Raw genomic sequence first — 111,785 nt, forward strand, 5'->3', positions numbered from 1 at the left:
ACCCCACCCCACCCGATCGTTGATCTGCCGCAAGCCCCCACCGCACATCCACCCACCCAAGAATCCCAAATGCGATAGACTCTCATTTAGATTTGGAGTGCCCATGAGCCGCAGCCACCGCACCATCCCCGCCGCCACCCTGGCCGACCTGCCGGATGGCAGCGCCGCCACCGTGCAGCAGGTGCAGGCCGACGGTGCGGCGCTGGATGCCATGCAGTTGCACCGCCTGCGCGAACTGGGCTTCCTGCCCGGTGAGCCGGTGCAGGTGGTGCGCCGCGGCCCGGGCGGCCGCGAACCGCTGGCGGTGCAGGTGGGCGACACCTTGTTCGCCCTGCGACTGGCCGAGGCCCGCTGCGTGCTGGTGGCCTGAGGGGCCCTGCCCCTGCCGCCGCACCGCCACTGCCGTACCCGCCGAACCCGTTCCCGATGAGTGCCTCCACCGACCACCTTCCGCACAGCGTGGCCCTGGTCGGCAACCCGAACTGCGGCAAGACCGCGCTGTTCAACCTGCTGACCGGCGCACGCCAGAAGGTGGCCAACTACGCTGGCGTCACGGTCGAGCGCAAGGTCGGCCAGGCGCGCCTGGCCGACGGTCGCATGGTGCAGGTGATCGACCTGCCCGGCGCCTACAGCCTGACGCCCGCCACGCCCGACGAGCAGGTGACGCTGGAGGTCATCGAAGGCCGCCGCCCCGGCGAGCGCCAGCCCGACGCCGTGGTGGCCGTGGTCGATGCCACCAACCTGCGCATGAACCTGCGCCTGGTGCTCGAGCTCAAGCGTCTGGGCCGGCCGATGGTGGTGGCGCTGAACATGGCTGACGTGGCCCGCGCCCGCGGCCTGACGATCGACACCGCCGCACTGTCGGCCGCGCTGGGCTGCCCGGTGGTCGAGACCGTGGCCGTGCGCCGCAACGGCCATGCCGCGCTGCTGGCGCAACTGGGCCACTGGCAGCTGCCGGCGCCCGCAGCCGCGGCCGCGCCCGTGCAGGTGACGCCGGCCGATCCGGTGGAACTGCAGGCCGAGGTGCGCCGCATCATCGGCCTGGCGGTGCGGGGCGCGCCCGGCGCGCAGGCCGCTGACCGGCTGCAGCTCACGCTCGACCGCTGGGTGCTGCACCCGGTGTGGGGCCTGGTGATCCTGGCGGCGGTGCTGTTCACCGTGTTCCAGGCGGTCTTCGCCTGGGCCGCCGTCCCGATGGACCTGATCAAGGAAGGCATGGCCGGCCTGGGTGAATCGCTCAGCACCCACATGGCCGACGGCCCCTTGCGCAGCCTGCTGGTCGACGGCGCCATCGCGGGCGCCGGCGCGGTGCTGGTGTTCCTGCCGCAGATCCTGATCCTGTTCTTCTTCATCCTGGTGCTCGAAGACTCGGGATACCTGCCGCGCGCAGCCTTCCTGCTCGACACCGCGATGGGCAAGGTGGGCCTGTCGGGCCGCGCCTTCATCCCGCTGCTGTCGAGCTTTGCCTGCGCGGTGCCGGGCATCCTGGCCACGCGCACCATCGCACACTGGAAGGACCGGCTGGCCACCATCATGGTGGCGCCGCTGATGACCTGCTCGGCGCGGCTGCCGGTGTATGCGCTGCTGATCGGCGCCTTCATCCCCGACCAGTCGGTGGGCCCGTTCAACCTGCGCGGCCTGGTGCTGTTCGCGCTGTACGTGGCGGGCGTGGTGTCGGCCTGCATCGTGGCCTGGATCTTCAAGCGCGTGTGGCTGCGCAGCAGCTACCAGCCGCTGATGCTGGAGCTGCCGCCCTACCGCTGGCCCGGCGCGCGCAACCTGGCGCTGGGCCTGTGGGAGCGCGCGCGCATCTTCGTGCAGCGCGTGGGCACCATCATCTTCGCGCTGTCGGTGCTGCTGTGGTTCCTGTCCACACACCCGGCGCCTCCGGAGGGCGCCACGCTGTCGGCCATCCAGTACAGCTTTGCCGGCCAGCTGGGCCGCGCGCTCGAACACGTGTTCGCGCCCATCGGCTTCAACTGGCAGATCTGCATCGCGCTGGTGCCCGGCATGGCAGCGCGCGAGGTGGCGGTGGGCGCACTCGGCACGGTGTACGCGCTGTCGGCCAATGGCGACGGCGTGGCCGATGCGCTGGCGCCGATGATCGCCGCGCAATGGGGCCTGCCCACCGCGCTGGCCCTGCTGGCCTGGTACGTGTTTGCGCCGCAGTGCATCGCCACGCTGGCCACCGTGAAGCGCGAGACCAATGGCTGGCACTGGCCGCTGACGATGATGGCCTACCTGTTCGGCCTGGCCTACCTCGCGGCCTTCGTCACCTACCGCGCGGCGCTGGCGCTGGGCTTGTGAGGAAGAAGCGGTCATGGACCTGCAGTCGCTCGCCGTCACGCTGATCGTCACCGTCGCCCTGGTCTATGCCAGCTGGACGCTGATGCCCGCCGCCTGGCGCCGCGCCCTGCAGCAGCGCCTGACCGGCCGCGTGCAGCCCGAGGCCGCCGGCTGCGGCGGCTGCGGTGGTGGCTGCACGCCGCCGCCCCAGCGCTCGGCCTCGGCCGCGGCCGAGGCCAAGCCGATCACGCTGCACCGGCGCCCGATGCGCTGAGCTGGCTGCGGCCTGAGTGCCGCTCAGGCCAGCCCCAGCCGGTGCCGCAGCACCACGAAGGCCAGCCCGGCCTGCACCGCGTGGTCCAGCGGCGTGGCCGACTCGCGCTCGGGCAGGCCCAGCTCGCGCAGCAGCGTGGCCCAGCGCAGGTCAATGGTCACGGCGCCCTGCTGCTGGTAGGGCGGCAGCTGGCGGAACTTCCAGTCGTGGAACAGTGCAGAGACATCGATGCGCGGCTGCGGCAGGCCGGTGCCCAGCAGCGGCTGCGCGGCACGCTCGATCAGCGCCAGGTCGAAGTCGAGGTAGTAGCCGACGATGGGCCGCGGGCCGATGAACTGCAGCAGTTGCGCCATGGCCGTGCGGTCGGCGTCGGCCTGCCCGGCCGCGTCAGCACCCGTCGGGGCCAGGTTCAGTTCCAGCCGCTGGCTGGCCAGCACCCGGTCGGCCGCCACCCGCACGGCCGCCACCCGCACGGCCGCCACGGCCAGCAGGCGGTCGTGCGCGGCATCGCGGCCGCTGGCCAGCACATCCAGTGCCACCCATTCGCCGGCCGGCGGCGCCTCCCACAGAAAGGCCCATTGCGGGTCGGCCAGCTGGCGCTGCGACCACTCGCGCTTGATCGCGGCCCAGCCGCTGCCCAGGCTCACAGCGCGTCCAGGTGAAAGCGCAGCCGCAGCATCTGCTTGAAGCGCTTGACCACCGCCAGCGTGTCCTTCAGCAGGTCACGGTCCAGGCTGGTCAGGCGCGCCAAGTCGATGCCGCCGCCGGGCGGCTGGCCGGCGTCCAGCGCGGCCAGGCCCAGCTTGAGCTTCAGGCCCATGAAGAAGTGCAGGCTGTCGACCAGGTCGGTGGCCAGGCCGGCCTCCAGCGCGCCGGCGGCCACCAGGGCTTCGATGCGCGCCACCGTGCCGGTGGCCTGCACGCGCTGCGCCAGCGCCAGGCTGCGCACGCCATGCACCAGCGGAAAGGTGCCGGCCTTCTTCAGGTCCAGCAGGTCCTGGCCCTCCTCCAGCGCGAACAGACGCTGCCACCAGCCCCCGCCCCCACCCTCGAAGGCGTTGATGGCCGCGGCAAAGCGCGCCAGCAGCGCATCGTTGTCGGTGACCAGCTTGAACACCTCGCCACGCACCTCGGCCAGCAGTGCGGCGTCACCGGCCACGGCATGGGCATCGAGGAAGATCGCCAGCGACATCAGGCTGTCGGCCGAGGGCATCAGCAGCCAGCGCCGCACGCGCTCGCCGAAGTCGGCCGCGGCATGCCGCCACTCGGGATTGCTGACCATGATCCGCCCCGGGCACTCGGGGTAGCCGAAGTCGGCCAGCGCCTGCGAGAAGCGCTGGCAGATCGCGTCCAGATCGGCCGGCGCGTCGTAGCCGTCGCGCAGGATCAGGCCGTTGTCCTGGTCGGTCTTCAGCAACTGCTCGCCGCGGCCCTCGCTGCCCATCACGAACAGGCAGCTGTGGGCCACCAACTCGGCCGGCGCCACCAGCTGCCAGGCGCGCTCGAACAGCAGCGCATTGAGCTCCTGCACCAGGCGCGCGATCAGGCCCACCTTGGTGCCACCGCGCTGCAGCAGGCCGATCACCTGCGTGATCTGCCGCGCCGGGGCCTGCAGCGCCTCCAGGCTGCGCGCCTCCAGGATCTGCCGCGTCACCAGCGTGCTGTGGTTGGACAAAAAGCCCAGCAGGTCCACCTGCTCCAGCACGCCCAGGATCGGGCTGCCGGGCTCGGGGGCGCGCACCACCACGCGCTGCACGCGGTGGCGGATCATCGTGGCCAGCGCGTCGAACAGCGGCGCATCGGGCGCCACGCACACCAGCGGATGGCTGGCCAGCGCGCCCACCGGCAGGCGGTCCAGCGGGCGGCCGTCGAGGATGGCGCGCTGCAGGCCGGCGGTGGTGAAGATGCCCAGGCCCTCATCCTCGCCCACGCCACGCACCAGCACATGCGTGATGCGCTGGCCGGTGAACAGGCGCACCACCGAGACAATGTCCATCGCCGCGTCGACGTACTGCGGCGTGCGCAGCACGGCCTGGTCCACCCGCGCCAGCGTCAGGCTGTGCATCTCGTGCTGCTGGTGGTGGGCGCTCAGCGCCGCCAGCTTGTTCGACAGGTCGGCGAACAGCAGCGCCGCGAAGGTGGCGTTCTCGGTGATCAGCGCATTCACCGTCTCGCGTGGCAGCCGATAGGCCAGCACCTCGCCATGGGCCACGAAGCGGTGGCTGGCCACGCCGGTGACCAGCGCGCGGCCGTCGAAACAGTCGTCGGGGCCGTAGGTGGCCACCAGTTCGTCGCCCTCCCACTGCTGCACATGGCCCTGGATCAGCACCGCCAGGTGCTCGGGCGCCTGGCCGGGCGCCAGCATCACGCGGTCGGCCGGCACGAACTCGATGTCGACGCTGTCGCGCACGCGCCGGCGCTGCTCGGCCGTCAGGCAGTCGAAGGGGGAAACCTGGAAGTTGAAGGCGTGGGGCACGGCGGGCGCGGAACTGGCGGCATCAGGTGCCATCCCACCACAGCCAGCTGACACGCAGCCTGCGCGGCATCAAGCCGCGCGCCGCCGGCCGGGCCCTGCCCCCTACACCACGCAGGTGCGGTTCTTGCCGGTGCGCTTGGCCTCGTACAGGCCCTCGTCGGCGCGCTCCAGCGCACGCTGCAGCGGCTCGCCATCGCGCCAGGCGCTGACGCCGGCAGAGAAGGTGACGAACACCTCCTTGCCGTCGTGCATGAACAGGCTGGCGGTCAGCTGGCGCTGCAGCCGGGTCAGCGCCTGCTGGGCCTCGTCCACCGGCGTGTCGGGCAGCAGCACCACGAACTCCTCGCCACCGAAGCGCGCCACATGGTCGCCCGGCCGCAGCCAGCCGCGCACGCGCTCGGCCAGCGACTTCAGCGCCTCGTCGCCGGCGGCATGGCCCAGCGTGTCGTTGAGCTTCTTGAAGTTGTCGATGTCGATCAGGCCCACCGACAACGGCGCCCGCGCCTGGCCGGGCGCGGCCGGGGTGTCGCGGCGACGGCGCGCCTCGGCCTCGAAGGCGCGTTCCAGGCCGCGGCGGTTGGCCACCTGGGTGAGCGCGTCGGTGGACACCTCCTCGTCCAGCCGGCGCAGTTCCACCTCCAGCGACCGCACGCGCGCCTCGAGCTCGCCGGCCCGCGCATGCTCGGCAGCCAGGCGTTCGCGGGCGCCGGCCACCACGGTCTGCACCGCGCGGCTCTCGCCCACCATCTCCTGCACCAGGCCGGCCAGGTGCTCCAGTGAATCGGCCGCGGCGATGCGCTCGGCATAGGCCGCCATCTGGTCGCCGAAGCGGCCGGTGGCCTGGCCCAGTTCGCCCAGCTCGCTGACCACCTGCTGCACCACCTGGCGCAGCGCGTCTCGGGCCAGCGCGCGTTCGTCGGCCAGCTTGCGCTGCTGCGCGCGGGTGTGGTCCAGCAGGTCGCGCGCGGCGCGCACCGCCCGCGCGCTGGCGCCGGCCTCCAGCCGGGCGCGCAGGGCCCGGCCCTGGCCGCGCAGCCAGTCGCCGTCTTCCGCCACCTCGGCCAGGCCGTCGGTCAGCGAATGCGCCAGCGCCAGCAGCTCGTCCACCAGCTCCTGGCGCAGGCCGAACAGGCCACGCACGCGCAGGCACACGGCGGCCACCGCCTCGGCCAGCGCGGGCGTGACGCCCTCGGCGCCCAGGCGCCCGGCCAGTACCGCCAGTTCGTCCGCCAGCTCGGCCGCCCGCGGCTCGGCCGCCGGCAGACCGGCGCGCACCGTGCCGGCGAGCTCGCCCAGGGTCTGGCGGGTGGCGTCGTCCGCCGACGGGGCGGTCGTGGCGGCCGTGGCCGGCGCTTCGGGCATGACCGGCGTGGCGGCCGCAGCGGCCGCAGCGGTTGTCGCAGGCGTGGCGGCAGCGCCGGCATCGCCCGCCTCGGCCGCGGCGGTGTCGGGCTGGTCACCCTCCCAGGCGCCCACCAGTTGCGCCAGGCGCTGCTGCAGGCGCGCGGCGTCGCTGCGGCTGCTGGTGAGCACACGCGCCAGGCTGTCGCGCTTGCGCGCGCCGGTCCACTGTCGGCCGCCCTGCTCCAGCCCCTTGGCCAGGCGCTCGATCAGCTGGGCCCAGGCCTCGCCCTGGCTGCCCGCGGCGGCCGCGGCACGCTCCAGCGCCTTGCCGGCGTCGTCCCAGCGGCCGGCCATCAGTGCGCCGGCCAGTTCGCCGCGCACCGCGGGTTCGTCGCTCAGGCGCATGGCCAGACGCTCGACCACGGCGCGGGCGCGCGGCGGCGGGGCGCCATCGGGGCCGGGCGGCGGCTCGCCGGCCTCTTCGGCATAGGCGCGGGCATAGTTGGCCGGTGTCGGCTCCAGCTGGGCGGCGGCCAGGCGCCGGAGGGCGCCCTTGGCCCAGGCAGCGGCTTGGGATGCGGTCACGATGGGCCTCGGTTCGGCACGCTGCCGGGCCGGCCGCGAAGGCCGCCGGCGGCGCACGGATGGCGGGTCAGGGACGGACGCGGCTGGCCGAGCGCACGGCTTCCAGGCGCGTGGTGGTGCCGTGCATGATCCACGGCGCATTGCCTGGCATCACGGTCTGCTGCAGCCACACTTCCAGGTCGTCGGGTGCGATCGGCCGGCTGAACAGGAAGCCCTGCATCACGCCGCAGCCCAGGCGCAGCAGCTCTTCCATCTGGCGCAGGTTCTCCACGCCCTCGGCCACCACGCGCAGGCCCAGCGAGCGTGCCAGCGCGATGATGGCGTTGACCACCGCCGAGCTCTGCGGCGTGATGCCCAGGTTGCGCACGAAGCTGCGGTCGATCTTCAGCTCCGAGATCGGCAGCGTGGTCAGCGAGGCCAGGTTGGAATAGTCGGTGCCGAAGTCGTCGATCGCGATCTCCACGCCGATCTCGTTGAGCCGGTGCAGGAAGGGGATGACGTTCTCGGAGTCCTTCTTCAGGCTGTTCTCGGTGATCTCGACCTGGATCACGCGGTGCGGCATGCCATTGGCCATCACCGCCTGGTGCAGGTGCTCGACCAGGTCGCTGCGGCTGAACACACGGCTGGGCAGGTTGACGGCGATGGAGTCCTCGAAGCCGAAGTGCTCCGACCAGATCCGCGCCTGGCGCGCCGCCTCGCGCAGCGCCCACTCGGACATCGGCACGATGAGGCCGGTTTCCTCGGCCAGCGGGATGAAGTCATTCGGCGGCACCAGGGTGTTGCCGCGCTGCCAGCGCATCAGCGCCTCCACGCCCACCATGCGCGCCGAGCGCACGTCCATCTTGGGCTGGTAGTGCAGCACCAGTTCGTTGCGCTCGATGGCCTTGTGCAGTGCGCTTTCCAGCTCGATCTTCTCGCGGCCACGGCCTGCCAGCAGCGGGCTGTAGACCGCCGTGGCATCGCGGCCGGAGTTCTTCACCGAGTACATCGCCACGTCGGCGTTGCGCAGCAGGTCGGCCACGCCCTGGCCGTCGCGCGGGAAGATCGCGATGCCCACGCTGCAGGTGACGAAGCATTCCTGGCCGCCGACGAAGATCGGGTCGCGCATGGCCTCGAGGATGCGGTCGGCCACGCGACGGGCGTCGGCCTCGTCGCCCACCTCGGGCAGCAGCGCGATGAACTCGTCGCCGCCCAGGCGGCCCACGGCCTCCAGCGTGCGGTGCGAGCGGGCGCCGGCGCTCTCGATGCGGTCTTCCATCACCTGGTCGCTGTGGCGCACGCAGCCGCGCAGCCGGCGCGCCACCTCCACCAGCAACTCGTCGCCGGCGGCATGGCCCAGCGTGTCGTTGATGACCTTGAAGCGGTCGAGGTCGATCAGCAGCAGCGCGGCCGGGTGGCCGTAGCGGCGCGCCCAGTCGAGCGCGCGCTCGGTGCGCCAGATCAGCTGGCGGCGGTTGGGCAGACCGGTCAGCGCGTCGAAATTGGCCAGGTGGCGGATGCGGTCCTCGGCGACGCGGCGGTCGGTCACGTCCTGCACGATGCCGGTGTAGCCGATGGTGTGGCCATGCTCGTTGAACTCGGGCTCGGCCTCGATGTGCACGATGCGGCGCAGGATGGTGTCGCGGTGGAACACCGGCACGTCGATGGCCAGCACGGTGCTCTGGGCCAGCACGTCGCCCAGCACGCGCATCACGCCGCGCCGGTCGGGCTGCGGCACCATGCGGATCAGGCCGCGCAGCGAGATCGGTTCGTCGGGCGCCAGGCCGAACACCCGTGCGGCCTCGGGCGCCAGCGCCAGCCCACCGGCATGGTGGCCGGCCGGCAGCCGCCAGTCGAAGCTGCCCATGCGCGCCAGATCTTGTGCGCGGGCCAGCTTGGCCTTGCTGCGCTCGAGCTCGATGCGGATGCGGGCCGAGCGCAGCAGGTAGCGCAGGCGACCGGCCAGCAGGCTCCACTGCGTGCTCTTGACGAAGAAGTCGGTGGCGCCCACCTGATAGGCCCGGGTGATCGAGGCCTCGTCGTCCAGGCCGGTGAGCATCAGCACCGGCAGGTTCTCGCAGCCGGGCATGTGGCGCAGTTCGGCGCAGGTGTCGAAGCCGTCGCGGCCGGGCATCATGGCGTCGAGCACGATGATGTCGGGCGTCCAGTGCGCCAGCATGTCGAGCGCGCGCTCGCCGCTGGCGGCCTCGGTGATCTCGAAGCCACGCTCGCGCAGGGCCACGGCGGTGAGCAGCAGGGTGACCTCGTCGTCATCGACGAGCAGCACCTTGGGGCGCTCGGTCGAATCTTCGGCGTCGAAGGCGTGCGGCAGGGTCATCAGACCTGGATACTAACTGTGCTGAACCAGCAAGTGTTGCACGGCCGCGTCGACCCGCACGGCCTCGCTGGCCAGGCGGTCGAGCACCGGCGGCAGCGTGTGCGCCTGGCCTTCGCGCACCGCCAGCTCGGCCTGGGCGCACAGGGCCGCCAGCTGCAGCGCGCCGATGCTGGCCGACGAGGACTTGAGCGTGTGCACCGCCAGGCGGGTGGCCGGCAGATCGTCGGCAGCACGGGCCTGCGCCAGCTGGCCGCTCAGCCGCGCCAGCGAATCGCGGTAGGCGGTGAGCACCCGGGCCATCAGCCGGTTGGCGCCGGTGGGGTCCAGTTGGGCCAGCTGGCCGAGCGTGCGTTCATCGAGCGGCGGCGGTTCGGCCGCGGCCGGGCGGGCGGTGGTGGTGTCGGGCGAGGCGGTCATGAGCGGGCAAGGGACGCCGTTGGCGGATCGGGGTGCCGCCGCCAACTACACCGCAGCCACCCGGATGGATCATCGCATCAAGCATGGCCCTCGGCACCCGTCGCGTCAATCGCAGGCCGGCCCGTGGCGCGGCCAGGCGTGGCAAAGGCCGCGCGGCCAGCATCCGCGTGGCGCGGCCGCGCCCTGCGCGGTGGCGCGGACGCCACATGCGCCGTCCGTACAATCCGCCGCATGTCGCGCGACCGCCCTGCCGGCGATTCCACGCCCGGTGCGACGCCGCCGGCGTCGCCTGCGCTGCCCATGCTGCCCGTGCTGCCGCTGGCCCTGCTGCTCGGCGCGCTGGTGGCCGCCCTGCTGGGCAGCCAGCAGGTGCTGCCGGCCTGGCTGGGCGCGCTGGCCCTGCTGCTGGCCGTGGCCGGTGCCCTGGTGAGCGGCGCCTACTGGAGCCGCCAGCGCCAGCTGGAGCGCCTGCGCGAGGCGCGGCTGCACGCACAACTGCTGGGCCAGATGATCGACCTGTGGCAATGGCAGACCGACAGCGAGCATCGCCTGGTGCGCCTGCAGCCGCCGCAGGCCGCGCCCGCCTCGGCCTGGGTGCAGGGCAGCTACAGCGGCGAGCCGCTGTGGCAGCGTTTCGACGACGCCGCCCACAGCCTGCGCCACCGGCTGCAGGCCCAGGCCCCGATCCATGACCTGCGCGTGCTGCAGCCTGCCCCCGCAGGCGGTGGCACCACCCGGGCCTGGCGGCTGCGCGGTCAGCCACGCTTCGACGGCCGCGGCCGCTTCACGGGCTACCTGGGCGTGGCCGAACCGGCCGAGCCCCTCGAAGCCGCCGCCGACGCCCGGCGGGCGCTGGACGCCCTGCTGCAGGACGGCCCCGGTGCGCTGTGGCTGCTGGAGGCTGCGACGGACCCCGGTGCGGCGACGGGTTGGCGGCTCGAGCGCGCTAGCCCCGACGCCTGGGCGCTGCTGAACCTGCCCGCCCCGCCGGCCCAGGCGCTGGGCTGGAGCGAACTGCTGCGCCGCCTGCCCGACGCGCTGCGCGACAAGGCCCAAGGCCTGCAGCCCGGCGCCACGGCCACCGCCGAAGGCTGGCAGCTGCGCCTGATCGAACTGGCCGATGCGGCGGAGGGCCCGGCCGCCCGCCGCCTGCTGTGCGCCAGCCGCGCCAACGACGGCAGCGACCTGGCCCAGCAGGCCCTGGCCGCCGAGCATGCGGCCTTCAGCTACTCGATCTCGCACGACCTGCGTGCACCGATCCGCGTGGTCGAGGGCTTCGGCCGCATCCTGAAGGAAGACTACGGCCCGTCGCTGGACCGCATCGGCAACGACCACCTCGACCGCGTGATGTCCGCCGCCGCGCGCATGAACCACATGATCGACGCGCTGCTGGCGCTGTCGAAGCTGAGCACCCAGCCGCTGGCGCGCCAGCCGGTGAACCTGTCGCAGCTGGCCGGCTATGTGGTGGACGAACTGCGCCGCGCCCAGCCCGAGCGCCAGGTGAACATCGACGTGGCGCCCGACCTGCACTGCACCGGCGACCCGACGCTGCTGCGCATGGCGCTGGAGAACCTGCTGGGCAATGCCTGGAAATACAGCGCCCGCGCCGAGCGGGCCGAGATCAGCTTTGAGCGCGTGCAGCAGGGTGGCCGGCCGGTGTACATGGTGCGCGACAACGGCGCCGGCTTCGACATGCGCTTCGCCGACCGCCTGTTCGGCGTGTTCCAGCGTCTGCACAGCGCCAGCGACTTCGCCGGCAACGGCGTGGGGCTGGCGTCGGTGCGGCGCATCGTGCGCCGGCACGGCGGCGAGATCTGGGCCGAATCGGAAGTTGGCCAGGGCGCGCGCTTTTACTTCACGCTGAAGGACTGACCCACGGTCGACGGATGGTCGGCGAAAGGCCGGCGACCAGGCTGAGCTCAGCCCTGCCCGCGCGCCAGCAGTTCCACCGCCTCCACCAGCCGCTGCGCCTGCTCGACCAGCGAGCGCCGCTCCTCGCCGGCCAGGCGTTGCAGGCGCTCCAGGGCCTGACCGCGCTGCAGCGAGTAGCGGTGCATCAGCACGCCCACGGCCAGCGGCACCGGGTCCAGCGCCGCCGCCGGTGACCGGGCCGCCTCGCCCGCGGCCACGGCCGGCGTGGCCGCAGCCGGTGTGGCCACCGGCGCCGCGGCGGCCGCCCCACCGCGCCGGTGCGGCAGGTTGGCGAAGGCCGCCTCCACGGTGGGCAGGATCTGGCCGATGTCCAGCGGCTTGACCAGGTAGGCCACGGCGCCCAGGGCCTTGACCTGCTGCACCGTCTCGTCGTCGGCAAAGGCCGACAGGAACATGAAGGGCGTGTGCAGGTACTCGCGCAGGTAGGCGGCCACGTCGAAGCCGCTCTTGCCTTCCATGCGGATGTCCAGCAGCGCCAGCTCGGGCCGGTGCTGGCGCGCCAGCAGGATGGCGTCGTCGCCGTTGTCGGCGTCGATCACCTCGTAGCCGGCCTGGGCCAGCCCGTGGGTGACGGTGGCCAGCACCAGGCGGTCGTCGTCGACGACCAGGATGCGGCCCTTGGAGGGATTGCCGTTGCTGCCGGTATCGGCCATCTGCTGCACTTCCATCTGGCGCCTTGCCTGCGGCGCCTCGGCGCCCATTGTCGCAAACGGTCAGATCGGTTCCAGGAGCGTGATGCTCGGCGGCACCAGCACCACCTTGGCCTCCACCTCGACGCCGGCCTGGGCGAGCGTGAGCGTGGCGCTGCGGCGCGGCAGCAGCGCGCGCACCAGGCCCAGGCCCGACACGCCCGGCGGCACCTGGGCCAGGCTGAAGCCCTCGCGCAGCTGGCCGGGGCTGTAGATGGCGATGCTCAGGCGCGCCTCGTCGCAGGTCAGCACGCAGCGGATCTCGCCCGCCGCGGTGCCGTGCTTGACGGCGTTGGTGAGCAGCTCGTTGATGGTCAGCGCAATGGGGATCGACTCGGCCTCGGGCAGCGCGAAGCGGTGCGGCGGCGTGCCCTCCACCACCACCTGGATGGCGCGGCCGAAGGTGCGCTGCACGCTGGCCGTCACCGCCTCCAGCAGCGGCTTGATGCGCAGCGGCCCGGTGGCGCCCACCTGCAGGCCGTGCACCTGGGCGATGGCCTGCACCTGGCCCACGGCCTCGCCGATCAGCGCCGCCACCTCGGGCCGGCGCGCCGCCGTCTGCTGCAGCAGGCCGGCCACGCCCTGCAGGTTGTTCTTGATGCGGTGGTGCACTTCCTTGACCAGCATCTCGCGCTGCGCGATGGCGGCCTCGAAGCGCGCCTGCTCGGCCGCGCGCTGCTCGGTCACGTCGCTGGCCACCAGCAGCAGCTGCGACTCGGCCGATCCGCCGCCCACCGGCGCGCCCAGCGAAACGATGCGCATGTCCCAGACCCGCGTCTCGCCCTCGCCGTCGGCCCGCGACGGGCGCGGCCACTCGCGGCGCAGGCCCTCGGGGCGCTGCAGGGCCTGGGCCAGGTCGGCCTGCAGGGCCTGCACGTCGGCCTCGCCGAACCACACCACCGGCGGCTGGCCCAGCACGGCCTCGACCGGGCGGCCGAAGAACATGGCCGCCATCTGGTTCATGCGCAGCACGCGCTGGCTGCCGGCATCGAACAGCGCGATGGCCAGCGGCGCGGTCTCGATGATGCGCTGCAGGCTGGCCTGGGCCTGGGCGATCGACACCTCGGCCTGGCGCCGGCGCTCGATGTCCAGCAGCGCGAAGGTGATCTGGCTGCCCGGCCCCAGCGTGGCCGTGCGGCTGCCCTCGGGCCCGGTGACCACGGCATTGCCCACCACCCAGAACTCGCGGCCGTCGCGGCCGCGCAGCTTGCACTCGAAGGTCTCGGCCTGGCCGTCGGCCAGGGCCTGCAGGTAATGCGTGGCGCGCAGCGGGTGATCGGGTTCGGCGGTGGCCACGATGGCGATCGGCTCGCCGACGAAATCGGCCAGCTCGCCGCCGAACATGCGTCGCGCCGAGCGGTTCATCCACTCGATGCCGCCGCCGTCGCCCACGGTGACGATGCCCACCAGCACCGAGTCGAGGATGGCGCGGGTGCGTTCGGCCTGCAGCTGCACCGCCTCGCGCGCGCGCCGGCGCTCGTCGACGTCCACGTACGAGCAGATCAGCCCGGCCTCGGGGTCGGCGTCGTCGACGCGGCGCTTGCTGACCTGCACCCACAGCAGGCGGCCGTCGCGGCGGCGCAGGCGGCGCTCGCCCCGCCACAGGCCGTTGGCACCCAGCGCGGCACGCTGCGTCTCGCCGAGCCGGGCATGGGCCTCGGCATCCTCGAACAGCGCGGCCAGCGGCATCTGCTCGAGCTCGTGCACGGTGTAGCCGGTCAACTGGGCCAGGGCCTCGTTGGCGCGCTCGATGCGGTCGTGGCGCAGGTAAGCCAGACCCACGTCGGACAGGCTGAACATCAGCGCCCGCTCGCGCGCCAGCGCCTCCAGTTCGGCCTGCTGGGCCTTCAGGCGCGACACGTCGGTGAGCACCACCACCAGCTCGGGCTCGGCCGCGCCCGATTCGCCCAGCGCCCGGCTGACCGACAGCGCATACCAGGCCGCCGGCGCGCCCTCGGCGGCCTGCGGTGTGCGGATCTCGAGCTCGGGCACGCCCTCGCCGGCCAGCGCCTGGCGCAGCGCGGCCAGGGCCTCGGGCTGGGCGGCCAGCAGCTCGGCCACGCGCAGGCCGGCCGAGGCGCCAGCCGGCAGGCCCAGCATGGCCTCGAAGCGCTGGTTGCAGCGCACCAGCTGCTCGCCGCGCAGGTAGGCGATGCCGGCGCTGGTGCCTTCGAGGATGGTGGACAGCTCTCGCAGCAGCTGCTCGCTGCGGTGGTGCGCCTCCTCCTGCTCGGTGACGTCCAGCGTCACCACGCTCAGGGCGGTGCGCCCGCCGGTCAGCTCGCCGGGCTCCACCCGCGTGAGCAGCCAGCGCGTGCCCACGTCAGGCACCTGCACGGCATAGCGCACCTGCACGCGCTGGCCGTCGCGCAGCGCGCGCTGCAGGCGCTCGAAGGCCTCGCGCGAGCCGGGCGCCACCTGGTCGCGGCCGATGGACTGCAGCCCGGCCGGCAGGCCGGCGACCGGCGCCGCCGCCGGGCCGCCGGGCGGCGGCGTGGCCGCACCGGGCCGGCTGGCGCGGCTCTTGACCCAGCCGCGCGAGGCCTCGTAGGTGGCCACGCCGACGCCGGCGGTGTCCATCAGCGCGCCGATCTCCAGCTGCGCCAGGTCGTGCTCGTCTTCCAGGCTGCGGTCTTCCACCACCGCCATCACGCGCAGCTGGCCCTGCTCGTTGCGGAAGGCGCGCAGCCGTGCGCGCAGGCGCTGGCGTCGGCCCTCGGCCACCGCGCCTGTACCCCCTGCCGCCGCGCCGCCCGCCCGCGGCGGCAGCGTCACCGTGGCCAGCACCTCCAGCGGCGCGGCATCGGGGCGCAGTTCGGGGTGCGGGCGATCGCCCTCCCAGGCCAGCAGCTGGGCCAGATCGGCCGGCGCCTCGCCCAGCAGCACCGGGGCGTGGCCCACCAGCGCCTCGAAGGCGGCGTTGCTGCGCACCACCAGACCGTCGGCGTCGTAGACCAGCATGCCGATCGGGCTGAGGTCGAACCAGTGCTCCAGCTCATGGCCCGAGTGCTCGGCCTGCTGGCGAGCCAGGTGCTCGGGCGTGACGTCGTGCATCAGCGACAGCAGCAGCGGCCGGCCGTCGTCGGCACTGACCCACAGCGGCGCATGGCGGAACCAGCGCAGCCGGCCCAGCGCATCGATCAGCCGGCGCTCGAGCTGCAGCTGCGGCCGGCGCCCCTCGTGCAGGGCCTGCAGCAGCTCGGCGCGCCCCTGCTGCACGGCGTCGTGGTCGGCCGGCGGCATCAGCGCCTGCAGGTCGTGGCCCAGCACGCGATCGGGTGGCAGGCCCAGGGCCTCGAAGAAGGCGCGGTTGGCGGCCACGCAGACGAACTGCGCGTCCTGCACCAGCAGCGGCTGCGGCGTGTCCCACAGCAGGCGCACCAGCTCGGTGGTGGCCCCGGCGGCCAGCGGCGGCAGCGGGGGCGGCGGCGGCTCGGCCGGCGCACGCAGCATCCAGCCGCTGCCCTGGCTGCGGGCCAGCGTGAACGGCAGCGTCGGCCCGTCGACCAGGCCCAGCTGCAGCGTGGCTTCGGGCTGGCCGGCCAGCAGCGCGGCCAGCAGGCGGGCCTGGGCGTCGGCGCTCAGGCGCGGGCAGGCGTCGGCGGCGGGCTGGCCCGGCTCGCAGCCCAGGCGGCGCGCGGCCGCCTTGTTGCACCAGGACACGCGCTGGCGCGCATCCATCAGCACCAGCAGATCCCCGACGCCATCGAGCAGCGCCGTGAGCTGGGCATTCGACGGCAGCGTGACCGGTCGCGCAAGCAAAGCCATGCGGCCAGTTTAGCGGCCGGCCCGACGCCGGGCCGGGCTGCCCGCGGCGCCGGGTGCGCCGTCAGTCCAGCTGGCGTGCCGCGGCCAGTGCGCGCAGCACCGAGCGGTTGACCGTGCCCATGCCCATCATCAGCGTGTCGGCGGCTTGGCGGATGTCGTAGACCGAGGCCGATTCCACCGCGCGCACCAGTTCCAGGTAGGGATGGTGCGGGCCGTCGTCGGACACCAGCGCGGCACGCACGCTGTCGCTGGTGGGCACCGAGTTCAGCAGCACGTCGAAGGGCTGCTGCATCAGCCGGTCGAGCAGCGAGAACACGCCACAGATGAACAGGTCGCCGCGGGTCTCGTCGTCGCAGCCGGCCTCGCGGCCCAGCTCTTCCATCAGCAGGCCGCGGCGCACCGCGGCGTAGATCACCGGCTTGAGGTTGGCGTCGCGCCCGCCCGAGGCCAGCAGCAGCGCCAGCCAGCGCTTCAGGCGCTGGTAGCCCAGCATCATGATGGCGTGGCGGAAGGAGCTGATCTCCACGCTCAGCCCGAAGGCCGGCGAGTTGATGTAGCGCAGCAGCTTGTAGGCCATGGTGGGGTCGTTCTTCATCACCGCCTCGAGCCGCTCGATGGGCTCGGCGCGGTCGACCCGGTTGATCAGCTCGACGATGGCCTGCAGCTCGGGCCGCGCCTGCCCCGGCCGCACCGCACCGGCCACCGCCGGGTCGTCGATCGGCCAGCCCAGCACGGCGATGGCGCCGCGGCCGAAGGCATCGTTCATCTCGGCCAGTGTGCGCACGCCCGACTGCACATGCGGGATGTTGCGCGACACGCCGCCGGGTGGCGGCAGGCCGTCGCGGCGCTCGTCGGCCAGGTCGATGATCGAATAGGCGAAGCAGGGCAGCAACTCGCGCGGCAGCGGCGTGACCGGCCGCCCCTTGATCAGCAGCGTGTTGCCGGCCTTGTACAGCGCGGTCAGCGCCGCGGCATGCGCCGCGTCGGCGGCCAGGAAGGCCGGCACCTCCAGCATCAGGTGCGGGGGCAGCTCGCAGCCCAGCAGCTGACCCAGCAAGGCCTCGCCGGCCACGTTCAGCGACACGCGACCGGCATCGGCGGGCCAGGTGTCGGCCAGCAGGGCCAGCAGCTCGCCCGCGTCGGGGCGGGCCTCGGGCTGCAGCGGGAAGACGGTCAGCCGCAGCGCGGTGATCGCCCGGTGGCGGTCGATCATCGGCGAATAGCCCAGGGCCAGCTGGCCCAAAACGCGATGATCCACGGTGGTGTCTGTCATGCCGAGAGTGTCCGACAAACCGGCCCCCGGTTCGCCGCTGGATGAGGTGGCTTACTTCAGATAGTCGAGCAGCGACATGCGCTGCACGATGGCATAGCTCTGCAGCGCGGCCTGGTAGCCGCTTTCCTGCTGCTTGTAGTCGGAGATGGCCTGCACCATGTCGACGTCTTCCACGCTGGCCTGGGCGGTCTTGGCCCACAGCATGCGATCCTGGTTGCGGCTGTCGATGGCGTCGAGCCGGTTCATGTCGGTGCCGGCCTGGGCGCGTGCCGACATGAACTGGGCCATCACCGCGTCCATGTCGCGCAGGCCGCTGGAGACCGCCTGCGCCACCTGCGAGCCGGTGGCCTGCGGGTCGGACAGCGCGCTGATCGCGTTGTCCAGCGCCGTGAACGGGCTCAGTTCGGGCTGCGACGGCGCCAGCGTGAAGCTGTCGCCGTCGCCGGGCTGGCCGGTGATCGTGAAGCTCATGCCGTCGACCGTGATCGCGCTGCCCGAGACGAAGCCCACGCCGCTCTGGCCGGTGGGCGCGCCGTCCTGCAGCACGTCGTAGGTGGTGACGCCGTCGACCACGCTGAAGGTCAGCGCGTAGCTGCTGCCGGTGATGGCCGCGGGATCGGACACGCTGCCGGCGCTGATCCAGGCCTGGCCCGAATTGGCACCCGACTGGCCGGTGACGAACACGCCGTTGCCGCTGCGCGCCGACAGCCAGATGGCCTGGCCGTCCAGCGTGGTGGGCATGGCCTCGCGGGTGGAGGCCTGGGTCTGGCCGGCGGCGGCGGTGGGGGCCAGCGTCACGCCGCCGGGGGTGTCGAGGAAGGGCACGGTGCCCGAGGTCTGACCGCCGAAGACAAAGCCGCCCGCGCCGTCGTCCTGGTTGGCCAGGGCCAGCAGCTGGGTGCGGAAGTTCTTCAGCTGCTGCACCTGGGCATTGCGCTCGCTGGGGCTGTAGGTGGCGTTGCCGGCGGTGACGATGGTCTCGCGCGCGCTTTGCAGCAGCTCGACGGCCTGCCCCAGCGTGGACTCACCCAGCTTCATGGCATTGCGGCTGGCATCCACCGAGCGCTGGTCGGAGCCGATGCGCTGCTGTGCGATGTAGGCGCGCTCGGCCCGCGCCGCGCCGGTGGGGTCGTCGCTGGTCTTGTTGATGCGCTTGCCATTGGTCATCGAGGCCTGCACCTCGGACAGGTCGCGCTGGCGGCGCTGCAGGCTGTCGATCGAGCTGTCGTAGCGGTAGGCGGTGGAGACTCTCATGGCATGTCACCTCAGCTGCCAGCAATGCTGATCACGGTATCGAGCAGGGTCTGCGCGGTCTGCAGCACCTTGGCGGCGGCCTGGTAGCCCTGCTGGTACTGGATCAGCCGGGCCACCTCCTCGTCGACGTTGACGCCGGTCACCGAGGTCAGCTGCTCCTTGGCGGCCGTGAAGGCCTTGGACGAGCTGTCCGACGCGATGCTGGCGCCCTGTGCGCGCACGCCGATCTGAGAGAACAGGCTGGAGTAGGCGTCGCTGGCGCGCTGGCCGTCGACCAGCGTGCGGTTGGCCAGGCTGTCCATGCTCAGCGCATTGCCGTTGTTGGCCGAGGGCTGCTGGTTCGGCGCCAGGCGGATCTCGTCGCCGCTGCGCGGCAGGCCGGCCAGGGTCAGCGAGATGCCGTCCCACAGCACCGGCTGGCCGGGCGTGAACGTGCCCGAGCCAAGCACCGCGTTGCCGGCGTCACGCACCTCGTAGGCGCCGGCATCGTCGGTGAAGTGCACGCTGATGGCGCTGTAGCCGGCGGCCGGCTCGGCCACGATGTCGGTGGCGGTGACGGCCATGGTGCCCTGGTTGGCCGCAGGGATGGTGGCCACCACCGGGCTGGCCGCGGCCAGCCCGCGCGGGTTGCGCATGGCCACCGAGATCTCGGCCGCGGCGTAGGCCACCGGCCGCAGCAGGAAGCTCTCGCCCGCCGTGGGTGCGTTGGCCCCGGCGGTGATGCGCAGGCCGTCGAGCACATCGCCGCTGGCGATCGACACCGGCGTGGCGCCCGGGCCATCGGCCAGGCGGGTGACGAGGAAGCGGCTAGCGTCGGCCGGATCGACCTCGAGCTTGTAGTCGCTGGCCTTCAGCGCCGCGGCATCGGTGATCTCCAGCGTCACCGACGAGATGGCGGCGCCGCTGGCATCGCGCGCGTTGGTGGTGGCGGCCAGTGCCTTGGGCTCGGCCACGTTGAACAGCGCCGAGCCGGCCTGCCGGTCGAGGTCGATGCCCAGGCCCTGCTGCGCGTTCAGCGCACGCGAGACACCGGTCACGAACTGGCCCAGGCGGTTGCGCGCCTCGGCCAGATCGCCCGACTGGAACTGCAGCATCCCGCCCAGCTTGCCGGAGGTGATGAAGTCGTCGGCCAGCAGCGTGAGCTTGCCGTTGAGGGTGATGCCCACGCCGGTGCGCTTGGGATCGTAGGGATCGGTCTGCACCGTGAGCTTGTTGGCCGAGCCGCCCAGCACCAGGGTCTGGCCGGTGGCCACGAACACGCCCACGCTGCCATCGGCCGCGGTGACGGTCTGCACGTCCATCTGCTCGGAAATGCGCGAGACCAGCACGTCGCGCTGGTCAAGCAGGTCGTTGGGGTCGTGGCCCAGCGCGCTGGCCGACGAGATCTGCCGGTTCAGTGCCGCCAGCTGCTGCGCCAGCGTGTTGACCTCGTTGACGGCACCCGCGATGTCGCTCGTGACATTGCCCTGCAGACCCTCGACCTGCTCGGCCACGTCGTGCGCCAGCGCGGTGAAGTCCTGCAGCTTGCCGATCACGGCCTGGCGCGCCGACAGGTCGGACGGCGCGGCGGCCAGGTCGGCGAAGGCATTGAAGATCTGCGTGGCCGCATTGCCCAGGCCCGATTCACCGCCGGGGAACATCTTCTCCAGCTGGCCCATCAGGTCGGACAGCGCCGCATCCGAGGCGGCCGCCGACTTCAGCGAGGCCGCGCGGTCGGTGAGGAAGGAATCCGACGCGCGCTTGACCGTGGTGACCGACACGCCGCGGCCCAGCCAGCCGCCGCTGAACTCCTGCGCGGTGTTGGTGGACTGGATGTTGGTCTGGCGCGAATAGCCCTCGGTGTTCGCGTTCGAGATGTTGTGGCTGGTGGTCTGGATCTGCCGGTACGACGCGAACAGCGCCTGCGAACCCAGCGACAGCAAGGACGATGCACTCACGCGCTACCCCTTCAGCCCAGTGCGCGCTGGGCGCGCTGCGTGGTCTGGATGACCTTGGCCAGCTTGCTGGCGTAGGCCGGATCGGTGGCATAGCCGGCGTTCTGCAGGCCCTGGGCGAAGGCCGTGGCATCGCCACCGGCCGCACGCACGGCGGCGTAGCGCGGGTTGTCGCTCATCAGCCGGGCGTAGTCGGCGAACGACTCGGCATGGCTGGCGTAGGCACGGAACTTCTGCACCACCTTCTGTGCCTGGCCGTTGACGTACTCGGTGGTGGTCACGTCCACCGTCGGGCCCTTCCAGCTGGCACCGGCCTTGATGCCGAACAGGTTGTTCGACGGCGTGCCGTCGCGACCGACGATCTCCTTGGCGCCCCAGCCGGTCTCGTGCGCGGCCTGGGCGATCATGAAGCTGGCCGGGATGCCGCTCGCGGCCTCGACCTGGCGCGCCACCTCGCTGTGCTGCTGCACGAAGCCGGCCACCGCGGTGGAGGGCACGCGCGGGGCGCCGGCCACGGCGGTGCCGTTGGCCAGGGCGCCGGCATTGGCGCTTGCGGCCTGTGTGGCGCCGCCCAGGCCGCCACGCGCGGCCGACAGGCTGGCGTTGGCCGGCGTGGCGCTGGGCGTGACGCCCATCTGCCGCTCGAGCTGGCGCGCGATCAGGTCGGCCAGGCCACCCGGCCGCCCGGCGCTGCCGCTGGCCAGCTGGGCATCGAGCATGTCGGTGCCCATGCGGCTGGCCTCGTTGTCCATCATGCCGCTGGAATCGCTGGCCGCGCGCATGCTCTTGAGCACCTGCTGCATGAACAGGGCCTCGAACTGCACCGCCGCCTCGCGTGCAGCGGTCTTGGGGTCCTTGCCTGCGGCATTGCGCAGCGCATCGAGGTTGCGCGCATCGCTGGCCAGGCGGTTGCCGCGCACGCCCTGGCTGGCGGCGAAGCTGGCCGTGGAGGCGCTGGCGGCGGCGTGGCCCGAGGCGGCGGCGGCCATGGTCAGATCACCTCGATCTCGGCGTTCAGCGCGCCGGCGGTCTTCATGGCCTGCAGGATGGCCAGCAGGTCCTGCGGCGTGGCGCCCAGCGCGTTGAGCGCGCGCACCACGTCGGCCAGCTTGGCGCCGGGCGGCAACTGCATCAGCGCCCCGCCCTGCTGGGTGATGGCGATGTCGACCTTCTCGGTCTTGACGGTCTGCCCGCCCTGCGACAGCGGCGCCGGCTGGCTGACCTGCGGCGTGGCGTTGACGGTCACGGTCAGCGCGCCATGGGCCACGGCACAGGTGCCCAGCGTGACGGATTCGTTGAGCACCACCGAGCCGGTGCGCGCATTGAGCACCACGCGCGCCGCGGGCTTGGCCAGCTGCACGTCGAGGTTCTCGATGTCGGCCACGAAGCCCACCGGGTCGCTCAGCGTATCGGGCATGCGCACGCGCACCACGCGGCCGTCCATGGCCTGGGCGGTGCCGGCGCCCTTGACGGCATTGATGGCGTTGGCCACCGCGCGGGCGGTGGTGAAGTCGTTGGCCGACACGTCCAGCTGCATGTAGCCGCCGCGCGAGAGCTGGGTGGGCACCGAGCGCTCCACCGTGCCGCCCTCGGGCACGCGGCCGGCCGACAGGTGGTTGATCTGCACCTTGCTGCCGCCGGCCGAGGCGCCGGCGCCGCCGACGATCAGGTTGCCCTGGGCGATGGCGTAGATCTGCCCGTCCGCGCCGCGCAGCGCGGTGGCCAGCAGCGTGCCGCCGCGCAGGCTCTTGGCATTGCCGGCCGAGGCCACGGTGACATCGATGCGCTGGCCCGGCTGGGCGAAGGCCGGCAGATCGGCCGTGACGACGACGGCGGCCAGGTTCTTGGGCTGCATCTGCACGCCCGGCGGCAGCGTGATGCCGTTCTGCTGCAGGTAGGCCGCCAGGGCCTGGGGCGTGAACGGCGCCTGGGTGCTCTGGTCACCGGTGCCGTCCAGGCCGAACACCAGGCCGAAGCCGGTGAGCTGGTTGGGGCGCACGCCCTGCACCGTGGCCAGTTCCTTGATGCGGGCAGCCTGGGCCCCGCCTCCCGCGGCGACACCCGCCAGCACGGCAACCAGCAGCGCCGCGCGGCGCAGCCAACTTCCGGGCCTGAAGACAGAAGAAGTCATGTCGGCCATCCGGCTCAGATCGGCAGCACGCTGAGGAAGAAGCGGCCCAGCCAGCCCATGCTCTGCACCTCGGCCTGCTGGCCGCGGCCGCGCTGCTCGACGCGCACGTTGGCGATCTGCGTGCTCTGCACCGTGTTGCCCGGCGCGATGGCGCGCGGGTCCACCTGGCCCGAGAAGCGCAGCACGTCGACGTTGGCATTGACGCCGATCTGCTTCTCGGCGGCGACGATCAGGTGGCCGTTGGGCAGCACCTGCACCACGGTGGCGGTGATGGTGCCGGAGAAGTCGTTGGTGTTGACCGTGGTGCCCTTGCCTTCGTAGGTGTTGGTGTCCGAGCCGGTGGCGGTGGCGCGGGTCAGCGCACTGCTCTTGAGCAGCGGCAAGGCGGTGACGCTGGCCGACAGCGCGCTCTTGCGGTCGATGTTGCTGGTCGAGCTCTGCGTGGCGTTCACCTTCTCGGCGATCTGCACCAGCAGCGTGTCGCCGACGATGCGGGCACGGTGGTTCTCGAACAGTGGCCGGTAGCCGTCGGAGCGGAAGATGGCACCGGTGGGCACCGGCGCGGCCACCGGCACGGCCGGCAGCGGCACGGCCGCGGTGGGCTGGATCACCTCCACGTCGGGCAGGCGGGCCAGGTGCTCGCAGCCGCCCAGCAGCAGCAACAGCGGCAGGGCCAGCAGGGCGGTGCGCAGGCTCATGGTGGTGTGCCTCACAGCTGCCCCAGGCGCTGCAGCATCTGGTCCGAGGTCTGCACCGCCTTGGAGTTGACCTCGTAGGCGCGCTGCGTCTGGATCATCGTGACCAGTTCCTCGACCATGTTGACGTTGCTGCCCTCGACATAGCCCTGCTTCAGGCTGCCCAGGCCGTTGGCTTCCGGCGAGCCGGCCTGCGGTGCACCGGACGCGCCGGTCTCGGCATAGAGGTTCTCGCCCTTGGGCTCCAGACCGGCCGGGTTGATGAAGTTGGCGATCTGCAACTGACCGATCTGCTGCGGCGCGGTCTGGCTCGGCAGTGTGACGGTGATCACACCGTCCTTGGCGATGGTGACGCTCTGCGCCTGCGCCGGCACGGTGATCGCCGGCTGCACCAGGTAGCCGGCGTTGGTGACGATCTGGCCTTGCGAGTTCAGCTGGAACGCGCCGTCGCGGGTGTAGCCGGTGGTGCCGTCGGGCATCTGCACCTGGAAGAAGCCCTGGCCCATGATGGCCACGTCGTAGGTGTTGCTGGTCTGCTGGATGCTGCCCTGCGAGAAGTTGCGCGCCAGGCCCACGGCGCGCACGCCCAGGCCCATCTGCAGGCCGGTGGGCAGCGTGGTCTGCTCGGTGCTGTTGGCGCCGGCCTGGCGCAGGTTCTGGTACATCAGGTCCTCGAACACCGCATGGCCGCGCTTGTAGCCATTGGTGGCGCTGTTGGCCAGGTTGTGCGAGACCGCGTCCAGCTGGGTCTGCTGCGCTTCCATGCCGGTCTTGGCGATCCAGAGTGAGCGGATCATGTGCAGCGCTCCGTGTAAAGAAAGGGGTACATGGTGATGATCGCCCCGACTTGAGCCCGCGGAAAAAGCAAAAAGCGCCGCGATGGCGGCGCTTCTCGGCGGTGGGTGCGGGGCCCCGGGCTCAGGTGCTGTTGCCCAGCAGCCGCGTGGCCGATTGCTCGCGGTCCTGCGCGGTCTGCAGCATCTTCATCTGCTGCTCGAACTGGCGTGCGGCCGAGATCATGGCCACCATCGATTCGACCGGGCTGACATTGCTGCCTTCCAGCGCGCCGTCCTGCAGGCGGGCATTGGCATCGGCCGGCAGATCGTTGCCATCGGCAGCGCGAAACAGGCCGTCCTCGCCGCGGTTCAGCGCCGCCTCGGGCGTCACCAGCTTGAGCCGGCCGATGCCCTGCGGCGCGCCGTTGCCGGTGCGCGCGGTGATGGTGCCGTCCTCGCCGATCTGCACGCTGGCATTGGCCGGCACGGTGATCGGACCGCCATCGCCCAGCACCGTGAGCCCGGTGCGGGTGACCAGCGTGCCCTCGGGGCTGACGTCCAGCGCCCCGAAGCGGGTGTAGGCCTCGGTGCCGTCGCTGCCCTGCACCGCCAGCCAGGCGTTGCCCTTCATGGCCACGTCCAGGTTGCGGCCGGTGGCGGTGATCGGCCCGGCTTCGGGGTTGTAGCCAGGTGTGCTTTCCAGCGAATACACCCGCGTGCTGGCGCCGTCGCCCTGCACCGGCACGGCGCGGAACGCGGTCAGCTCGGCGCGAAAGCCGGTGGTCGAGGCGTTGGCCAGGTTGTTGGACACCACTTCCTGGCGCTGCATGGCGGCCTTGGCGCCTGTCATCGTCAGGTAGATCACGCGGTCCATGGGTCAGTTCCTCGGTGCGGCGGGGCTCAGTGCATCAGCGCAGGCTGACCAGGGTCTGCATCACCGAGTCCTGCGTCTTGATGGTCTGCGCGTTGGCCTGGTAGATGCGCTGGGCCACCATCATGTTCACCAGCTCCTGCGTCAGGTCCACATTGCTCTCCTCGACCGCCTTGGACTGCAGCAGGCCCAGGTTGCCGCCGCCCGGCGTGCCGATGACCGGGTCGCCCGAGTCATAGGTGCTGGCCCAGACGTTGCCGCCCAGCGGCTGCAGGCCCTGCGCATTGCGGAAGTTGGCCAGTTCGATGCGGGCGATGGCCGCCGACTGGCCGCTGGAGTAGCTGCCGATCACGGTGCCGTCGTTCTCGATCGAGATCGAGCTCAGCCGGCCGGGCGGGAAGCCGTCCTGCGACACGTCGGTGGGGCCGAAGGCCGAGCCGAACTGGGTCAGCTTGGTCATGTCCATGACCACGGACTCGAAAGCCACGGTCTCGGTGGAGGTGCCCACGCCGGTGGCCGGAATGGCCACCGAGATCGGCTCCGACGGCGAGGTCGGCGGGGTGCCATCGTCGGGGAACTCCACGCGCGTGATCGGCGCCGGTGCGTCTGCCGTGCCGCCGACGGTCTCGCCGTTGGCCGTGGCATAGACGTCCCAGGTGTTGTTGGCCACCTTCTGGAAGAAGTAGGTCATCGACACCTGCTGGCCCTTGGTGTCGTAGATGTTGATCGACGTGGAGTTGTTGTACGTGGTCGCGTCGGTGAAGTCGATGGCCACCGGCGCATTGGTGGCCGAGTCGATCTTGGCGCTCTGCCGGGCGTCGAGATTGATCTCCATGTTCATGGTGGAGGTCTGCTTCGGCGCGATGCCCGAGGTGGGCAGTTGCAGCGGCTGCGACTTGCCGGGGATCTGCCCGTCCTGGTAGGTCACCGGGATGGCCATCAGCTTCATGTCGTCGGAGTTGGTGACATAGCCTTCGCGGTCGACCTTGAACTGGCCATTGCGCGAATAGACCATCGCACCGGTCGGGTCCTGCAGCTGGAAGAAGCCCGCACCGTTGATCGCCACGTCCAGCGGGTTGTCGGTGGAACTGATGCTGCCCTGCGAGAACTGCTGCGCCACCGCCGTCACCGCCACGCCCAGGCCGGCACTGCCCGCGCCACCGCCGGAGGCGCGAGCATAGATATCCGCGAACTCCGCACGCGAAGCCTTGGCGCCCACGGTGCTGGCATTGGCCACGTTGTTGCCGATCACCTCGAGGTTGCGACCGGCGGAAGTCAAGCCTGTGACGCCTTGCTGGAAACTCATGGGAACACTCCTGGTGCGAACGATGTCGGCGGCCGGTCGACCACCTTCGGATACTGCGGATCACCGCGGCGCCTCGCGTGCGCCGCGCGGGAGAAGAGGGACGGGATCAGTGCACGGACTTGACCGCGTCGTAGGAGACCGAACCGCTGTTCTGCAGGTCGAGCGTCAGCGTGCCACTGCCGGCGCTGACGGCATTCACCTTGTCCAGCATCAGCGGTGTGGCGGTGACGGCCACACCGCCGGTGGTGGCGCTGATGCGGAAGCGGTAGTCGCCATCGGTCTCCAGGTCATTGGCCGTGAACGAGAAGTCCTGCTGGCCACTGCCCTGCGCCCCGAGGCTGACGGTCTTGACCACGGTGCCGGCGGCATTGAGCACCTCGACCTTCACCGTGTCGGCGGCGGCGCTCAATTCGAACAGGCCGCTGGCCTGGTTGCCGCTCATGGCCATCTGGTCGCCCTGCACCACCACGCTGTGGCCCACCAGCGAGGCCCCCTGCAGCGCCTGCATGCTGACGAACTGGCTGGTCAGCTTGCTGATCGACTGGTTCATCGACTCGATGCCGCTGACGGTGCTGATCTGCGCCATCTGCGTGGTCATCTGCGCGTTGTCCATCGGGTTCAGCGGATCCTGGTTGGTCAGCTGCGTGGTCAGCAGCTTCAGGAAGCGGTCCTGCTGCTCCTGCGCGGTGAGCGCCTTGGCGGTGCTGGTGCTGGCGACATTGAACGACGAGAAGTCGGTGGCCAGGCTGGCGGTGCTGCTGGAGGTGGTGGTCATCGCGGGTTCCGGGGTTCAGGACGATCGGCAGGCATCAGCCCTGCCCCATCTGCAGGGTCTTCATCAACAGGCTCTTGGCCGTGTTCATGACCTCGACGTTGTTCTGGTACGAACGCGAGGCGGAGATCATGTTCACCATCTCCTCCACCGGGCTCACGTTGCTGAAGGTCACGTAGCCCTGGGCGTCGGCGGCCGGGTGCTTGGGGTCGTGCACCTTGCGCCCCGGCGTGTCGGACTCGACGACATTGCTCACGCGCACGCCGGCCGAGGTCACCTCGCCCATCAGCGTGGTCTGGAACACCACCTGCCGCGCCTTGTAGGCCTGGCCGTCGGGGCCGGCCACGGTGTCGGCGTTGGCCAGGTTGCTGGCCACCACGTTCAGGCGCTGCGTCTGGGCGCTGACCGCGCTGCCCGAGACATCGAAGATCTTGAACATGCTCATCGCGGTGCTCCTGCGGTGGATCGCTCGGCTCGGGGGGGCACGCCGTCATCAGCCCTGGCTGGGGCTCTTCATGGCGTCGGTGAGCGTGCGCACGGAGCCGTTGATGAAGCGCAGCGCCGCCTCGTAGCGCACGGTGTTCTCGGCGAAGCTGGCGCGTTCGCGGTCGAGGTCGACCGTGTTGCGGTCCACCGAATCCTGGGAATAGCGGGCATACAGCAGATTGGGCGGCTCGCCATCGCTGGTGGGCGCGGTCCCGAAGTGGCCGGCATGCGTGGCGGCCATCGTGCCGGCGGCCTGGGCCTGGCCGGTGGCCTCGCGCAGGGCCTGCGCGAAGTCCATCTCGCGGGCCTGGTAGCCCGGCGTGTCCGCATTGGCGATGTTGCTGGCGATCAGGCGCTGACGCTCTGCGCGCAGCACCAGGGCGTTGGCCTGGAAATCGAGCGTCTGTGTCAGTCGTTGCATGGTCGTCTTTCGGTTGTCGGGGACATCCGGCTGCGGGTTCGCCATCGGGACAGCGCCGCCGGCCATGCGGGCAGGCTGCTCGATGCCAGGGCATTGTGGGCAGGCACGCCGCCGAACATGAGCCCGATAAGCCGGACGATCCGGCGACATTTCCAGGCAACGCGCCACCGCCCCCAGGGCACCATGCGCAGCGTGAACACCATCCTGCCCATGCCCCGTCCGGCTGTGCCGCAGCGTCCAGCGCACCGCGCCTGGCGCCGAGGTGCGGCCGGCGTGCCGCGCCTGGGCCTGGGCCTGGGCCTGGGTCAGAGTCTGGGCCTGGCCGTCGCGCTGGCGCTGCCCGCGCCGGCGCGCGCCGCCGACGAGGCCAGCGCCGTGCCGGCGGGTACCGAGATCGCCCAGTGGATGCGCCAGGCGGCACAAACCGCCCTGGCCTCCCCCGACGACACCGGTGCCGCCACCGCCCCCGCGGCCACGCCGCCGCGCATCGAGGTGGTGGTGGGCCGGCTCGATCCGCGCCTGAAGCTGGCCCCCTGCCAGACCGTGCAGCCCTACCTGCCCCCCGGCAGCCGGGCGATCGGCCAGACGCGCATCGGCCTGCGCTGCACCCAGGGCCCGAAGGCCTGGAACGTCTACCTGCCGGTGACGGTGAAGGTCTTCGCCCGCTCGCTGGTGGCCACCACCGCCGTGCCGGCGGGCACCGTGCTGCAGCGCCAGCACCTGACGCAGGCCGAGGTGGACGTGGCCGCCAGCACCGACCCCGCCATCGGCCAGCCCGACCTGGCCGTGGGCCGCACGCTGGCCCGCAACCTGGCCGCCGGCGATGCGCTGCGCCAGGCCGATCTGAAGCCCCGACTGTGGTTCGCCGCCGGTGACACCGTGCGCGTGGTGGCCATGGGCCCGGGCTTCCAGATCGCCGCCGACGGCCAGGCGCTGAGCCCCGGCATCGACGGCCAGACCGTGCGCGCGCGCATCGACGGCGGGCGCATCGTTTCGGGCGTGGCCACGGCCGACCGCCGCATCGAGGTGCCGATGTGAGCCCCCTGCCCCGGCCGTCCGGCCCGCCCGCCGGCCTCCTCGATCCCCCGAATTACGGGGTGTTTCCGGTTTTCGGCCCAAAAGGCCTAAAGTCCGTCGAGGGGCGGTCGATACCCCGAACATGTCTCAAGGGCGGGCAGTCCGTACGCCCCAGATGGAGTCCACCATGAAGATCGGTCAACTTGATAACAAGGGCGTCACCCCGGCCGTCAGCGAGCGACGTGCCTCGGGCACCGGCAACGCCGGTGGCAAGACGGAAGCCAGTGCCCAGGTCGAACTGTCGGCCACCGTCAGCCAGCTGACGGCCGGCAGCACGGAGAGTGTGTTCGACGCCGACAAGGTCAAGCGCATCTCCGACGCCATCCGCGACGGCAAGTTCGAAGTCAACGCCGACGCGATCGCCGACAAGCTGATCAGCAACGCCCGCGAGTTGCTGGGCAGCGTCGGCAAGTCCTGAGCGCCACCCCATTCCTCACGCGGTGGCCTGACGGCCATCGTCCACTGGCATGCTGCACTCGCCCGCCGAACTGGCCGCCCTGCAAGCCGAGACAGGGCAGCGCGCCGACCTCGACTCCCTGGTGAGTGCGGTCGAGCAGCGCCTGGGCGCGCTCAACGATGCGCTGCGCGACCGCAACGCACCCTCGATCGAGCTGCATGCCAACGAACTGCACCGCGACCTCGCCCGTGCCGTCGAGGCCTTCATGCACGCAGCGCGCCACGGCGGCGTGCCCGAGCCGATGCGCCTGCGCCTGGCCCGGGCCGGTGCCCAGGTGGCCCGCCAGCGCGAAGCCCTGGCCCGCGCCACCGCCGCGCTCGACCGCGCCATCGATGTGCTGATGCCCCCGCCGATCGCTCATGGCGGCGTCTATGGCGCCAACGGCCGCGCCGACAGCCTGCTGCGCGGCGGCAGCCTCAGCGCCTGACCCGCGCTACTGCACCTGCGACGACGACGGTGGCGACTCGCGCCCCGGCGTGAACAGCTCGCCCACGTCCACCGCGTCGAAGCGGTACTGCGCACCGCAGAAGTCGCAGCCCACCTCCACCTCGCCGCGCTCGGCGATGATGCCGTGCACCTCCTCGGCGCCCAGGCTGGTCAGCATGCCGGCCACGCGCTCGCGCGAGCAGCTGCACTTGAACTGCGGCGTCAGCGGCTCGAACACACGCAGCGTCTCCTCCCAGAACAGCCGGTGCAGCACCTGCTCGGGCGCCAGCGCCAGCAGCTCTTCCGAGGTCAGCGTGGCGGCCAGCATGGCGATGCGCTGGAAATCCTCGTTGGCGCCGATGTGCGCCTCGTCGGGGCTGTAGGCCACGCCGCCCGACGACTGCACGCCGCCTTCGATCGGCAGGCGCTGGATCAGCAGGCCGGCCGCCACCTCGTCGTTGGCAGCCAGCACCAGGCGGGTGTCGAGCTGCTCGCTCTGCAGCATGTAGTGCTCGAGCACCTGCGACAGCTGTTGCAGCGGCTCGCGCTGGTCGCCATGCAGCGGCACCACGCCCTGGTAGGGCTGCTGGCCGGGCAGGCGGTCCTGCGGGTCGAGCGTGATCGCACAGCGGCCCTGGCCGTGCACGTTCACCAGCGCGGCCAGACCGGCGCCGGCCGGCACCTCGCCAGTCACCTTGGCGGTGACGCGAAAGCCGAAGTCCGAGCGCGTCTCGGCCACCGCCAGCTTCACCGGCCCGTCGCCCTGCACCTGCAGCACCAGCGCGCCGTTGAACTTCAGATTGCCCTGCATCAGCACGCCGGCCGCGGCCATCTCGCCCAGCAGCGCGCGCACCTCGGGCGCGAAGGCATGGCCGCCATCGCTGGCGCTGGCGCGGCGCGACATGGCCTCGCGCCAGCTGCCCGACAGGCGCACCAACATGCCGCGCACCGGCAGGCCTTCGAACATGAACTTGATCAGCTGATCCATCGTGCGGGCCCGGCGCTCAGCGGTCGATGCGCAGCAGCTGGCCGCGGTGCAGCGCGGCCTGGGCCACGTAGTGCCGCGCGCTCATCTGCACGCGGGCGATCTGCTCGGGCGTGAGCTCGCGCACCACCTTGGCCGGGCTGCCGACGATCAGCACGCCGTCGGGGAACTCCTTGCCCTCGGTGACCAGCGAGCCGGCACCGACGATGCTGTTCTTGCCGATGCGCGCACCGTTGAGGATCACGCTCTGGATGCCCACCAGCGTGCAGTCGCCGATGCTGCAGCCGTGCAGCACCACCTGGTGGCCCACGGTCACGTCATCGCCGATGGTCAGCGGCTTGGCCGTGTCGATGTGCAGCACGCTGCCGTCCTGCACATTGCTGTTGCGGCCCACCGAGATGCGGTCGTTGTCGCCGCGCAGGATGGCGCCGTACCAGACGCTGGCGTTCTCGGCGAGGTGGATGTTGCCGATGACCTGGGCCGAATCGGCCACCCAGGCACTGGGATGGACCTCGGGCGTGCGCTCGCCGAGCTGGTAGATGGCCATGGGTGGCAAGAATCCTGTGAAGCGGGTGGGAGGAAACGACACCGTCCACAACCCCGGCTGCGACGGCAAAGCCTATGATTTTAAGGATGCCGACCGAGTCCACCGCCCTGCCCTGCGTGCGCCCCCACGCGCTGCACGCCCTGCAGCTGACCGATCCCGCCACCAAGGCCGCCGCCGCGCTGGAGTTGTGGCGCGCGCTGCGCGCCGGCGAGCAGCGCATCGACCCGCACGCCGCGCTGGCCGAGCCCCCGGGGCTGCCCGGACGTCCCCCACGCCCGGCCTTGGTGCCCCATGTGCAGCTGGCGCGGCGCTCGCCCTTCACCACCGCCGGCCGTGCGGCGCTGTTGCACGCCATCGCCCACATCGAGTTCAACGCCATCAACCTGGCGCTGGACGCCGTGTGGCGCTTTGCCGGCCTGCCCGAGGCCTTCTACCGCGACTGGCTGCAGGTAGCGGCCGAGGAGGCCATCCACTTCGGGCTGCTGGAGCGCCACCTGCACAGCCTGGGCCACGCCTATGGCGACTTCGACGCCCACGACGGTCTGTGGACCATGACCGAACGCACCAAGCACGACGTGCTGGCGCGCATGGCGCTGGTGCCGCGCACGCTGGAAGCCCGCGGCCTGGACGCCACACCCCCCATCCAGGCCAAGCTGCGCCGCGCTGGCGACCTGGCCGCCGTGGCCATCCTCGACCGCATCCTCACCGACGAAGTGGGCCATGTGGCCATCGGCAACCGCTGGTACCGCTGGCTGTGCGATCAAGCCGGCGTCGATCCCGAAGCCAGCTACGCGCCCCTGGCGCAGCAGCACGACGCGCCGAAGCCGCGCCCGCCGTTCAACCTGGAGGCGCGTCGGGCGGCGGGGTTCACCGAGGCGGAGCTGGCGGCGCTGGGCTGAATGAACCGCCTGCCGGTCAGCGCGCGACCGGCTCGTCCTGGGTGGCCGGGAAATGCCGCATCCAGGCCTTGCGCACCAGGTGCGGCACCAGCAGGTGCAGGGGCATGCGCAGCCAGTGCGAACGCACGTACAGCAACGCCCGCGCCAGCGCTTCGCCGCCCTGTTCCGCACTGGGGTGATGCGGACGCAAGGCCCGGGTCAGCAGCCAGGCCATCGCCACGCGTTGCGGCCATGCAGGCGCCAGGGCCACCACCGCCGCGCGGTGCCCGTCCGGCACGCGTCGACCGAACAGGCGCTCGATGTGGTGCAGCGCATGGTGCAGAGGGACCTGCAGCTTCAACTCGCCCGCGCGCGCCAGCAGTTGCGGCCAGAACCCGTCCTCGACCTTCTCGAAATGCTGCAGCAGCCAGTCCATGTCCAGCAGATCCCGAAGCCCGTGCTCGAACTCCCCTTCCTGGAACAGGTGAACAGCGCTGTGCAGGACCATGTCCACCGGCTGCAGCACACGCCACTGCGGATCGGCCGGATCGATGGGACGAGAGGCCTCGATCAGCCGCGCACCATCCACCGCGAAGCTCGAGGTCGGCGCGGTGATGGTGTGGTGCAGGTCGATGACGGTGCCGCGCTTCACATGAGTCAGCGGCGGAATTTCGTGCATCCACTTCCTGTAGTAGCGCTGGTTATAGAGGTCCCGCTCCTGCGGAATCCAGCCTGCGGCGAGCAAGGCTGACTCGGCCGAGCCGACTTGGACCTTCGGCACCAGCACGTCGATATCCGACACAGTTCGACCGCGCGAAGCAGGCAACTTCAACGCGATGTAAGCGCAGCCTTTCAATACGAGCACTGGCCCCGAGAGCCTTTTCAGCGCATGCTGAATCTGCGCCAGTTCCCACCGAACCGCATGCTGATGCCTGTCGGCCACCTCAGCGGAACGCACCAAGTAGGAGCGGGGACGCTCTGGAACTTCGCCCAGAAGCTCACGTTCCGATAGGCAATTCGCCACGCGAGCCATCAACAGTGCCGACCTCGCCTGTCCGAGCAAATTCGCCCAGTCACTCGCGTGCAACTGAGAGAGCACAGTATCGGAGCGCAGGAGTTTCACCAACGCCTCGGGATCCTCTGACGCAGCCTCCAACTTCATCACAGTTCCAGCCTCACGCTCCAAGCAGGCATCACGCGCGAGCCGAATTCACCAAGTTGTCGAACACCTCCACCGCTTCATCCAAGGTGGAGTAGCGGAAGTCGTAGCAGTCACACCCCTGGACCAAGTCCGCCAACAAATCAAACCCTTCGTCACCCAACTGTGCATAGTTGAAAGCATTGCGCGCAAGTTCAATCACGCTGGTCGCCCGCGACCGTTGCGCCAACTCAGGCGACACATCCGAAACCCAGCGAGGGAACACTATCCACCTGGCGATTGCTGGATGCTGCATGCGCGCCACATGAAGCGCGGGTGCGCGCATGTGTGTGACATCACCCTTGACAGTATTTCTGGTCAGCCGGTTGAACTCAGCATCGGGCGCCCATTCCCGAATCAGTTCAATGGACCGGTTCTTCAGACTCACGGCGCGGCAGAGGGGCCAGATGCGTCCCGACCCGTCACGATCTACGAGGGCCATCTCATCCGAGATCAGCCTCCATCCAGCATGAATGAGACCAGCACACAAGGTGCTTTTGCCCGACCCAGGAGGTGCCGGCAGTAGAACCGCCGCCCCGTTGCGTTCGATCACGGCCGCATGCAACAAGAGATACTGGTGAGCCTGACTGGCCACACACCAGTTCATTGACCACTCCAGCAAAGGGAACGCATGATCTAACGGCATCGGCTCAAAGATAGGCCTGCCATCAAATACGAACCGCGCTTGTGGCCACATCCAGCGACGCAGCCCGCTGCCTGGCATCAAACCGATTGAAAAATCTGTATATTCCTCGGGGTCAGGAAGCGGATAGTCACCATACAAAGTCGCCAACCCGCTGGCGACTGACTCAAGGCTGGAGGCGATTTGAGTGATGAAGGGGCCGGTGCGCAAGCGCAACCGCCCTTGCCGTAGAAACGCCATCAACTCGGCTCGGCCAAGTTCTGCCAGTATCACTCAACAATAGCCTCGATAAGTCCAGCGCGTCTAAGCTCGTTGAGTGCACTGGAGAGCAAGTCATCAACGCCAGACAAACTAGACGGCCCCATTAACTGACACAACCAGCTGGCCAACGATGCGGTACCCACTGGCTCACTGATTATCCTGTCGAGAACCAACGCCACCACCGAGCCCATGCAGTGAACTGCACCTGATCCAATCTCATGAACCAACCACTCCCCGTCAATTTCCCGCCATGAAAAATCAGACGCAGGTAGCGCTGCCCAACGCTCATCGACACTCATCGGCCACGCAGCCAGAGAATCACTCAGAAATCCTCGGATTACATATTGAGAAATTCGCGCGCGAATTCACCCCCACAACTTCTTAAGAAATGCTAAAAAATTAGCCGAGCCAGCGCCGTAATACTGATCGACAACCTGCTCCTTGGTGTACGGGAATGTCACCATGCCGTTACCACTGATGCGCGCATTGAAGTTAGCAGTAACCCAATACAACAAATCCGCCTGACCGACTGAACCGTTCAAAATGTCTTTGACTTTGGTTGCATCTGTACTCGTGCCGGGAAATAAGGCCGCAAAAGTCAAAGATCCATACACCAAGCCTGAAGGCCAGTTAGACGATTTCGCAAAATATAGCGGACTGTAAGAGGTGCAAGTCGCGTGATTGGGCGAATGCGACGAAACCGCGGACATCGCGCCCGAGACAGTGCATACACCCGTTACAAGCGAGCCGGACGGTGCGGCGAAGGAATGGATGGGGGCAACAGCAACAACGGCGCCCCCCCCCTTCGCCAGCGCCTTGACCAAAGCGCGCCGGCGCACCAACGCCGCACCTGTCAGTTGCTCTTGCGGCTCAACAGCGACTTGCGCCACTTCAGCAAGCTTGGAATTCCGTTCGTTGTGCATCTTGAAACCTCGACAGAACGCGAAGGCCCACCCAAGCGCCCAAGTCAACCCGAGTGACGATGCATCACTCGCGGCTGCCTCTTCGTTCTGATTCAGCGAAGATAACCCGGATCCGTGACGTTTCAGAGGTCAATAGTTGGCAAACCCCGCACTTCAGGGTAGGCACCCGTGCAATGGGTCATGGCCGATGCCCGCCCAAGGTCGGACGAACCGGCAGGGCTAACATCGGCTTCATGACCTGTGTCGTCAGCCGACCCGATGCCATGAGCGCCCGCCTTGCCAGCTTGGCCGTGATTGCCAGCCTCTGTCTGGCCATGCCGGCGTGGAGTGCGGCCGCTGAGGGCCCTGCGGGCATCGTCAAGCGCAGCGCCGGTGCGGTGACGCTGCTGCGCGGCGGTGCGGCGCCCGGGCAGGCGCTGGCGGTCGGGCACGCGGTGCAGGTGGGCGATGTGGTGCGCACCGGCGCCGACGGGCGCGTGGGCATCACCTTGGCCGATGACACGCTGCTGGCGGCGGGGCCGAACAGTGAACTGGTGCTCAGCGAGTTCGCGTTCAATGCCACCACGCAGGACGGTGGGCTGCTGGTGTCGATCTGGCGTGGCACGCTGGCCATGGTGACCGGTCTGCTGGCCCGCAAGGCGCCCGAGAAGGTGAACGTGCAGACCCGCAACGTGGTGCTGGGTGTGCGCGGCACCGAGTTCATCGTCGATGCCGGTGAGGGGGCGAAATGAGGCGCGCCTGCACCAGCCTGACCGTCCTGACCGGCCAGACCGGCCATGCACCGGCGCGCCGGACCGGCGCCTGCCGCTTGGCGCTCACGACGGTCGCAGCGGTCTCGGTAGCCCTGCTGGCCAGCGGCTGCGCCAGTGTGAGCGATCGGGTGGTGCTGCTGCCCCAGCCCGATGGCCGGCCCAGCGCCGTCGAGGTCAAGGCCGGCGCGCAGCGTCTGCTGCTGGCCCAGCCCTATGCCGCGGTGGAACTGAGGGGGCAGGCGCTGCAGCCGGTGAGCATCGACCCCTTGGTCGTGCGTCAGCGCTATGGGGACCTGCTGGCCACGCAGCCGCCACGGCCGCAACGCTTCGTGGTGCGCTTCGAGTCCAACGGGAACCGGCTGACGCCGGAGTCGGGCCCGGTGCTGGACGAGGTGCGCAAGGCCCTGGCGGGTCTGCAAGCCCCCGAGGTGGTCGTCACCGGTCACACCGACCGGGTGGGCACGCTGGACGCCAATGACCGGCTGTCGGTGGTGCGGGCCGAGGCCGTGCGCGAGATCCTCGTCGCCGCCGGCTTGGCGCGAGAGGCGATCACGGTGATCGGTCGCGGCGAGCGCGAGCCCGAGGTGCCCACCGAGGACGAGGTGGCCGAGCCGCGCAACCGCCGCGTCGAGATCAAGCTGCGCTGACGCAGCGTGCGCCTCAGGCCCGCGGATGGTGCCTGGCGTGCAACTGGCGCAGGCGCTCGCGCGCCACGTGGGTGTAGATGGTGGTGGTGGCGATGTCGGCGTGGCCCAGCAGCATCTGCACCGCGCGCAGGTCCGCCCCGTGGTTCAGCAGGTGGGTGGCGAAGGCGTGGCGCAGCGTGTGTGGTGACAGCGGCACCGCGATGCCCGCGGTGCGTGCATGGCGCTTGACCAGGGTCCAGAACATCTGCCGCGTCATCGGCCCGCCGCGCGCGGTGACGAACAGCGCCCCACTCTGCTGGCCGCCCAGGATGGCGCCGCGTGCCTCGCGCAGGTAGCGCTCGATCCATTCGCCAGCCTCGGCGCCGAAGGGCACCAGCCGCTCGCGGCTGCCCTTGCCCATCACCCGCAGCACGCCTTCGTTCAGGCCCAGGTGCACGCTGGCCAGGCCAACCAGCTCGGTCACGCGCAGGCCGCTGGCGTACATCAGCTCCAGCATCGCGCGGTCGCGCAGGCCCAGCGGCTCGCTCACGTCGGGCGCCGCCAGCAGGGCCTCGATCTGCGCCTCGCTCAGCACCTTGGGCATGCGCATCGGCTGGCGCGCGCCGGCCAGCCGCAGCGTGGGATCGGCCGCCGTGCGGTGCTCGCGCAGTGCCCAGCGGAAGTAGCGCTTGAACACCGTCAGCCGGCGGTTGGCCGTGGCGGCACGCGTGCCGGCGTGGCGGTGGGCGATGTAGCCCAGCAGGTCGGACTCGCGGCTCTCGTCGAGCAGGCGGCCGTTCTGCGCCGCCAGCCAACGCGCGTAGAGCGTGAGGTCGCGGCGGTAGGCCTCCAGGGTCAGCTTGGACAGGCCGTCCTCGATCCACAGCGCGTCGGTGAAACGGCGGATGGCCTCCGCGCTGGCCACGGGCAGCGCGGGGGCGTCGTCGTCGTCATGCGGGCGCGCCATGCGGGCACGGGGCTCAGTCGAGCTTGAGCTTCTGCACGTCGACGACCTTCTTGTACACCTCGTACTCGGCCTTGATCTGGGCCGCGAAGTCGGCCGGGCTGTTGGCGATGACCAGCGAGCCGGTGTCCTCGATGCGCTTCTTCACCTCGGGCAGGGCGACGGTGGTCTTGACCGCCGCGTTGACCTTGTCCACCACCTCCTTGGGCAGGCCCTTGGGGCCGTAGATGCCGTAGTAGGCCATGCGGTTCACCGGCTCCAGGCCCACCTCCTTGAAGGTGGGCACGTTGGGCAGCTGCGCCAGGCGGGCGGGGGCCGAGACGACGATGGCCACCAGGCGGCCGTCCTTGATGAAGGGCAGCGCCGAGGGCATGTTGTCGAAGATGATCGGCACCTGGCCGGCCACCGTGTCGTTGAGCGCCGGGCCGGCGCCGCGGTACGGGATGTGGGTGACGAAGGTGCCCGACAGGCTCTTGTACAGCTCCATCTGCAGGTGGCCGATGCCGCCGGTGCCGCTGGTGGCGTAGCTGTACTTGCCGGGGTTCTTCTTCAGCTCGGCCAGGAAGCCCTTGTAGTCCTTGGCCGGGAAGCTGGGATGCACCGCGATCACGTTCGGCGTGGCCGCCACGTTGGTGATCGGCGTGAAGTCGGTCAGCGGGTTGTAGGCGATCTTGGGGTTGATCGCGGGGTTGGCCGCCGTGGTGCTGACCGTGGCCATGCCCAGCGCATAGCCGTCGGGCGTGGCGCGCGCGGTCTCGGTGGCGCCCACCGAGCCGCCGCCGCCGGCCTTGTTCTCGACCACCATGGTCTGGCCCAGCGCCGGCCCGATCTTCTCGGCCAGCACCCGCGCCACGATGTCGGTGGTGCCGCCGGGAGCGAAGGGCACCACCAGCTTCACCGGCTTGGTGGGATAGGCCTGGGCCCAGGCGGCCAGCGGCAGTGCCAGGGCGGCACCGGCGGCCAGAGCAGACAGGGTGACGGTGCGGCGGGACGTCGTCATGGGCAGGTATCTCCAGCGGTTCTGTGAGCCCGTCATGCTACCCCGCCACCGGCGCCGATTCATCCGGGCATGCCGCAGGCGGCATGCCCTCGGTCAACTCAGAACGAATAGCGGCCCATCAGGTCCACGCGCTGCATCTTGGCCACGTCGCCGGCGAAGGTCTTGCGCTCGCCCAGCACCAGTTCGCCGCCCAGCTCGACGTTCTTGATCGGCGAGTAGATCAGGTTCAGGTGCCACTGCGTGAGGCGGCGGTTGTCCACTGCCGCTTCGACCCGGCCCTTGTTCATGCCGAAGGCCAGCGTGCCGCGCAGCTGGTCGCTGAAGGTTTTGGCATAGCCCAGCACCAGGCCGCGGTTGCGGTCGAAGGTGATCTTGCCGTCGGTGGCGTCGATGGCGTAGGCATTGCTGCCGTAGAGCTGGTCGAAGTCGCCGTCCACCTGGGTGTACTGGCCCATCAGCAGGTCCTTGTCGGTCAGCTTGTAGCTGCCGCCCACGCCGAAGCCGTAGCCGCGCTTGGTCTGGGTGTCGCTGCGCTTCTCGTGGGCCAGGCCGCGCAGGTTGACGGCGCCCCAGTCGAAGCTCTTGTCGAATCGCGCCACCAGCTGCGGCATGCGCTCGTTGGCGCTGCCGCCGCCGAACTGGTCTTCCGGGTCTTCCATGGCCACGGTGAACTTCATGCCGTCCTGCGGCATGCCGTAGGTGTAGCGGACCATCGTGCGGCGCGAGAACGGTGCGCCGATCGGGCCGTTGAAGTCCACCGTCTCGGGCAGGTTGTCCAGGTCCATGAAGGTCGACCAGGTCTGGCCCACCAGGAAGCCGGCGTACTCGCCATAGGCATGGCGCAGGCGCAGGCGGTTGCGATTGCCATTGCCGTTGCTGTAGGCGTAGAAGTCCATCTCCAGCTTGGTGTTGAAGGTGCCCTGCGCGGTGGGCGTGGACGTCTCGAAGCCAAAGCGCGAGGTCTCGGCCGTGAACTTGGTGCGGCCCTTGGCGCCGGTGGCACCCTGGAACGTCAGGTCGGTGAAGTTGTCGCTGCCGCTCCAGACCTTGATGTCGTGGATGGCATGGGCCTCGGCATAGCCGTACAGGCGGATCGACGTCTCCGAGCCCGGCAGGCGGAAGCCGCCACCGATGTCGCCCAGCGTCACGGCGTCCTTGCTCTTGAGCTCCAGCTGCTCGATGCGCTCGCCCCAGCCGCTGGCGTCGGCGGGCTTCACGGCGGGCGTGGCGGCGCGGTCCTTCTTCAGGGCCTCGAGCTCGGCGCGCAGCTTGCGCACTTCCTCGCGCAGTTCGTCCAGCGGATTGGCCTGGGCCAGGGCGGGCGCGGCGGCGGCAAGCGCCAGCACGGCGGCCACGGCGGTCAGCGTGGGCTTGAAGAGGTTCATGGCGTTTCTCCTTGTCGTGTTGCGGTGTGGCGCGCCGCGCCGGTCGGAATCAATGCAGGATGCGGCCCAGGAAAGCTCGGACGCGCTCGTTGTCCTGGCGGCCGAAGAAGACATCGGGCGGCGCATCGGCGGCGATGCGGCCCTGGTCGATGAACAGCACGCGGTCGGCCACCTCGCGCGCGAACCCCATCTCGTGGGTGACCACCAGCATGGTCATGCCGCTGCGCGCCAGCTGCTTCATCACGTCGAGCACTTCCTTGACCATCTCGGGGTCGAGCGCCGACGTGGGCTCGTCGAACAGCAGCACCTTGGGCTGCATGGCCAGGCTGCGGGCGATGGCCACGCGCTGCTGCTGGCCGCCCGAGAGCTGGAACGGATGCTTGTGGATGTGATCGGCCAGGCCCACGCGGGTGATCAGTTCGGTGGCCCGGGCCTCGGCCTCGGCGCGGCTGAGGCCGCGCACGCGGCGCGGCGCCAGCGCCACGTTCTCCAGCACCGTGAGGTGCGGGAACAGGTTGAACTGCTGGAACACCATGCCCACCTCGGCCCGCAGCTTCTCGAGCTGGCGCGTGTCGTCGTTGACCTCGATGCCATCGACCAGGATGCGGCCCGAATCGTGCGTTTCCAGGCGGTTGAGCATGCGCAGCAGCGTGCTCTTGCCCGAGCCCGAGGCACCCAGGATCACCGTCACCTCGCCGGCGCGGAACGTGGTGCTCACGTCCTTGAGCACATGGTGGGCGCCGAAATGCTTGTTGACGCCCTCGACGGTGATGAGATCGGTGCCGGCGGTCGTCATCCCAGCTTGCCCTCGATGTCGAAGCGGCGCTCCACGGCGTCGGAGATCAGCGTCATCACGGTGGTTAGCAGCAGGTAGATGATGGCCGTGGCGATGAACACCGGAACGGCCTGGAACGAGGTGCTCTTGACCTGCGAGCCGGCGTTGGTGAGCTCGACCACGCCGATCGTGAAGGCCAGCGACGAATCCTTCAGCAGCGCGACGATGTTGTTGACCAGCGGCGGCAGCGAGATCTTGAAGGCCTGTGGGAAGGTGACGTCGATGAAGGTGTGCCAGCGCGACAGGCCCAGCGACCGGGCCGCCTCGATCTGCCCCTTGGGCACGGCCAGCAGGCCGGCGCGGATGGCCTCGGCGTTGTAGGCGCCGACGTTGAGCGCCAGCGCCACGCAGGCGGCGGTGAACTCGGTCATGCGCAGCACCGGGTGCACCTCGGGCAGCGCGAAGTACACCGCCAGCACCTGCACCAGCAGCGGCGTGCCGCGCATCACCCAGATGTAGAAGCTGGCCAGCCAGCGCAGCGGCGCCACGCGCGAGGTCTTGCCCAGTGCCGCCACCAGGCCCAGCACCACGCCGGCCAGGCCGGCCACCACGGTGAGCTCGACCGTGACCCGCGTGCCCTCGGCGAACAGCTGCGCGTTGTTGCCGATGGGCTCGGGCGCCCACGACAGCGGGATCGCCAGCAGCCACAGGATCAGCAGCAGCAGCGCCGAGGCGGCCAGCATCGTGGCGCTGCTTTTCTGCTGGCGCGACCACGCCGCCGGCCACAGCGACAGCAGGCCGTTCATCGCGCCCCTCCGGCAGCCCAGGCCATCACTTGCAGCGGATGTCTTCGCCGAACCACTTCTTCGAGATGGTGGCGTAGCTGCCGTCGGCCTGGATCGCGGCCAGGGCCTTGTTGACCTCGGTGGCCAGGCCGGTGTTGCCCTTGGCCACGGCCGAGGCGATGCGCTCGATGAACAGGAAGTCACCCAGCTTCATGCCGGCATCGGGGTTGGCCTTGAGCGAGTTGGCGGCCACGAAGCGGTCGGTCACCCAGGCGTCGACACGGCCGCTCACCAGCGCGGCACGGGCGTCGGTGTCCTGCGGGAAGTTCTTCACCTCCTTGACCGCCGAGACCTTCTTGACGTTCTCGAGGTAGGTGGTGCCGGTCTGCACCGAGACCACCTTGCCGGCCAGGTCCTTGGCGGTCTTGATGGCGGCGTCCTTGGCCACGATCACGCCGCCCGAGCAGTAGTGCGGCTCGGTGAAGGTGACGGCCTTGGCGCGCTCGTCGGTGATGCCGTGCGATGCGATCACCATGTCCCAGCGGTCTTGCCGCAGGCCGGTGAGCAGCGCGTCGAAACTCAGCGCCTTCCACTCGATCTTCAGCCCCATCTTGGCCACCACGGCCTCGGCCACCTCGACCTCGAAGCCGGTGAGCTTGGCGCCCTGGAAGAAGTTGAACGGCGCGAACTGGCCCTCGGTGGCGACGACGATCTTGCCGTCCTTCCTGATCTCGTCGATGGTGCGGGCCTGGGCCGGCAGGGCCAGCGTGGCCGCGGCGGCGGTGGCCATGGCGGCAATGGCCAGGGCGCGTCGGGTGAACGTGTTCATCGGCTTCTTCATGGCGCGGGCATCCTTCCAGCGGTGGCTTCCAGGTCGATCCAGGCCCCCATGCACAGGCCGTGCCGGGCTGGAATGGGGCGCGATTCTAGGCGCGCCCCAGCCCGACATCGAGATGCAAACGACAGGGGGTTGTGCGATGCGCGCAACGCCTTCGATGCCGGTCAAACCGGGTCGAAGAAGTAGCGCTTCAGGCCCGCCAGCACCATCTCGACCGCCACCGCGGTGAGCACCAGGCCCATCAGCTTCTCCAGCGCCGAGACCATCGACGCGCCCAGCAGCCGGCGGATGCGCTCGGCCGACAGCAGCACGGCACCCGAGACGACCATCGCCAGCGTCAGCGCCCCCACCCACGAGCCCAGGCGCTCGGGCTGGCGCGAGGCCAGCAGCAGCACCGTGGCCATGGCCGACGGCCCGGCCAGCAGCGGCACGGCCAGCGGAAAGATGAAGGGCTCGCGCTGGCCGTCGGCGGCGTACACCGCCTCGCCGCCCGAGAAGATCATGCGCATCGCGATGATCAGCAGGATCACGCCGCCGGCCACCTCCAGCGAGCGCTCGGACAGGCGCATCAGCTGCAGAAAGCCCTGCCCGGCCACCATGAACAGCAGCAGCACCACGAAGGCGATGACCACCTCGCGCACGGCCACGCGGCGGCGCCGCTCGGGCGCCACGCCGCCCAGCACGGTGATGTAGATGGGCAGGCTGCCGAACGGATCCAGCACCAGCAGCAGCAGCACGAAGGCCGAGAGAAAGCTGTGTTCCATGCCGGCCATGGTACCCAGGCCCGCCCGCCTGCATCGATGCCCGGCCGGCACGCAGCGATGCCGGGCAGTGCGCTGGCACACTCCCCGGCCATGCCCGATCCGCTGATCCTGCTGCCCGATTTCGCGTTGATCGCGCTCGGCTACCTGCTGTGCCGCCACACGCCACTCGACCGCGCCGTGTGGGACGGCGCCGAGAAGCTGGTGTACTACCTGCTGTTCCCGGCGCTGCTGTTCCACGCCATCGTCAAGAACCCGATCCAGGCCACGGCCATGCTGCAGTTCGCCGGCACCGGCGTGGCCGTGGTGGGCTGCGGCGTGCTGCTGGCCTATGCGCTGGCCAAGGCGCCGGGGGTCGACCGCATGCTGCACGCCTCGGGCGCGCAGACGGCCTTCCGCTTCAACAGCTACGTGGCGCTGGCGCTGGCCGAGCGCCTGGCCGGCGCCGAGGGCGTGGCGCTGCAGGCGGTGCTGATCTCGGTGTGCGTGCCGGTGTGCAACATCGCCGCGGTGTGGCCGCTGGCACGCGCCGGCGGCCACGGCTACCTGCGCGAGCTGGTGCGCAATCCGCTGATCGTGGCCACGGTGTCGGGCCTGGTGGCCAACCTGGCCGGGCTGCAACTGCCGGCGCTGGCCGGCACCACGCTGTCGCGCGTGGGCGCGGCGGCGCTGCCGCTGGGGCTGATGGCGGTGGGCGCCGGCCTGCGCTTCGGCGCGCTGCGCGAGGCGCCCTGGCTGGCCGGCGGCTTCATGGCCATCCGCCATGCGCTGCTGCCGGCGCTGGCCATCGTGCTGGTGCTGGTGCTGCGCCTGCCCGCGGCACAGGCGGCGGTGCTGGTATCGTTCGCCGCCATGCCCACGGCCAGCAGTGCCTACGTGCTGGCCACGCGCATGGGTGGCCACGGCGGCTACGTGGCGGGGCTGGTCACCGTGTCCACCTTGCTGGCGATGCCGGGCCTGCCGGCGGCGCTGGCCCTGCTGTCTGCCTTGCGATGAACTGCCCTGCCCTGCTGCGTACCTGCCTCGTCGGCGTCAGCCTGCTGCCCCTGGTGACCGCGGTCCAGGCCGCTGGCGCCAGCGTGCCGCTGTCCATCGGCCTGGGCTACGAGCGCTGGAAGCTGCCCGGCCAGGAGTCGATGGGGGCGGCCCATGCGCAGGTGCTGTTCGAAGCCGCGCCCGACTGGTGGGTGGGCCCGTCGGTGTACGGCGCGGCCAGCGGCCAGCGCGGCGGCTTCTTCGTCGGTGGCGTGTCGGTGCAGCGGCCCATCGCACTGTGGCCCGGCCGGCTGTGGCTGCTGCCCAACCTGGCGGTGGGCGGCGGCGGCGGCGGCGCGGCACCGGTGGGCGACGGCCTGATGATCCGCCCCGGCGTGGCCCTGGCCGCCGGCATGGGCGACTGGAAGCTCTCGGCCGGCCTGTCGCATGTGCGCTTTGCCGGCACCGACATCCGCAGCAGCCAGTTCAGCCTGCAGCTGGAGTGGCACAGCTGGTTCGCGGCGCAGCCGCTGTCGCGCCTGGGCGAGCGCATGGCGGCGTCCGGCCGCAGTGGCCTGGGCGTGGACCGCATGTCGCTGCTGGGCGGCACCTACCGGCTGAACGCCGGCGCCCCCAACCCCAATGTGCGCCTGGTGGGTGTGCGGCTGGACCGCCTGCTCGACGCCGGCCTGCCGGTGGGCGTGGAAGCCGCCGCCGCGGCCGACGGGCCGAGCGCCGGCTACATGGAGCTGCTGGCCCATGCCGGCCGTGAGTGGACGCTGGCCGACAGCCTGCGCGTGGGCGTGCGCGGCGCCGTGGGCCTGGGTGGCGGTGGCGCCGTGCCCACCGGTGGTGGCGTCATCGGCCATGCCGAGGGCACGCTGGCCTGGCAGCCCAGCCCGGGCTGGCGCGTGGGCCTGGCCGCCGGGCCGGTGGCCGGCCGCAGCAAGGCGCTGCGCGGCCAGCGCGTGGAGTTCACGCTGTCGGCCGACCTGGAGCCCGGCCTGGACAGCCGTGGCCCGCGCGAAGGCACGGTGCGCCGCATCGAGTGGGCCGGCTCGCTGCAGCAGATCGACCGCGTGGACCGCCGTGATGGCACGCGCCGCGCGATGCAGACCATCGGCCTGCAACTGAACCACTGGCTGAATCCGAACCTCTATGTCACCGGCCAGGCGCACAGCGCCTTCGGTGGCGGCGTGGGCGCCTATTCCATCGGCCTGCTGGGCGCCGGCATGGCCACCACGCCGCGCCGGGGCGGCTGGCAGTTCGGCGGCGAGCTGCTGGCCGGCGGTGCGGGCGGCGGCGGCGTGCAAAGCCTGTCGGGCGCCATCGGCCAGGGCATGGCCTGGGTCAGCAAACTGCCGGAGGGTGATGGCCCGCACTGGCGCGCTGGCGTGGGCGCTGCGCGCGGCAAGAACGGACCGGTGAGCCCGGTGCTGCAGGTGGGCTGGGTGGTGCCGTTCGCGCAGATCGTGCGTTGATTCAGCGCGGCTGCGACAGCCGCCGCCCCAGCCACACGGTGGCCACCACCGCCAGGCCGAAGCCCAGGCTCTCGGTCGCCACCGGCTGGCCATGGATGGGCCAGGCGAACAGCATCGCGAAGAAGGGCTGCAGCAGCTGCACCTGGCTGACCCGCACCGCATCGCCCCAGGCCAGCGCGCGGTACCAGGCGAAAAAGCCGATCCACATCGAGAACAGGCTGACATAAGCGAAGCCCGCCCAGGCCGATGGCACAACGCTGCCGAAGGCCGGCTGCTGCGCCCCGCTCCACAGCGCCAGCGGCAAGGTGACCGGCAGCGCGGCCAGCGTCACCCAGCAGATCACGCGCTCGGCACCCAGCGCCGGCGTGATGCGCGCACCAGCCACATAGCCCACGGACGCGGCCAGCACGCCCAGCGCCAGGCCGGCATCGGCCGTGGACGGCGTGAAGCCCTGCCCCGCCTGGTGCGCGCGCCACAGGCTGAAGGCCACCACCAGCGCGCAGCCGGCCACGGCGCAGGCCCAGAAGCCGGCCGCCACGCGCTGGCGCCAGGCCAGCGCCGCCACCGCGGAGGTCATCAACGGCGCCAGGCCGATGATCACGGCCGCGTGCTGGCTGGTCTCGGTGCGCAGCGCCAGCGCCAGCAGCAGCGGGTAGCCGATGGCATTGCCCAGCGCGGCCAGCGCCAGCATCGCCCATTGGCTGCGCGTGGGCCAGCCGGCACGCGTGGCCAGCAGCAGCGTGGCCGAGCAACCCGCGGCCACCACCGCGCGGGCGCTGGTGACGAACAGCGGCGACAGCTGCGGCGCCGCGGCGGTGCCGGTGGCCAGCTGGGTCATCGGCACGGTGAGGCCGAACATGGCCATCGCGGCGATGCCCAGCAGCAGGCCCAGGGCGGGTGAACGACTGCCCTGCCCCGCGCCGGGGCCCGCGCTCATCGCACCGCGCCCCGCGAGGCAGCGGCGCGGCGGGCCACCTCGGCCTGCACCTCGGCGCGCACCCGGGCCACCGTGGCCGGCAGGTCGGCCCAGGCCGGCTGCTGCGGCGCGAAGCGCTGGCGCATCCAGCCGGCCAGCTCGGCGATCTGGCGGTCGTTCAGCGCGTCGCCAAAGGCCGGCATGTGGCCGATCTCGACGAAGGCCGGCCGCTGCAGGCCCTCGATCACGGTGCGCACCAGGTTGTCGGGCCGGGCGCTGTGCAGCGTGGCGTTGAGCGCCAGCGGCTGGTTCAGGCCCAGCAGCTGCGGACCGTCGCCGTCGTGGTGGCAGGCACCGCAGGCGCTGTCGAACAGGCGCTGCGCCGGGCCCAGCAGCTGCGGCTGGCGCGCAGCGGCGGCCTGCACCACGGCCTGGGCCTCCACCGCCGGCCGGTCGGGCTGCAGCGACACCAGGTAATGCGCCATCGCCCGCACGTCGGCCTCGTTCACCTGGGCCAGGGCCTGCACCACCTCGGCCATCGGGCCGCCGGCGATGCCGTGGTGGGCGTGGTGGCCACGGCGCAGGTACTGGGTCAGCGCATCCTCGGTCCACGGGATCGGGCCCTTGGACAGCGCACCCAGCGGCGGCGCCTCCCAGCCATCCACCTGCGCGCCGGCCAGGTAGGCGCTGCGGCTCAGCTCAGCGCCCTGCGCATCGCGCGGCGTGTGGCAGGCGCCGCAATGGCCCAGGCCGTTGACCAGGTAGGCGCCGCGGTTCCACTGCGCGCTGCGGTTCGGGTCGGCCGCCACCGGGCCGGCGTCGAGGTGCAGCGCATTCCAGCCGGCCATCAGCGGGCGGATGTTGTATGGGAAGGCCAGCCGGGTCTCGGGCACCGCCTGGGCCACGGCCGGCTGCGACATCAGGTAGGCGTACAGCGCCTGCAGGTCGTCGTCGGTGGTCTGGCTGAAGGCCGTGTACGGGAACGCCGGGTACAGGTGGCGGCCATCGCGCGAGAGGCCCTCGCGCATCGCGCGCTGGAAGGCGCTGAAGCTCCAGGCGCCGATGCCGGTGGCCGCATCGGGCGTGAGGTTGGTGGTGTAGACCGTGCCGAAGGGCGTGTGCATGGCCCGGCCGCCGGCATTGGGCACGCCCCCTTCGGCGGTGTGGCAGGCCACGCAGTTGCCAATGGCCGCGAGTTGCCGGCCGCGCTCGATGACCTCGGGCGCGTACAGCCCGGCCGCGCTGGCCTGCACCGGCGCGATGGCGGGCTTCCAGCCCGCCAGGCTGGCCACGAGACCCAGGCCACCGGCCGCCAGCGCACCGGCCACGGCCCACCACGGGCGGGCGCGGCGTTGGGGATCGGCCACCGGATGGGCAGGCGCGGCATCGGCCACTGGCGCAGCCGCCGAAGCACTTGCCTGTGGCGCGGGCAGCGGATGCATCGCCGCCCGCACCACCTCGGGCGTGAACGGCGGCTGGCGCAGGCGCACGCCGGTGGCGTCGAAGATGGCGTTGGCGATCGCCGCCGTGCCGGGCACCGAGGCCGATTCGCCCACGCCCAGCGGTGCCTCGCCAGGGCGCGGCATCAGCAGCACCTCCACCACCGGCACCTCGCGGAAGCTGAGGATGGGGTAGCTGCCCCACTCCCGGCTCTCCGGCAGCTGGGTGGCGGGCTCGATGGCCAGCCGCTCTTTCAGCGCGCGGCTGGTGGTCTGCAGCACGTTGCCGTGCACCTGCTGCTCGATACCTTTCGGGTTGACCATCAGGCCCTGGTCCTGCCCCACCACCACGCGCTTGACATGCACCTCGCCGGTGTCGCGGTGCACCGCCACATCGGCCACCCAGGCGGCCCAGGCCGCGCCGTAGCCGGGGAACTTGCTGTGCACATAGCGGGCATAGGCCACGCCCTGGCCTTGCAGCCATTCGCCCTGCGCGCCCTCGGGCGGCTTGGCGCAAGGCTGGGTGTGCGGCACCCAGCCGGCTTTGGCGGCGGTGGCGCGCAGCAGTTCGGCGGCGCGGTCATCCCCCAGGTGCTGCAGGCGGTAGGCCACCGGGTCGGCGCCGGCGGCATGGGCCAGCTCGTCGATGTAGCTCTCGTGCGCAAAGCTGTTGGGCAAGGCCGAGACGCCACGCAGCCAGCTGGCGCGCAGGATGGGCGCCATGTCGTTGACCGTGATGCGCTGCGCCGGGTAGCCATAGGGCGGCACAGAGGTGCGGTCGCCCATCTCGAAGGCCTGCTTGACGGCCGGCACCGCGCCGGTCAGCAGCAGCGCCAGCGTGGGCGCGCCGTTGCTGGGGTAGCTGGTGGCAAAGTCATAGGCCAGCGGCGCGCCGTGGGCATCCAGGCCGCCGCGCACGGTCATCAGCTGTGCCGCGCCCTTGGGCTCCCAGGCATGCTCCTGCTCGCGCGTGAGCTGCACGCGCACCGGCGTGCCCACCGCGCGGGCCAGCAGCAGCGCATCGGCGGCCACGTCATCGGCACCGTTGCGGCCGTAGCAGCCCGAGGCTTCCAGACGCACCACGTCGATCGCGGTGTCGGCCAGGCCCGTAAGCTTGGCCAGATCGGCGCGCAGCACATGCGGGTTCTGCGTGCCGGCCCACACCGTGGCGCTGGGCTGCCCTTGCGCCTCGGTGTGCCACTCGGCCACGGCGCATGACGGGCCGATGGAGGCATGCAGCTGGTACGGCCACACATAGCTGCGGTCCAGCCGCTGCGCCGCGCCATTGAGCGCGGCATCGATATCGCCCTGCTGCGACACCACGCGCGCCGTGGCCGGGTTGGCGCTGATGGCCTGGGCCAGGTCGCTCAGATCCGGCTGCGGCGTGAACGGCGCCCAGGTGATGCGCAGCGCCCGCATCGCGGCGTCGGCCTGCTCCTCGCGCTGGGCGACGATGCCGACAAAGTCGCCGATCACCACCAGCTTGACGATGCCGGGGATATGGGCGATCGAGCCTTCGTCCACATGGAGCAGCGAGCGGCCGACGAAGTCACCGGCATCCACGCCGGCATAGGGCGGTCGCACCACGCGGCCGTGCAGCATGCCGGGGCGGCGCACGTCGTGCACGTACACGGCCTCGCCGCTCACCTTGGCCGGCAGGTCCACGCGCGGGGCACTCTGGCCGACCAGCGTGTAGTCGGCCACCGGCTTGGTGGGCGTGGCGGTGTCCAGCATCAGCTCGGTGTGCGCCCCGGCCACCAGCGCGGCGTAGTCCAGCACGCGGCCGTCGGGCGCATGCACGGCGCCGGCTGCGGTGCGCAGCGCGGTGGCATCGCAGGCCCAGCGCCGCGCCGCCTCGGCCAGCAGCCACAGCCGGGCCTGGGCCGCCGCCAGGCGCAGCGGCTGGGCGTGGATCTGGATCGAGCTGCTGGCGATCGTCGGGCCCTGGTTGGGCGCGCGGCCGGTGTCGCCCAGCAGCATGCGGGTGCGCTCGAAGGGCTGATCCAGCTCTTCGGCGGCGATCTGCGCCAGCGAAGTGGCCAGGCCGGTGCCCAGGTCCACATGGCCGGCCAGGCCGATCAGCCAGGCGTCGTCGCACAGCGCCAGCAGGATCTCTGGGCCCTCGGCCGGGTTGCCCGGCACCATCGGCGGCTGGCCCTTGGCCGGCGGTGGCGGCGCGGGCGGGTCACGCAGCACCAGCAGCACGCCGGGCGCGGCGCGGAAGTCGGCGCGGCTGCGCCAGTGTTCAGCGCGGGGCGTGCCGCTCATGCGCGCTCCGCCATCGCCTGCGCGGCGGCCTGTACCGCCGCCAGGATTTCGAGGTGCGTGCCGCAGCGGCACAGGTTGTGCGACAGCGCGGCCCGCGCCTGCGCCTCGGTGGGCTGTGGCGTGCGGCGCAGCAGCGCCACTGTGGTCATCACCATGCCGTTCAGGCAATAGCCGCATTGCGCGGCCTGCGTCGCCACGAAGGCCTGCTGCACCGGGTGCAGCGCGTCACGCGTGCCCAGGCCCTCCAGCGTGGTGACCTCGCGTCCGGCCACGCCTTCCACCGGCAGGGCGCAGCTGCGCGCGGCCACGCCATCCACCAGCACGGTGCAGGCACCGCACTGGCCCAGGCCACAGCCGTACTTGGGGCCGTTCAGGCCCAGGTCGTTGCGCAGCACGGTGAGCAAGGACGTGCCGGCGGCGGCCTGCACCGCGCAGTCGCGCCCGTTCACGCGCAAGGGCCCTTGGCTCATCGGCGCAGTTGCCCCGCGGCATCCACGATGCTCAGTTCCACATGGCGCCAGCCCAGCCGGGCGCTGCGGCTGTAGTTGACGAAGACACCGCCCAGGTTCAACTCGCCCAGGCCCAGCAGCGCCTGTGCCAGACGCTCGCGGCTCGGGTTGGCACCGGCGCGCTGCAGGCCCGCCAGTGCGATCTTGGCCGCGGCAAAGCCTTCGATGGACGCGAAGGACAGCGGCTCGGCGGGATGGGCGGCCTTCATGGCCCGCTGGTACTCGAGCACCAGCGGCAGTGCCCCGCTGAACGGAAAGGGCACGGCCTGCGCGATGACGATGCCGCGCGCCTTCTCGGCCCCGATGGCCTTGACCAGCGGCTCGGCGATCACCACCGACATCGTCAGCAGCGACAGGCCGCTGCCGGCGGTCTCGCGCAGGGCCTTCGCCAGTTCGCTGGCATAGCGGCCGGCGCAGACCATCAGCACCGCATCGGGCTTGCTGGCCAAGGCCTGGGCGGCGGCGCTGGCCATGTTGGCCTCGATCTTGTCGGGCGCACCATCGACCATGACCACGCTGACCTGCATGCCGGCCTCCTGCGCGGCGGCCTCGGCCAAGCGGGCCATGGCCGGGCCGAAGGCGATGCTGTAGGCCACCACGGCCACGCGCTGCTGGTTCATGGTGCGGGCGTGCTGGATCAGCGCGCGCACCTCGTCGGCATAGCCGGCGCGGAACGGGAACACGTTCTCGGCGTCGATCACCGCCTTGTCGCCCTGCAGCGGCGCGACCATCGCGATGCCCTGGCGGCCGAACACCTCGTCCTTGGCCAGTGCGGTCAGGCCCCCGGTGTTGACGAAGCCGATGAAGCCCAGCACGCGCGGATCGGGCAGCAGCTGCTTGCTGACGATCTCGACCATGCGGCCCGGGTTCAGATCGTCGTCATGGTTGACGACGCTGACCGGCCGACCGTTGACGCCGCCACGCGCATTGACCTGCGCGAACAGCGCATTCATGCCCAGCAGCATGCCGCGCGAGTTGTTGGCAGCCGAGGCATTGGTGGTTGACGCCACCTGGGCCAGCACGATGGGCTCGCCAGCGGCATGCCCCGCAGACGGCACGGCCAGCGCGGCGCTGCCCGCGCCGCCCAGGCTCAGCAGCCGCAGCACATCGCGCCGGCGCGGCGTCACGGCCGGGCGACTCACGCCAGGGCGATGTCGCTGCTCTGGATGCGCTTCACGCCCTTGGCCGTCATCTGCTTCCAGGCCGCCGCCAGCGAGCCGTTCAGGTCGATGCCGCGGCAGGCGTCTTCCACCACATAGACCTCGAAGCCAGCCTTGCGCGCATCCATCGCCGTCCAGGCCACGCAGAAGTCGGTGGCCAGGCCGGTGATGTAGAGCTTCTTGATGCCGCGCGCCTTCAGGTAGCCGGCGAGACCCGTGACCGTCTTGCGGTCGGCTTCCTCGAAGGCCGAGTAGCTGTCGACACCCTTGTTGTAGCCCTTGCGGATGATCAGCTGCGCGGTGGGCAGCTTCAGGTCCTTGTGCAGCGCGGCGTCGTCGGTGCCCTGCACGCAGTGGTCGGGCCACAGCACCTGCTGGCCGTACTTCAGCGTGGTGGTCTCGAACGGCTTCTTGCCGCCGTAGCTGCTGGCGAACGAGGCATGGCCCGGCGTGTGCCAGTCCTGCGTGACCACGATGTTGGCGAAGGCGGCGCTGATCTTGTTGATCACCGGCACCACCTCCTCGCCCTTGGCCACCGGCAGCGTGCCGCCGGTGACGAAGCAGTTCTGCACGTCCACCACGATCAGTGCGGCATCGGCGCCGGGCTTGAGCGCATCGGCGGCAAAGGCGCGCGGCAGCGCGGCCGCCAGGCCGGCGGCCGACAGGGATTGCAGGAAGGCGCGGCGTTGGGTTGGGGTGGACATGACAACTCCTTGGGTGATGAATGACGACAACACGCTCACATCGACAGATAAGCCCGCCGCACGGCCTCGTCGGCCGCCAGTTCGGCCATCGTGCCCTGCCAGCGGATCTGGCCCTTCTCGAGCACATAGGCCCGGTCGGACACCAGTTCGGCGAAATGCATGTTCTGTTCCGACAGCAGGATGCTGACACCCTGGCGCTTGAGCGCCAGGATCATCTGCGCCATCTGCTCCACGATGACCGGGGCCACGCCCTCGCTGGGTTCGTCGAGCAGCACGACGAAGGGGTTGCCCATCAGCGTGCGCGCCACGGTCAGCATCTGCTGTTCGCCACCGCTCATGCGGCCGCCGGGGCGGTCGGGCATCTCGCCCAGGTTCGGGAACAGCTTGAACAGCGCCTCGGGCGTCCAGGCCGGCGCGGCCGAGCCATCGGGCCAGTGACGCGGCGGCTGCCGGCCCACGGCCAGGTTGTCCATCACGCTCAGGTCGCTGAACACGCGGCGGTCTTCGGGCACCCAACCAAGCCCTAAGCGGGCGATGGCATGCGGCTCCAGCCGCGACACATCGCGGCCCATGAAGCGCACCTGGCCCGCACGCTTGGCCAGCAGGCCCATGGCCGCCTTCAGCGTGGTGCTCTTGCCAGCGCCGTTGCGGCCCATCAGCGCCACCACCTCGCCGCGCCTCACGTCCAGGTCGACATCGAACAGGATCTGCGCCGCGCCGTACCAGGCGGCGAGCTTCCTGACCTCAAGCAAGGTCTCGGCACTCACGCGGCCACCTCGCTCTTCTTTTCAAACGTGCTGCCAGAGCCGAAATACACCTCCTGCACCTTGGGATGCTGGCGGATCTCGGCCGGCGTGCCTTCGGCGATCAGGCGGCCGCGGGCCAGCACGATCACGCGGTCGGCATGGGCGAACACCACGTCCATGCTGTGCTCGGTGAACAGCACGGCTAGGCCGCGCTCCACCACCAGGCGCTTGGTCAGGGCCATCAGTTCGTTGCGCTCCTTGGGCGCCATGCCGGCGGTGGGCTCGTCCATCAGCAGCAGCTTGGGGTCATTGGCCAGCGCGATGGCCAGTTCCACGCGCTTCACATCGCCATAGGCCAGCACGCTGCAGGGCCGGTCTGCCTGCGGCGCCATGCCCACCTGGTCGAGCAGGTGCATGGCGTCGGCGCGGCGGTGGTCGGCCGCGCGGCGCCACATCGAGAACAGCTTGCCGTCGGCCGACAGCAGGGCCATCTGCACGTTCTCCACCACGGTGAGCGAGGCGAAGGTCTCGGCGATCTGGAAGGTGCGGCCCACGCCCTGCTTCCAGATCTCGCGCGGCTTGCGGCCGATCAGTTCCTGGCCGTTCAGGCGGATCGATCCGCTGTCGGGCTTGAGCTGGCCGTTCACCATGTTGAAGGTGGTGCTCTTGCCGGCGCCGTTGGGGCCGATCAGCGCCAGCAGTTCGCCGGCCGCCACGTTGAAGCTGATGCCGTCGACGGCGCGGTTGCCGCCGAAGGTCTTGCCCAGGTCTTTCACTGTCAGGAGGCTCATGCTGCGGCCCTCCTGCGATCCGCCAGTTGTGCCACAAAGCCCGCGATGCCCTGCGGGAAGGCCAGCACCAGCAGCAGGATGGTGCCGCCCAGCATGGCGCGCCAGTACTCGGTGGCGCGCGCCACGCCGTCCTGCAGCCAGGTGAAGGTGACGGCGCCCACCACCGGGCCGGCCAGCGTCTGCACGCCGCCCAGCAGCACCATCACCAGGCCGTCGACGCTCTTGCCCACGCTCATCGCATCGGGCGAGATGCTGCCCTTGCTGAACGCGAAGAGTGCGCCCGACAGGCCGGCGAAAAGCGCCGCCACGACAAAGGCCGCCCACTGGTTGGCCTTGACGTCGATGCCGATGGCATCGGCGCGCAGCGGTGAATCACGCCCGGCCCGCATGGCATAGCCGAAGGGCGAGAACAGCACGCGGCGCAGCGCCAGCACGCCCAGGGTCACGAGCGCCAGCGTCAGCCAGTAGTACATGCGCTTGTCACTCAGCCACTCGGCGGGCCACACGCCGGTCAGGCCATTGCTGCCGCCGGTCACGTCGTCCCACTGGAAGGTGATGGACCAGCAGATCTGCGCGAAGGCCAGCGTCAGCATCGCCAGGTACACGCCCGACAGGCGCACGCAGAACCAGCCGAACACCGCCGCACCCAGGGCGGCCACCGCCGGCGAGACCAGCAGCGCCACCTCCATCGGCAGCCCGGCCTTGAGCATCAGCAGCGCCGCCGCGTAAGCGCCCAGGCCGAAGTAGGCGGCGTGCCCGAACGAGTGCATGCCGGCCGGGCCCATGATGAAGTGCAGGCTGGCCGCGAACAGCGCGGCGGTCAGCAGGTCGATGGCCAGCACCACGCCGTAGCTGTCGCCGCCCAGAATCACCGGCAGCAGCACCAGGCCGGTGAGCCCCACGGCCGCCGCGATCAGCAGCGGCCGGCCGGCCGCGCGCAGCGGCGCCTCGGCCTCGCCCACGTTGCGGCTGGCGGCCTGCGCCTTGCCCATCAGACCCCAGGGGCGCCACACCAGCACCACGGCCATCACCAGGAACTCGGCCACCAGCGTGAGCTTGCTGAACGAGAAGGCGATGCCGAACAAGTCCACCGTGCCCAGGCCCACGCACAGCGCCTTGATCTCGGCGATCAGCAGCGCGGCCACGTAGGCGCCGGGGATCGAGCCCATGCCGCCCACCACCACCACCACGAAGGCATCGCCGATGGTCAGCAGATCCAGGTTCAGCGAGGCCGGCTCGCGCGGCAGCTGCAGCGCGCCGCCCAGCCCGGCCAGCAGCGCGCCGAGTGCGAACACGCTGGTGAACAACCAGGCCTGGTTGACGCCGAGCGCGCCCACCATCTCGCGGTCTTGCGTGGCGGCGCGAACCAACGTGCCCCAGCGCGTGCGGGTGAGCAGCAGGGTTAGTGCGCCCAGCACCACCGGGCCGACCGCGATCAGCAGCAGGTCATAGCTCGGGAAGCGCCGGCCCAGGATGTCCAGCGAGCCGGTGAGCCCCGGCGCGCGCGGCCCCAACAGATCCTCGGCGCCCCACAGGCGCAGCGCCACGTCCTTGATCACCAGCACCAGCGCAAAGGTGGCCAGCAGCTGGAACAGCTCGGGCGCGCGGTAGATGCGGCGCAGCAGCACCACCTCCACCAACGCGCCGAACACGCCCACGCCCACGGCCGCCAGCACCAGCGCCGGCCAGAAGCCAATCACCGGCCCGGCCTGCTCCACCAGCGTGTAGGCGCCGTACACGCCCAGCATGAAGAACGAGCCGTGCGCGAAGTTGACGATGCGCGTGACGCCGAAGATCAGCGACAGCCCCGCGGCCACCAGGAACAGCGACGACGCGCCGGCCAGACCGTTGAGCAGTTGGACGAGAAAACCTGAAAGGCCCATCAGATCGTGGAAGTTTGGTCAAGGCAACAGCCGAACCCAGCGGCCGCCGTGGAGCCGGCTTTGCCGGGCCACTGGCGGCGCCCCCTGGGGGGAGCGCCCTTGGGCGCTTCGGGGGGGACTCAGTTCGCGGGTCGGAGCTTGGCCACTTCCGCATCCGTCGGCTGGAACTTGGCACCGTCGAAGTACACGTAGTCCACCATCGTGCCCTTGCCCTTGTCGTTCTTGGTCTTGCCCACGTAGGCGCCCATGGTCGACTGGTGGTCCTGCGCGCGGTACACCACCTTGCCCATCGGCGACATCAGCTCCAGGCCGCGGAAGGCGGTGATCAGCTTCTCGGTGTCGGCGCTCTTGGCCTTGGCGATGCCGGCGGCCAGGCTCTTGATGGCGCTGTAGCCCACCACCGACCCCAGGCGCGGGTAGTCGTTGTACTTGCGGTGGTAGGCCAGGAAGAAGGCCTTGTGCTCGGGCGTCTGGATGCCGTACCAGGGGTAGCCGGTGACGATCCAGCCATCGGGCGTCTCGTCCTTCAGCGGATCCAGGTACTCGGGCTCGCCGGTCAGCATGCTGACCACGGCGCGGCCCTGGAACAGGCCACGGGTGTTGCCCTCGCGCACGAACTTGGCCAGGTCGGCGCCGAACAGCACGTTGAACACCGCATCGGGCTTGGCATCGGCCAGGGCCTGCACCACGCTGCCGGCATCCAGCTTGCCCAGCGGCGGCGCCTGCTCGGCGACGAACTCCACATCGGGCTGGGCCGCCTTCAGCAAAGCCTTGAAGGTGGCCACGGCGCTCTGGCCGTACTCGTAGTTGGGGTAGACGATGGCCCAGCGCTTCTTCTTCAGCTTGGCCGCCTCGGGCACCAGCATCGCGCTCTGCATGTAGGTGCTGGGGCGCAGGCGGAAGGTGTACTTGTTGCCGTTCTGCCAGACGATCTTGTCGGTCAGCGGCTCGCTGGCCAGGTAGAAGAACTTCTTCTGCTTGGCGAAGTCGGCCAGCGCCAGGCCGATGTTCGACAGGAAGCCGCCGGTCAGCACGTCCACCTTCTCGCGCGACACCAGCTCTTCGGCGGCACGCACCGCGTCGCCCGGGTTGCCGTTGTCGTCGCGGGTGATCAGCTGCACCTTGGCGCCGTTGACGCCGCCGGCCGCGTTGATCTCCTCGACGGCCAGCTCCATGCCCTTCTTGTAGGGCTCCAGGAAGGCGGGCTGCACCTTGTAGCTGTTGACCTCACCGATCTTGATCACGCCTTGCGCGGCAACCGGGGACAAGGCCGCGGCACCCAGAGTGGCGATGGCGGCGGTGGCGATGAAGCTTCTGCGGAACATGGTCGGGGTCCTCGACAGGATGGGAAAGTGAGAAGGGTAGTGCGAACGGAGGGCGACTTCGGGCTCAGCGGAGCCCGTCCTTGCCCTGGATCTCGTGCACCTGCAAGCCGCCGATGCGCGGCAGCGGCCGGCCGCTGTCGGTGACGGCCACGGCCACCACGATCTCGTCAGCGCGCGGCGCATCGCTCACACGGGCCTCGATGGCGTCGAAATGGCTGCGCACAAAGGCGGCGTCCTTGTGGCCCAGCGGCACGTCGATGGCCGTGCCCACACCGCCCATCTTCTTGGCCGAGGGCACCAGCGCCGCGCCCTTCTCCACCGCCACGCGCAGCGGCGCGCCCAGCTTGGGGTGCAGGATGGCGGCGGCATGCTCCAGCTCACCGGCCTCGCCGACGATGGCGGCCTTGCCGTAGCTTTGCGCGGCCGATGGCTCGATGCCCAGCGCCTGCACGCACCTGGCGCCCAGCAGGCCACCGAGCTCTTCGCCGATGGCGATCAGCTCGTCCAGGCTGTCGGCATAGCGGCCGGCATAGGGGTTGGCGATGACCGCGATGGCCAGCGCGCGGCGCGTGGGCGGGCTGATGTCGCGGCCCATCTCGCGGCGGGTTTCGTCCACCTGGACGACGAGCTTGCGGATCTGTGCGCTCATGGTGTGCTCCTGGTTGCGGTCAGCGTTGGCCGTCCCATTTGGCGATGGCGTCGGCAGCCAGGCCACCGACACGCGCATGAACCCGCGCGCCGGTGCTCATCGCCAGGATCACGATCATCTCGTCGGGCCGCGGCGCGCCGGGCACGCGCACCTCGATGGCGTCGAAATGGCTGCGCACATAGCTGGCATTGATGTGGGTCAGCGGCACGTCCAGCGTGCAGCCGGGGCCGCCCACCTTCTTGGTGCTGGGCACGATGGCCAGCGCGTTGCCACTCTGGCCGCCGCTGGATTGCCCCTTGGCATAGGCCGCGGCATCGCCCTTCCAGCCCAGCAGTTCGCGCATGGCGTAGCCACCGGGCACATGCCACAGCGCGCCATGCTCCTGCTCGCCGGCCGCGCCGATGATGGCGCCCTTGCCGTAGCCCTGGATGTCGGATGCCGGCACCGCCATCGCGGCCAGCAGGCGTTTCGCCATGTCCAGGCCCACCGGATTCAGAGCCTCCATCATCGGCAGGATGTCGGGCTCGTAGCGGCCGGCGTACGGGTTGGTCAGCACGGCCGCAATGCTGCCGCGGCGCAGCGGTGTCTCGGCGCACGGGCCGCCTTCGTGGAAGATGTCTTCCACGCTGGTGACGATGCGGCGGATGTCGATCAGGGTCATGTCATCTCGTTTAGCAATTACTGAACCAAGGCCTCAGGCCAGGCACTGTAGCGGCTGGCTTTCAGGGGTTCGAGCGAGGGAACCCTGACACACCAGCGCGGCGTCGATGAGCAGGCCCTGGCGTTGCAGTGCCTGGGCGCAGCGCAGGCCCTGGGCCAGCGCCTGCCGCACCAGGTCGGGCGGCAGGGACGGCACGTCGGTGGTGACCAGGATCTCGCCCAGGTCGGTGTCGTCGCGCAGCAGGTTCGCCGGGCGGCGCTGGATGGCGGGATGCGCCACGTTCACCGCATTGGCGATCACCGTGGCCGCCGCATCGGCCTGGGCGGCCGTGGCCGCCAGCACCGTGACGCTGTCGGCGATGCCCAGCGAGAAACTTCGTCCGCGCCAGCCGCTGGTGGCCACGCCGCGCACCGGGCTGGCCGCATGCACCGTGAAGCGGCCATCCACCGTGCCCTGCCCCGCCACGGTGCGCGCGGCCGCACCGGCATCGAAGCGCGACAGATCGGCATACAGCCCCACGGTGGCCGAGGCGCCATCGGCCAGATGCAGCGCAATGTCGCCGCCGTTGTTCACCCAGGCGCGCGCGATGCCAGGGCGCTGATAGGCGGCCACGATCTCTTGCGCCACCGCACCCGCCACGGCGGCCATCGGCGTGATGAAGATGTGGCCGGCAAACGGCAGGCAGGCCGCCACCATCCGGCGAGCCACCGCGCCTTGCAGCGCTGGCTGCGCATCGGGCTGCAAGGGCCGGCGCAGCAGCGGCAGTTCGGCCACCAGTTCACCCAGCAACGACTCGAAGCGCGCCCAGGCGGCAGCATGCGCCGCCGCCACGGCCTCGGCCTCGCCATCGGCCGCGATCACCAGATCGATCGGCCCGTGCTGGAGGTGCCAGCGGCCGTCGGACAGTTGGGCGCGCGTGGCCCCGTTCATCCGAGCAGCGGCCCGCTGACCAAGGGCCAGGCATTGGCCGAAGCGGGCGCGATGGCCTGCCGCGCCAGCGGCGCGCCATCGCGATGCCAGCCACCGGTGGCCAGCACCTGGGCCAGCGGCCGCACATAGGCCATGTGGCCGCCCAGCGCCTGGTAGTCGCTGGCGCGCATCGTGAACTCGATGGGCGCCACGATGGCCGGCGTGGGCACGGTGCCGAAGCTGTTGGCCGGCATGCGCGTCACGTCCACCATCACCGTGATGCCGCCGCCTGGCCACACATAGGCCGGCGCGCCGCCGCAGGTGACGTTGACGATGGCCTGCTTGATGGCGCGTGTGAGCCGCACCGGGTTGTCGGTGACGCCGGCACGCAGGCTGCCGCCGGCGCCGCCGATGAACAGCACCGTGCACAGCGCCGGCTCGCAGTTCTCGCCGATGCGCTCGACGATGGCGCGGGCCGCCGCCGGCATCTCGGCCGGCTGCGGCTTCAGGTCGGCATCCAGCACATACCAGGCGGCATGCTCGCCGGTGGTGCTGGTCATCAGCACGCGCAGGCCGGGCCAGGCCAGATCGGCATCCCAGCCATCCACGATGGCCAGCGGATCGGTCAGGTCGGTGCCGCCCCAGCCGGTGCCGGGGTTGGCCACCTGGAACCAGCGGCCCGGCGTGCTCTTGCGGCCGCGGATCTTCAGGCCCGAGGGCCGCATCTGCAGGCAGCGGCCGGCCTGGTGCTCAGTGAGCACGCCGGTGATGTGGTCGTCCACCACCACCACCTCGTCGGCCACGCCCTTGAACTGCTCGGCGAAGATGCCCACGGTGGCCGAGCCGCAGCCCACGCGCATGCGGCTCTCGGGCACGCCGTTGACGATGGGCGGCTGGCCGGCCTGCACCACAATGGTGGCACCGCCGTCGATGCTCAACTCCATCGCCTGCTGGTTGCCCAGCGCCTGCATCATCTCCACCGTGACGCGACCTTCCTTCTTGCTGCCGCCGGTGATGTGGTGCACGCCGCCCAGGCTGAGCATCTGCGAGCCGTATTCGGCGGTGGACACATGGCCCACCACCTCGCCCTTGCAGCGCACATTGGCCTGTTCGGGGCCCAGCCAGCGGTCGGTGTCGATCTTCAGCTTCAGGCTGCAGTAGCTGAAGATGCCCTCGGTGACCACGGTGACCATGTCCACGCCCCGCACCTGGGAGCCCACGATGAAGGGCGCGGGCTTGTAGTCGGGGTAGGTGGTGGACGCGCCGACGGCGGTGACGAAGAAGCGGTCGCCGTCGGACGATGAATCATCGGCAGCGGCCGCCGGCAGGGCCTGCGCGTCAGCCAGGAACGGCACCAGGTCGGCGCTCGCCCCCGCCGCCAGCCGCCGGTCGACGATCAGCACCGGATCCACCCGCACCAGCGTGCCGCCCTGGTTGGCGTAGCGGTCGCAGGCGCCGGGCTTGCCCTCGCTGATCTGGCACAGCACCGGGCAGGCGTTGCACTCGATCTTGTGCGCGGCCATCTTGTCGTTGCGCGGCGCGGCGCGCCACTCGGCACGCAGGGCCGGCGCGTCGGCGGCCACCGGCACGGCCGGCAGTTCGCCCAGCCCATCGGTCTTGGTGTGCTCGTGTTCAGACATGGTGCATGGCGCCCTGCGTTGAGGCAAAACGCGCCGAATCAGGGAAAACGCGTGTCTGAGGCAAAATGCGGGGTTGCATCGCGCGCCGGCCTTTCATGTAGTGCCTGCTTAACGTTTGATGTAGCCGATGCTACATTCATCGCAGCAGGTGGTGCAAGCCGCGTGCCCGCCGCGCCTGCGCACCAGACGCGGCACGTTCATTGCACATACACCCCCGTCGCCCTCGCCCCCGTCTTACGCAGCACAGCACCATGAGCGCCTTCCACGAAGAAAAGGTCCTGACCGTTCACCACTGGACGGACCGCCTGTTCTCCTTCACCACCACGCGCGACCCCGCGCTGCGGTTCTCGAACGGCCACTTCACGATGATCGGCCTGCGCGTCAACGGCAAGCCGCTGCTGCGCGCCTACAGCGTGGCCAGCGCCAACTACGAGGAGACGCTGGAGTTCCTGAGCATCAAGGTGCAGGACGGCCCGCTGACCAGCAAGCTGCAGCACATCCAGCCCGGCGACACGCTGATCGTCGGCAAGAAGCCCACCGGCACCCTGGTCATCGATTACCTGCTGCCGGCCAAGCGCCTGTACCTGCTGAGCTCGGGCACCGGCCTGGCGCCGTTCATGAGCATCATCCGCGACCCCGACACCTATGAGCGCTTCGAGGAAGTGATCCTGGTGCACGGCGTGCGCGAGGTGAAGGAACTGGCTTACCACGACTACATCACGCAGGAGCTGCCCCAGCACGAGTTCCTGGGCGAGATGGTCAGCAAGCAGTTGAAGTACTACCCCACCGTCACCCGCGAGCCGTTCAAGAACCAGGGCCGCAGCACCGACCTGATCGAGAGCGGCAAACTGTTCACCGACCTGGGCGTGCCAGCGCTGAACCCGGCCGAAGACCGCGTGATGATCTGCGGCAGCCCGGGCCTGCTGAAGGACCTGAAGGTGATCCTGGAACAGCGCGGCTTCAAGGAAGGCAACACCTCGACGCCGGGCGACTACGTGGTCGAGCGCGCCTTCGTCGAGCAGTAAGCCGACCCAACCGCCCCAACCGCCGCGCATGGCCACCGCCCGCCGCCAGCCCGCCGCCAAGGTGGCCCGCAAGTCGGCACGCGCCGCCGACGGCACGCGCAAGCCCGGCGTGCGCGAGCTGGCCGCGCAGGCCACGCGCGAGGCCATCCTGCGCGCGGCCACCAAGGTGTTTGCCAAGAGCGGCTACGACGGTGGCCGCATCGAGGCCATCAGCAAGGCGGCCAAGTCCTACGACCGGATGATCTACTACTACTTCGGGTCGAAGGAGGGGCTGTTCATCGCGGTGCTGGAAGACACCTACCGCCGCTTCAACGAGGCCGAGCAGTCGCTGGTGCTCGACGAAGACCAGCCGCGGCGCGCGCTGGAGCAGGTGATCCGCTTCATCTGGGGCTACTACCAGCAGCACCCCGAGTTCATCACGCTGCTGAACACCGAGAACCTGCACCGCGGCCGCCACCTGGCCAAGAGCCCCAAGGCGCGCGAGTACTCGTCGCCGGCCATCGGCATCACCGACCGCGTGCTGCGCAACGGCATGGCCAAGGGCCAGTTCCGCGCCGGCCTGGCCGCGCGCGATGTCTACCTGATGATCGCCGCGATGGCCTACTTCTACCTCAGCAACCGGCACACGCTGTCGTCGTTCCTGGGCGAGAACCTCGAGGCCCCGGCCGCACTGGCGCACTGGGAAGCCTTCGTCATCGACGCCGTGCAACGCGCCGTGCGGGCTTGAGGGCTCCCGTCATTTCATGTAGCCTGCACTACATCAATTTTTGATGGAGTGACTCAGCAATGGCCGAAGTGGCAGCGGGCGGCAAGTCCGGCAAGGTGGTGATCCGCAACATCGGGCTGATGCTTTCGGGCGACCTGGACCGCCCCATCCTCGATGCCGACTGCATCGTGGTGATGGACGGCGTGATCACCGCCGTGGGCCGCGAGAAGGATTGCGACACGGCCGAACCCACCACGCTGATCGACGCCCGTGGCACCTGCGTGGCGCCGGGCCTGATCGACAGCCATGTGCACCCGGTGTTCGGCGACTGGACGCCGCGCCAGAACCAGATCGGCTGGATCGACAGCACGATGAACGGCGGCGTCACCACCATGATCTCGGCCGGCGAGGTGCACCTTCCCGGCCGGCCGAAGGACATCGTCGGCCTGAAGGCCCTGGCCATCACGGCGCAGCGCGCCTTCGACAACTTCCGCCCCGGTGGCGTGAAGGTGGTGGCCGGTGCGCCGGTCATCGAGAAGGGCATGGTCGAGAGCGACTTCGCCGAGCTGGCCGCCGCCGGCGTCAAGCTGCTGGGCGAGGTGGGCCTGGGCAGCGTGAAGGCCGGCTACGAAGCCAAGGAAATGGTGGCCTGGGCGCGCCAGCATGGCATCCAGAGCACCATCCACACCGGCGGGCCCAGCATCCCCGGCTCGGGCCTGATCGACAAGGACGTGGTGCTGGAGGCCGATGCCGACGTCATCGGCCACATCAACGGCGGCCACACCAGCCTGCCCGAGCGCGACGTGTGCACGCTGTGCGAAAAGAGCAGCCGCGCGATCGAGATCGTGCACAACGGCAACGAGCGCGTGGCCATCGCCGCGGCCCAGGCCGCCATGCAGCTGAAGTGCCCGCACCGCGTGATCCTGGGCACCGACGGGCCCGCCGGCTCAGGAGTGCAGCCGCTGGGCATGCTGCGCATGATCAGCCTGCTGTCCAGCCTGAGCGGCATCCCGGCCGAGCTGGTGTTCTGCTTCGCCACCGGCAACACGGCCAAGATCCGCTCGCTGAACTGCGGCCTGATCGAGGTGGGGCGCGACGCCGACTTCGTGTTCATGGACCGCGCCCAGCACACCGCCGGCAAGACGCTGCTGGAGAGCGTGCAGCTGGGCGACATCCCGGGCGTGGGCATGGTGATGATCGACGGCATCGTGCGCTGTGGCCGCAGCCGCAACACGCCGCCGGCCACCGAGGTACCCATCGTCGTCGGGCACTGAACAGGGGCACTGAGCGGGGGAACTGAGGCCCGGCCGCTATTCCAGCGTCACATCCGCCACATGCGCCACGCTGTGGGCGTGGGTGTTGTCGGCATCCCCGCCCACACCGATGCCCATCAGCGGCGGCACGGTGTCGGTCTCGTCACCGAACAGGCGCATGAAGTCGGCCACGACATCGCGGCGCTCCACCTGCCAGCGGTGCAGCGCGGCCTCCGGCCCGCGCAGCACCACGTAGCGGATGCGCCGCGTGAAGGCGTTGATGCCGGTGCTGCCCGGCGGCAGGCGGTTGTCCCACAGGTAGCACACGCTGGCCGCGGGCAGCGGTTCGTTGCTCATGCCGCGCGCCACGCGCAGCAGCTGGCGCTCGACGAAGGGCACGGCGGTGAGCGGCTCGTCGAAGAAGGCGCACACCTTCACCGGCGTGTCGTCGCCTTCCTTGCGCGTGATGTCGGCGCGCGGGTTGGGCTCGTCCAGCCGCCAGCGCCAGGCCAGTGAATGGGCCGGGCTGCCGGGCGCCACGGCTTGCACCAGGTTGCCGTAGGACTGGTCGGCATCGACCCGCAGCACGCGCTCGCCGTCCAGCGTCACCACGCGGAACTGCGTGAAGGGCTTGGCCTGCTTGGGCAGGCCGGCCACATGCCAGGGCGCCAGCGGCGCCTCGTCGGCGCCCACCAGGGGCCGCAGCACATTGCCCGCGGCCCACAGGCCCCCGGCCAGTGCCACACCGAGGCCCAGCGCCAGCATCCGCCGCCCCCTGGCGATGGCCGGCCGGGAGGCCGGTGTCGGCTGCGACCTGGTGGATGCGGGCTGGGCAGTGGCAGGCATGGTGGCAAGGCGGGGCAGGCTCTGCCCCCATCATCGCGCAAAGCCGTGGCCTGGTGCGGCCGGCTCAGCGCCAGGCAAAGCGCGGTTGCTCGTAATGCCAGACCCGCGTGTCGCGTCCATGCAGGCACACCTCGCGGAACTGGTAGATCAGCGCCGCGGTGGGCGCGGCAATCCACTGCTGGCCCACCGGCATCTTCAGCACCGGGTGCGCGCTGCCCTCCAGCGGCTCGAGGATGGGCGCGTCCTCGCGCAGAAATTCCTGCAGCGGGATGCGGTGGATGCTGGCCACCTCGTCGGGATTGGGGGCCAGCTCGCGCGCCGTACCGGCCCACAGCACCACCGGCGTGATGGCATAGCCCGAGCGCGTGACGAAGCTGTCCAGCCGGCCCAGCACCGCGTCGAGCGGCAGCGCCAGGCCCACTTCCTCGTGCAGCTCGCGCAGCACGGTCTGCTCGGGGGTCTCGCCGGCATCCATGCGGCCACCGGGCAGAGCCCACTGGCCGGCATGGCGGTTCATCTTCGCGGCGCGGCGGGTGAGGATCAGCGCGGCGCGGGTGCTCCAGCCGCGCGGCTTGCCGGTCAGCCCGCGCAGGCCGGCGCCGGTGCCCTCGTCGGCCACCACCAGGCCCACCGCCGCCAGCTTGCAGCCGCTGGCGTCGGGCGCATGGTGTGCCCAGGCCGCCAGGCGGCCGGCGATCTGCTCGCGCAGCGCGTCGGTGCGGTCCATGCGACAGGAGCAGCAGGGGCCGGAAGGGTCAGTCCTTGAACACCGGCGCGCGCTTTTCCAGGTTGGCGCGCACGGCCTCCACCTGGTGCGGCGCGCCCATCAGCGCCACCTGCTCGTCGCTCTCGGCCTGCAGCAGCTTGGCGGCACTGGCATCCAGCGTCTCGTTGGCCAGGTTCATCAGGCGTTTGCCGGCGCGGATGGCGCTGGGGCTGCGGTGGGCGATGGCCTTGGCCATGGCGCGCGCCTCGGCCAGCGGATCGGCGCACACGCGGGTGGCCAGGCCCACGCGCACGGCCTCCTCGCCCGCCACCTCGCGGCCGGTGTAGGTGAGCTCGCGCGCCAGGTCGTCACGCACCAGGCCGCGCATCAGTGCCACGCCGGCCATGTCGGGCACCAGGCCCCACTTGATCTCCATGACGCTCAGGCGCGCATCGGGTGTGATCAGGCGGATGTCGGCGCCGAGTGCCAGCTGCAGGCCGCCACCGAAAGCCACGCCCTGCACCGCCGCGATCACAGGCACCGGCAGCTCGCGCCAGCCCAGGCCCAGGTACTGCGCCGAGTTGGCCAAGCCGTGGGTGCGCGGCCGCAGGTCGCGCACACCGCCATCGGCGCCGTCGGCGATCTTGGAGAAGCGGCTGCTGTCCAGCCCGGCGCAAAACGCCCGGCCCTCGCCGTGCAGCACCACGGCGCGCACGTTCGGCGCGCTCTTGAGCTGCGTGATGGCCGCGGCGATGGCGTCGAACATGGCCATGTCCAGCGCGTTCATCTTGTCGGCGCGGGTCAGCGCCACCTCGGCCACGCCGGCCTCGTCGATCGTCACGCGCACGCGCTGGTCCATGCCTTGTCTCCTCGGGGGTCTGTGTCCGGAACTGCCGAAGATTCTGGCAGCGGCCGTGCGGCCGCCCTGTCGCGCAGGTGGCGAGAACGGCTCAGGCGTGCTTCGCGAACTCCGCCGGGTCGAAGCCCACCGTCAGCGCGCCATCGGCCCAGCGCACCACCGGGCGCTTGATGACGCTGGGCTGGGCCAGCATCAGCGCGCGGGCGCTGGCGGCGTCCACCACCGCGGCGCGCACGGCCTCGTCCAGCTTGCGCCAGGTGGTGCCCTGGCGGTTCACCAGGCGCTCCCAGCCGGCGGCCGCGATCCAGCCGTCCAGCCCGGCCTCGCCGGTGGGCACGCCGGCCTTCTTGAAGTCATGGAACTGGTGCGCGTGGCCGTGCTCGGTGAGCCAGGCGCGAGCGCGCTTGACAGTGTCGCATTTGGGGATGCCATAGAAGGTGGTGCTCATGTCGGGTTCCGGGTCGTCACTTGGCGTCACTTCGCAGACGGCAGCTCGCAGCGCGGATCGGGCATCACGCCGCCGCCATGCACCACGCGGCCCTGGGCGTTCAGCGTCACGGCGAACACCAGGCAGTCGTTGTTGGCATAGCGCCAGTACCAGGTCTCGCGGTTCATGTACTCGCGCTGGCGGTCGCCGGGCCGGCCCAGCAGGCGCAGCAGCGCCTCGCGGTCCATGCCGTCGGTCACGCGCTTGAGGTGCCACAGATCGAGCACCTGCTCGGCCTGGGTGACGCGGCCCTGGGCATCGAGGTCGACCATGTAGGTCTCGCGGCCCAGCGGCCCGCGGGCGAACTCCAGCCGCGTGGCGCCTTGCGGCATGGGGTAGCGGGCGGTGGGCTGGCCGAGGGCGGCCACGGCCGCGGCCTCGTCCTGGCCGGCGCTGGGCAGCACCGGGCTCAGCACGCTGCAGCCGGCGGCCAGCCACAGCGCCGCCAGCATGGCGCCGGTGGAAAGGAATCGGATGTGCATGCCGGCATCATCGCGCAAACCGGTGGCGACGCACCCGCGCTGGCGCAAAGCCGGTGCACGGTCAGGGCACACGCCCGGGGCCTACTCGTGGCGCAGCGCCTCGATCGGGTTCAGCGCCGCCGCGCGCCGCGCCGGGAAGAAGCCGAAGATCATGCCGATGGCGGCCGAGAACACGAAGGCCATCACGTTGATCTGCGGCTGGAAGGTGTACGGCAGCGACAGCACGCTGGCCAGGCCCACGCTGGCCGCCGCCGCCAGCGCGATGCCCAGCAGCCCGCCGAAGGCCGACAGCACGATGGCCTCGATCAGGAACTGCAGCAGCACCTCGCGCTCCAGCGCGCCGATGGCCAGGCGGATGCCGATCTCGCGCGTGCGCTCGGTGACGCTGACCAGCATGATGTTCATGATGCCGATGCCGCCCACCAGCAGGCTGACTGCGGCCACCGCGCCCAGCAGCGTGGTCATGGTGCGGATGGTGCCCGACAGCGTGTCGGCCAGCTGCTTGGTGTCGAGCACGTTGAAGTCGTCGTTGGCGTTGTCGGCGATCTTGCGGCGCTCGCGCATCAGCTGTTCCATCTGCGCCTTGACCTTGCTGGTGGCACTGGCCGTGCGCGCCGAGACCATCACGCTGCCGATGTCGGTGCTGCCGGTCAGGCGCCGCTGGGCCGTGCGCAGCGGCATCACGATCAGGTCGTCCTGGTCGTTGCCCATCGCGCCCTGGCCCTTGGGCGAGAGCAGGCCGACGACCTCGCAGCTGAAGTCCTTGACGCGCACATCGGCCCCCACCGGGTTGCTGCTGCCGAACAGCTCGCGCTTCACACGGTCGCCCAGCACGCACACGGCGCGGCCGGCGCGCAGCTCCATGTCGCTGAACTCGCGGCCCGAGGCCAGCGTCCAGTTGCCGGCCAGGAAGTAATCGTTGCTGGTACCGGTGACCTGGGTGCTCCAGTTCTTCGCCGCGGCGATGGCGGTGACGCTCTTGTTCACCGTGGCGGCCACGGCTTGCGTGCCGTCGATCTGGCTGGCGATGGCCTCGGCATCGGCCATCTTCAGCGGCGGCGCGCTCTGCGCCGAGCCGGGGCCGGGCCGCTGGCCGGCGCGCAGGATCAGCAGGTTGCTGCCCAGGCTGGAGATCTGCGCCGACACCGACTGCGTGGCGCCGTTGCCCAGCGTCACCATGGTAATCACCGCGGCCACGCCGATGACGATGCCCAGCGTGGTGAGCATCGAACGCAGCAGGTTGCGGCGGATGGCGCGCAGCGCCAGCAGCAAGGTGTTCCAGAGCATCAGCCGCCCTCCCCGGCCAGCGTGCTTTCCACCGGCGGCGACATCACCGGCTCCTGCAGGCGGTCGCTGTCGACGCGGCCGTCGACGAAGCGCACCACGCGGCGTGCGTAGGCGGCCATGTCGGGCTCGTGCGTGACCATCAGCACGGTGATGCCGCGCTCGCGGTTCAGCGTGGCGATCAGGTCCATGATCTCGCGGCTGCGCTGGGTGTCGAGGTTGCCGGTGGGCTCATCGGCCAGCAGCACCTGCGGCTGCGTGACGATGGCCCGCGCGATGGCCACGCGCTGCTGCTGGCCGCCCGACAGCTCGGCCGGCGTGTGGTGGCCCCAGCCGTCCAGGCCCACCTGGGCCAGGGCCTCGCGCGCGGCGCGGTGGCGCTCGGCGGCGCTGGCGCCGCGGTACAGCAGCGGCAGCTCCACGTTCTCCTGCGCCGAGGTGCGGCCCAGCAGGTTGAAGCCCTGGAACACGAAGCCGAGGTAGTGCCGGCGCAACCGCGCACGCTGGTTGCGGTCCAGCGCCTCCACGGCCACGTCGCGGAAGCGGTAGCTGCCGGCGCTCAGGGTGTCCAGGCAGCCCAGGATGTTCATCACCGTGCTCTTGCCCGAGCCGCTGGGGCCCATCACCGCGACGAACTCGCCGGCCTGCACGTCCATGTCCACGCCGCGCAGCGCCTGGAAGGCCGTGTTGCCGCTGCCATAGGTCTTGGTGACGCCGCGCAGGCGGATCAGTGGTGCCGCGCCGGGCGCATCGGTGCTCACTTGTCGGCTTCCACGCTGTCGGTGATCACCGCCTGGCCGGCCTTCAGGTTGCCGGAGACGATCTGCGTGTGCTTGCCGTCGGTGGGGCCCACGGTCACCGGCACGGCCTGCGGCTGGCCGTCGGCGCCCAGCACCCACACGGTCTGCTGGGTGGCGCGGGCCGCAGCCTTGGCCGCCGCACCGTTGCCAGCGCCGGCCGGGCGCTGGTTGCCACCCGGCGGGCGCGGCATCAGGCTGCTGACCAGGCTGGACTTGGGCGCACCGCCACCGGGCGCGCTGGCGCCGCCGGCCGCACCGGCCGCCGCAGGCGGCGTCCAGCGCAGCGCGGCGTTGGGCACCAGCAGCGCGTTCTCGCGCACGACGGTGGTGATGTCGGCCGTCGCCGTCATGCCCGGGCGCAGGCTCAGGTCGGCGTTGTCCACCTCCAGCAGCGTGGCGTACGAGACCACGTTGTTGGTGGTGGTCGAGCCCAGGCCCACGCGCTGGATCTTCGACGGGTAGCGGCGGTCGGGGTAGGCGTCAACGCTGAAGCTGGCCGCCTGGCCGGTCTTCACCTGGCCCACGTCGGCCTCGTCGACGCTGACCTTGAGCTGCATCTGCGCCAGGTTCTCGGCCAGTGTGAACAGCGTGGCCACCTGCAGGCTGGCGGCCACCGTCTGGCCCGGCTCCACCTTGCGCGACAGCACCACGCCGTCGATGGGCGAGCGGATCTGCGCCTTGGCCAGGTTGGTGCGGTCCGAGCGCAGCGTGGCCACGGCCTGCTGCACGGCGGCCTTCTGGCTCGCCTCGGTGGCCTCGGCGCGGGCCAGCGTGGCCTCGGCGGTGGTGATCTCGGTGGCCGCCGGCACCTTGCCGCCCGACAGCTGCTGCACCTGCTGCAGCCGCGCCAGGCTGGCGCGCGCCTCCATCGTCGTGGCCTGCGCCAGCTTCACCTGCGCCTCGGCCTGGGCCAGGGCGGCCTCGCTCTTGTTCACCGCGTCCTGCAGCTTGGCGGTGTCCAGACGGGCCAGCACCTGGCCCTTCTTCACGCGGTCGTTGTCGTCGACCAGCACGGCCTCGACGGTGCCCGAGAGCTCGCTGCCCACATCCACCTGGTTGATCGGCTCGAGGTTGCCGGTGGCCGACACGCTGACGCGCAGCGTGCCGGTGCTGGCCGGCGTGCTGCGGTACTGCAGCGGCCGCACCTGGCCGGCGCTGCCCCACCACCCGGCAGCGGCCGCGGCCAGCACCAGCACGGCGCCGGCCCCCAGGGCCCAGGCCGTCCAGCGGCGGCCACCGGAGGCGCCGGCACCGATGACATCGGCCACCGCGGCGCTGGCGGCGGGGCTGTTCGTTGGGTTCATGGGTTCTTTCCTGCGTCGGGGAGAGGGCCGCTCCAGCCGCCTCCCAGGGACTTGTAGAGCGCGATCCAGGCGGCCAGCGCGTCGGCACGCGCCGAGGCCAGGCTGTCGTCGAGGGTCAGCGCGGTGCGCTGGGCATCCAGCACGGTGCGGAAGTCGATCAGCCCGCTGTCGTAGCGGGCCCGTGACAGCGTGGCGGCCCGCCGCGCCGATGCCGCGGCCGCCTCCAGTGCCTGCACCTGGGCGCGGCGGCCGGCCAGCGTGGCCAGGCCGCCCTCCACCTCGGCCAGCGCGTTCAGCACGGCCTTCTCGTAGGCGATGGCGTACACGTCCTGCACCGCCAGCTGGGCCTGCAGCGTGGCGCGCAGCCGGCCGGCGTCGAAGATCGGGGCGGTCAGACCCGCGGCCAGCGAGCCCGCCGCGCCGTCGCCCAGCGCCCCCAGCGTCAGCGCCTGCAGGCCGATGCTGCCGCTGAGCGTGAGCTTGGGGCGCAGATTGGCCTGGGCCACGGCGCTGCGCGCCGCCTCGGCCTGCCACTGCGCGGCCGCCATGCGCACATCGGCGCGCTGGCGCAGCGTGTCGGCCGGGATCGGCAGCGCCACGCGGGCCGGCAGCGCCGGCAGCGGCTGCGGCGCGGCCAGCTCGGCATCCAACGCGCTGGGGGCCTGGCCGGTCAGCAGTTCCAGCTGGCGGCGCGCCGCCACGGCACTGGCCTCCAGCGTGGCCAGCGTCGCGCGGGTCTGGTCTCGGCTGGCGTCGGCCTGCTCCACATCCAGCGTGCTGGCCAGGCCGGCCTGGGCGCGCCAGGCGGCGATCTGCGCGGTCTCGGCCAGCAGGGCCAGGTTGGCACTGGCCGCGGCCTGCTGCGACTGCAGGCCGCGCAGCGCCACGTACTGCCGCGCCACCTCGGCACGCAGCGTCACCAGCGCATCGCCATGGCTGGCGGCGCTGGCCGCGGCATCGGCGCTGGCGGCGTCCACGCCGGCCTGCAGGCGGCCGAACAGGTCGGCCTCCCAGCTGGCGTCGAAGCCGGCATCGAACAGGTTGACGGTGCGGCCGGTGCTGCTGCTGGCGCTGCTGCGGCTGCGCGTGGCCGACAGCGAGCCGCTGACGCTGGCGCCGCGCGCGGCCTCGGCCAGCGCCAGCTGGGCGCGTGCCTGGCGCAGTCGGGCCAGCGCGGTGCGCAGGTCGGGCGCCTGGCGCTCGGCCAGTGCCACCAGGCGCTGCAGGCGCGCGTCCCCCAGCTCGGCCCACCAGGTTTCGGCCACCGCGCCGGGCTGGCTGCCGGCCAGGGTCTGCTGCCAGCCGACCGGCGCGGCCACGGCGGGCGCTGACGGCGGCGCACCGGGGCTGGCGCAGCCGCCCAGCCACAGGCTGCCGCCGAGCAGCAGCCCTGTGGCCAGGCCGCGGCGGGCCTGGCCGCCACAGTAGGTGAAAACTCGCATGGCTTCACGTTAACGCGGCCATGTGAAGCAGTGTGTCCACCCCGCTGTCGGATCGTTCGGGGGCTTTGCCCCAGGTCAAGCGGATGTGTGGTCTGGCATATGCTCGGCATCCGTTCCGCCCTCACGGCCCGACGACCGGCCGCCCCGCCATGCGCCTGAACCCGAACCAGGGCGTCCCTGCCCGCGCCCGTGCTCTTGCCCCGGCCTGCGCCGCCCTGCTGCTGGCCGTGCAGGCCCTGCCGGCCCGCGCCCAGCCCGCCTCCGAACCGCTGGCCCTGCGCGCGCTGGCCGCCACCTGCGCCAACTGCCATGGCACCGAGGGCCGCGCGCTGCCCGACAGCGCCGTACCTGGCCTGGCCGGCGAGCGCGCCAGCCGCCTGAACGAGCTGATGCTGCAGTTCAAGCGCGGTGAGCGCCCGGCCACCGTGATGCACCAGATCGCCAAGGGCTACAGCGACGCCCAGCTGCAAGACCTGGCCGGCTACTTCTCGCGCCGCGCCCGCTGACCGCCAGGAGCCCCGACATGACCCTGCACCGCCGCACCCTGCTGTCTGCCGCCGCCGCGCTGCCCCTGGCCACGGGCCTGAGCGGCTGCGCCACCGCGCCCGCCATCCCCGCCCGCACCCGCGTGGTGGTGGTGGGCGGGGGCTTCGGCGGCGCCACCGCCGCCAAGTACCTGCGCCTGTTCTCCGACCACACGCTGGACGTGGTGCTGGTCGAGCCCAACACGCACTTCGTCAGCTGCCCGCTCAGCAACCTGGTGCTGTCGGGCCACCGCACGCTGGCCGAACTGACCGTGCCCTACACCGCGCTGGCGCGCAGCCACGGCGTGACGGTGGTGCGCGACACGGTGGCGCGCATCGACCCGCAGGCGCGCAAGGTGGTGCTGGCCTCGGGCCCCGAGATCGGCTACGAGAAGCTGGTGCTGTCGCCAGGCATCGACCTGATGTTCGACGCGGTGGAGGGCCTGCGCGAGGCCCAGGCCGCCGGCCGCGTGCTGCAGGCCTGGAAGGCCGGCCCCGAGACCGCGGCGCTGCGCCGCCAGCTCGAGGCCATGCCCGATGGCGGCGTGTATGCGCTGACCGTGCCCGAGGCCCCCTACCGCTGCCCGCCGGGCCCATATGAGCGGGCCAGCGTGATCGCCGCGTACTTCAAGGCCGCAAAGCCGCGCAGCAAGGTGCTGGTGCTCGACGCCAACCCCGACGTCACCAGCAAGGGCGCGCTGTTCAAGAAGCTGTGGGCCGAGCAGTACGCCGGCATCCTGGAGTACCGCCCGCAGCACAAGGCCAGCGGCGTCAGCGCCGACGGCCGCAGCATCCGCTTCGAGGTGCAGGACGACGTGCGCGCCGACGTGGCCAACGTGCTGCCGCCGATGCGCGCCGGCCGCATCGCGGTGGACACCGGCCTGGCCAACGTGAACGGCCGCTGGGCCGGCGTGAACTACCAGAGCTTCGCGTCCACGGTGCACCCCGACATCCATGTCATCGGCGACGCGATCCAGGTGGCGCCGCTGATGCCCAAGAGCGGCCACATGGCCAACAGCCACGCCAAGGTGGCGGCGGCGGCCATCGTCGCGCAGCTGGGCGGCCAGCCGGTGAACCCGGCGCCCATGCTCACCAACACCTGCTACAGCTACGTGGATGGCCAGCGCGTCATCCATGTGGCCAGCGTGCACGAGTACGTGGCCGCCGAGAAGACCTTCAAGACCGTGGCCGGCTCCGGCGGCCTGTCTGCCGGCCCCACCGAGCAGGAAGGCCGCTACGCCTGGAACTGGGCGCGCACGATCTGGGCCGACGCGCTGGCCTGAGCCGCGGCACCCCGCGTGAACTCGTCACGCATTCGCGGGCCGGGTACGGCCTGGCGTGGCATGGCAGGCTCAAGCCGCGGCGGCAGCGGCCGATAGTCTGTCCAAACGTCTTCCCGGCGAGGCAGGCAGTACGGCGGGAAATCTTTGTGACACGGCCGTACCGCTGCCTGGATCCGCCATGCCGTCCACCCCTGCCCAGCGCTGCAGCGTGCTGGTGCTTGCCGACACCACCCACGACGCCCGCGGCGCCGTGGAGCCGTTGCGCATCGACCGTGTCGACCTGCGCGTGTGCCCCGACCCCGAGGGCTTCGTCGCCGCCGGCGACGCCTTCGCGGCCGATCTGGTGGTGCTGGCCCTGCGCAGCCTGAGCCGCTGCCGCGAGGTGCTGCAACTGCTGTACGGCGGCGAGCGCGCCGGCCGCCGCGGCCGCCAGCGCGTGCTGCTGCTGGTGGACAAGGACACCGTGCGCGAGGCCTTCGAGCTGTGCCGCGAGGGCGTGGCCGACGACTACGTGCAGCACTGGCCGATCCCGCTGGACGGCTACCGCCTGCGCATGTCGGTGCACGCCTGGCTGCGGGGCGTGGCCGCGGTCCGAGCCGCGCACGGCGCGCCGCCTGGCGCCGCCGAGGCGCCCACGGTCGCCACGGCCGCCGCCGCAGCAGCGCCCGCCGCCGCGGCCCCGCAACGCGTGCCCCAGGTGCTGCTGGTCGACGACGACCCCTTCCAGTACAAGCTCACCCGCATGATGCTGGCCGACTGCGGCGTGCGCCTGGTCTGGCGCGACCGCGCCGCCAGTGCGCTGCAGCAGCTGGGCGATGACCCGCCGCAGCTGGTGCTGATGGACATCGACATGCCGCAGCTCGACGGCATCCAGGCCGTGCGCGAACTGCGCCGCCTGCCCGGCCTGGGCCAGCTGCCGGTGATCATGCTCACCAGCCACAGCGACCGCGAGCGCGTGGTGCAGAGCCTGCAGGTCGGCGCCAGCGGCTTCGTCGTCAAGCCCTTCAGCAAGAAGATGCTGCTCGACGTGATGGCCAAGCACCTGAAGCTGCCGGGCCTGGACGCCAGCGGCCCGCCGACCCCCGCCACGCCCGCCCCGCACCTGCCATGAGCCACACCTCCCCCAGCGAGCCGCCGATCGACCTGCAGGTGCTGCCCGACCTGACCGGCTGCGACGACGCGATGCGCGACGAATTCCTGGCCGACTTCCGCGTCACCGCCAGCGAGTCGCGCGACATGCTGAGGCAGGCCATGGACGCCGGTGATGCGGCGGCGCTGGCCAGCGCCGCCCACCGCATCAAGTCGTCGGCGCGCTACATGGGCGCCATGCCGCTGGGGCAGATGTCCGAGCGCCTGGAGCAGGCCGGCGAGCGGGCCGACCTGGACGGCGCGCGCGCGCTGCTGGCGCAGTGGCACAGCGAGTGGCAGCGTGTGGACGGCTTCATCGCCGGGCACCTCGGCCTGGGCTGAGGCGGCGGTTCACGGCCATGCCCGCCTCCGGCCTCGTCGGACGCCGCCGCCCCGGCCGCAGCTGGCGCCGGTTGCGCATGCGCTGGCACGCCAGCCACCCGGCCCGGCGCGGCCTGTGGCAGGTGTGCTGGCCCTTCGTGCTGTCGGCGGTGCTGGTGCTGGTGCTCACGGCACAGTGCTTTGCGCTGATGTCGGCGGGCCGCGCCTATGTCGAGGGCGAGAGCCAATGGTCCAAGGCGCAGAAGAATGCGCTGCTGGAGCTGTACCGCTACATCGACACCTGCGAGCCGCGGCACATGGCCGCGTTCCACCACCAGCTGCGCGTGCCCCAGGGCGACCGCAGCGCACGCCTGGCGCTGGAACGCGATCCGCCCGACCTGGACGTCGCGCGCCAGGGCTTCGCGCAAGGCGGCATCCACCCGGGCGACATCGACGGGCTGATCTTCGTGTTCCGCTGGCTGCGCTGGGTCGAGCCGATCCACCTGGCCGTCAACGACTGGCGCGCCGCCGACCGGCTGCTCGCCGACGTGGAGCAGGTGGCCGAGCAATTGCACCAGGCGGTGCAGCGCGACTGCGCCGACATCGGCCGCCAGGCCCGGCTGAGCGCCCAGCTGCACCAGCTCAATGCCGAGCTCACGCTGCGCCAGACCGAGTTCAGCCAGCACCTGGGCGAGGCCAACCGCCTGCTGTGGCGCCTGGCGCTGGCTGCGCTGGTGCTGTGCACGCTGGCGCTGGTGCTGCCGGGGCTGTGGCTGTCGTACCGCGTGGTGCGCGCCAAGGTGCGCGCCATCGCCGAGGCACAGGCGGCCAACCGCACGCAGCGCGACTTCCTGACCGCGATGAGCCACGACCTGCGCACACCGATGAACGGCGTGCTGGGCCTGCTGGGCGTGCTGCAGCAGGGCCCGCTGACCGCCGAGCAGCGCGAGGCGTCCGAGCTGATGCGCAACTCCGGCCAGGCCCTGCTGGGCGTGCTGGAAGACGCACTGGACTTCTCGCGCATCGACGACGGCACGCTCACGCTGGACGAGCGGCCGATGGACAGCGGCCTGGTCATCGAGCAGGTGTGCGCGATGCTGGAGCCGGGCGCCCAGGATGCCCGCGTGGACCTGACCCACCATGTCGACCCCGCGGTGCCGGCCATGGTGCTGGGCGATCCGCAACGCCTGCGGCAGATCGTGCAGCACCTGGTGGGCAACGCGGTGAAGTTCTCGACACCGGCGGCGGGCGACGCCACCGGCACCGGCGGCACCGGCACGGCGCCCGCGGCCCGCGGACGGGTGCATGTGCGCTGGGCGCCGGCCCCCGGCCCCGCCGGGGAACCTGGCCTGGGCCTGAGCGTCATCGACAACGGCATCGGCATCCCGCCGGCCCTGATCGGCCGCGTGTTCGATGCCTTCGTGCAGGCCGATCGCAGCAGCACCCGACGCTTCGGCGGGGCCGGCCTGGGCCTGGCCATCACCCAGGCCCTGGTGCAGGCCATGCGCGGCCAGGTGCAGGTGGACAGCACGCCGGGCCAGGGCAGCACCTTCACGGTGTGGCTGCCGCTGCGCAGCGCGGTGGCGGCCGACGGCGCCGATGCCACCGGCGACCCGGCCGGCCCGGGCCACCACCATCCCCCCGGCCCGCGGCCCGTGCCCGGCCTTGCGCTGCGCTGCCTGGTGGTGGCCGAGCCGGCCGGCCCGGCCACCGACCTGGGGCGGCAGCTGGCCTTCCACGGCGCCAGCGTGCACCAGGTGGCCACGCTGGCCGAGGCCCTGGCCTGGGTGGCCCACGCCGGCCAGGCGCCACCGCAGCTGTGCCTGCTGGACGACCCCGGCGGCCCCGACGGTCCGGGCGCCGACGCCCCGGCCAGCGTCGCCCACCATGGCGCACCGCTGGCGGCCCTGCTGGCGGCCTGCGCCGGCACCGGCGCCACCGGGGAACCCGGCCTGCGTGTGCTGCACCTGTGCCGCGGCCGGCGCCGCCGGCTGCGAGCCCATCCCTGCCTGCCGGGGCACACGCTGGACATCAACGGCCTGACCCGCGCCCGCTGGCTGCAGGTGGTGCAGCAGGTGATGACCACGGCTGTCCGGGCGCGCAACCCGGCGGTGGCAGCCTCGCCAGCCGCCGGGCCGATCAACGAGCCGACCACCGAGCCAGCAGCGGCGCCAGCCGCGCCGCGGGCGCCAGCGCCGTCGCGGCCCGAGCGCATCCTGGTCGCCGAGGACAACCCGGCCAACCAGAAGGTCATCGCCTTCCAGCTGCGCCAGCTGGGCTTTGCCGCCGAGATCGCCGCCGACGGCTCGCAGGCGCTGGCACGCTGGCACAGCGGGCGCCACGACCTGCTGCTGACCGACCTGCACATGCCGGTGATGGACGGCTTCGCCCTCAGCCAGGCCCTGCGTGCCGCGGACGCCCGCCGCGACGGCGGCGCGCTGCTGCCGATCATCGCGCTGACCGCCAACGCCCAGAGTGGCGAGGCCGAACGATGCCGTGCCCAGGGCATGGACGACTTCCTGACCAAGCCGACCAGCCTGCCGATGCTCCAGGCCACGCTCGAGCGCTGGCTGCAGGCCTCTGAAGCCCACCGAACCACGGCGCCCGCGCCGGCTGACGCGCCATGAAGCCCCACCTCGCCGAGATCCAGGCCCTCACGGACACCGTGCTGCGCAGCGAGCAGGAGGCCGAGCGCGACGCCGAGCGCGCGGCCAAGCTGGCGGCCATCTCGCGCAGCCAGTGCGTGGCCGAGTTCGCGCTGGACGGCACGCTGCTGGCCGCCAACGACCGCTTCCTCGAGATGCTGGGCTGGCCGGCCGGCCGCCTGGCCGGCTTGCACCACGACCAGTTCTGCCCCGAACAGGCGCCGCACGACGCGGCGCACCAGGCGCTGTGGCAGGCGCTGCGCGAGGGCCGGGCGCAGCACGGCGAGTTCCTGCGCGTGGCGCGCGACGGCCGCCAGGTGTGGATGCAGGCCACCTACACGCCCATCCTCGACCGCCATGGCCAGCCGCGCAAGGTGGTCACCTTCGCCACCGACATCACCGCCGCCAAGCGCGCGGCGCTGGCCGCCGATGCGCAGCTGATGGCCATCTGGTCCAGCCAGGCCGTGATCGCCTTCGACCTGGCCGGCCATGTGCTGGACGCCAACCCGGTGTTCCTGGACGCGCTGGGCTACAGCCTGTTCGAGGTGCAGGGCGAGCACCACCGCATGTTCTGCGCGCCCGAGCATGCCGCCAGCACCGAGTACCAGGCTTTCTGGGACGCGCTGCGCCAGGGCCGCCCGCAGCGTGGCGAGTTCATGCGCCTGGACCGCCACGGCCGGCCGGTGTGGCTGCAGGCCACCTACACGCCGATTCCCGGCCTGGACGGGCGCACCGAGCGCATCGTCAAGTTCGCCACCGACATCACCGCCGACAAGCTGCGCGCGATGGAGGACCAGGGCAAGATGGCCGCGGTGCTGCGCACCCAGGCGGTGATCGAGTTCGACCTGGACGGCCACATCCTCGACGCCAACCCGCTGTTCCTCGACGCCATGGGCTACCAGCGCGACGAGGTGCTGGGCCGCCACCACCGCCTGTTCTGCCTGCCGGGCTATGCCGAGACCGAGGGCTACCGCGCCTTCTGGACCGCGCTGCACGAGGGCCGCCCACAGGCCGGCGAGTTCATGCGCCTGGGTGCGCATGGCCGGCCGGTGTGGCTGCAGGCCACCTACACGCCGATCCTGGGCGCCGACGGCAAGCCCTACAAGGTCGTCAAGTTCGCCATCGACATCAGCGCCGCCGTGGCCGCGCGCCAGGCCCGCGCACAGGCCGCCACCGGCCTGGCGCTGCGCGACGCGGCACTGGCCAGCAGCGGCGACGGCATGCTGATCGTCGCCGTGGCACCCACCGGCACGCATGCCATCTACGCCAACGCCGCCGCCGCCCGCCTGGCCGGCTGCGACGTGAAGACCCTGCTCTCGCCCGACGGCCGCGTGCTGCGCGAGCTGCTGCTGGAAGGCGAGGGCCAGAGCACGGTGCTGCGCGCACTGACCGAGGAGCATGTGCAGCGCACCACGCTGAGCCGCCGCCGCCCCGACGGCGAGGACGGCTGGCTGGCGCTGACCGTCAGCCCGATGGCCGGCGATCCCGCGCAGCGCATCGGCAACGCGGCCGCACGCTCGCGCCAGGCGGTGCGCCTGGCGGTGCTGACCGTCGACGACATCACCGACCGCGTGCAGACCGACCTGCGCCTGCGCGACGAGGTGGCGCGGATGCAGACCATCTTCGCGCTCAGCCCCGACGGCTTCGTGTCCTTCGACGCCGCCGGCCGCGTCATCTCGGTCAACCCGGCCTTCGAGCAGCTCACCGGCCTGGATGCCAGCCGCCTGCTGCGCGCCACCGGGGCGGAGTTCGACGCCGCGCTGGACGCCGTGGTGGCCGAGCGCAACCCGCGGGGCACCGGCCAGTGGCTGGCCGGCATCGGCGGCGCGGCCGATGCCGACGTGCGCGCCGAGGTGCTGCGACTGGCCGACAGCGCGGGCCGCGTGGTGGTGTGCAGCCGCCGGCGCTGCGAGGCCGCGTCGATCTCGCAGGTGCTGCACCTGCGCGACATCAGCGCCGAGATGCTGGCCGCGCGCACGCAGCGCGAGTTCATGGCCAACATGAGCCACGAGATCCGCACGCCGATGAACGGCGTCATCGGCCTGATCGGCGTGCTGCAGCAGTCGGGCCTGGACGCCGAGCAGCAGGAGACGGCCGAGCTCATCCGCAACTCGGGCGTGGCGCTGCTGGGCATCCTCGACGACATCCTCGACTTCTCGAAGATCGAGGCCGGCCAGCTGGCGCTGGAGGCCATCGCCGTGCACGGCGCGCAGGTCGTCGAGCAGGCCTGCGGCGTGCTGGACCCGCTGGCGTTGGACCGGCGCGTGGACCTGACCTGGTTCACCGACCCGCAGGCGCCCGAACAGATGCTGGGCGACCCGCTGCGCCTGCGCCAGGTGGTGACCAACCTGGTGGGCAACGCGATCAAGTTCTCGGCCCGCAGCGACCGCCGCGGCCAGGTGCATGTGCGCTGGACGCCGCAGGCCGACGACCAGGGCCGCCCCGGCATGTGCCTGGCCGTCATCGACGATGGCATCGGCATCGACGCGCAGGCGCAGCAGCGCCTGTTCCAGCCCTTCGTGCAGGCCGACCTGTCGACCACGCGGCGCTTCGGCGGCACCGGCCTGGGCCTGACCATCACGCGCTCGCTGGTGGACGCGATGGGCGGGCAGATCACGCTGCGCAGCGCGCCCGACCAGGGCAGCTGCTTCGAGGTGTGGCTGCCCGTGCACAGGCTGCCGTCCGCCGTCGAGGCCGCCCAACCGGTCCGCCCCGCCGCGCCGGCGGCCCGCGACGCCGCCATGCGCCCGCTGCAGGGCCGGCGCTTCGGCCTGGTGGCCGCACGCGACAGCCGCGTGCGCGAGCTGGCCGCCTACCTGATGGCCGCCGGTGGCGAGGTGACCCTGCTCGAGGACTGGACGGACGCCGGTGCCGTGGCCCCACCCGTGTCGCTGTGGATCGTCGACCTGCCGCCACCGCAGCAGGCCGACGGCGAACGCCGCCTCGCCGCGTGGCTGGCGACGCAAGACTCACCGCCGCCGCTGCTGGTGGTGGGCCGCGGCCGCGTGCGGCGGGCACGCCCGCGCAACGGCGGTGCACACGGCCTGCGCATCGATGCCAACGCCCTGGGCCGCGGCGCCTGGCTGCATGCCGTGAGCCATGCGATGCGCCTGGTCACGCCCACGGCCGACCCGGTCGAACCGGTCGACATGGCCGGCCCGCCACCCGACATCCCGCCAGCGACGGCCACACCCGCCGCCACGCCCTCGCCGGCCGGTGGCCGCCCTTCACTGCCGGCCCGCAGCGAGCGCATCCTGGTCGCCGAGGACAACCCGGCCAACCAGAAGGTCATCGCCTTCCAGCTGCGCAAGCTGGGCTTCGACCCCGACATCGTCGGCGACGGCCAGCAGGCGCTGGAGCGCCTGCGCGCCGGCCGCTACGACCTGGTCTTCACCGACCTGCACATGCCGGTGATGGACGGCTATGCCTTCACCACCGCCTGGCGCCAGCAGGAGCCGGCCCAGGCGCCGCGCCTGCCGGTGGTGGCCCTGACCGCCAACGCGCAGAGCGGCGAGGACGCGCACTGCCGCCGCGCCGGCATGGACGACTTCCTGACCAAGCCCACCAGCCTGGACAAACTGAGCGCCCTGCTGGCGCGCTGGCTCCCGGCCAGCGCACCGGGTAAGTCCTGAACTCAAGCCGCGCCACGCCCGGCCGATAACCACGCATTCCTTTCAAGTCAGGACGCGGTGCCCGGTGACGGCGCCGTATGAACCGCCCATGAAGATCCGAATGCTTCTCGCGGTCGCCTTCGGCAGTCTCTCGGCGATCGTGCTGTTGGTGTCTGCGCTGTCCCTGATGTCCCTGGGCGCGGCGAACGACCGTTTGCACGGCTACCTGCACGGCATCGACGCCCGGGCCCTCCAGGTGGGCCTGGTGCGCAAGGCGGTGGATGACCGCGCCATCGCGGCGCGCAACCTGGTGCTGGCGCGCGACGCCGCCAGCCAGCAGGCCGAGCACGAGGCCGTGCAGAAGGCCCACGAAGACGTGCAGCGCCACCTGGCCACGCTGCGCAAGATGGTGGCCGAGGGCAGCGACGTGTCACCGCAGGCACGCGCCCTGGTCGACGAGATCGCCGGCATCGAGGCCCGCTACGGACCGGTGGCGCTGGCCATCGTGGGCCTGGCGCGCCGCGGCGAGGTGGAGCCGGCCATCGCCAAGATGAACGCCGAATGCCGCCCGCTGCTGGCCGAACTGGTGAAGGCCACCAACGCCTACGCCACGCTGACCGCCGAGCGCGCCCACCAGATCGGCGCCGAGGCCGAGGCCCAGTTCGCGGCCAAGCGCACCCTGCTCGCCGTGGTGTCGCTGGCGGCGCTGCTGCTGTCGGCGGCGGCGGGCTGGTTCGTCTCGCGCCAGGTGTCGGTGCCGCTGGGCCGCGCCGTGCAGCTGGCCAAGGCGGTGGCCGACGGCGACCTGACCCAGCGCATCGACACCGAGGGCCGCAACGAGCTGGCCGACCTGATGCGTGCACTGGCCTCGATGACACGCCAGCTCGAAGGCCTGATCGGCCAGGTGCGCAGCAGCAGCGAGCAGATCAACCACGGCGCCTCCGAGGTGGCCCAGGGCGCGATGGACCTCAGCCAGCGCACCGAGCGCCAGGCCAGCGCGCTGCAGGAGACCGCCTCGTCGATGGAGGAACTGACCGGCACCGTGCGCCAGAACGCCGACAACGCGCGCCAGGCCGCCACGCTGTCGATCGACGCCGCCGGCGTGGCCCAGCGCGGCGGCGCGGTGGTGGCCGAAGTGGTGTCGACGATGCATGGCATCGAGACCAGCAGCCGCCGCATCGCCGACATCCTGGGCGTCATCGACGGCATCGCCTTCCAGACCAACATCCTGGCACTGAACGCCGCGGTGGAAGCCGCCCGCGCCGGCGAGCAGGGCCGCGGCTTCGCGGTGGTGGCCGGCGAGGTGCGCACGCTGGCCCAGCGCAGCGCCGAAGCCGCCCGCGAGATCAAGGCGCTGATCGGCGACAGCGTGTCGCGCGTGGCCCAGGGCACGGCCCTGGTCGACCGCGCCGGCGGCACCATGTCCGACGTGGTGCAGGCCATCGAGCGGGTGCAGCAGATCGTCGAATCGATCAGCGATGCCAGCCAGCAGCAGCATGCCGGCGTGGCCCAGCTCAACAGCGCCATCGCGCAGATGGACGCCAGCACGCAGCAGAACGCGGCGCTGGTGGAGCAGAGCGCGGCGGCGGCCGAGAGCCTGCGCCAGCAGTCCGACCGCCTGGTGGGTGCGCTGACGCATTTCCGCTGCGACGCCGACGCGGCGCACGCCGCCTGAAAAGACAAAGGACCTGGCGATCGCTCGCCAGGTCCTGTGCGTGGTTGGTGGGCCCTGAGTGACTCGAACACTCGACCAACGGATTAAGAGTCCGCTGCTCTACCAACTGAGCTAAGAGCCCGAAAGAACATCTGCAGGAGCCTGCGACTCCCGCACCAGCCCGGACATGCCTGGCTGGCAACTGAACGAAAAAGGTCTCGACGATGACTCGTCAAGACCTTGACGTTGTTGGTGGGCCCTGAGTGACTCGAACACTCGACCAACGGATTAAGAGTCCGCTGCTCTACCAACTGAGCTAAGAGCCCTGAAACTGTTGCCGGGGTTTAATCCGACGCCCGCCAGGCAGAAACTGCCTGACAGGTGGTGGGTCGTGCAGGACTTGAACCTGCGACCAACGGATTAAAAGTCCGCTGCTCTACCGACTGAGCTAACGACCCGTCCGGCAGAGCCTCGCATTCTAGCACTGAAATTTTGGTGTTGTCACGCTTTTGCAGCAGCTTTTCTTGGGGCCTGGCGCAGGACGTCGATCACCTCGCCCGCAGCCACCAGCCCGAAGCTGGCCGTGACGGTGACGGTGGAGCCGTAGCCGTGGCAGTTCAGCGTGCCGTCGCTGGCGCAGGCGGCGTCGGCCGGCGGCGCCACGCTCTCGCGCGAGAACACGCAGCGCAGGCCGATGCGGCCCTGGCGCGGCGCGCCGGCCTTGCGCAGGCGCTGGCGCAGCGTGGCCAGCAGCGGGTCGTGCGTGGTCTCGGCCAGGTCGGCCACCTCGATGGCGTGGGCGCGCAGCTTGCCGCCGGCTGCGCCGCACACCACCAGCGGCGTGCCGCTGGCCCGCGCCCAGGCGGCGATGGCCAGCTTGGCCTGGCCCTGGTCGCAGGCGTCGATCACCGCGTCCACCGGGCCGGGCAGCAGCGCCGGCCAGTTGTCGGGCGCGGCGAACTCCTCCACCACCTGCACCTGGCAGCCGGGGTGGATGTCGGCGATGCGCTGGCGCAGCGCCTCGGCCTTGGCCATGCCTAGCGTGGCGCCCAGCGCCTGCACCTGGCGGTTGATGTTGGACTCGGCCACATGGTCGAGGTCGATCAGCACCAGCTGCGCCACGCCGCTGCGCGCCAGCGCCTCCACCGCCCACGAGCCCACGCCGCCCAGGCCCACCACGGCCACGCGGGCGGCCCGCACGCGCTGGTAGCCGGCCTCGCCGTACAGGCGGCGCAGGCCGCCGAAGCGGCGTTCCAGGTCGGCGTCGTCCGGTGCCAGGCCGGTCTGGCCCTGCGGCTGCGTCATCGTCAGACCCCTTCCTGGCGCAACTGCCAGCGCAGCGTCAGCGTCGCACCGCCCAGCATGCCGGCCAGCGCGATGGCACTGCCCACCGACAGCGTGGACAGCCCGGTGATGCCCTGGCCCACGGTGCAGCCCAGCGCCGTGACCGCGCCCACGCCCATCAGCGCGGCACCCAGCAGGTGGCGCGCGGTGTCGCCCACGCCGCCAAAGCCTTCCCAGTGGAAGCTGCGCGTGGCCAGTGCCACGGCGGCACTGCCGGCCACCACGCCCAGCGCGGCGGCCATGCCCTGCGTGAACACGCGACTGGCATCGCTGGCGTAGATCAGCCACTCGATCAGCAAGGCCATCGGCGCGATGAAGCTGAACGACTCCATGCGCTGGCTGCTGGTGGCCAGGAAGGCCGGCTCCAAGGTCAGCGGATGCTCGGCCAGGTGCCCGTGCACGCCCGACAGCCACCACAGCGCCACCACCAGGCCGCCCAGGCCCAGGCCACCAGCCAGCACATCGGCCTGCCGACCCTCGCGCCGCGCCAGCACCCAGGCGGCCAGCGCCAGTGCGCACAGCGCCCCCACACCCCCTGCCCGCTGCGCCGGCGTGCCCCCCAGGCTGGCCAGCAGCGTGGGCAGATCGGCGCCGCCGGGCAGCGCCAGCTGCACGCGGTCGACGCTGGCCTGGCGGGCCACCGCCAGCACACCGCGCATCGTGGCCCAGGCCGCCAGGCCGGCCACCAGCACCACCACCAGCGAGCGCAGGTTGCCGCCGCCCAGGCGCACCAGCGTGCGCGCGCCGCAGCCCGAGGCCAGCACCATGCCCACGCCGAACAGCAGGCCGCCCAGCGCCAGCGACAGCCAGCGCAGCGCCGCGCCGGCGTAGATCGAATCGGCGGCGCGCACCCAGCCCAGGGCCACCAGCGTGTTGAATCCCAGCATGGCCACCGCCATCGCCAGCACCCACATGCGCAGCCGCGCCGTGCCGCCGAACAGCAGCCAGTCGGATACCGCACCCAGGGTGCAGAAATGCGTGCGCCGCGCCAGCGCACCGAAGGCCGCGCCCAGCGCAAAGGCGGCCCACAGCAGCTGGCGGGTGAGGAAGGGCAGATCGGCTTCGGTCATCGCGTGCGTCGCGAATGGCAACGCGGCATGGGCCGGGCCGTGTGGCCCGCGCCATGCCGCGTGGCGGGGTGGAGGGAGGCGCTGCTTACTTGACGCCGGCCACGCGTTCCTTGCCGGCGGCCGCGGCCTCGCTGTTGGGATAGGCCTTGACCAGCTCTTCCACGGTCTTCTTGGCGCCGCGCCCATCCTTCATCTCGAGCTGGCAGTTGGCCACGGCCAGCAGCGCCTCGGGCGCGCGCGGGTGGCCGGGTGCCGCGCTCACCAGCGCGCGGAAGGACGCGATGGCGTCCTTGTAGTTCTTCTGGCCGTAGTAGGCATTGCCCAGCCAGAAGCGCAGCGAGTCGGTGTAGCCGCTGCCCTGGAAGCGCTGCATGAAGCCGGTGATCGCGGCCACCGCCTTGTCGAAGTCGCCGGTGCGCAGCACGGCCATCGCCGCGTCGTGCGCGCGCCGCTCGTGCGGCTCGGCCACGAAGTCCTTGCCGTCCAGCGCGATCTTCTGCGGCTCCACCTGGCGCAGGCGGTCGTCCAGCGCCTGGGCGGCGTCCTTCAGGCGCTTCTGCAGTTCGGCCACCTCGCGGGCGAGCTGTTCCTGGCCACCGCGCAGCTTGGCGTTCTCGGCCTTCTGCGCCTCGAGCTGGGTGTTCAGGTCCAGCAGGCTGCGGCGCAGTTGCTGCACCTGCTCGGTCAGCTGGCCGGTGCTTTGCTGCAGTTGCTCGAGGCGGTTGCGGTGGCTCTCCTCGCTGGCCTGGAAGCGGCTGCGCAGGTCGAGGATGGCCTTGCGCGCCTCCTCGTCCTCGAGCAGGCCGGCGCGCGCGCCGGAACCGATGACGAGCAGCGCACCGGCCACCAGGGCCGGCAGCACGCGGGGAACGAAGGGCGACAACGACAACGGCACGATCAACGGTCCTTCAGTTCAGCGCGGCGGTTCTTGGCCCAGGCGGCCTCGTCATGGCCGGGGTCGGCCGGGCGCTCCTTGCCGAAGCTCACCGCCTCCAGCTGGGCTTCGGGCACGCCCAGCAGCGCCAGGGTCTTGACCACCGCCTCGGCGCGCTTCTGGCCCAGCGCGATGTTGTACTCGCTGCCGCCACGCTCGTCGGTGTGGCCCTCCACGGTCAGGCGCTTGCCCTTGGTCGCGTTCAGCGCCTTGGCATGGGCTTCGAGCATGCCGCGGAAGTCGTCCTTGACGACGAAGCTGTCGAAGTCGAAGTAGACGACACGGGCCAGGTTCGAGGCCGCCGCGGCGGCGCCGGCGCCGGCACCGGCCGCTGCGCCGGCGCCCGGCGCGCTGCGGCTCAGGTCGACCGTGGCCACCTTGGACTGCGGTGCCACCGCGCCGGCACTGCCGCCGGCACCGGCCGCCGGGGTGCCCGGGGCCGTGGCCGTGGGCACGGCGGTGGGCGTGCGCGTCTCGACCGGCGTCTCGTCGAGCTTGACCGTCGAGCCGCAGCCCGTCAGCAAGGCGGTGGTCACGGCGGCCGTGAAGGTGGCCAGTCCGGTTGCGCGAAGTCCCAGGTTCATCATCGCTCCTAGCTCGAAGGCGGCGGCAGGCGCCGCCAGGGGTTGCGGCGGGTCGGCCGCGCAAGGGCAGCCGGGGTGGGCGGCCCGCGTGTTCATCGGTGGCTCATCGGGTGAACGGGCCCCAGGCCGGCTCGCGCACGTCCTGGCCCTGGGTGGGCACGCGGCGGCGGATCTTGCCATCCAGGGTGGTGGTCATCAACACATCGCGGCCGCCGCTGCGCGTGGCGTAGATCAGCAGCCGGCCGTTGGGCGCGAAGCTGGGGCTCTCGTCGTCGGCCGTGTCGGTGACGGCCAGCGGCGGCGCGCTGCCGTCCAGCGGCATGACCATCACGCGAAAGCCGTTCTCGCGCGTCACGTAGGCCAGCATGCGGCCATCGGGGCTGATGGCCGGGCTGATGTTGTAGGCGCCCTGGAACGTGACGCGCTCGGCGCTGCCGCCCGCGGCCGGCATGCGGTAGACCTGCGGACCGCCGCCGCGGTCACTGACGAAATACACCTGCCGCCCGTCGGGCGAGAAGCAGGCCTCGGTGTCGATGGCGCTGCTCTGCGTCAGCCGGCGCGGGTTGTCGCCGCTGGCGTCGAGCAGGTAGATCTGCGAGATGCCGTCGCGCGTGAGCGTGACCGCCAGGCGCTGGCCGTCGGGCGACCAGGCCGGCGCGCTGTTGCTGCCCTTGAAGGCGGCCACGCGGCGGCGCTCGCCGGTGGACACGTCCTGCACCATGACCACGGCCTTGCCGTCCTCGAAGGACACATAGGCCAGGCGGCGGCCGTCGGGCGCCCAGGCCGGCGAGATGATGGGCTGCGGGCTGGCCAGCGCGGTCTGCGCGCCCTCGCCGTCGGCATCGGTGATGCGCAGCGTGTAGCGGTTGGCGGCCTTGGAGACGAAGGCGATGCGCGTGGCGTTGACACCGCGCTCGCCCACCAGTTGCTCGTGCACCGCGTCGGCGATGCGGTGCGCGGCCAGGCGCAGATCGGCCGGCAGCACCACCGCCGACTGCAGCACCAGCTCCTGCGACTTGACCGCGTCCCACAGCCGGTAGCGCACGTCGAAGCGGCCATCGGCCAGGCGCGTGACCGAGCCGACCAGCAGCGCATCGGCTCCGCGGCCGCGCCAGTCGGACCACTGCGGCGCGCTGCGCTCGTCCAGCGCCCCGCTGGAATCGACCAGGCGGAACACGCTGCTGCGGTCGAGGTCGTCGCGGATGATCTGCGACACGGCCTGGCCGCTGCGGTCCTCGTCGCGAAAGCGCGTGACGGCGATCGGCAGCTGCGTGGCCCCGATGCCCGACACCTCCACCCGGAACTGGGCGCGGGCCGGCAGGCTGGTGAACAGCGCGGTGGGGGCGGCGGTGAACAGGCCGGCACTGAGCGCGGCGGTGAAATGTCGGCGGCGGATCGGCATCGAGGGCGGTGGGAGTCGGTCGGCCCGCCGCAGGTTCCCTCGGGCCCTGCCAGCCAGCCTGGTGCCGGACCATTGTAGGCAGGACGGCTGCGGCATCATCGCGCCCCATGCCCCGCAACGCACCCGACCCCGCCACGCCCTGCCCCTGCGGCAGCGCCCTGCCCTATGCCGGCTGCTGCGGCCGCTGGCACGACGGCCCGCTGCACCTGCAGGCCCCCGATGCCGAGGCGCTGATGCGCTCGCGGTACAGCGCCTTCGTGCTGGAACTGGGCGACTACCTGCTGGCCACCTGGGCCGAGGCCACGCGGCCCGGGCGCATCGATTTCGAACCCGGCCTGCGCTGGCTGGGCCTGCAGGTGCGGGCACACCGTGCCATCGATGCCGACCATGCCGAGGTGGAGTTCGTGGCGCGCAGCAAGCTGGGCGGGCGCGCCCACCGGCTGCACGAGACCAGCCGCTTCACGCGCGATGCCGCCGGCCGCTGGATGTACGTGGATGGCGAGATGCAGGCCTGAACGACGGCTTGACGCTCAGGCCGCCGCGGCGAACTCCTGCCGGATCATCGGCTGCGACAGGCGCCAGGCCACAGCCGCCAGCAGCGCGCAGCCGGCCAGCGACACCAGGGCCGACATCGAGCGCGTGGCCACCACCAGGCCGTCGAGCAGCGGCGCCAGCGCCTGCGGCAGCGCGGCATGGGCCAGCGCGGCCTGCACCCACCACTGCACCGCCGCCTGCTGCAGGCCCAGGCCGGCCAGGTTGAGCACCACGGCCACGGCCAGCAGCGCGATGAAGGCGCGTCGCGCCCACTCGCGCCGGCGCAGCAGGCCGATGGCTGCCGCCACGGTGGCCACGGCCAGCGCCAGCGCCAAGCCCTGGGCCCAGGGCAGCGCGGCCGGCAGCCAGGCCAGCAGCCACTGCGGCAGGTCGTGCAGCGCGGCCGGCGCGGCCACCCAGCCGGCCGACGAAGCCGAGCCGGTGAGCAGCAACGCCATCAGCAGGGCCAGCCAGGCCACGGCATTGACGAACAGCGAGCGCGATCCGACGGTGAAGGTCTGGGGCATGGCGGGTCTCCGGCGCAGGGTGTGCGGTGGGCGCGGCGCCAGGCCGTCCGATCACGGCACACTCTGCCCACGCTCGGTCGCACAGCATGCCGCCCTTGCATGACAGGCATTTGGCAGCCGCCATCGCCGACCACCGCCATCCAAGATCCGCCCCTTGTCCACCGCCCCCGATCCCGCCCCCCACGCAGACCCCCCTCCCCACGCACCGCTGCCGCTGATCCACCAGGACGAGTGGCTGCTGGCCGTGCACAAGCCGGCCGGCATGCTGGTGCACCGCAGCAGCCTGGACGCCCAGGAAGAGGACGACCTGGTGACCCGGCTGCGCGCGCAGCTGGGCGCGCCCGTGTGGCCGGCGCACCGGCTGGACAAGGGCACCTCGGGCGTGCTGCTGCTGGCCCGCGATGCCGCCACCGCCAGCGCGCTGGGCGAGGCCTTTGCCGAGGGCCGCACCACCAAGCACTACCGCGCGCTGGTGCGCGGCTGGCCCGGCGCGCCGGGCGGGGCCGACGAATGGGGCGAGATCGACCAGCCCCTGGCCCGCGACCCCGAGCTGCCCTCGGCCGGCCAGCCGCGTCTGCCGGCCTGCACGCGCTGGCAGGTGCTGCAGCGCTGGGAATGGCCGCTGGCCACGCACCCGGCACATGCCGGCACGCGCGTGGCGCTGATGGCCGTGCAGCCGCTGAGCGGCCGGCGCCACCAGATCCGCCGCCACTTCAAGCACATCGGCCACCCGCTGATCGGCGACGCCACGCACGGCAAGGGGCCGCTGAACCGCGCCATCGCCGCCTGGCTGGGCCACGGCCGGCTGTGGCTGCATGCCGAGCGCTTGGCGCTGACCCATCCGGTCACCGGCCAGCCGCTCGAGCTGCACGCAGCGCCGGGGTCCGAGTGGGACTTGCTGCACACTGCGCCCCCCGTCACCGACTGCTGACCCCCACCCGCCGCATGCACACCGGAGCCCTTGCCGCCGCGCTGGCCTACATCTGCTGGGGCCTGTTCCCGCTGTACATCAAGCTGCTGGGCGCGGTGCCGGCGCTGGAGCTGGTGGCCCACCGCTCGTGGTGGAGCCTGGTGCTGGTGCTGGGCGTGCTGGCCGTGCAGCGGCGCTGGGCCTGGCTGGGGCCGGTGCTGCGCTCACCGCGCACGCTGGCGGTGTTTGCCTGCAGTGCGCTGCTGCTCACCGCCAACTGGCTGCTCTACGTGTGGGCCGTGAACGCCGACCATGTGCTCGACGCCAGCCTGGGCTACTTCATCAACCCGCTGTTCAACGTGCTGCTGGGCTACGCCGTGCTGCACGAGCGGCCCCGGCCGGTGCAATGGGCCGCCGTGGCGCTGGCCGCCTGCGGCGTGCTGTGGCTGGCCATCGGCACCGGCCATGTGCCCTGGGTGTCGCTGGCGCTGGCCTTCAGCTTCGGCCTGTACGGCCTGCTGCGCAAGACCGCGCCGCTGGGCGCGCTGGAGGGCCTGACGCTGGAAACGCTGATGCAGGCGCCAGTGGCACTCGGCTGGCTGCTGTGGCTGCAGGCGCACGGCCAGGGCCACTTTGCCCAGGGCAATCTGGGGCTGGACCTGCTGCTGCTGGCCGCCGGGCCGGCCACTGCCGTGCCGCTGCTGCTGTTCGCCTTTGGCGCGCGGCGGGTCACGCTGGCCACGCTGGGGCTGCTGCAGTACCTGGGCCCGTCGATCCAGTTCATGCTGGGCGTGTTCGTTTACGGCGAGCCCTTCGACCTGCGCCGCGGCCTGGGCTTTGCACTGATCTGGGCCGCGCTGGCGGTCTACAGCGCCGAGAGCTGGCGACAGCTGCAACGCCAGCGCCAGGCCGCGGCGGCCTGACCCGGCCCGGCTGACCCAGCGCGGATTTCAGCCGCGCAGTTCAGCCGCGCAGGTCGCCCGCCAGGCTGGCCAGCGTCTCGGCCGGGATGCTCAGGTGCGCCGGATAGTGCGTGTGGTCGCAGCCCAGCTTCACCGCCGCGCCGGCCCGCACGGCCTGGCGCGCCGCGGGCGGAAATTCAAAGCGCACGAAGTGCACCGCCGAGGTCTTGACCTCGTTCTCGCGGTCCAGGTCTTCGTCGGCGATGGCGTAGACGCGCGGCTGGCCTTCCACCTCGACGAACAGTCGGTCTTCCACGCCGATCAGCCGCGCCAGCTCGCGCCGGCGCTCGTGAACATCAGGGTACTCCAGTAGCACGGTGGCCTTCCAGTTGCTGCCATCGGGCACCAGCGGCGCATAGGCCTCGATCTCGGACAGGATGCCGTCCTCGTCGAAGATCTTCTCGATGTGCAGCATCTCCTGGATCTGCCGGCGGATGGTGGCTTCGTCTTCGAACTGCAGGCTCATGTGTTCGCCCAGTCGCACGCTGCGCAGCTGGCGGTGGGCGATGTGGGCGGGCTTGCTGCTCTGGCGGATGCGGGCGTAGGCCTCCAGCGTGAGCAGGCTGTCGCGGGTGATGGTCATGGCGGGCGTTGACGTGGGGGCGGGTCGAAGCGGTCAGTCCAGACCGTAGGCCTGGCGCAGCAGGCTCAAGGGGTGCTGCAAGGCCTTGGCCGGCGTGCCTGCATTGGCCATGCCCTGGGCGATGTGGTGGCCGGCCAGCGCGCAATCGCTGGCGATGACGTCGGGCTCGTCCTTGGCCATGGCCTTGAACACCGGCTTGCCGATCTTCATGGCCACCGGGTGGGTGGGCGTCTTCACGCCATAGGTGCCGGCATGGCCGGAACAGCGCTCCACGGTGTTGAGCTTCACCGTCACCGACTGGCCGATCAGCTTGAACATCTCCTCGGTCTTGCGGCCGATGTTCTGCACGCGGCCGTGGCAGGGGATGTGGTAACTCACCTTGCCCAGATCGCGCTGGAAATCGTGGCGCAGCAGGCCGTCCTTGTGGCGGCCCATCAGGTACTCGAAGGGGTCGAACATCGCATCGCGCACCGCGAGCACGTCGGGCTCGTCGGGGAACATCAGCGGCAGCTCCTGCTTGAACATCAGCGTGCAGCTTGGGATGGCGCTGACGATGGCATAGCCCTCGCGGGCATAGCGCGCCAGCACGGGAATGTTGGCGTTCTTGTGCGCCTCCACCGTCTTCAGGTCGCCCAGCTCCAGCTTGGGCATGCCGCAGCAGGCCTCCTTCTCGACGATGACCCAGGGAATGGCGTTGTGGTCGAGCACCTTCAGCAGGTCATGGCCGATGCCGGGCTCGTTGTAGTTGACGTAGCAGGTGGCGAACACAGCCACCTTGCCAGGCGTGCGCGTGCCGTCGCGCACCTCGGTGGCCACGCCGGCCTTGGGCGCGCTCCAGCGCAGGCGCCGCGTGGCCAGCTCGGGCATCCAGGCCTCGGGGTGCACGCCCAGCACGCTGTCCATCGCGCCGCGCGCGAGCCGGGTGCGGTTCACCGCGTTCACCGCCTGCACCACGATCGGGATGCCGGCGAAGCTGCCGTGCACATCGGTGCTGGCCAGGAACTTGGCGCCCTCGCCCACCAGGCCCTGGCTGAACTGGATGGCCTTGGCGCGCAGCATCAGGTGCGGAAAGTCCAGCTGCCAGGGGTGCGGCGGCGTGTACGGACACTTGGTCATGTAGCACAGGTCGCACAGGTAACACTGGTCGACCACCTTGGCGTAGTCGGCCTTGGCCACGCCGTGCACCTCACCGTCCTCGGTGGCGTCCACCAGGTCGAACAGCGTGGGAAAGCTCTGGCACAGGCTCACGCAGCGGCGGCAGCCGTGGCAGATGTCGAACACCCGCTCCAGTTCGGCGTTGCACGCATCGCGGTCGTAGAACGCGGGGTTCTTCCAGTCCAGCGCGTGGCGGGTGGGGGCCTCCAGATTGCCTTCTTTGGTCATGTCTACCCCTCGTCCCGTGGGTACACGGGCCGATCCCCCGAGGGGATGCGCGGGCCGGCTTGGGGCGGCCCGGCGCTCGGCCCGAGAAGTCGCGGCTGTTGGCGTCAGTCCACCAACTGGTCCAGCGCCTTCTGGTAGCGGTTGGCGTGGCTGCGCTCGGCCTTGGCCAGGGTTTCGAACCAGTCGGCGATCTCGTCGAAGCCCTCGTCGCGCGCGGTCTTGGCCATGCCCGGGTACATGTCGGTGTACTCGTGCGTCTCGCCGGCCACGGCGGCCTTCAGGTTGTCGCGCGTGGCACCGATCGGCAGGCCGGTGGCCGGATCGCCCGAACCATGCTCCAGGAATTCAAGATGGCCATGGGCATGGCCGGTCTCGCCCTCGGCGGTAGAGCGGAACAGCGCCGCCACATCGTTCTGGCCTTCCACGTCGGCCTTGTTGGCGAAGTACAGGTAACGGCGGTTGGCCTGCGATTCGCCGGCGAAGGCGTCCTTCAGGTTCTGCTCGGTCTTGGAACCCTTCAAGCTGCTCATGCGAAGCTCCTCTCGGTGGGGTGTGCGGACGTTCCCGGCGCATGCGGTGCACCTGTGAACCGCACCACGGTAGCGCAGCGCCGATGACAGGGCCAATACAAAGCATCAATGTGGGGCATAGCCCGCGTCAAAGCGCGGGCAAACCCTGAGCAACTGTGCCGATCCGCTCAGCCTGCGTGGCGCAAACCTAACAGACCGAGCGTGTGTCCATGCGCTGCGCCATCCGGATCGACGAAATCCCGCAGGATGCTGAAATGGTTGCAGCCCGGCACCGCCTGGCACACCGGCACCGCGCTGGGGCCCCATTGGTCGCGGATCAACTGGTTCTGGCGCAGGAACTCCTCGCTCTCGTCGCCCCCCACCAGGGCCAGCAGCGGGCCGCCCTGCTGCGGCCGCGGAAAGAAGGCCGGCGACAGCCGCCGCACCGACGCCGGTGTGAGCCGCAGATCGCGCTGCAGGAAGGGCGTCTGGCGGATCGGCTCCAGATCGAACAGGCCCGACAGCGACACCGCGCCGCGCAGCAGCTTGCGCGGCAGATCGGCGCCCACGTCGGGCCAGCGGCACGAGGCCATCATCGCCGCCAGGTGCCCGCCCGCCGAATGCCCGGCCACGACGATGCGCGACGGATCACCGCCAAAGCCCTCGGCATGGCGCCACACCCAGGCCACGGCCTGCGCCATCTGCAGCGCGATGTGCTCGATGCTGACTGCCGGGCACAGCGCGTAGTCGGGCACCACCACGGCCGCCCCGGCCTGCACGAAGGCGGGCGCGATGAAGGAATGGTCGGCCTTGTTCAGCGCCCGCCAGTAGCCGCCGTGGATGAACACCAGCACCGGCGCGCCCGGTGCGCGGGCCGGAAACACGTCCAGCGTCTCGGCCGCGCCATGCCCATACGGCTGGTCCTGCAGCACCGTGAGCCCCTGGCGGGCCAGTGCCGAGGCTTCGGCCCAGCGGCCCAGGTGCGCCAGCGCATCGGGCACGCGGGCGCGGTTGTCGTACTGGGCGTCGTGCCAGGCGGCATCGTGCAAGGGCATGGGGTCTCCGCAAAGGGGTGAGTGAAGGCGCCCGGTGGGGGCGGCATGGGCCCGGTTTCTACCCTGCCGCGCAGGCGCCGGAAGCCCGTTCTTTCGCTGCTATACTGCGCGCTGCTTCGGGGACGTAGCTCAGCTGGGAGAGCGTCGCGTTCGCAATGCGAAGGTCGGGAGTTCGATCCTCCTCGTCTCCACCAAGCAACCTGGTTTCTATGCCAGGACAAGAAGTTAAGGTCTGACAGGGGCTTGCGCCCCGCCGACTGTGTACCGATGGTGTGTTCCTTCAGGGTCCGCTCATGACTGGCGGATGCGACATGAAGCGAGCTACCGGGGTGTACCTTCGCCCGGGATCAAACATCTGGCAGTGGGCTGTCAAGGCCCCAGCCGACCTCAAGCACCTCTACCCTGGGCAGTGGGCACACCGGGTCTCGCTGGGTACGGCCGACCTGCGAGAGGCCAACACTCTTGCTGCCAGGCTCCGCGCCGAGTGGCTGGCACGCTTTGATCAGCAGCGCCGCCCGGGACAGACGCCAACCGCACTGGCGCCAACAGATGGCGGCCCCGCCGTGCTCGCCAAGGTGCAGGCCTGTTTGCACGTGCTGATGCAGCAGAAGCTGCAGACGCTCGATTACCGCGTCGCACTGATGCGACCCGACGAGCGACAAGCGGCAGCAGACGGATACGACGCGACCTTGGATTTCGCCGAAGAGGCAGCCCACGAGACAGACCGCACCGAGCCCGAAGCCTTGGCGCTTCTCGGCGAGGCCCTTGCAGCAGCAGGCATCCCGCAAGCGACGCTCACAACGGACTCGCGAAGGGCTTGCGAACGCGCTGCACAACTTGCCCGAACACGACTCCTGGCCCTGCAATTGGAAGCCGTGGAGAACCCGGGCGGCCCCTACGAGAAGCGTCGAGCGTGGCTGCCGCCAGCCGAGCACTCAACTAGCGCCCCGGCCAGCGTTGACACACGAGCGGCACTCGCGCCGCCTGGGCTACACAGCCCGGCCGACGCCTTCAAAGCCTGGCTCGACGCCAAGCCCGGCCGCCCACGCAAGACGGTCGAGGCCTACCGCGCAGCTGCCGACCGCCTCGCGCAGCACCTTGGCGATAAGCCACTGGAGCGGATGGATCGCAAGGATGGCCGGGACTTTGTGGCTGAACTGATGACGGAAGCCAAGAGTCGCGGCAGAACCTCGCAGAACACGGCCGCGAACATCCTGGGCCGCTGCAAGACGCTTATGACCCAGGCGGTCGACTTGGAATGGATCAAAAGCAACCCGCTGCAAGGCAGGACCATCGAGCGGGTCAAGGTCGACCGCAAGCCCTGGACGCTCCCGGATCTCATCCGGTTGTTCGATGACCCGCTGTTCACCCGGTACCAGATTCCGACCGCCTCGGCCGCAGGCAAAGATGCAGCTTACTGGCTGCCATTGCTCGGGCTGTACACGGGGGCACGCATTTCCGAACTGGCCCAACTGGGCATCGACGACCTGAGGCACATGGACGACGCAGGATGGGTGCTTGCCATCCATGAGCAGGGCGAAGACCAGAGCGTCAAGAACGAGCACTCGATACGGTCTGTCCCAGTGCATCCCGAGTTGATCCGGCTCGGCCTGACCGACTACCACCGCGCCATCAAGGACGCCCGCGCTACGCGCCTCTGGCCCGCTGTCGTCTTCACCGACCTCAACGGCGCCGGCGGCAAGGTCAGCCAATGGTTTGGGCAGTACAAGACCGCCAAGGGCTTCGGGCCGGATCTCGTCTTCCACTCCTTCAGACACACCCTGGAGACCGAACTACGCGCGTTGTCTGTGCCGAGGTACCACATCGCCGCGCTGGCCGGGCACGCCAGTTCAGACGTCAGTGACGACTACGCCCACCCAACGCCGACCGTGCTGCGACCACACCTGGAGCGCCTTCGCTTTCCCGGCCTGAACCTGCCCAGAGTCTTTGCCGCACCAGCCTGGACGGCATCGACCACCCCGCGTTCGGCGAGCACCAAGACGCGATCAAACGCCCGACAAGTTCGGTCGACGCTATCCGAGGGTCCAGGACTGTCCTATACCTAGACAGTCCAGGACAGTCCTAGACAAGGTGCTGGCACTCCCGGTGATTCCGACCAGCCGATAGCAAACCTGACGCACATTGCCAATCTCAGGGCTGGCCGCCCAGGTCGTGACAGACGAGTTCGGTCTACGCTATCCGATGGTCCAGGGCTGTCCTATATCCAGGATCCCAGGATCGCACGCGAAGCACTGCCGCGAGCGGCTGGTGACATCCACTGTCCTGGACCCCCTGGGATCCCGGGATCCAGGTGGGAGGCTCGTTGGAAGGGGGCGTATGAAGCCCCCACCAAGGTGGAGGCCCGAGACCGGCCTACGCTCCCTCCTGGACGGTCAAGGATCCCAGGATCCTGATGGGTGGCTCGTTGGAGGGGGCGTGGGAAGCCCCACCAACCAGGACCACGCTCAAGAGCAGGTCCGAGACGGAGCCCGCAGGAGAGCCGCCGGGCGGGGGTCGCCACCTGGCGCTAACCGCGACCATTGAGCGCGGTCAGTCGCAGTACATGGCGCACCCTGAGCCGGTCGCGTTGAGCCGATTGGACGCCGGGGGAACAGTCGACCGAGGCAACCTGCGGTTGCGACGGCCGCCAAAGCCTCATAGAGCCACCGCAAGGTGCTTGTGGCTACCTACCCCTTACTCGCATCAAGATCGTGTGCTGTAGCGCGATCTGAGCGGCCGCAGAGACGCCAGGGGCGGCACGGTCGCCCGATCATTGCCCCAGGCCTTGCCGGAACCCCAGCGATTCACGCCCTCGCCTCCGCATCCGCGCAAGCACAGATCCCCCCCGCACCCCGGTCTCGAGCCCCTCCCCCGGTCGGGCTTTTCGAGCACCCGCCCACCATGGCGAGACCCGGCGGCCGACCGGCGCGACTGGCCCAGCGAGAGGCGTCGCACGGCCATGCAGGGACTGACCCGCCAAGACCGGGCCGAGCCGAGCCGAGCCGAGCCGAGACGGGACCATGTGACCGAAAACGTCCGATTGCGAGCACTGTCCGACACCATGCCCGAAAAGTACCTTGACAGACTTTTGGGCACGCCGGATGATTCGGGCATCCATTTCGAGCACACGCCGTCAGGAGGCCCCTTGTCCCGAGTCTTCGCCTACTGTCGAGTCAGCACCGCTGACCAGACCACCGACAACCAAGCCCAGGAGATCCAGGCCGCCGGCTTCGCCATCGACCCCAAGCGGGTGATCCGCGAGACCGTCTCAGGCAGCCAGGCCGCCCAGCAGCGCCCCGGGTTCGCCAAGCTCCTGGACTGCCTGGAAGCCGGGGATGTCCTGGTCGTCACCAAGCTGGACCGGCTGGGCCGCAGCGCACTGGATGTCAGGCAGACCGTGGACCGCCTGGCCGGCATGGGCGTCCGGGTTCACTGCCTGGCGCTGGGTGGGGTGGATCTGACCAGCCCGGCCGGGAAGATGACCATGCAAGTCCTGGCCGCCGTGGCCGAGTTCGAGCTGGACCTGATCCGCGAGCGCACCGCCGCCGGTCTGGTCCGCGCCAAGGCCGAGGGCAAGAAACTGGGCCGTCCGTCCGCCTTGACGGACGAGCAGGTCCGGGACGTCCGGGACCGCCTAGCGTCCGGGGCTTCCAACGTGTCCGCACTGGCTCGGGAACTGGGCGTCGGCCGGGCGACGATTCAGCGGGTCATGGCCGACCCGTCGGCAGAGCAACAAGGAGCACGAGCATGAGCGGCAAGGACATCGGCGCCATCCTGACCCTAGTTGTCTTGCTGTGGCAGGTGTACGCGATATGGGAAGACATGAACGGTCGTTGACTTGAATGACCATCCACGCTCGCGCCCACCTGTTTTTTTTTGCCGCTGGATGCGTTCAGGCAGACAACAGGCCCAACTCTTCAATTCGGATGGCCATGGCTATCCTTGACACCCGGAACTGCACATGGAGAGGCACGAAGCTGCGGCCGTCGAAACGATCGACACCAGCCAGCAGACGCGCGAGAGAACGTTGCGTGTTCACCTCGTTGATGACCTCGCCTAACGACTTCCCACGAAGCGCAAACGCCGACTCGTCGGACAGGACGAACGGTGACATCCGAAACGCCTCTTCGAAACGAGCACGCACCAGATTGGCGGGCATAAGGAAGTAAGTGGCGAACTTATTCGCCTCTGCCTCAATCGGGTCGTAGGGCTGCGGCGATCCGTCCAGGGGCCGATCACGGTGCATCGTGCCAAGCGACGGGTGCAACACTGCATGCCCAAGCTCGTGCGCAGTAGTAAACGACCGGACCGGAGTTGGGAGGTGGCGCCCCACGCGTACAACGCGCTTCGCGGTGTCGATGAGCCCCGCCACCTCAATAGGGCCACCTCGCGCCGACATGTGGCCAAGGCCGTCAACGTACTCAAAATCGAAGCCGACCAAATCCAAGGCGACAGACGCGTCGAGCAACTCAACAGGGTCGGCAGGCACCTTGCCGTCCCAGATCTGCACGCGGTCGCGCCACAACCGGAATTGCAGGTCCCGCGCCTTCAACTCTATTTCGCTGTCCTTCCAACGCCGAACAGAAGCAGTACGAGTGGCGGCATTTGCCGCTCTAGTCTCCTGCTGGCCATCAACAAAACGGTACGGATTACCATAGCTCTTGGCGTCGATAGGCATGGGACGACCCGAGCGCGGCGCGGTATCAGCCTCGTCAAGCGCCTCAATACCGGCATATGGATTCCCGAGCGCCTTCTTGGACGGCACGACATTCTTGAGCGTCGTCGCAGGCGCACCAGTGGCGGGCATGTCGCTCATACCCAGCCTGTCGGCATGCGCATACGGATTCTCAAGGACCTTGCGAATCGAAGACACCGCCTGCATCGCTGCTCTGTGATGCGCGTCCAGGCCTCGCTGGGATTCCTCCAACTGCTCCATGTGTGCGTAGGGATTCCCGAGCAGCCTACGTGCCGCAGATATCAGAGACTGCTCAGAACCGGCCATACGTCATCCTGGATAGATTGACAGTGCGCTCAGTCTAGCACTTAGGCTCCTATCCCTCCAGGACTGGGCCACGATTCAGGCTACACTGAGCGCCTGCGGACCCGCACTGTGTACCCGCCATCTGGCACCTCGCAGCTAAGTCCTTGATTTCTAAGCTTTTCGACGACTGGACCCCGATCCTCCTCGTCTCCACCAGGCATTCAAAGGGGCTGCATCCGTGAGGTTGCAGCCCCTTGTCATTTCCGGCACCGGCGCCAGCACCGCGTTCCGGCGCCGGCCAGGCGTCACACCGCCTTGAACACCGGGCTGCGCACGCGCTGCGCGTCGGCGGCCGAGAGGAACTTCTCGGTGTGGATGTCGCGCTCGAACAGGCGGCCCTGCATCAGCGTGTTCAGGCAGGCGTCGATCATGGCCGGCGGGCCGCACAGGTAGGCCTTGTGGCCGCGGAAGTCGCCGTTGAACAGCGCGCGGGCCGCCTCGTGGGCGTAACCGCGCTCGCCAGTCCAGCCGCTGCCCTCAGGCTCGTCGGACAGCACCGGCACATAGCGCAGGTGGGGGTGCGCACGCGCCAGGGCCTGGAACTCGTCATGGCCGTACAGCTCGGCCTGGCTGCGCTGGCCCACCACCAGCGTGATGGGCTGGGTGCAGCCTTCGGCCAGCAGATCGAGCACCATGCTGCGCGGGCTGCTCAGGCCCGAGCCGCCGGCGATGAACAGCAGCGCCTGGCCGGCCGGCGCCCCTGGCGCACCCGCCGCGCCAGCGCGGTGCGCCGAATTGCGCACGAAGAAGCGGCCATAGGGCCCGGCCAGCGGCAGCCAGTCACCCACGCGCAGCTGCTCGTGCAGCCAGCCGGTGCCCTGCCCGCCCGGCACGCGGCGCACCTGCAGCTCGATGGTCTGCGTGTGCGCCACCTCTTGCGGTGCGCTGGCGATCGAGAACGCGCGGTGCAGGCCGAGCGCCGGGATCCCCAGGTTGACGTACTGCCCGGCCTGGAAGGCGATGGGCGAATTCAGCCGCAGGTGGATGGCCTTGACGGTGGGCGTCAGCGTCTCGATCTGCTCGACGGTGCCGATGAAGTCGCTCACCGGCAGGCGCAGCGCATCGGGGTCTTCGTCGATGTCGGCCTCGATCACCAGATCGGACTGGGCGCGCGCGCAGCAGGCCAGGGCCTGGCCTTCCTCGCGCTCGAAGTCCATCAGCGCGAAGGGCGAGGCCTCGCCATGGTCCACCTCGCCCTCCCGCACGCGCACCTTGCAGGTGGCGCACAGGCCGTGGCAGCAGGCGTGCGGCAGCCACACGCCGGCACGCAGGCAGGCGTCCAGCACGGTCTGGTCCTCGGCCAGGTCCAGCGTCTGGCCGATGGGCTCGATGCGCAGTTGGTAGCTCATGCTGCGGTGCCCTGCCCCGCCTCAGAACGCCGCGCCGGCCAGGCCGGGCTGGCCCGGCGTGCGAAAGCGCAGCACCGCCTTGTGGCCCAGGCCGTTGTCGGCCAGGCTCTGGTCCATCTGCGGCGTGAAGCGCTCGCCCGAGCGCAGCCACTCGGTGGCCGCCCAGTCGATCTGCGCGAACTGCGGGTGCTGGCCGTACAGGCCGGGCAGCACCTGCTGCACCAGCGCGCCAAACGGCATGCCAGGTGGCACCGGAATGCACAGCGGCGTGGCGAACATCAGGTGCTGGTCCCAGCCGATGTTGAGCAGCTGGTTGCCGTGGAAGTGGTCCACGGTGTCCTTCATGGTGCCGTGGTAGTCGGGGGTTATGGCTTGGACGCTCATGTCGTGGTATCCAGGTCTTGCGGGTGGCGCGTTCAGGCCTGCTGGCGTTGCAAGGGCTGTAGCAGCGTCTGCATGGGGTCATGCATGCTGGCCGGCCGCTGCGTCCAGCGCTCCCAGTTCTGCGCATCCACATGGCCCTGGAAATCGCCGCCGTCCAGACCGGCGGTGATGCCCATGTAGCGCAGCGCCTGCACCAGCGGGTTGAAGTCGGGCGCGGTGGGGTTCACATCGGGCAGGAAGTAGCTGCCCTGGTAGATCTGGTGCACCGGCAGATGGGCGTGCACGTACTTCTGCGGTTCCTTGGCAAAGATCTCGCGGCAGCCGTCGCTGCAGCAGTGGAACTTCTCGCCCAGGTAGCTTTCCTCGCGGTAGCAGATCTGCGTGGGGTCATCGGGCTCGGTGAACAACAGCGGCCACTGGCACACCTGGCACAGCTGCGGCAGCGTGGCGTTGGCGAAGGGCGTGCCGGCCTGCTCCATCGCTGCCCAGTGCGCGTAACGTGGGCGGTAGTACCGGTCGAAGGTGTCGGGGTACTTGGCGGCCAGCCACTGCTGCTCGTCCTCGCTGGGCAGCCACACCGGAAAGCCAGCCGCATGGCGGAACTGGTAGAAGGTGCTCCACAGCTGGTGGCTCACATGGGCCTTCTCCTTCACCGTCACGTCGGCGTGGCGCGGCGGGCGGATGCCGTAGCGCGCCAGGTCGGCGAACAGCGCGCCGCCGTTCTGCTCGTAGTAGATCTCCCAGGCCTCGGCCCAGCTCATCACGCGCTTGGGCAGCATGTAGTCCATCATGGCCGCCACCAGGCTCAGTAGGCGGTAGCCACGCCAGAACCACTTGTCGATCCAGCCCTGCACGATGGGCACGTTGGCCGGGTCCTGTTCCAGCAGGAACTTGATGACCTCGATGCCCAGCGTCATGTGCCGCGCTTCATCACTTTGCGCGCTGAAGCCGAAGCTCACCGTGGACATGTCGCCGTTGTAGGCCGCGCCCGACATCCAGGGCATGAACACCAGGTTGGTGAGCACGTATTCGAATGCGAAGCAGATGCCCACCACGAACTCGAACGGCCCGCTGGACACCGCATCCTCGAAGAAGCTCTTGGGGATGCTGAGGTACCAGGTGCGGTCGTACTGGTACGGAAACTCGCTCATGCCCGCGAAGTACTTGTTGTAGTGGCTGAGCGCGTGGGTCTGCGTCTGCGCGTGGCGCAACTCGTCGATGGCCTGCATCTGCGCCGCGATGCGCGCGGCCGTGCCCGGGAACTCGCGGCCCACGATGTTGAAGCCGCGGTGCGACGCGTACTCCATGCCGATGACGCCGTTGATGAAGATCTTCAGCGCCTGCAGGTAGCGCACATCGCTGACGTTGAACTGCGCGTTGTTCTGCTGGAAGGCATCGAGGATGGCGTAGAGCTTGCGCTCCTTCTCGCCCTGGTACTTCCAGTAGGCGTCCATGGTCAGACGGAAGGGGTCTTCCCACTTCTCCCAGTCGTGGATCTGGATGCCCTCGAACTGCGCGTGGCGGAACACGTCTTCCGGCTTCTGGTACGTGGGCTCCCAGCCCAGGTCTCGTGTGAGCAGCGCGTAGTTTTCCTTGAGGCTGAGCTTCTTGGCGGCGGTCTTGGCGGCTTCGGCCGTGGGCGTCAGGGTGGCTTGGTTCATGGTGTCTCCTCGGTGTCTGGATTCGGCGTGCTCAGGCAGCGCGCCACAGCAGCGTGAACTCGTCGTCGGTCTCGTCGATCTCGCCCGACAGCGACACGAGGTGGATGTGCACCTCGCGCAGATCGAACTCGCGGCCCATGGCTTCTTCGATGCTGGCGCGGCACACGCTCAGGCGGCCAGGGGCGGTGATCTTCACCAGGCCCGGCAGCTCGTCCACCACGGCCTGCGGGTTGTCGGCGGCGATGGCCTGCACGATGGGCAAGGTGTCGTTGTTGGCCTGGAAGGCGATGAACACCGGCTGCTGGCTGGTGCACACGGTGGCGGGCGGGGTGGCGGTGACGGCGGTCATGCAAAGCTCCTGCGGATCGGGTGGTGGCGGCGGTTCACGCGCTCAAGCGTCCAGCCCCAGGCGGGCCAGGCGGGCGCGCAGGTCGGCATCGGCCTCGCGCAGCGCCGGGCCACCATCGCGGCCCATGGCCGTTTCGGCCAGCGGCGCCAGCGCGGCGCCAAAGGCCTCGCGCCACTGGCGCGCCCAGCCGCTGATCAGCGTGCGGTTGGCCTCGCTCTCGGCGGCGCAGGTCTTCACCACCGCATCCACCCAGCGCGCATGCTCTTCCTGCCAGCGCAGTGGAAAGTCCAGCACCGTGGCCAGCGCCGTGCCGTGGCTGCGCGCCAACCAGGCCTCGAAGCGCTGCAGCAGCGTGCCGTACACCAGCGCGTCGGCCACCAGGGCTTGCGCCACCAGGGCCTCGAACCAGTCGCGCCGCACGAACACGTTCTCGATCTCGCGGCGCAGCGGTTGCCAGGCGGCATCGGCCATCCAGCGCTGCTTGGCCTGGGCCAGCGACGTGCCGGTGTGGCCATCCAGCAGCAGGCCGATGCGCGACAGGTGCTGGGCCATGCCCAGCCGGTCCATCATGCCCATGGCCGCGGCCTGGGTGATGGCCGTGCCCCAGCCGTAGGCGGCCACCTCGGCCAGGTTGGTGTTGCCGCCCCACTCGAAGTGGCGCAGCGGCAGCACGGTGGCCAGGATGGCGGCCTGCGCCGCCTCGGGCAGGCTGCTGAGCAGGCCGCGCTTGTCGGCCAGCTCCATCTGCCGGTCGGCCGCGTCCTGCATGCGGCTGCGGGCGATGGTGTAGCTGCCGTAGTAGTACTGGCGCGGATCCTTGGCCGCGTACCAGTCGCGCATGGCCACCGCCGTGCGGCGGGGGTCATAGATGTCGCACTCGGGATCCCACAGCGGCTTGTAGTGGAAGTTCACCTCGGCCTGCAGGTGGTAGGTGCCCTCCTGGTAGCGGCTGGCCGGCTTGTCGCCAAAGCGCCGGGCGATGTGGCCGAAGGTGTGACGCAGCGGCTTGACGCTTTGCACGCGGATGTCGACGGTCATGGGCTTGTCTCCTCTCTCTGTTGGCTGGGTGCGGGTTGAATGGGGGGCGCTATTCGGTGAGGCCGGGCCGGCCGTAGCGCCACTTGGCCTGCTCGGCCGCCAGCGTGGCGGCCTGGGCGTCGTCGATCAGGCGCACCTGGTGCTCGGCGCAGAAGGCCTCGAAGGCCGGGCGCGGCAGGATCAGATCCACCGCCAGATCGGGCGAGCCGATCGCGAAGTCGAACTCCACGAAGCCATCGGGCCGCTCACGCGTCACGCGCACCCAGCACAGGGTGTGCGGCGCCGGCCGCGGCAGGTCGAACACGGGCATGGCAAGTCTCCTGGCGGCCCGCTCGGTGTCTGATGTTGATCAGGGGGCGGGCTTGCCAGGCACAGGTGCGAAGGCCGTGCCATGGCACGGCGACTGGCCCGTTTCCGCGGGAAAGCCCCAAGCCCGGTCCCGCATCGTGGCCAGCCAGATAGGCATGGCGAGCGTTGTCTGCCGCACACCGCTGCCCATGCTTCGCTGCGGTGTCGAAAGCTCCGCACATGCGCCTGTCGGGGGCAGCGGCCGATCTGTTCAATCCTGTGCAGGCCCCGACGCAGGGCAAGCGGCTACCGGACTGGGCTGGACCATGCAACGCGTTTGCAACACACTCCAGCCCATGAAGACCGCCATCCTTCCGCAGGTGCGTGTCGAGCCTCAGCTGAAAGCCGACGTCGAGTCGGTTTTGCGCGAGGGCGAGACGCTGAGTGACTTCCTCGAAGCCACCGTGCGCCAGGCAGTCGATCAGCGGCGCATGCAGGCCGAGTTCAGTGCCCGTGCCGAGGCGGCGTGGACACGGTTTCAGCAGACGGCTGCTGGGACGCCTGCGGACACTGTGGTCGACGAACTACGCACCAGGCTCACCGCCCGGCGCCGTGAACTGCAGAACAAGCGCCGGCCCGCCGGGGCACGAGCTTCGCCGTCATCGTCGACCCCGAAGCACGGACAGACCTGCTGAGGCTGTACGACCAGCTGCTCGATCGCACCGAGTTCGCGGGAGACCTGGACACGGCCGACCGCGCGCTCGAAGCCAGCGAGTCGGCCATGTTGGTGCGGTCGGGAACGCCCTTCCTGTTCCGCAAGGTGGTCGGATCGCGCAGCGGCCTGCGCCGTGAACTGGCGATTCCGTCCGGCGCGTCAGGCTATGTGCTGCTGTACGAGATCGCCTCGCCGCAGCAGGTGGTGGCGCTGGCCGTGCGGCACCAGTTGGAGGGTGAGACCGATTGACCCACTCCGGCGCCCAGTGGGCCACTTGGGGCGGACGGCATTGGCCTGGTCGGGGCACACAAGCAGACCACGAACAAGGCGACAGTACATAGCGGCGCGCCTGGCGCGCCGCTGTGAGCCTCAAGCCGCGACGGCAGGCTTGGCCTGTTGCTTCTTGCGGCGCTTGACCAACAACAAGGCACCGGCCATCAGCACCATCATGGCCGTCGGCGGCTCATCCACGGTGGAGGTGGGCAAGATGTTGACCTGAACGTCGTCAAGCGTGATACCGCGGTAGTCATCCGTCGGCGACGTGTTGGTGAAACTTAATTGCGTGGCGGGATTGGTGCTCTTCGCCACATAGTCAAAGCTTTGATAGCCGGCCGGCAGCACGAACTGGAACGTGTCTGTGCCAATGGTGACTTCCAGCGGACCGGTCGTCTTGCATGTGACGCAATATTGCGCGAAGAAGCTGACCTGGTAGCGCTGACCCGCCACCAGCGAAATGTCCGTGGCCAGCGATGTGCCCTGGTTCATGAAGATGGCGACATGGCCCTCAGGAATGACGACTCCGCGCGGCCGGTAGACCGCGCCATCCATGGCATACGACCTTTCGCCATCGCCGTCATCTGTGACGCGCCAGCCCTTGAGCGTTGTCGAATCGTAGTTCGTCGGGTTGTCCGCCAGATACTTGTAGCCCGAACTGAGATCCAACGACGGATCTTCAAATCCGCCGTTGGTGACGAGGGTTGCCTGCGCTGCGCCAACGGCAGCCAGCAAGGCGAGTCCAAGAACACACAGCTTGGCGCTGCTTCGAATCGTCATTGGGTACTCCATGGTCAATTTGACGTTGCGACCCGTTGACGCGGGCGATGTCACATGAACACCCCACCCTCCCAGCCACAGGTCAATGGACAGTCTAGGGACGAAAAGGCGCATCTGGACCGCTCGGGATCCCTTGACGCCCCTCGACCCCTCGGATAAGGGGCAGCGCGATGTCTTAGCCCGCTGCCCCTGGAGCCAACCCCTTCAGCCGATAAATCAACTGCGACCTGCTCAGTCCCAGCAGCCGTGCCGCGGCCGACTGGTTGCCGCCCGTGGCCTCCATCGCCCGCCGCACCAGTTCGGCCTCCAGCACATCCAATGGCACCTGCGCCTCGCGGCCGGCGGCACATTGGCCGGCCAGCAGGGCCTGCACGCGCTGGCCCAGGGTATTGCCGCCATCGGCATCAGCAGTTGCGCAAGGCGCGGCAGCCGGCGTCTGCATTGCATCGTTCGCCGCCCCCGCCACCGTGCGCTGCCGCAAGCTCCCATCCCGCTGCAACGCCAGCCAATCGGCCGGCAATTGCTCATCGCCCAGAAACAGGTGCGGCGTGTCGATGGCGCCACCGTCGCTGGCCAGCACCACGCCGCGTTCCACCAGGTTCTCCAGTTCGCGGATGTTGCCGGGCCAGTGGTAGGCCAGCATGGCGTCGATGGCGCGGCCGGTGAAGCCGCTCACCTGGCGGCCATCGCGCTGGTTGTAGTGGCGCAGGAAGTGGTTCATGAACACAGGGATGTCCTCGCGCCGCTCGCGCAGCGGGGGCACGCGGATGGGCAGCACGTTGAGGCGGTAGTACAGGTCTTCTCGGAAGCGGCCGGCGGCCACTTCCTGCTTCAGGTCCAGGTTGGTGGCGGCTACCACGCGCACGTCCACCTGCACGGTGGCGGTGCCGCCCACGCGCTCGATCTCGCGCGCCTGCAGCGCGCGCAGCAGCTTGCCCTGGGCCGTCCAACCCAGGATGCCGATCTCGTCCAGGAACAGCGTGCCGCCCTGCGCCCGCTCGAAGCGGCCGGGCCGGCTGGCCAGCGCGCCGGTGTAGCCGCCCTTCTCCACCCCGAACAGCTCACTCTCGATCAGCTCGTCGGGGATGGCGGCGCAGTTGATGGCCACGAACGGGCCTGCGGCCCGCGGGCTGATGCGGTGCAGCGCCTGGGCCAGCACCTCCTTGCCCACGCCGCTTTCACCCAGGAACAGCACGGTGGCCCGGGTGTCGGCCGCGCGGCGCACCATGTGGCACACGGCATTGAAGCCGGCCGACACACCCACCACGGCGCTGTCGCCCAGCAGGTGGCGCGCGGCACTCGGGTGGCCGCTCACCGGCGCGGCCACGCCCTGGCTCAGCGCATCGGCGCGCAGGCTGGCCAGGTCGCCGGCGGCGGCCGGGTCGTCGGCAGGGCCCCAGGCCTCGGCGGGCCGGCCCACGATGACGCAATGCGGCGCGCCCTGGGCGCGGCACTGCAGCTCGCGAAACACCACTGGCCGGCCCATGAAGCGGCTGACAAAGCCGCTGGCATAGCCCACCTGCTGCCAGCAGGCGGTGTGGCCCACGATGCCATACACCTGCACATGGGCCTCGGCCTCTGCGCTGCCATGCCAGTTGAATTCACCCAGGAAGTGGCCGCCCTCCTCGTCCAGTTCCAGCGCCACGGCCTCCACGCGCGCCACACCTTCCAGCATGTGCAGCTGCGGGCCGATGGTCACCGCCTCGGCCGGACGGTCGCTGCAGCGCAGCTCGCGCGCCAGCTCGGCATCGTGCGCGCCGCTGTTGTAGCCCATGCGGGTGATCAGGCCGCGGGCCTTGTCCAGCCCCAGGCTTTCGATCAGCTCCTGCCGCAGCACACCCATGGCGCTGTTGTGCAGCAGCACCATGCGCTGGTCGTTCAGCCAGATGCGGCCCTCGCGCGCATCGAAGTGCAGGCGCGAGACCAGTTCGTCGGTGGGCGACAGTGCTGCGCACGAGGCGCAGCCCACGGGTTGCAGCGCGGCCATGGCTTGCCTTTCACGGCAGGCCCTTGCGGCGGCCTGCATCCATGAACAAGGTGCTGCCGGCCAGGGCATCGGCCTCGGGGGCCAGCAGCAACTGGATGGCCCAGGCGATCTGCCCGGGCGTGGTGAAAGCGCCGATGGCCGACTCGGCCTTCATCTGGTCCAGCACGGCGGCCAGGCTGATGCCGTCGCGCTGGGCACGGGCGGCGGCCACGCGGTGCAGGCGCTCGGTATCGGCCGGGCCGGGTGCCAGCAGGTGGGCGGTGATGCCGCGCGGGCCATAGGCCCAGCTGAGCTGGCGCACCAGGTTGGCCAGCGCGGCATTGGCCACGCCGGCCGTGCAGGCATAGGCCGTGGGCTCGAAGCCGTAGTGCCCGCCGATGGCCACCAGCCGCGAGCCTGCGGTGAGCCGCTCATCGGCTGCGCGCACCAGGCGCATCAGGCCGGCCACCTTGATGTTGACCGCATCCACCACCGCAGCGGTGCTGGCCTGCAGCACGCCGCCGGCCGTGGCCACGCCGGCGCCTTGCAGCACCAGGCGCACGGGGCCTGGCAGGGGCTTCAGTGCGCTGGCAATGGCCGCGATAGCGCTGTCGTCGCCGATGTCGGCCTGGCAGCCCAGCACACCCGGCACAGCGTGGGCCAGTGTCTGCAGCGCATCGGCATGGCGCGCCACGGCCAACACCTGCAGGCCGCGTTGCGCCAGCGTTTGCGTGATCACCGCGCCCATCGCGCCGGTGGCGCCCACCACCACGGCAATGCCTTGATCGGCGGCCATGGGCTCAGGCCGCCGCAGGTGCGCCGGCCTTGGCGCCGCGCACCACGTCCTTCAGCAGGCCGCGCTCCTTGGCCAGCGTCATCGCGGTGTCTTCGATCATGTCTTCTTGGCCGGCGATCATCTTCTTGTGGCCCAGGGCCACCAGGATGTCGCGCGCCGGCACGCCGAAGCGCGCGGCGGCCCGTTTGGCATGCAGCAGGAAGGTGGAGTAGACCCCGGCAAAGCCGAGTGTGAGCGAGTCGCGGTCCACGCGCACCACGTGGTCCATCATCGGCACGATCACCTCCTCGGCCACATCCATCAGCTTGAACAGATCGACGCCGGTGTCGATGCCCATGCGCTCGCACACGGCCACGAAGACCTCCAGCGGCGTGTTGCCTGCACCCGCGCCCAGGCCGGCCACCGAGGCATCGATGCGGCTGGCACCGGCGGCAATGGCCGCGATGGAGTTGCTGATGCCCAGGCCCAGGTTGTGGTGGCCGTGGAAGCCGATCTCGGTCTCGGGCTTCAGCGTCTGGCGCAGCGCATCCACCGCGGCGGTCACGTCGTCGGGCAGCATGGCGCCGGCCGAGTCGGTGATGTAGACGGTTTGCGCGCCGTAGCTTTCCATCAGCCGGCCTTGGCTCGCCAGGCCTTGCGGCGAGTTCAGGTGGGCCATCATCAGGAAGCCCGTGGTGTCCATGCCGAGCTTGCGCGCATAGGCGATGTGCTGGGGCGAGGTGTCGGCCTCGGTGCAGTGGGTGGCCACATGCACGCTGCGGGCGCCGCAGTCGTAGGCGCTGTGCAGCTCGCGCATGGTGCCCAGGCCGGGGATCAGCAGCACGCTCACCTTGGCGCGCTTCACCACGGGGCACACGGCGCGCAGGTACTCCTCGTTGCTGGCCAGCGCAAAGCCGTGCTGCAGCGAGTTGCCGCCCAGGCCCGCGCCATGGGTCACCTGGATCATCGGCACACCGGCGTCATCGAGCGCCTGGGCCACCTTCACCATCTGCGCCACGCTGATCTGCTCGCGCTTGGCATGCATGCCGTCGCGCAGGCACATGTCGTGCACCAGCACCTTGCGGCCCTTGAGATGGGTCGTCATGGTTGTTCTCCTTCTCTCTCAGGCGGTGGCGGCTTCGGCGATCACCGGCTTCAACGTGATGCTGCCGGCCAGGATCTCCTCGGCAAACATCTCGGCAGTGCGGCAGGCGGCGGCGGTCATGATGTCGAGGTTGCCGGCGTAGGTGGGCAGGTAGTCGCCCAGGCCCTTGACCTCCATGAACACGGCCACGCGCTTGCCGTCGAACAGCGGGCCGTTCACCAGGCGGTAGCCGGGCACGTACTTCTGCACCTGCTCGATCATGGCCAGCACCGAGTCGATGATCCGGGTCTGATCCGGCTCGGTCTCGCACAGGCAGTTGATGGTGTTGCGCATGATCATCGGCGGCTCGGCCGGGTTGATGATGGCCAGCGCCTTGCCCTTCTTGGCGCCGCCCACCTTCTCGATGGCGGCCGAGGTGGTGTAGGTGAACTCGTCGAGGTTAGCGCGCGTGCCCGGGCCGATGGACTTGCTGGCCAGGCTGGCCACGATCTCGCCATAGGCCACCGGCTGCACGCGGCTGATGGCGTGCACGATGGGGATCGTGGCCTGGCCGGCGCACG

The 111,785-nt window shown here is 70.7% G+C and carries 104 protein-coding genes and 4 tRNA genes (1 of these 108 running past the window's edge); 30 read left to right on the forward strand and 78 right to left on the reverse strand.

Features of this window, described 5'->3' with window-relative positions; translation table 11 throughout:
* Positions 1-103: 103 nt before the first annotated feature.
* From AACH10_RS00005 to AACH10_RS00015, 3 genes are read left to right on the forward strand one after another with little or no spacing between them, the layout of a single operon-like run.
* Complete coding sequence (locus AACH10_RS00005; RefSeq protein ID WP_341408294.1) at positions 104-370, forward strand: FeoA family protein; 267 nt, start codon at positions 104-106, stop codon at positions 368-370.
* A gap of 56 nt (positions 371-426) precedes the next feature.
* Positions 427-2,307, forward strand: a complete 1,881-nt coding sequence (gene feoB, locus AACH10_RS00010; RefSeq protein WP_341408295.1) for a ferrous iron transporter B — start codon at positions 427-429, stop codon at positions 2,305-2,307.
* Positions 2,308-2,320: 13 nt separating this feature from the next.
* Complete coding sequence (locus AACH10_RS00015; protein ID WP_341408296.1) at positions 2,321-2,560, forward strand: hypothetical protein; 240 nt, start codon at positions 2,321-2,323, stop codon at positions 2,558-2,560.
* 23 nt (positions 2,561-2,583) lie between these two features.
* Here the strand turns inward: AACH10_RS00015 and AACH10_RS00020 are convergent, their stop codons facing one another.
* The 5 genes from AACH10_RS00020 to AACH10_RS00040 all read right to left on the reverse strand — a co-directional run bounded on the left by AACH10_RS00020 (position 2,584) and on the right by AACH10_RS00040 (position 9,699).
* Positions 2,584-3,207, reverse strand: coding sequence for a 3'-5' exonuclease family protein (locus AACH10_RS00020; protein ID WP_341408297.1), 624 nt, complete (start codon positions 3,205-3,207; stop codon positions 2,584-2,586).
* A complete protein-coding gene (locus AACH10_RS00025) occupies positions 3,204-5,036 on the reverse strand; it encodes a putative nucleotidyltransferase substrate binding domain-containing protein (protein ID WP_341408298.1) in 1,833 nt (610 codons plus the stop codon). The genes AACH10_RS00020 and AACH10_RS00025 overlap by 4 nt, the downstream gene beginning before the upstream one ends.
* A 102-nt stretch (positions 5,037-5,138) precedes the next feature.
* The gene (locus AACH10_RS00030; RefSeq protein ID WP_341408299.1) at positions 5,139-6,965 is read right to left on the reverse strand and encodes a GGDEF domain-containing protein; all 1,827 of its coding nucleotides are present in this window, start codon (positions 6,963-6,965) and stop codon (positions 5,139-5,141) included.
* A gap of 67 nt (positions 6,966-7,032) precedes the next feature.
* On the reverse strand, positions 7,033-9,282 hold the full coding sequence (locus AACH10_RS00035; protein ID WP_341408300.1) for a putative bifunctional diguanylate cyclase/phosphodiesterase: 2,250 nt from the start codon (positions 9,280-9,282) through the stop codon (positions 7,033-7,035).
* Positions 9,283-9,294: 12 nt separating this feature from the next.
* Positions 9,295-9,699, reverse strand: a complete 405-nt coding sequence (locus AACH10_RS00040; protein ID WP_341408301.1) for an Hpt domain-containing protein — start codon at positions 9,697-9,699, stop codon at positions 9,295-9,297.
* 231 nt (positions 9,700-9,930) lie between these two features.
* On the opposite strand from AACH10_RS00040, the gene AACH10_RS00045 reads away from it, so the two are divergent.
* Positions 9,931-11,571, forward strand: coding sequence for a sensor histidine kinase (locus AACH10_RS00045; protein ID WP_341408302.1), 1,641 nt, complete (start codon positions 9,931-9,933; stop codon positions 11,569-11,571).
* 47 nt (positions 11,572-11,618) lie between these two features.
* On the opposite strand, the gene AACH10_RS00050 is transcribed toward AACH10_RS00045, so the two are convergent.
* The 14 genes from AACH10_RS00050 to flgB form a co-directional block, all read right to left on the reverse strand.
* Positions 11,619-12,299 carry a response regulator gene (locus AACH10_RS00050; RefSeq protein WP_341408303.1) on the reverse strand — a complete coding sequence of 227 codons (681 nt, stop codon included), beginning with the start codon at positions 12,297-12,299 and terminating at the stop codon, positions 11,619-11,621.
* A gap of 45 nt (positions 12,300-12,344) precedes the next feature.
* On the reverse strand, positions 12,345-16,088 hold the full coding sequence (locus AACH10_RS00055; protein ID WP_341408304.1) for a PAS domain-containing sensor histidine kinase: 3,744 nt from the start codon (positions 16,086-16,088) through the stop codon (positions 12,345-12,347).
* A 61-nt stretch (positions 16,089-16,149) separates the two neighbouring features.
* A complete protein-coding gene (locus AACH10_RS00060; RefSeq protein WP_341408305.1) occupies positions 16,150-17,361 on the reverse strand; it encodes an EAL and HDOD domain-containing protein in 1,212 nt (403 codons plus the stop codon).
* A gap of 51 nt (positions 17,362-17,412) precedes the next feature.
* Positions 17,413-18,615, reverse strand: a complete 1,203-nt coding sequence (gene flgL, locus AACH10_RS00065; protein WP_341408306.1) for a flagellar hook-associated protein FlgL — start codon at positions 18,613-18,615, stop codon at positions 17,413-17,415.
* Positions 18,616-18,626: 11 nt separating this feature from the next.
* On the reverse strand, positions 18,627-20,552 hold the full coding sequence (gene flgK, locus AACH10_RS00070) for a flagellar hook-associated protein FlgK (protein ID WP_341408307.1): 1,926 nt from the start codon (positions 20,550-20,552) through the stop codon (positions 18,627-18,629).
* 11 nt (positions 20,553-20,563) lie between these two features.
* Positions 20,564-21,538 carry a flagellar assembly peptidoglycan hydrolase FlgJ gene (gene flgJ, locus AACH10_RS00075; protein WP_341408308.1) on the reverse strand — a complete coding sequence of 325 codons (975 nt, stop codon included), beginning with the start codon at positions 21,536-21,538 and terminating at the stop codon, positions 20,564-20,566.
* Positions 21,539-21,540: 2 nt separating this feature from the next.
* On the reverse strand, positions 21,541-22,680 hold the full coding sequence (locus tag AACH10_RS00080; protein ID WP_341408309.1) for a flagellar basal body P-ring protein FlgI: 1,140 nt from the start codon (positions 22,678-22,680) through the stop codon (positions 21,541-21,543).
* A 14-nt stretch (positions 22,681-22,694) separates the two neighbouring features.
* A complete protein-coding gene (locus tag AACH10_RS00085) occupies positions 22,695-23,378 on the reverse strand; it encodes a flagellar basal body L-ring protein FlgH (RefSeq protein WP_341408310.1) in 684 nt (227 codons plus the stop codon).
* Between the two features lie 11 nt (positions 23,379-23,389).
* Positions 23,390-24,172 (reverse strand): flagellar basal-body rod protein FlgG, encoded by a 783-nt coding sequence (flgG, locus tag AACH10_RS00090; RefSeq protein WP_341408311.1) that lies wholly within the window; start codon positions 24,170-24,172, stop codon positions 23,390-23,392.
* 121 nt (positions 24,173-24,293) lie between these two features.
* Positions 24,294-25,025 carry a flagellar basal-body rod protein FlgF gene (flgF, locus tag AACH10_RS00095; RefSeq protein ID WP_341408312.1) on the reverse strand — a complete coding sequence of 244 codons (732 nt, stop codon included), beginning with the start codon at positions 25,023-25,025 and terminating at the stop codon, positions 24,294-24,296.
* A 34-nt stretch (positions 25,026-25,059) separates the two neighbouring features.
* A complete protein-coding gene (gene flgE / locus AACH10_RS00100) occupies positions 25,060-26,328 on the reverse strand; it encodes a flagellar hook protein FlgE (RefSeq protein ID WP_341408313.1) in 1,269 nt (422 codons plus the stop codon).
* Between the two features lie 106 nt (positions 26,329-26,434).
* A complete protein-coding gene (locus AACH10_RS00105) occupies positions 26,435-27,103 on the reverse strand; it encodes a flagellar hook assembly protein FlgD (RefSeq protein WP_341408314.1) in 669 nt (222 codons plus the stop codon).
* A 34-nt stretch (positions 27,104-27,137) separates the two neighbouring features.
* Positions 27,138-27,545, reverse strand: a complete 408-nt coding sequence (gene flgC / locus AACH10_RS00110; RefSeq protein WP_341408315.1) for a flagellar basal body rod protein FlgC — start codon at positions 27,543-27,545, stop codon at positions 27,138-27,140.
* Between the two features lie 48 nt (positions 27,546-27,593).
* Complete coding sequence (flgB, locus tag AACH10_RS00115) at positions 27,594-28,007, reverse strand: flagellar basal body rod protein FlgB (protein ID WP_341408316.1); 414 nt, start codon at positions 28,005-28,007, stop codon at positions 27,594-27,596.
* Between the two features lie 210 nt (positions 28,008-28,217).
* Between flgB and flgA the strand changes: the two genes are divergently transcribed.
* The 3 genes from flgA (at position 28,218) to AACH10_RS00130 (ending at position 29,968) form a co-directional block, all read left to right on the forward strand.
* Positions 28,218-29,045, forward strand: a complete 828-nt coding sequence (gene flgA, locus AACH10_RS00120) for a flagellar basal body P-ring formation chaperone FlgA (protein WP_341408317.1) — start codon at positions 28,218-28,220, stop codon at positions 29,043-29,045.
* A gap of 166 nt (positions 29,046-29,211) precedes the next feature.
* Entirely contained in the window at positions 29,212-29,502 is a 291-nt protein-coding gene (gene flgM / locus AACH10_RS00125; RefSeq protein WP_341408319.1) for a flagellar biosynthesis anti-sigma factor FlgM, read from the forward strand.
* A 49-nt stretch (positions 29,503-29,551) separates the two neighbouring features.
* Positions 29,552-29,968 (forward strand): hypothetical protein, encoded by a 417-nt coding sequence (locus AACH10_RS00130; protein ID WP_341408321.1) that lies wholly within the window; start codon positions 29,552-29,554, stop codon positions 29,966-29,968.
* A gap of 6 nt (positions 29,969-29,974) precedes the next feature.
* Here AACH10_RS00130 and hslO read toward each other — a convergent pair whose 3' ends face one another.
* On the reverse strand, positions 29,975-30,955 hold the full coding sequence (gene hslO / locus AACH10_RS00135) for an Hsp33 family molecular chaperone HslO (protein WP_341408322.1): 981 nt from the start codon (positions 30,953-30,955) through the stop codon (positions 29,975-29,977).
* 16 nt (positions 30,956-30,971) lie between these two features.
* Positions 30,972-31,499, reverse strand: a complete 528-nt coding sequence (locus AACH10_RS00140) for a gamma carbonic anhydrase family protein (protein WP_341408323.1) — start codon at positions 31,497-31,499, stop codon at positions 30,972-30,974.
* Positions 31,500-31,585: 86 nt separating this feature from the next.
* Between AACH10_RS00140 and AACH10_RS00145 the strand changes: the two genes are divergently transcribed.
* Positions 31,586-32,398: a ferritin-like domain-containing protein gene (locus tag AACH10_RS00145; RefSeq protein ID WP_341408324.1), complete on the forward strand. Its 813-nt coding sequence runs from the start codon at positions 31,586-31,588 to the stop codon at positions 32,396-32,398.
* Positions 32,399-32,414: 16 nt separating this feature from the next.
* Here the strand turns inward: AACH10_RS00145 and AACH10_RS00150 are convergent, their stop codons facing one another.
* The 3 genes from AACH10_RS00150 to AACH10_RS00160 all read right to left on the reverse strand — a co-directional run bounded on the left by AACH10_RS00150 (position 32,415) and on the right by AACH10_RS00160 (position 35,402).
* Positions 32,415-33,539, reverse strand: a complete 1,125-nt coding sequence (locus AACH10_RS00150; protein WP_341408325.1) for a nucleotidyltransferase domain-containing protein — start codon at positions 33,537-33,539, stop codon at positions 32,415-32,417.
* Positions 33,540-33,570: 31 nt separating this feature from the next.
* Positions 33,571-34,491 (reverse strand): HprK-related kinase A, encoded by a 921-nt coding sequence (locus AACH10_RS00155; protein WP_341408326.1) that lies wholly within the window; start codon positions 34,489-34,491, stop codon positions 33,571-33,573.
* Positions 34,492-34,844: 353 nt separating this feature from the next.
* Positions 34,845-35,402 carry a hypothetical protein gene (locus AACH10_RS00160; protein ID WP_341408327.1) on the reverse strand — a complete coding sequence of 186 codons (558 nt, stop codon included), beginning with the start codon at positions 35,400-35,402 and terminating at the stop codon, positions 34,845-34,847.
* Between the two features lie 263 nt (positions 35,403-35,665).
* On the opposite strand from AACH10_RS00160, the gene AACH10_RS00165 reads away from it, so the two are divergent.
* Together AACH10_RS00165 and AACH10_RS00170 are read left to right on the forward strand one after the other, a co-directional pair.
* Positions 35,666-36,133, forward strand: a complete 468-nt coding sequence (locus AACH10_RS00165) for a FecR family protein (RefSeq protein ID WP_341408328.1) — start codon at positions 35,666-35,668, stop codon at positions 36,131-36,133.
* Positions 36,130-36,801: an OmpA family protein gene (locus tag AACH10_RS00170; RefSeq protein ID WP_341408329.1), complete on the forward strand. Its 672-nt coding sequence runs from the start codon at positions 36,130-36,132 to the stop codon at positions 36,799-36,801. Before AACH10_RS00165 ends, AACH10_RS00170 begins: the two co-directional genes overlap by 4 nt.
* Before the next feature lie 13 nt (positions 36,802-36,814).
* Here AACH10_RS00170 and xerD read toward each other — a convergent pair whose 3' ends face one another.
* The 7 genes from xerD to AACH10_RS00205 form a co-directional block, all read right to left on the reverse strand.
* Entirely contained in the window at positions 36,815-37,747 is a 933-nt protein-coding gene (gene xerD / locus AACH10_RS00175) for a site-specific tyrosine recombinase XerD (RefSeq protein WP_341408330.1), read from the reverse strand.
* Between the two features lie 13 nt (positions 37,748-37,760).
* Positions 37,761-38,744, reverse strand: coding sequence for a tripartite tricarboxylate transporter substrate binding protein BugE (locus AACH10_RS00180; protein WP_341408331.1), 984 nt, complete (start codon positions 38,742-38,744; stop codon positions 37,761-37,763).
* Between the two features lie 98 nt (positions 38,745-38,842).
* Positions 38,843-40,129, reverse strand: coding sequence for a DcaP family trimeric outer membrane transporter (locus AACH10_RS00185; protein ID WP_341408332.1), 1,287 nt, complete (start codon positions 40,127-40,129; stop codon positions 38,843-38,845).
* A gap of 49 nt (positions 40,130-40,178) precedes the next feature.
* Positions 40,179-40,925, reverse strand: a complete 747-nt coding sequence (locus AACH10_RS00190) for an amino acid ABC transporter ATP-binding protein (protein ID WP_341408333.1) — start codon at positions 40,923-40,925, stop codon at positions 40,179-40,181.
* On the reverse strand, positions 40,922-41,710 hold the full coding sequence (locus AACH10_RS00195) for an amino acid ABC transporter permease (RefSeq protein ID WP_341408334.1): 789 nt from the start codon (positions 41,708-41,710) through the stop codon (positions 40,922-40,924). The genes AACH10_RS00190 and AACH10_RS00195 overlap by 4 nt, the downstream gene beginning before the upstream one ends.
* Before the next feature lie 25 nt (positions 41,711-41,735).
* Complete coding sequence (locus tag AACH10_RS00200) at positions 41,736-42,530, reverse strand: ABC transporter substrate-binding protein (protein ID WP_423228540.1); 795 nt, start codon at positions 42,528-42,530, stop codon at positions 41,736-41,738.
* A 161-nt stretch (positions 42,531-42,691) separates the two neighbouring features.
* Positions 42,692-43,291, reverse strand: a complete 600-nt coding sequence (locus AACH10_RS00205) for a MarC family protein (protein WP_341408335.1) — start codon at positions 43,289-43,291, stop codon at positions 42,692-42,694.
* A gap of 90 nt (positions 43,292-43,381) precedes the next feature.
* On the opposite strand from AACH10_RS00205, the gene AACH10_RS00210 reads away from it, so the two are divergent.
* Positions 43,382-44,284, forward strand: coding sequence for an AEC family transporter (locus AACH10_RS00210; RefSeq protein WP_341408336.1), 903 nt, complete (start codon positions 43,382-43,384; stop codon positions 44,282-44,284).
* Entirely contained in the window at positions 44,281-45,744 is a 1,464-nt protein-coding gene (locus AACH10_RS00215) for a hypothetical protein (RefSeq protein ID WP_341408337.1), read from the forward strand. The genes AACH10_RS00210 and AACH10_RS00215 overlap by 4 nt, the downstream gene beginning before the upstream one ends.
* A 1-nt stretch (position 45,745) precedes the next feature.
* On the opposite strand, the gene AACH10_RS00220 is transcribed toward AACH10_RS00215, so the two are convergent.
* The 13 genes from AACH10_RS00220 to AACH10_RS00280 all read right to left on the reverse strand — a co-directional run bounded on the left by AACH10_RS00220 (position 45,746) and on the right by AACH10_RS00280 (position 61,344).
* Positions 45,746-46,681: a DMT family transporter gene (locus AACH10_RS00220; RefSeq protein WP_341408338.1), complete on the reverse strand. Its 936-nt coding sequence runs from the start codon at positions 46,679-46,681 to the stop codon at positions 45,746-45,748.
* Positions 46,678-50,367, reverse strand: coding sequence for a molybdopterin cofactor-binding domain-containing protein (locus AACH10_RS00225; RefSeq protein ID WP_341408339.1), 3,690 nt, complete (start codon positions 50,365-50,367; stop codon positions 46,678-46,680). The genes AACH10_RS00220 and AACH10_RS00225 overlap by 4 nt, the downstream gene beginning before the upstream one ends.
* Entirely contained in the window at positions 50,364-50,837 is a 474-nt protein-coding gene (locus AACH10_RS00230) for a (2Fe-2S)-binding protein (RefSeq protein WP_341408340.1), read from the reverse strand. Before AACH10_RS00230 ends, AACH10_RS00225 begins: the two co-directional genes overlap by 4 nt.
* Complete coding sequence (locus AACH10_RS00235) at positions 50,834-52,018, reverse strand: ABC transporter substrate-binding protein (RefSeq protein ID WP_341408341.1); 1,185 nt, start codon at positions 52,016-52,018, stop codon at positions 50,834-50,836. Before AACH10_RS00235 ends, AACH10_RS00230 begins: the two co-directional genes overlap by 4 nt.
* Positions 52,015-52,740 (reverse strand): bifunctional nicotinamidase/pyrazinamidase, encoded by a 726-nt coding sequence (pncA, locus tag AACH10_RS00240; RefSeq protein ID WP_341408342.1) that lies wholly within the window; start codon positions 52,738-52,740, stop codon positions 52,015-52,017. The genes AACH10_RS00235 and pncA overlap by 4 nt, the downstream gene beginning before the upstream one ends.
* A 35-nt stretch (positions 52,741-52,775) precedes the next feature.
* Positions 52,776-53,507, reverse strand: a complete 732-nt coding sequence (locus AACH10_RS00245; RefSeq protein WP_341408343.1) for an ABC transporter ATP-binding protein — start codon at positions 53,505-53,507, stop codon at positions 52,776-52,778.
* Positions 53,504-54,277, reverse strand: coding sequence for an ABC transporter ATP-binding protein (locus AACH10_RS00250; protein WP_341408344.1), 774 nt, complete (start codon positions 54,275-54,277; stop codon positions 53,504-53,506). Before AACH10_RS00250 ends, AACH10_RS00245 begins: the two co-directional genes overlap by 4 nt.
* Entirely contained in the window at positions 54,274-56,160 is a 1,887-nt protein-coding gene (locus AACH10_RS00255) for an ABC transporter permease (RefSeq protein ID WP_341408345.1), read from the reverse strand. The genes AACH10_RS00250 and AACH10_RS00255 overlap by 4 nt, the downstream gene beginning before the upstream one ends.
* A gap of 119 nt (positions 56,161-56,279) precedes the next feature.
* Positions 56,280-57,485, reverse strand: coding sequence for an ABC transporter substrate-binding protein (locus AACH10_RS00260; RefSeq protein WP_341408346.1), 1,206 nt, complete (start codon positions 57,483-57,485; stop codon positions 56,280-56,282).
* A 64-nt stretch (positions 57,486-57,549) separates the two neighbouring features.
* A complete protein-coding gene (locus AACH10_RS00265; protein ID WP_341408347.1) occupies positions 57,550-58,134 on the reverse strand; it encodes an amino acid synthesis family protein in 585 nt (194 codons plus the stop codon).
* A 19-nt stretch (positions 58,135-58,153) separates the two neighbouring features.
* The gene (locus AACH10_RS00270; protein ID WP_341409181.1) at positions 58,154-58,789 is read right to left on the reverse strand and encodes an amino acid synthesis family protein; all 636 of its coding nucleotides are present in this window, start codon (positions 58,787-58,789) and stop codon (positions 58,154-58,156) included.
* Positions 58,790-58,828: 39 nt separating this feature from the next.
* On the reverse strand, positions 58,829-59,725 hold the full coding sequence (locus AACH10_RS00275; RefSeq protein ID WP_341408348.1) for a UPF0280 family protein: 897 nt from the start codon (positions 59,723-59,725) through the stop codon (positions 58,829-58,831).
* Entirely contained in the window at positions 59,722-61,344 is a 1,623-nt protein-coding gene (locus AACH10_RS00280) for a 6-hydroxynicotinate reductase (protein ID WP_341408349.1), read from the reverse strand. The genes AACH10_RS00275 and AACH10_RS00280 overlap by 4 nt, the downstream gene beginning before the upstream one ends.
* 251 nt (positions 61,345-61,595) lie before the next feature.
* Between AACH10_RS00280 and AACH10_RS00285 the strand changes: the two genes are divergently transcribed.
* The 3 genes from AACH10_RS00285 to AACH10_RS00295 are packed head-to-tail and all read left to right on the forward strand — an operon-like array spanning position 61,596 to position 64,349.
* Complete coding sequence (locus AACH10_RS00285; RefSeq protein ID WP_341408350.1) at positions 61,596-62,369, forward strand: ferredoxin--NADP reductase; 774 nt, start codon at positions 61,596-61,598, stop codon at positions 62,367-62,369.
* 28 nt (positions 62,370-62,397) lie between these two features.
* Positions 62,398-63,096: a TetR family transcriptional regulator gene (locus AACH10_RS00290; protein ID WP_341408351.1), complete on the forward strand. Its 699-nt coding sequence runs from the start codon at positions 62,398-62,400 to the stop codon at positions 63,094-63,096.
* 59 nt (positions 63,097-63,155) lie between these two features.
* Positions 63,156-64,349, forward strand: coding sequence for an amidohydrolase family protein (locus AACH10_RS00295; RefSeq protein WP_341408352.1), 1,194 nt, complete (start codon positions 63,156-63,158; stop codon positions 64,347-64,349).
* A gap of 36 nt (positions 64,350-64,385) precedes the next feature.
* On the opposite strand, the gene AACH10_RS00300 is transcribed toward AACH10_RS00295, so the two are convergent.
* The 9 genes from AACH10_RS00300 to AACH10_RS00340 all read right to left on the reverse strand — a co-directional run bounded on the left by AACH10_RS00300 (position 64,386) and on the right by AACH10_RS00340 (position 72,538).
* Positions 64,386-65,174, reverse strand: coding sequence for a DUF3047 domain-containing protein (locus AACH10_RS00300; RefSeq protein WP_341408353.1), 789 nt, complete (start codon positions 65,172-65,174; stop codon positions 64,386-64,388).
* Between the two features lie 64 nt (positions 65,175-65,238).
* Positions 65,239-65,901: an NUDIX hydrolase gene (locus AACH10_RS00305; RefSeq protein WP_341408354.1), complete on the reverse strand. Its 663-nt coding sequence runs from the start codon at positions 65,899-65,901 to the stop codon at positions 65,239-65,241.
* 28 nt (positions 65,902-65,929) lie between these two features.
* Positions 65,930-66,739 carry a crotonase/enoyl-CoA hydratase family protein gene (locus tag AACH10_RS00310; protein ID WP_341408355.1) on the reverse strand — a complete coding sequence of 270 codons (810 nt, stop codon included), beginning with the start codon at positions 66,737-66,739 and terminating at the stop codon, positions 65,930-65,932.
* A gap of 91 nt (positions 66,740-66,830) precedes the next feature.
* The gene (locus AACH10_RS00315; RefSeq protein ID WP_341408356.1) at positions 66,831-67,187 is read right to left on the reverse strand and encodes a Spx/MgsR family RNA polymerase-binding regulatory protein; all 357 of its coding nucleotides are present in this window, start codon (positions 67,185-67,187) and stop codon (positions 66,831-66,833) included.
* A 26-nt stretch (positions 67,188-67,213) separates the two neighbouring features.
* On the reverse strand, positions 67,214-67,708 hold the full coding sequence (locus AACH10_RS00320; protein ID WP_341408357.1) for a hypothetical protein: 495 nt from the start codon (positions 67,706-67,708) through the stop codon (positions 67,214-67,216).
* 81 nt (positions 67,709-67,789) lie between these two features.
* The gene (locus tag AACH10_RS00325; protein WP_341408358.1) at positions 67,790-68,995 is read right to left on the reverse strand and encodes an ABC transporter permease; all 1,206 of its coding nucleotides are present in this window, start codon (positions 68,993-68,995) and stop codon (positions 67,790-67,792) included.
* A complete protein-coding gene (locus AACH10_RS00330) occupies positions 68,995-69,753 on the reverse strand; it encodes an ABC transporter ATP-binding protein (protein WP_341408359.1) in 759 nt (252 codons plus the stop codon). The genes AACH10_RS00325 and AACH10_RS00330 overlap by 1 nt, the downstream gene beginning before the upstream one ends.
* Positions 69,750-71,096, reverse strand: a complete 1,347-nt coding sequence (locus AACH10_RS00335) for an efflux RND transporter periplasmic adaptor subunit (RefSeq protein WP_341408360.1) — start codon at positions 71,094-71,096, stop codon at positions 69,750-69,752. The genes AACH10_RS00330 and AACH10_RS00335 overlap by 4 nt, the downstream gene beginning before the upstream one ends.
* The gene (locus AACH10_RS00340) at positions 71,093-72,538 is read right to left on the reverse strand and encodes an efflux transporter outer membrane subunit (protein ID WP_341408361.1); all 1,446 of its coding nucleotides are present in this window, start codon (positions 72,536-72,538) and stop codon (positions 71,093-71,095) included. The genes AACH10_RS00335 and AACH10_RS00340 overlap by 4 nt, the downstream gene beginning before the upstream one ends.
* 149 nt (positions 72,539-72,687) lie before the next feature.
* Between AACH10_RS00340 and AACH10_RS00345 the strand changes: the two genes are divergently transcribed.
* The 7 genes from AACH10_RS00345 to AACH10_RS00375 all read left to right on the forward strand — a co-directional run bounded on the left by AACH10_RS00345 (position 72,688) and on the right by AACH10_RS00375 (position 83,725).
* Positions 72,688-73,044, forward strand: coding sequence for a c-type cytochrome (locus AACH10_RS00345; protein WP_341408362.1), 357 nt, complete (start codon positions 72,688-72,690; stop codon positions 73,042-73,044).
* A 17-nt stretch (positions 73,045-73,061) separates the two neighbouring features.
* Positions 73,062-74,345 (forward strand): FCSD flavin-binding domain-containing protein, encoded by a 1,284-nt coding sequence (locus AACH10_RS00350; RefSeq protein ID WP_341408363.1) that lies wholly within the window; start codon positions 73,062-73,064, stop codon positions 74,343-74,345.
* Positions 74,346-74,523: 178 nt separating this feature from the next.
* The gene (locus AACH10_RS00355) at positions 74,524-75,456 is read left to right on the forward strand and encodes a response regulator (protein ID WP_341408364.1); all 933 of its coding nucleotides are present in this window, start codon (positions 74,524-74,526) and stop codon (positions 75,454-75,456) included.
* Positions 75,453-75,815 (forward strand): Hpt domain-containing protein, encoded by a 363-nt coding sequence (locus tag AACH10_RS00360; RefSeq protein ID WP_341408365.1) that lies wholly within the window; start codon positions 75,453-75,455, stop codon positions 75,813-75,815. Before AACH10_RS00355 ends, AACH10_RS00360 begins: the two co-directional genes overlap by 4 nt.
* 77 nt (positions 75,816-75,892) lie before the next feature.
* On the forward strand, positions 75,893-78,421 hold the full coding sequence (locus AACH10_RS00365; protein ID WP_341408366.1) for a hybrid sensor histidine kinase/response regulator: 2,529 nt from the start codon (positions 75,893-75,895) through the stop codon (positions 78,419-78,421).
* On the forward strand, positions 78,418-82,071 hold the full coding sequence (locus tag AACH10_RS00370) for a PAS domain S-box protein (RefSeq protein WP_341408367.1): 3,654 nt from the start codon (positions 78,418-78,420) through the stop codon (positions 82,069-82,071). The genes AACH10_RS00365 and AACH10_RS00370 overlap by 4 nt, the downstream gene beginning before the upstream one ends.
* A 100-nt stretch (positions 82,072-82,171) precedes the next feature.
* Positions 82,172-83,725: a methyl-accepting chemotaxis protein gene (locus tag AACH10_RS00375; RefSeq protein WP_341408368.1), complete on the forward strand. Its 1,554-nt coding sequence runs from the start codon at positions 82,172-82,174 to the stop codon at positions 83,723-83,725.
* A 45-nt stretch (positions 83,726-83,770) separates the two neighbouring features.
* Here AACH10_RS00375 and AACH10_RS00380 read toward each other — a convergent pair.
* The 8 genes from AACH10_RS00380 to tolB all read right to left on the reverse strand — a co-directional run bounded on the left by AACH10_RS00380 (position 83,771) and on the right by tolB (position 89,038).
* A tRNA-Lys gene (locus tag AACH10_RS00380) sits at positions 83,771-83,846 on the reverse strand.
* Positions 83,847-83,954: 108 nt separating this feature from the next.
* Positions 83,955-84,030 (reverse strand) — tRNA-Lys (locus tag AACH10_RS00385).
* A gap of 56 nt (positions 84,031-84,086) precedes the next feature.
* Positions 84,087-84,162: transfer RNA gene (locus AACH10_RS00390), tRNA-Lys, on the reverse strand.
* A 43-nt stretch (positions 84,163-84,205) separates the two neighbouring features.
* Positions 84,206-85,009, reverse strand: a complete 804-nt coding sequence (locus AACH10_RS00395; RefSeq protein ID WP_341408369.1) for a tRNA threonylcarbamoyladenosine dehydratase — start codon at positions 85,007-85,009, stop codon at positions 84,206-84,208.
* Positions 85,010-85,011: 2 nt separating this feature from the next.
* A complete protein-coding gene (locus tag AACH10_RS00400) occupies positions 85,012-86,118 on the reverse strand; it encodes a YeeE/YedE family protein (protein WP_341408370.1) in 1,107 nt (368 codons plus the stop codon).
* Between the two features lie 85 nt (positions 86,119-86,203).
* On the reverse strand, positions 86,204-87,013 hold the full coding sequence (gene ybgF, locus AACH10_RS00405) for a tol-pal system protein YbgF (protein ID WP_341408371.1): 810 nt from the start codon (positions 87,011-87,013) through the stop codon (positions 86,204-86,206).
* A gap of 2 nt (positions 87,014-87,015) precedes the next feature.
* Positions 87,016-87,636, reverse strand: coding sequence for a peptidoglycan-associated lipoprotein Pal (pal, locus tag AACH10_RS00410; RefSeq protein ID WP_341409182.1), 621 nt, complete (start codon positions 87,634-87,636; stop codon positions 87,016-87,018).
* A 103-nt stretch (positions 87,637-87,739) separates the two neighbouring features.
* Positions 87,740-89,038, reverse strand: a complete 1,299-nt coding sequence (tolB, locus tag AACH10_RS00415; protein WP_341408372.1) for a Tol-Pal system beta propeller repeat protein TolB — start codon at positions 89,036-89,038, stop codon at positions 87,740-87,742.
* A gap of 107 nt (positions 89,039-89,145) precedes the next feature.
* On the opposite strand from tolB, the gene AACH10_RS00420 reads away from it, so the two are divergent.
* Positions 89,146-89,553 carry a YchJ family protein gene (locus AACH10_RS00420; protein WP_341408373.1) on the forward strand — a complete coding sequence of 136 codons (408 nt, stop codon included), beginning with the start codon at positions 89,146-89,148 and terminating at the stop codon, positions 89,551-89,553.
* A gap of 15 nt (positions 89,554-89,568) precedes the next feature.
* Here the strand turns inward: AACH10_RS00420 and AACH10_RS00425 are convergent, their stop codons facing one another.
* Positions 89,569-90,099 carry a hypothetical protein gene (locus AACH10_RS00425; protein WP_341408374.1) on the reverse strand — a complete coding sequence of 177 codons (531 nt, stop codon included), beginning with the start codon at positions 90,097-90,099 and terminating at the stop codon, positions 89,569-89,571.
* 154 nt (positions 90,100-90,253) lie between these two features.
* Here AACH10_RS00425 and AACH10_RS00430 point away from each other — a divergent pair, with 154 nt between their 5' ends.
* Both AACH10_RS00430 and rarD read left to right on the forward strand, forming a co-directional pair.
* Positions 90,254-91,030, forward strand: a complete 777-nt coding sequence (locus tag AACH10_RS00430; RefSeq protein ID WP_341408375.1) for a pseudouridine synthase — start codon at positions 90,254-90,256, stop codon at positions 91,028-91,030.
* Positions 91,031-91,044: 14 nt separating this feature from the next.
* Complete coding sequence (gene rarD, locus AACH10_RS00435) at positions 91,045-91,932, forward strand: EamA family transporter RarD (protein ID WP_341408376.1); 888 nt, start codon at positions 91,045-91,047, stop codon at positions 91,930-91,932.
* Between the two features lie 40 nt (positions 91,933-91,972).
* Here rarD and AACH10_RS00440 read toward each other — a convergent pair whose 3' ends face one another.
* The 4 genes from AACH10_RS00440 to AACH10_RS00455 form a co-directional block, all read right to left on the reverse strand.
* A complete protein-coding gene (locus AACH10_RS00440; RefSeq protein WP_341408377.1) occupies positions 91,973-92,554 on the reverse strand; it encodes a DUF3501 family protein in 582 nt (193 codons plus the stop codon).
* A gap of 33 nt (positions 92,555-92,587) precedes the next feature.
* A complete protein-coding gene (locus AACH10_RS00445) occupies positions 92,588-93,937 on the reverse strand; it encodes a (Fe-S)-binding protein (RefSeq protein WP_341408378.1) in 1,350 nt (449 codons plus the stop codon).
* Positions 93,938-94,041: 104 nt separating this feature from the next.
* Positions 94,042-94,467 carry a rubrerythrin family protein gene (locus tag AACH10_RS00450; protein WP_341408379.1) on the reverse strand — a complete coding sequence of 142 codons (426 nt, stop codon included), beginning with the start codon at positions 94,465-94,467 and terminating at the stop codon, positions 94,042-94,044.
* A 167-nt stretch (positions 94,468-94,634) separates the two neighbouring features.
* A complete protein-coding gene (locus AACH10_RS00455) occupies positions 94,635-95,501 on the reverse strand; it encodes an alpha/beta hydrolase (protein ID WP_341408380.1) in 867 nt (288 codons plus the stop codon).
* A gap of 118 nt (positions 95,502-95,619) precedes the next feature.
* On the opposite strand from AACH10_RS00455, the gene AACH10_RS00460 reads away from it, so the two are divergent.
* The 3 genes from AACH10_RS00460 to AACH10_RS00470 all read left to right on the forward strand — a co-directional run bounded on the left by AACH10_RS00460 (position 95,620) and on the right by AACH10_RS00470 (position 99,252).
* A tRNA-Ala gene (locus AACH10_RS00460) sits at positions 95,620-95,695 on the forward strand.
* 117 nt (positions 95,696-95,812) lie between these two features.
* The gene (locus AACH10_RS00465; RefSeq protein ID WP_341408381.1) at positions 95,813-97,567 is read left to right on the forward strand and encodes a DUF6538 domain-containing protein; all 1,755 of its coding nucleotides are present in this window, start codon (positions 95,813-95,815) and stop codon (positions 97,565-97,567) included.
* A 1,079-nt stretch (positions 97,568-98,646) separates the two neighbouring features.
* The gene (locus AACH10_RS00470) at positions 98,647-99,252 is read left to right on the forward strand and encodes a recombinase family protein (RefSeq protein ID WP_341409183.1); all 606 of its coding nucleotides are present in this window, start codon (positions 98,647-98,649) and stop codon (positions 99,250-99,252) included.
* 141 nt (positions 99,253-99,393) lie between these two features.
* Here the strand turns inward: AACH10_RS00470 and AACH10_RS00475 are convergent, their stop codons facing one another.
* The 7 genes from AACH10_RS00475 to AACH10_RS00505 all read right to left on the reverse strand — a co-directional run bounded on the left by AACH10_RS00475 (position 99,394) and on the right by AACH10_RS00505 (position 105,633).
* Entirely contained in the window at positions 99,394-100,503 is a 1,110-nt protein-coding gene (locus AACH10_RS00475) for an ImmA/IrrE family metallo-endopeptidase (protein ID WP_341408382.1), read from the reverse strand.
* Positions 100,504-100,787: 284 nt separating this feature from the next.
* Positions 100,788-101,891: an NADH:ubiquinone reductase (Na(+)-transporting) subunit F gene (locus AACH10_RS00480; protein ID WP_341408383.1), complete on the reverse strand. Its 1,104-nt coding sequence runs from the start codon at positions 101,889-101,891 to the stop codon at positions 100,788-100,790.
* 21 nt (positions 101,892-101,912) lie between these two features.
* Positions 101,913-102,275 (reverse strand): phenol hydroxylase subunit P4, encoded by a 363-nt coding sequence (locus AACH10_RS00485; RefSeq protein ID WP_341408384.1) that lies wholly within the window; start codon positions 102,273-102,275, stop codon positions 101,913-101,915.
* Between the two features lie 32 nt (positions 102,276-102,307).
* On the reverse strand, positions 102,308-103,936 hold the full coding sequence (locus AACH10_RS00490; RefSeq protein ID WP_341408385.1) for a YHS domain-containing protein: 1,629 nt from the start codon (positions 103,934-103,936) through the stop codon (positions 102,308-102,310).
* 31 nt (positions 103,937-103,967) lie between these two features.
* A complete protein-coding gene (locus tag AACH10_RS00495; protein ID WP_341408386.1) occupies positions 103,968-104,285 on the reverse strand; it encodes an MmoB/DmpM family protein in 318 nt (105 codons plus the stop codon).
* 42 nt (positions 104,286-104,327) lie between these two features.
* Positions 104,328-105,323 carry a ferritin family protein gene (locus AACH10_RS00500; protein WP_341408387.1) on the reverse strand — a complete coding sequence of 332 codons (996 nt, stop codon included), beginning with the start codon at positions 105,321-105,323 and terminating at the stop codon, positions 104,328-104,330.
* 49 nt (positions 105,324-105,372) lie between these two features.
* Positions 105,373-105,633: a phenol hydroxylase subunit gene (locus tag AACH10_RS00505; RefSeq protein WP_341408388.1), complete on the reverse strand. Its 261-nt coding sequence runs from the start codon at positions 105,631-105,633 to the stop codon at positions 105,373-105,375.
* 334 nt (positions 105,634-105,967) lie between these two features.
* Here AACH10_RS00505 and AACH10_RS00510 point away from each other — a divergent pair, with 334 nt between their 5' ends.
* Both AACH10_RS00510 and AACH10_RS00515 read left to right on the forward strand, forming a co-directional pair.
* A complete protein-coding gene (locus AACH10_RS00510; protein ID WP_341408389.1) occupies positions 105,968-106,306 on the forward strand; it encodes a YlcI/YnfO family protein in 339 nt (112 codons plus the stop codon).
* Between the two features lie 14 nt (positions 106,307-106,320).
* Positions 106,321-106,575 carry a type II toxin-antitoxin system RelE/ParE family toxin gene (locus tag AACH10_RS00515; protein WP_341409184.1) on the forward strand — a complete coding sequence of 85 codons (255 nt, stop codon included), beginning with the start codon at positions 106,321-106,323 and terminating at the stop codon, positions 106,573-106,575.
* Positions 106,576-106,695: 120 nt separating this feature from the next.
* Here the strand turns inward: AACH10_RS00515 and AACH10_RS00520 are convergent, their stop codons facing one another.
* The 5 genes from AACH10_RS00520 to AACH10_RS00540 all read right to left on the reverse strand — a co-directional run.
* Positions 106,696-107,379 (reverse strand): DUF642 domain-containing protein, encoded by a 684-nt coding sequence (locus AACH10_RS00520; RefSeq protein ID WP_341408390.1) that lies wholly within the window; start codon positions 107,377-107,379, stop codon positions 106,696-106,698.
* A 175-nt stretch (positions 107,380-107,554) separates the two neighbouring features.
* Positions 107,555-109,366 (reverse strand): sigma 54-interacting transcriptional regulator, encoded by a 1,812-nt coding sequence (locus AACH10_RS00525; protein ID WP_341408391.1) that lies wholly within the window; start codon positions 109,364-109,366, stop codon positions 107,555-107,557.
* 10 nt (positions 109,367-109,376) lie between these two features.
* On the reverse strand, positions 109,377-110,141 hold the full coding sequence (locus AACH10_RS00530) for an SDR family oxidoreductase (RefSeq protein WP_341408392.1): 765 nt from the start codon (positions 110,139-110,141) through the stop codon (positions 109,377-109,379).
* Positions 110,142-110,145: 4 nt separating this feature from the next.
* On the reverse strand, positions 110,146-111,225 hold the full coding sequence (dmpG, locus tag AACH10_RS00535) for a 4-hydroxy-2-oxovalerate aldolase (protein ID WP_341408393.1): 1,080 nt from the start codon (positions 111,223-111,225) through the stop codon (positions 110,146-110,148).
* Between the two features lie 18 nt (positions 111,226-111,243).
* Positions 111,244-111,785, reverse strand: the 3' portion of a protein-coding gene (locus tag AACH10_RS00540; RefSeq protein ID WP_341408394.1) for an acetaldehyde dehydrogenase (acetylating). Its footprint extends 478 nt past the window's final position; 542 of the gene's 1,020 nt are visible here — the last part of the coding sequence; its start codon lies beyond the right edge, outside the window; the stop codon is at positions 111,244-111,246.

It is taken from the genome of Pseudaquabacterium inlustre (assembly GCF_038066595.1).
GTDB lineage: Bacteria > Pseudomonadota > Gammaproteobacteria > Burkholderiales > Burkholderiaceae_C > Pseudaquabacterium > Pseudaquabacterium inlustre.

Coding starts and splice junctions, on each gene's coding strand:
- AACH10_RS00255 (WP_341408345.1), bottom strand. CDS start 56,160: ATGGGCCTTTCAGGTTTTCTCGTCCAACTGCTCAACGGTCTGGCCGGC.
- AACH10_RS00395 (WP_341408369.1), bottom strand. CDS start 85,009: ATGACGCAGCCGCAGGGCCAGACCGGCCTGGCACCGGACGACGCCGAC.
- AACH10_RS00500 (WP_341408387.1), bottom strand. CDS start 105,323: ATGACCGTCGACATCCGCGTGCAAAGCGTCAAGCCGCTGCGTCACACC.
- AACH10_RS00315 (WP_341408356.1), bottom strand. CDS start 67,187: ATGAGCACCACCTTCTATGGCATCCCCAAATGCGACACTGTCAAGCGC.
- AACH10_RS00295 (WP_341408352.1), top strand. CDS start 63,156: ATGGCCGAAGTGGCAGCGGGCGGCAAGTCCGGCAAGGTGGTGATCCGC.
- AACH10_RS00375 (WP_341408368.1), top strand. CDS start 82,172: ATGCTTCTCGCGGTCGCCTTCGGCAGTCTCTCGGCGATCGTGCTGTTG.
- AACH10_RS00360 (WP_341408365.1), top strand. CDS start 75,453: ATGAGCCACACCTCCCCCAGCGAGCCGCCGATCGACCTGCAGGTGCTG.
- AACH10_RS00400 (WP_341408370.1), bottom strand. CDS start 86,118: ATGACCGAAGCCGATCTGCCCTTCCTCACCCGCCAGCTGCTGTGGGCC.
- AACH10_RS00040 (WP_341408301.1), bottom strand. CDS start 9,699: ATGACCGCCTCGCCCGACACCACCACCGCCCGCCCGGCCGCGGCCGAA.
- AACH10_RS00060 (WP_341408305.1), bottom strand. CDS start 17,361: ATGACAGACACCACCGTGGATCATCGCGTTTTGGGCCAGCTGGCCCTG.
- AACH10_RS00215 (WP_341408337.1), top strand. CDS start 44,281: ATGAACTGCCCTGCCCTGCTGCGTACCTGCCTCGTCGGCGTCAGCCTG.
- AACH10_RS00085 (WP_341408310.1), bottom strand. CDS start 23,378: ATGAGCCTGCGCACCGCCCTGCTGGCCCTGCCGCTGTTGCTGCTGCTG.
- AACH10_RS00345 (WP_341408362.1), top strand. CDS start 72,688: ATGCGCCTGAACCCGAACCAGGGCGTCCCTGCCCGCGCCCGTGCTCTT.
- AACH10_RS00450 (WP_341408379.1), bottom strand. CDS start 94,467: ATGAGCAGCTTGAAGGGTTCCAAGACCGAGCAGAACCTGAAGGACGCC.
- AACH10_RS00440 (WP_341408377.1), bottom strand. CDS start 92,554: ATGACCATCACCCGCGACAGCCTGCTCACGCTGGAGGCCTACGCCCGC.
- AACH10_RS00180 (WP_341408331.1), bottom strand. CDS start 38,744: ATGACGACGTCCCGCCGCACCGTCACCCTGTCTGCTCTGGCCGCCGGT.
- flgF (WP_341408312.1), bottom strand. CDS start 25,025: ATGGACCGCGTGATCTACCTGACGATGACAGGCGCCAAGGCCGCCATG.
- AACH10_RS00250 (WP_341408344.1), bottom strand. CDS start 54,277: ATGAGCCTCCTGACAGTGAAAGACCTGGGCAAGACCTTCGGCGGCAAC.
- AACH10_RS00370 (WP_341408367.1), top strand. CDS start 78,418: ATGAAGCCCCACCTCGCCGAGATCCAGGCCCTCACGGACACCGTGCTG.
- tolB (WP_341408372.1), bottom strand. CDS start 89,038: ATGCCGATCCGCCGCCGACATTTCACCGCCGCGCTCAGTGCCGGCCTG.
- AACH10_RS00530 (WP_341408392.1), bottom strand. CDS start 110,141: ATGGCCGCCGATCAAGGCATTGCCGTGGTGGTGGGCGCCACCGGCGCG.
- AACH10_RS00140 (WP_341408323.1), bottom strand. CDS start 31,499: ATGGCCATCTACCAGCTCGGCGAGCGCACGCCCGAGGTCCATCCCAGT.
- AACH10_RS00520 (WP_341408390.1), bottom strand. CDS start 107,379: ATGACGATTCGAAGCAGCGCCAAGCTGTGTGTTCTTGGACTCGCCTTG.
- AACH10_RS00105 (WP_341408314.1), bottom strand. CDS start 27,103: ATGACCACCACCTCCAGCAGCACCGCCAGCCTGGCCACCGACTTCTCG.
- AACH10_RS00455 (WP_341408380.1), bottom strand. CDS start 95,501: ATGCCCTTGCACGATGCCGCCTGGCACGACGCCCAGTACGACAACCGC.
- flgA (WP_341408317.1), top strand. CDS start 28,218: ATGCCCCGTCCGGCTGTGCCGCAGCGTCCAGCGCACCGCGCCTGGCGC.
- rarD (WP_341408376.1), top strand. CDS start 91,045: ATGCACACCGGAGCCCTTGCCGCCGCGCTGGCCTACATCTGCTGGGGC.
- AACH10_RS00425 (WP_341408374.1), bottom strand. CDS start 90,099: ATGCCCCAGACCTTCACCGTCGGATCGCGCTCGCTGTTCGTCAATGCC.
- AACH10_RS00350 (WP_341408363.1), top strand. CDS start 73,062: ATGACCCTGCACCGCCGCACCCTGCTGTCTGCCGCCGCCGCGCTGCCC.
- AACH10_RS00485 (WP_341408384.1), bottom strand. CDS start 102,275: ATGAGCGTCCAAGCCATAACCCCCGACTACCACGGCACCATGAAGGAC.
- AACH10_RS00285 (WP_341408350.1), top strand. CDS start 61,596: ATGAGCGCCTTCCACGAAGAAAAGGTCCTGACCGTTCACCACTGGACG.
- flgG (WP_341408311.1), bottom strand. CDS start 24,172: ATGATCCGCTCACTCTGGATCGCCAAGACCGGCATGGAAGCGCAGCAG.
- AACH10_RS00195 (WP_341408334.1), bottom strand. CDS start 41,710: ATGAACGGCCTGCTGTCGCTGTGGCCGGCGGCGTGGTCGCGCCAGCAG.
- AACH10_RS00340 (WP_341408361.1), bottom strand. CDS start 72,538: ATGCGAGTTTTCACCTACTGTGGCGGCCAGGCCCGCCGCGGCCTGGCC.
- AACH10_RS00300 (WP_341408353.1), bottom strand. CDS start 65,174: ATGCCTGCCACTGCCCAGCCCGCATCCACCAGGTCGCAGCCGACACCG.
- flgM (WP_341408319.1), top strand. CDS start 29,212: ATGAAGATCGGTCAACTTGATAACAAGGGCGTCACCCCGGCCGTCAGC.
- flgC (WP_341408315.1), bottom strand. CDS start 27,545: ATGAGCATGTTCAAGATCTTCGATGTCTCGGGCAGCGCGGTCAGCGCC.
- flgL (WP_341408306.1), bottom strand. CDS start 18,615: ATGAGAGTCTCCACCGCCTACCGCTACGACAGCTCGATCGACAGCCTG.
- AACH10_RS00355 (WP_341408364.1), top strand. CDS start 74,524: ATGCCGTCCACCCCTGCCCAGCGCTGCAGCGTGCTGGTGCTTGCCGAC.
- AACH10_RS00265 (WP_341408347.1), bottom strand. CDS start 58,134: ATGAGCGCACAGATCCGCAAGCTCGTCGTCCAGGTGGACGAAACCCGC.
- AACH10_RS00080 (WP_341408309.1), bottom strand. CDS start 22,680: ATGACTTCTTCTGTCTTCAGGCCCGGAAGTTGGCTGCGCCGCGCGGCG.
- AACH10_RS00170 (WP_341408329.1), top strand. CDS start 36,130: ATGAGGCGCGCCTGCACCAGCCTGACCGTCCTGACCGGCCAGACCGGC.
- hslO (WP_341408322.1), bottom strand. CDS start 30,955: ATGGATCAGCTGATCAAGTTCATGTTCGAAGGCCTGCCGGTGCGCGGC.
- AACH10_RS00160 (WP_341408327.1), bottom strand. CDS start 35,402: ATGCACAACGAACGGAATTCCAAGCTTGCTGAAGTGGCGCAAGTCGCT.
- AACH10_RS00260 (WP_341408346.1), bottom strand. CDS start 57,485: ATGTTCCGCAGAAGCTTCATCGCCACCGCCGCCATCGCCACTCTGGGT.
- AACH10_RS00305 (WP_341408354.1), bottom strand. CDS start 65,901: ATGGACCGCACCGACGCGCTGCGCGAGCAGATCGCCGGCCGCCTGGCG.
- AACH10_RS00005 (WP_341408294.1), top strand. CDS start 104: ATGAGCCGCAGCCACCGCACCATCCCCGCCGCCACCCTGGCCGACCTG.
- AACH10_RS00145 (WP_341408324.1), top strand. CDS start 31,586: ATGCCGACCGAGTCCACCGCCCTGCCCTGCGTGCGCCCCCACGCGCTG.
- AACH10_RS00150 (WP_341408325.1), bottom strand. CDS start 33,539: ATGAAGTTGGAGGCTGCGTCAGAGGATCCCGAGGCGTTGGTGAAACTC.
- AACH10_RS00055 (WP_341408304.1), bottom strand. CDS start 16,088: ATGGCTTTGCTTGCGCGACCGGTCACGCTGCCGTCGAATGCCCAGCTC.
- AACH10_RS00280 (WP_341408349.1), bottom strand. CDS start 61,344: ATGTCTGAACACGAGCACACCAAGACCGATGGGCTGGGCGAACTGCCG.
- AACH10_RS00190 (WP_341408333.1), bottom strand. CDS start 40,925: ATGACGACCGCCGGCACCGATCTCATCACCGTCGAGGGCGTCAACAAG.
- AACH10_RS00335 (WP_341408360.1), bottom strand. CDS start 71,096: ATGAACCCAACGAACAGCCCCGCCGCCAGCGCCGCGGTGGCCGATGTC.
- AACH10_RS00130 (WP_341408321.1), top strand. CDS start 29,552: ATGCTGCACTCGCCCGCCGAACTGGCCGCCCTGCAAGCCGAGACAGGG.
- AACH10_RS00210 (WP_341408336.1), top strand. CDS start 43,382: ATGCCCGATCCGCTGATCCTGCTGCCCGATTTCGCGTTGATCGCGCTC.
- AACH10_RS00480 (WP_341408383.1), bottom strand. CDS start 101,891: ATGAGCTACCAACTGCGCATCGAGCCCATCGGCCAGACGCTGGACCTG.
- AACH10_RS00275 (WP_341408348.1), bottom strand. CDS start 59,725: ATGAACGGGGCCACGCGCGCCCAACTGTCCGACGGCCGCTGGCACCTC.
- AACH10_RS00465 (WP_341408381.1), top strand. CDS start 95,813: ATGAAGCGAGCTACCGGGGTGTACCTTCGCCCGGGATCAAACATCTGG.
- AACH10_RS00420 (WP_341408373.1), top strand. CDS start 89,146: ATGCCCCGCAACGCACCCGACCCCGCCACGCCCTGCCCCTGCGGCAGC.
- pncA (WP_341408342.1), bottom strand. CDS start 52,740: ATGTCCACCCCAACCCAACGCCGCGCCTTCCTGCAATCCCTGTCGGCC.
- xerD (WP_341408330.1), bottom strand. CDS start 37,747: ATGGCGCGCCCGCATGACGACGACGACGCCCCCGCGCTGCCCGTGGCC.
- AACH10_RS00365 (WP_341408366.1), top strand. CDS start 75,893: ATGCGCTGGCACGCCAGCCACCCGGCCCGGCGCGGCCTGTGGCAGGTG.
- dmpG (WP_341408393.1), bottom strand. CDS start 111,225: ATGACGACCCATCTCAAGGGCCGCAAGGTGCTGGTGCACGACATGTGC.
- pal (WP_341409182.1), bottom strand. CDS start 87,636: ATGAACCTGGGACTTCGCGCAACCGGACTGGCCACCTTCACGGCCGCC.
- AACH10_RS00050 (WP_341408303.1), bottom strand. CDS start 12,299: ATGGAAGTGCAGCAGATGGCCGATACCGGCAGCAACGGCAATCCCTCC.
- AACH10_RS00185 (WP_341408332.1), bottom strand. CDS start 40,129: ATGAACCTCTTCAAGCCCACGCTGACCGCCGTGGCCGCCGTGCTGGCG.
- AACH10_RS00320 (WP_341408357.1), bottom strand. CDS start 67,708: ATGCACATCCGATTCCTTTCCACCGGCGCCATGCTGGCGGCGCTGTGG.
- AACH10_RS00510 (WP_341408389.1), top strand. CDS start 105,968: ATGAAGACCGCCATCCTTCCGCAGGTGCGTGTCGAGCCTCAGCTGAAA.
- flgE (WP_341408313.1), bottom strand. CDS start 26,328: ATGAGTTTCCAGCAAGGCGTCACAGGCTTGACTTCCGCCGGTCGCAAC.
- AACH10_RS00525 (WP_341408391.1), bottom strand. CDS start 109,366: ATGGCCGCGCTGCAACCCGTGGGCTGCGCCTCGTGCGCAGCACTGTCG.
- AACH10_RS00200 (WP_423228540.1), bottom strand. CDS start 42,530: ATGAAGAAGCCGATGAACACGTTCACCCGACGCGCCCTGGCCATTGCC.
- AACH10_RS00505 (WP_341408388.1), bottom strand. CDS start 105,633: ATGCCCGTGTTCGACCTGCCGCGGCCGGCGCCGCACACCCTGTGCTGG.
- AACH10_RS00015 (WP_341408296.1), top strand. CDS start 2,321: ATGGACCTGCAGTCGCTCGCCGTCACGCTGATCGTCACCGTCGCCCTG.
- AACH10_RS00035 (WP_341408300.1), bottom strand. CDS start 9,282: ATGACCCTGCCGCACGCCTTCGACGCCGAAGATTCGACCGAGCGCCCC.
- AACH10_RS00445 (WP_341408378.1), bottom strand. CDS start 93,937: ATGACCAAAGAAGGCAATCTGGAGGCCCCCACCCGCCACGCGCTGGAC.
- AACH10_RS00310 (WP_341408355.1), bottom strand. CDS start 66,739: ATGGACCAGCGCGTGCGCGTGACGATCGACGAGGCCGGCGTGGCCGAG.
- flgJ (WP_341408308.1), bottom strand. CDS start 21,538: ATGGCCGCCGCCGCCTCGGGCCACGCCGCCGCCAGCGCCTCCACGGCC.
- AACH10_RS00290 (WP_341408351.1), top strand. CDS start 62,398: ATGGCCACCGCCCGCCGCCAGCCCGCCGCCAAGGTGGCCCGCAAGTCG.
- AACH10_RS00230 (WP_341408340.1), bottom strand. CDS start 50,837: ATGAGCCAAGGGCCCTTGCGCGTGAACGGGCGCGACTGCGCGGTGCAG.
- AACH10_RS00205 (WP_341408335.1), bottom strand. CDS start 43,291: ATGGAACACAGCTTTCTCTCGGCCTTCGTGCTGCTGCTGCTGGTGCTG.
- AACH10_RS00495 (WP_341408386.1), bottom strand. CDS start 104,285: ATGACCGCCGTCACCGCCACCCCGCCCGCCACCGTGTGCACCAGCCAG.
- AACH10_RS00045 (WP_341408302.1), top strand. CDS start 9,931: ATGTCGCGCGACCGCCCTGCCGGCGATTCCACGCCCGGTGCGACGCCG.
- AACH10_RS00325 (WP_341408358.1), bottom strand. CDS start 68,995: ATGCTCTGGAACACCTTGCTGCTGGCGCTGCGCGCCATCCGCCGCAAC.
- AACH10_RS00225 (WP_341408339.1), bottom strand. CDS start 50,367: ATGAGCGGCACGCCCCGCGCTGAACACTGGCGCAGCCGCGCCGACTTC.
- AACH10_RS00220 (WP_341408338.1), bottom strand. CDS start 46,681: ATGAGCGCGGGCCCCGGCGCGGGGCAGGGCAGTCGTTCACCCGCCCTG.
- AACH10_RS00165 (WP_341408328.1), top strand. CDS start 35,666: ATGAGCGCCCGCCTTGCCAGCTTGGCCGTGATTGCCAGCCTCTGTCTG.
- flgB (WP_341408316.1), bottom strand. CDS start 28,007: ATGCAACGACTGACACAGACGCTCGATTTCCAGGCCAACGCCCTGGTG.
- AACH10_RS00490 (WP_341408385.1), bottom strand. CDS start 103,936: ATGAACCAAGCCACCCTGACGCCCACGGCCGAAGCCGCCAAGACCGCC.
- AACH10_RS00475 (WP_341408382.1), bottom strand. CDS start 100,503: ATGGCCGGTTCTGAGCAGTCTCTGATATCTGCGGCACGTAGGCTGCTC.
- feoB (WP_341408295.1), top strand. CDS start 427: ATGAGTGCCTCCACCGACCACCTTCCGCACAGCGTGGCCCTGGTCGGC.